Source organism: Aestuariibius violaceus, from assembly GCF_040779325.2.
GTDB lineage: Bacteria > Pseudomonadota > Alphaproteobacteria > Rhodobacterales > Rhodobacteraceae > Aestuariibius > Aestuariibius violaceus.
The window spans coordinates 1-113,125 of sequence record NZ_JBFONT020000006.1; the positions used below are offsets into that span (position 1 = coordinate 1).

Sequence of the window (113,125 nt, forward strand, 5' to 3'; positions counted from 1 at the left end):
CACATGCGTGCAGCGATGTCCTACGCGGCATCAAACAGACTGCGAAGAGAAGCGTGACCCGGATGAGCGACAACGATCCTAAGCAACAAGAAAAACGAGCTTGACCCAAATGCCCAATTAGAGAAGCAGACCTTGGAGCAGTCGCAGCGAACGGCGGGAAAGGTCCCGCACAACCGACATCAGCCCGAAACCCATGTACGCCCCGCCCCACCCACTGGACGCCCCCCGCCGCCGGGCCTATAAGCCCGCCCATGATGACCCGCACCATACGCATCGCCCGAATTACCCGCCCGGCGGCCTGACCCCGCCGGACCAATGGCGTTGAGCTCCTCGCGCCGCCGCAGCCCGTATTTCCATACCGATAGGACGCCCCGCGATGTGCGCCGATACCGTCACCACGCCCGACTACAAAGCCACGCTCAACCTGCCGCAGACCGACTTTCCCATGCGCGCCGGCCTGCCGAACCGCGAACCCGGCTGGCTCGCCCGGTGGGAGGAGCTGAGGATCTACGACCGCCTGCGCGAGAAGGAGGGCCGCGCGCCCTTCACGCTCCATGACGGCCCGCCCTACGCCAACGGCCACCTCCATATCGGCCACGCGCTGAACAAGATCCTCAAGGACATGGTCGTCCGCTCCCAGCAGATGATGGGCAAGGATGCCCGCTACATCCCCGGCTGGGATTGCCACGGCCTGCCCATCGAATGGAAGATCGAGGAGAAGTACCGCCAGAAGGGCCGCGACAAGGATGCCGTCCCGGTGGTCGAGTTCCGCCAGGAATGCCGCGACTTCGCGTCGGGATGGGTCGACATCCAGCGCGAGGAGTTCAAGCGCCTCGGCATCACCGGCAACTGGGACGAACCCTATCTCACGATGGATTTCCACGCCGAACGCGTGATCGCCGAGGAATTCCAGAAATTCCTGATGAACGGCACGCTCTACCAGGGCTCCAAACCCGTCATGTGGTCGCCGGTCGAGAAGACGGCGCTGGCCGAGGCCGAAGTCGAATACCACGACCATCAGAGCCACACGATCTGGGTCAAGTTCCGCGTCACCGGCATCGCGGGCAGCGACGCGCTCATCGCCCATCTGCGGCAGGAAAGCGGCGAGGACAATTTCGCTCCCCAGGCGCAGAAGCTGGGCGAGGAATTCGCCAACGCCGCTGTCGTCATCTGGACGACGACCCCCTGGACGATCCCGTCGAACCGGGCGGTCTGCTACGGGCCCAAGATCACCTACGGGCTCTACCAGGTCACCGACACGCCCGAGGAATGCTGGGCCAAGCCGGGCGACCGCTATCTGGTGGCCGACAGCCTCGCCGAACAGACCTTCACCCAGGCCCGCCTGACCATGGATCAGGTGACGCGCCTGCGCGACGTGCCGCCCGTGGTGCTCGACAGCCTGACGCTGGCCCACCCGTTCCGGGGCGGCAAGCAGACGAACGGCGAATGGGATTTCGACGTCCCCCTCCTGCCGGGCGATCACGTGACGGACGAGGCGGGCACGGGCTTTGTCCACACCGCCCCCAGCCATGGCGACGACGACTACCAGATCGGCCTGAAATACGGGCTTCCGATGACCTATAACGTGCTGGAAGACGGCTCCTTCCGCGAGGATCTGCCGATCTTCGGCGGCAAGCGCATCCTCAAGCCCAACGGCAAGGAAGGCGACGCCAACAAATCCGTCATCGACACGCTGGTGGCCGCCAGCGGCCTGCTCGCCCGCGGCCGGATGACCCACAGCTATCCGCACAGCTGGCGGTCCAAGGCGCCGCTGATCTACCGCAACACGCCGCAATGGTTCGCCGCCATCGACAAGCCGGTCGGCGACGGCCAGGACACCTACGGCACGACGATCCGCGAACGCGCGCTGACCTCCATCGACCAGCTCGTCACCTGGACGCCGCAAACGGGACGCAACCGCCTCTATTCGATGATCGAGGCGCGGCCCGACTGGGTCCTCTCGCGCCAGCGCGCCTGGGGCGTGCCGCTCACCTGTTTCGTGCGTAAGGGCGCCAAGCCCGACGACGAAGACTTCCTCCTCCGCGACCCGGCCGTCAACGCCCGCATCCTCGACGCGTTCGAGGCCGAAGGCGCCGATGCCTGGTATGCCGACGGCGCCAAGGAACGCTTCCTCGGCAACGACCACAACCCGGACGATTACGAGCAGGTCTTCGACATCCTCGACGTCTGGTTTGACAGCGGCTCCACCCACGCCTTCGTCCTGCGCGACCGCGCGGACGGGACAGAGGACGGCATCGCCGACGTGTATCTGGAAGGCACCGACCAGCACCGCGGATGGTTCCATTCCTCCATGCTGCAGGCCTGCGGCACCAAGGGCCGCGCCCCCTACCGCGCCGTCGTGACCCACGCCTTCACGCTGGACGAGAAGGGCATGAAGATGTCCAAATCGCTCGGCAACACGATCGTGCCAGAGGAAGTCGTCAAGCAATACGGCGCCGACATCCTGCGCCTCTGGGTGGCCCAGACCGACTATGTCCACGACCACCGCATCGGGCCCGAGATCCTGAAAGGGACGGCGGACAGCTACCGCCGCCTGCGCAACACGATGCGGTTCCTGCTGGGCTCCCTCCCGGCAGAGCGCGCGCGCGAAGGCGACGCGCCCGAGCTGCCGGAACTGGAACGCTGGGTCCTCCACCGCCTGACGGAAATCGACAGCGCGGTCCGCGACGGCTACGCCAGATACGACTTCCAGGGCGTCTTCCGCGCGGTCTTCGACTTCGCGACGATCGACCTCTCGGCCTTCTATTTCGACATCCGTAAAGACGCACTTTATTGCGATGGCGACACGCCGCGCCGCCAGGCCGCGCTCTGGGTGATGGAGCGTCTCTACGACCGCCTCACCACCTGGCTCGCCCCCATCCTCACCTTCACGATGGAGGAGGTCTGGCTCGAACGCCACAAGGCCCCCGACGCCTCGATCCACCTCGAAGACATCCCTCAGACGCCCGCCGATTGGCGCGATGAGGCGCTGGCCGCGAAGTGGTCGCAGATCCGCGCCGTCCGCCGCACCGTGACCGGCGCGCTCGAGGTCGCGCGCCAGGACAAGACCATCGGCTCCTCGCTCGAGGCCGCTCCGGTCGTGCACGTCACCGCCGATCAGGCCAAGGCGCTGGCCGAAATCCCGTTCGAGGATATCTGCATCACCAGCGCCATCTCGGTCACCAAAGACCCCAGCCCTGCCGAGGCCTTCCGCCTGCCCGAGGTCGACGGCGTCGGCGTGGTCTTCGAAAAGGCCGACGGCACGAAATGCCAACGCTGCTGGAAAATCCTCCCCGATGTCGGCGCCCACCGGCACGAGGGCGTCTGCGCCCGCTGCGATGACGCCCTCGGCTGACCTCACCCTCCGCGCGGCCCGGCCCAGCGACCTGGCCGCGCTCACCGATCTCTGCCTCCGCTCCAAGGCCCATTGGGGCTACGACGACGCGTTCATGACGGCCTGCCGCGACGAGCTGACCGTGACCGAGGCCGACCTCCCGGGCATCACGCTCCTCGAAAACGGTGCCAGCCCCATCGCCATGGTCCAGCTCACCCTCGACGGCGACACAGCAGACCTCGCCCGCCTCTACGTCGCCCCCGAGGCCATGGGCCAAGGCGCCGGCCGCCGCCTTCTCGATCACGCGATAACTCAAGCCCGCCGATCCGGCGCCCACACCCTCACCATCGAAGCCGACCCCAACGCAGCCCCCTTCTACGAACGCCTCGGCGCCCGCCAGACCGGAGAGGTCCCCTCCGGCTCCATCCCCGGCCGCAAACTGCCCCGTCTGGAGCTTCCGCTGACGCCATGACCCGCCGCGCCCTCCTCCCGCCCGCGATGAAAGACATGGCCCGCAATTGGCGCATGTCGCCCGGTCTCGTTTCAGGCGATCACGTCTTCCTCACCGGCTTCAACGGCTGCGCCGCCGACGGAACCGTCTCTCCCGATCCCGCAACCCAGATCGAAACCGCCTTCGCCTCCGTCGCAGAGGTCCTCGCCGAAGCCGGCCTGACCCTCCGCGACACGGTCGAGATGACCAGCTACCATGTCGGCCTTCAGGACCACCTTGCGCTCTTCCGCGAAATCCGCGCCCGCCACCTCGGCCCGCACGATCCCGCGCATCCCGACCCGGCCTGGACCGCGATCGAGGTCGCAGGCTTCGCGACCCCCGGCGTCATCGTCGAACTCAGGGTGATAGCGAGACTTGGAGATGAAGACCCTTAAAGGCAGACGATCTGCCACAATCGCCACTCGGTCCGGACTCAAGCCGAAGGCGCCGGGCCAGCGCCGGCCCGGCTTGCGTTTCACCGAACGGTCACGCCAACTCCGACGTCCGATGCGGATGAAGCCGATCTCTGGTCGCGCGTATCAAAGCTCTGCCACGTGGCAAACCGCTTCGATGTTATGCCCATCGGGATCCAGCACGTAGGCAGCGTAGTAATCCCGGTGATAGTGCGGCCGAAGCCCCGGCGGGCCGTTGTCCGTGCCGCCTGCGCGGATAGCGGCCGCATGAAAGGCATCCACGTCGGCCCTTGTCTCTGCTGTCAACGCAATGTGCATCAACCCATGAGTGGCCCGTTCTTCGGCCAGCCAGAACCACGGACGATCGTCCCCGTAACCGGTCACCTTCACTCCATTGGATAGGTCCCCGGGGACATCGAACAGGCGGCGAACACCCAACGGCGCAAACGCCCGATCATAGAAAGCGGTCGACCGAGCGAAATCAGCAACGCCGAAAGTGATGTGATCAATCATCTCGTAGCCTCTGTTCAAAAGAATGCGTCCTGGTATCTCTTAAACTACGCTCAGCGAAGAGGTTGGCCCCCAACTCCACCCGGCGCTACCGATTGACATGGCCGGGAGGGCGCCAATCTCTCCCCTATGACCGACGACGACATCGCCCACGCGATCCAGGCCCTCGCCGAGGCCCGCGGCCCGGGCAAGACCTTCTGCCCGTCCGAGGTCGCCCGGCGCCTCTCGGACGACTGGCGCCCCCTCATGGACGACATCCGCCGGATCGCCGCCGCGATGGACACCATCGAGGCCACCCAAGGCGGCATCCCTGTCGATCCGGGAGCGGCCCGGGGCCCGATCCGGCTCCGCGCGTTGCGGTAAGACCCCGGTCATCTGCAACACCCGGGGCCTATAAGCCGCCGCTTATCGGTGGACCTCACCGATCGGCGCCCGCTTATGGGTCGGCACAGTCCGAAATGGCGCAACGTCGCAAAATCAACGCCTTACCGTCCGGGGCCCAGCATTCCATGTCCGACAGAAAGCCGACCAAAAGCCGACGGAACGCCGACACGCCAAACGGCCTACCCGGCCCGCCGCAGGACCCCCTCCCGCCGGTCCAGCACCTGCTGCACCGCGCCCGCAGAGACCAGGTAAAGCGAGGCCAGAACCAGCAGCGATACCGCCAGGCCAGACACCTCGAACCCGTGCCACGCCGCCCACCCGGCCAGCGCCGTCCACAGCACCGCCACGGGCAGCGTCAGCCCTTTCCACCGCTTGGTCCGCACCGGGTGGACGAACTTCACCGGCAGGAACATCGCCACCGCCAGCACCGTCACCACGCCCAGGCAGACCCACCAGGGCGGCGCCACGGCAAACAGGACCAGCACCGCCATGTTCCAGCAGCCGGGAAAGCCGTGGAACGAATTGTCCCGTGTTTTCATGCGGGTATCGGCGAAATACAAAGCCGAGGCAAAGGTGATCAGGATAATCGCCAGCCACCCCGACCAGCCATCCATCAGCCCGCTGCCGTAAAGCGCATAGGCCGGGATGAAGACATAGGTCAGGTAATCGATGATCAGATCCAGCAGCACCCCGTCGAACCGCGCCGCTTTGTGCTTGACGTCGTAGCGGCGCGCCAGCGGCCCGTCGATCCCGTCGACAACAAAGGCCACGACCAGCCAGAGGAACATCTCGTCCCAGTGCCGCTCGACCGCCGCCAGCAGGGCCAGCATCGCGAAGACGGCCCCGCTCGCGGTCAGGAAATGCACCGCCAAGGCCTTGCGCCGCCCTGTCTTTTCCGGATCAAACATCCCCCGGTTATGGTCCCCGCCCGCCCCCAGATCAACCGGGCCCGTTGCGCGACAGATCTGCGCGGGTGCCTGCCATTAACCCCCCGCTTACCCCTGCCCCACTAAACCAGTTCATGCGCTTCGCGCTTTAACTCCCGCCGCCGCAAGCTATGCTTGTGCGAACCGAACGCGCCGCCAGACGATCCCGGCGTCGATCAGCAGTAGCGGAACGAGTTCTTTGCGCACAGCCATCCTGTGTCTCTTCGCCCTCTGCGTTGCGCCCGCAACGGCCGTTGCGCAGGAGGTCAGCATCCGGACCGGCGACGCGCCGGACGATCTTAAGAACTTGTTAAAGGCGAACTCGCTGCTCTTCGGGCTCGAGGATACCGATCAGCGCAACCCGCAGGATTATGTCGCCGCGGCCAATGCCGACTATGCCCGGATGGTCGAAACCCTTTATCAGGAAGGCTATTTCGGCGGCACCGTGAGGATCGAGATCGACGGGAGAGAGGCCGAAACGATCCCGCCGCTCCAACCGCCCGCCAGCATCCGCAGCGTCATCATCCGGGTCGATCCCGGCCCCCGGTTCACCTTCGGCCGCACCCGGATCGCCCCTCTCCCCCGTCGGACCGAGATCCCCGAGGCCTTCGCCACAGGCCTCCCCGCCGAAACCGATGCGATCCGCCAGTCCGTCCGCACCGGCATCACCGCCTGGCGCGAAGACGGTCATGCCAAGGCCGCCATCGCCGAAGAAAGCGTGATCGCCCGCCATGACCAAAGCCGCCTCGACGTCAATGTCCGGCTTGATCCCGGCCCGCGCCTCACCTTCGGCCGCCTGATCATCGAGGGGAACCAGAATGTCCGCACCGAACGCGTCCGCGCCATCGCCGGCCTGCCCGAAGGAGAGGTCTTTTCCCAGTCCGAACTCGACCGCGCCGAGGAACGCCTGCGCCGCACCGGCACCTTCTCCTCCGCCGCGCTGATCGAGGCAGACCAGATCGCCCCCGGCGGCAGCCTGCCGATCACCGCACAGATCGCCGAACGCCTGCCCCGCCGCTTCGGCTTCGGCGCGGAAGTCTCGTCCGATCAAGGGGTTAGCCTCAGCGCCTTCTGGCTGCACCGCAACCTTCTCGGCGGGGCCGAGCGGCTGCGGGTGGAGGGCGAGATCAGCGGCCTCGGCGGCACGACGGGCGGTCAGGACTACGTGCTGACGACCACCTTCAACCGCCCTGCGACCTTCTCGTCCGATACCGACCTCTACGCGCTGGCCTCGATCGAGGAACGGGACGAACCGGAATTCTTCTCCCGCCAGGTCCGCGGCGAGATCGGCCTGACCCGCTATGTCAACGACCGCGTGACGGTCTCGGCCGGCGTGGGCTTCCGCATCGGCGAGACCGAAGATGACCTGGGCGAACGCGACTACACCTACATCACCTTCCCGGTCTCCGGCGAATGGGACCGGCGCGACAACGTGCTGAACCCGACCGAAGGCTTCTATCTGGAGGCCGACGCGATCCCGTTCCTCGCCGTCAGCGACACCGATAGCGGCGGCCGCGTGGACCTCGACGCGCGCTACTACCTGCGCCCGCTGGCGACCGACCGCGTGGTGCTGGCCTTCCGCGGCCAGCTTGGGTCGCTCCTTGGCCCCCCGGCGGACGAGGCGCCCGCGGATTTCCTTTATTTCTCAGGCGGCGGCGGCACCGTGCGCGGTCAGGAGTTCCAGTCGCTCGGGGTCGAGGTCGATGGCGACACGACCGGCGGCCGCTCCTTCCTCGGCGCCTCGGCCGAGGCCCGCGTGGGCGTCACCGACCGGATCAGCGTCGTGGGCTTCTACGATTACGGCTTCATCGGCCCCGACAGCTTCTACAGCGACGAGGGCGACGACCACGCAGGCGCGGGCCTCGGCATCCGCTACGATACCGGCATCGGCCCGATCCGCCTCGATGTGGGCACGCCGGTCAGCGGCGGCGACGACGACGACAGCCCGTCGATCCAGGTCTATATCGGTATCGGACAGGCCTTCTGATGAAACGGCTCGCGCTCATAACCCTCCTCGCCTTGCCGCTCCCCGCCGCTGCGCAGGAGACGGCGCAGGAAGAGCGCGATGTCGGCCTGATCCAGGGCTTTATCGAGGAAAACCTCTCCGGCGTCAGCCGCACCGTCCGCATCGAAGGCTTCGACGGCGCGCTCAGCTCGCGCGCCACGATCGAGCGTCTGACGATCGCCGACGAGCAGGGCGTCTGGCTCCGGGCCGAGGACCTCGTGCTCGACTGGAACCGCTCCGCCCTCTTGCGCGGCCGGGTCGAGGTGAACGAGATGACCGCGGGCCTCATCGCTCTGCCCCGCACGCCCATTGCCGAGGCTACCGCGCCCTCACCCGAGGCCACGCCCTTCGCCTTGCCGGAATTGCCCGTCTCGATCCGCGTCGACGAGCTTCGCGCCGACCGCATCGAACTCGGCGCGCCGCTGGTGGGGCAGGAGCTGATCCTGTCCCTCACCGGCTCGGCCAGTCTCGCGGACGGCGACGGCCAAGCAAGCCTCCAAGCCGACCGTCTGGAAGGGCAGGAGGGCAGCTTCGCCCTGACCGGAAGCTATTCGAACGAAACGGATATCCTCGATCTCGACCTGACGTTTGCCGAGGCCGAGGATGGCATCGTCGCCACTAGGCTTGGCATCCCCGGCGCGCCCTCGCTGACGCTCGCCCTTCAGGGCACCGGCCCCCTCTCGGACTACACGGCCGACCTGCAGCTCGCAACGGGCGGGGTCGACCGGATCACGGGCGAGATCACGACGGCCACCGACGATGCAGGCCGCCGCTTCCGCCTGGACATCGACGGCGACATCGCTCCGCTCTTCGCCCCGGAATTCGAGGAGTTCTTCGGCCCGGATGTGTCCCTCGACGTGGCGGGTCGGCGGGCGGGCGACGGGTCGCTCAGTCTCGATACGCTCGACCTCTCGACCGACGCGCTGACGCTTTCAGGCTCCGCCGAGATCGACCCGGACCAGTGGCCCCGCCGCCTCGATTTGACGGGGGAGCTGCGCCATCCCGATGGTGGCCCCGTCACGATCCCCGCCTCGGGCGATCCGATAACCGTGGGCGACGGGCAGCTTTCCGTCCAGTTCGACGCCGCCGAAGACGACCGCTGGACCGCCGAGATCCAGCTGTCGCAGATCGAGCGCCCGGGCCTCGCCATCGACCGGCTACGCCTCGATGGCGGCGGCCTGATCCGCCGGGGCGAGCGCTTTACCGCTACCCTCGATTACGGCGCCGAAGGTTTGACGCTTGATGATGTCGGCGCCGCCGAGGCGCTTGGCTCTGCCATCACAGGCGGCCTGCGGCTCGCCGCGCCAGCGGGCGCGCCCATCGAGATCACCGAGTTCAGTCTCACTGGTGCAGGCCTCGCCCTCGGCACGACCGCGACGATCGATCGCGACGACGGTTTCCGGACGGCTTACGACCTCTCTGCGACTGTCGAGGATCTGGCCCGCTTCTCCACGCTGGCCGGGCGCGAGCTTTCGGGCGATATCACGCTGACCTCCCAAGGCACTGTCACCCCCCTCGACGGCAGCTTCGACCTCACGATCGACGGCGACACCGGCGATTTGGGCATCGGGATCGCCGAAGTGGACGGCCTGATCGATGGCGACGGCAGCCTTGCCCTCTCCGCCACCCGTGACACCGACGGCACCCGGATCGAAAACCTGCGGATCGAAACCGACGACGCGCTCATCACCGGCTCTGCCGATCTTTCGAGCGATGGCAGCGACGCCTCGGTCGAGGCCGCGATCCGCGACCTTTCGGCTGTCCGCGATGGGCTGTCCGGCCGTGCCGAGCTGCGCGGCGACCTCGCGCAGACCGCCGATGGCGGGCTGACCGTCGATATCGGCCTCACCGGCCCCGGCGGGCTCGATACGGTGATCGACGCGACCGTCGCGCCGCGCGAGCTGGCCCGCCGGATCAGCGGCACGGCCCGGATCTCGGCCGATGACCTTTCGCCATATGCTACGCTGGCGCCGAATGGACTCGGCGGCGCGGTGTCCGTGGAACTCGTGGGCGGCGTAACCCCGGAGACGCTGCTTTTCGATGGCCGCATCTCTGGCGTGACGAGCGATCTGCAAACCGGCCTCGCCGATCTCGACCGGCTGCTCGACGGCACCGGGCGCCTCGACATCGCGGCCCGCAGGGACAGGGACGGGATCACGCTTGACCGGCTGCGCGTCGCCTATCCGCTGCTCTCGGCCGATCTGACCGGTCAGGCGACGGAACCGGGGCCGATCGACGGCCCGCCCAGCCTCGACACGCTCGGCACGGTCTCGCTCGCCGGCTCGGTGAACGCCGAAGACCTGTCGGTCTTCAGCGACCTCGCCGGGCGCCCGCTCGACGGGAGCGTCTCGCTGACGCTCGACGCCAGCGCAGAGCCCGAAGACCTGTTCTTCGACATCGACGTGACCGGCACGACCGAGGATCTTGCCGCCGGGATCCCGCAGCTCGATCCCCTCATCGACGGACGCGGCATCATCACGGCGCGGGCCAGCCGCGATGCCGAGGCGCTGCGCATCGACGACCTGCGCCTGGACTTCGTGGGCATCGACCTGACCGCCTCGGGCTCCACCGCCGAGGGCGCGGGCCGCGGGCGCTTCGACCTGCGCGTCCCCGATCTGAGCCTGATCGACGCGGCGCTCAGCGGTGCGGCCTCGGTGACCGGCACCGCCGACCGGTCCGCCACGGGGGTCTGGTCCATCGATGCCGATGCGACCGGCCCCGGCGGCCTCGACGCGCTGATCGATGCCGAGGTCGGACCCCGGGAAGACGGCTTCCCGCTGCGCGCCGACGCCAATCTCCGGGCAAGCAACCTGTCTGCCTACAGGCAGATTGCCGGCCTCCCGCTCAGCGGTGCCGTCGAGGCGCAGACGACGGTCCGCGGCACGCTTGAAAACGGCACCTACGACATCACCGCCAATGCCACCACGCAATCTCTCGCGATCGGCCAGCAGGCCGTCGACACGCTCCTCGCCGGGTCCGGCCGCATTACCTTCCAAGGCGCCCGCCGGGCCGACGGCACGCTTGTCCTCGACCAGTTCGACGCCGTCTATCCGAACATCACCGTCGACGCCGACGGCTCTCTCGACGGCGGGACCAGCCGCGCCCGGTTCGACGCACGGCTTGCCGATATCGGGCTCTTCGTCCCCGAACTCAGCGGCCCGGCCACCGCCGATGGCACCGCCACCCTACGTCCAGGCGGCGAGATCGTGCTCGACGCGGCGCTGACCGGCCCGGCCGGCACCCGCGCCACCGTCGCCGGGACCATCCAGGGCAACAATCTGAACCTGCGCACCAGCGGCGCCGTGCCCCTTGGCCTGGCCAACCCGTTCGTCGAACCGCGCCAGCTTTCCGGCACCGCCCAGTTCGACCTCTCCGTCGCCGGGCCGCCCGCGCTCAGCTCCGTCAGCGGGCGGATCGCGACGAGTGGCGCGCGCGTTTCCCTCCCGACGCTGGGACGGGCCGCCGAGAACGTCGCGCTCACCGCCAACCTCGCGGGCGGCACCGCCACGCTTGAGACCACGGGCCGGGTCTCGACCGGCGGCACGATCGCCGCCTCCGGCACAATCGGCCTCGACGCGCCCTTCCCTGCGAACCTCACAGCCCGCCTCAATCAGGCGAGCCTCATCGACCCCCAGCTCTACGAAACCACCGTTGACGGTCAGGTCAGCATCCAGGGTCCGCTGGCAGGCGGGGCGGCGATCAGCGGCCAGATCGACCTCGGCACCAGCGAAATCCGCATCCCCTCCTCCTCGCTCGGCGGGCTCGGGACGCTGCCCGACATCGTCCACGTCAACCCGCCGCCCGCGGTGCAGGAAACCCGGCGCCGCGCCGGGCTGCTCCCGTCCCAGCAGGCGGAAACCGGCACCGGCACCACCCGCCCCTACCCGCTCGACATCCTCGTCCGCGCGCCCGCCCGGATCTTCGTCCGTGGCCGCGGCCTCGATGCGGAACTGGGCGGCCAGCTTCGGATCGGCGGCACCACGGCCGAGGTCATCCCCCAGGGCCGGTTCGAACTGATCCGCGGGCGCCTCGACATCCTCGGCCAGCGCTTCCAGCTTGACGAGGGGGCGATCACCTTGCTCGGTGATTTCGTCCCGAACATCCGCCTCGTCGCGGTCACCGAAACCGACACGACGACGATCAGCATCATCGTCGAAGGCTCCATCGACGATCCGGATATCCGCTTCACCTCCTCCCCCGAACTGCCCGAGGAAGAGGTGCTGGCCCAGCTCCTCTTCGGGCGCGACCTCGACAGCATCTCGCCGCTGCAGGCCGTGCAGCTGGCCTCCGCTGTGTCCACGCTGGCGGGCGGCGGCGGCGGCGGACTTGTGGGTGATCTGCGCGAACAGACGGGCCTCGCCGATCTCGACATCACGACCGGAGAGGATGGCAGCGCCGCCCTCCGCGCGGGCGCCTACCTTTCCGAAAACATCTATACCGACGTCACCGTGGGCTCGACCGGCGACGCGGAAATCTCGCTGAACCTCGACATCACGCGCTCGCTGACCGCGCGCGGCACGGTCGGCTCGGACGGGGAAACCGGGCTCGGGATCTTCTTCGAACGCGATTACTGAGCGGCGGTGAGCGCCGGCAGCCGCGTCATCGCCGCCGTCAGATCCGCCACGAAGGCCGCTTCCTCTGCCTGCCGCCTGTCCGCCGGAACGCGCAGGATGAAGGACGGGTGGACGGTGACAAAGACGGGATGCCCCGACAGCCCGGCCTCAATCCCACCCCGCCGCTTGAGGATCCCCGCGCCGTTCCCAGTCAGCGCGCGGAGCGCCGTCGCGCCCATCGCCAGGATCAGCTTCGGCCGGACCAGCGCAATCTCCTGCTCCAGCCACCAGCGGCACTGGTCGATCTCGCCGGTCGCGGGCGACTGGTGAATGCGACGTTTACCGCGGATCGTGAACTTGAAATGCTTGACCGCATTGGTGACGTAGCTCGCCTGCCGGTCGAGCCCCGCACGTCCGGCCAGCTGATCGAACAACTGCCCCGCAGGCCCGACGAAGGGCCGCCCGGCCAGATCCTCCCTATCCCCCGGCTGCTCGCCCACCACCATCAGATCCGCACCCGCCGGCCCCTCGCCGAACACCAGCTGCGTGGCGCAGCCATGCAGCGGGCACCGCGCGCACCCGTGCGCCTCGCGCTCCAGCGCCTCCAAAGATGTGGCGGGTTCCGTCACGGACACCTCCCTCACCCGGGCCGAGATCCTGTCGGCCCCGGCCGCCGGTAGCGTCGGCGCCGCCTCCTGCATCGCCCGGCTGCGCGCCTCAGCGTTGGCGATCAGTTGGGGAATAAGCTCCGCCTCCGGAAGGTTCCGCCAGTATTTCTTGGGCATTTCCGAGGTCATGGCCTTCACCTTCAGCCGCGCCGGGTTGAAGATGCTGGCGTAGTAGGTCCGCCACAGATCCTCGGTCGCATCGGCCAGGCGCGGCCTCTCAGGCGGTGTCGGGTCGAGCGTCACGGCGCCCTCCACATGGTGGATCGACATCTCTGGCGTGGCGATCACCCAATCCATATCGGCGAACCGGCGGGCGAAGAACCCGGCGATCGGCTCGCAGATATGGTGATCGGGCTCGAACCAGGCGACGAAGGATCGGCGCGCGCCCATCCCGTCGACCTCGCGGAACCGGACGAAGGCCTTCATCTTGTGCATATCCCGGCGGACGGCCTTGGCCAGCCGCTCCAGATGGGCGACCTCCGGGTCACCGCGATCGGCCATCAGGCGCGGCTCGGCCTGCAGCCGCAGCAGCAGCCGGTAAAGGCGCGAGAACCGGTCGCGGTCGGAATGCCAGATCACCGTTTCGGCAAGGCCGAGGAAAGACTTCGTTGCCCGCACCTTGTGCCGCGCCTCGGGCAGCGGGCCGGTCTCGGTCACGAACAGGCCGCCGCCCTCGCCTTCCAGAAACCAGTCGATCCGCTCGGGCCGCAGCCGCATGGCCGCCGCGTCCCGCGCTGAATCGCGCCAGCGGGCAAACGGCCCGATCCGCGGCAGGGCGACCTGCTGCATCAGATCAGCTGCAGCTGCTCGGGCGCCGGGGTGAACCGCGCCCGCAGATCGGCCGCCTCCAGCGCCGCACCGGGCGACCAGCCCGGCAACGTCACGAAACTGCGCGCCGTCTTCATGTTCGCACCGATCCGCACCAGATCCTCGTAGCGCAGCGTCTTGGTCCGCCGGGTCTTCAGCACGCGGCCCACGGTCCTGGTCCCGAAGCCCGGCACGCGCAGAAGGGCCTCGCGATCCGCCCGGTTGGGATCGACGGGGAACAGGTGCCGGTTGCGCAAGGCCCAGGCGAGCTTGGGGTCGACGGCCAAATCCAGCATCGCCCCGTTCGAGGCAACCTCGCCCGCATCGAACCCATAGAACCGGATCAACCAGTCCGCCTGGTAAAGCCGGTGTTCCCGCATCAATGGCGGGCGGGCCAGCGGCAGCGTGGCCGACGCATCGGGGATCGGCGAAAAGGCCGAGTAATAGACCCGCTTCAGCTTGTAGGCACTGTAAAGCCGCTCCGAATTCCGCAGCACATCCGCGTCCGAGGCATCATCCGCCCCCACGATCAGCTGCGTCGACTGCCCCGCCGGCGCGAACCGCCCCTTCCGGCGCCCGGTATGGCTGCGCTCGCCGAACTCCGCCGTCTTCAACCGCACATCGCCCATGGCGCGGCGGATCCGGTCGGGATCCTTCTCGGGCGCATAGGCCTTCACCCCGGCATCGGTCGGCAACTCGATATTGATCGACAGCCGGTCGGCATAAAGCCCCGCCTCCTCGATCAGTTCGGGCGCCGCGTCCGGGATCGTCTTGAGGTGGATATAGCCGCGGAAGTTGTGTTCGGTTCTGAGCGTGCGCGCCACGCGCACAAGCTGCTCCATCGTATAATCCGGCGACCGGATGATGCCCGAGGACAGGAACAGCCCTTCGATATAGTTCCGCCGGTAGAATTCGATGGTCAGGAAGACCACGTCCTCCGGCGTGAAGCGGGCGCGCTCGACATTGGAGGACACCCGGTTCACGCAATAGGCGCAGTCATAGACGCAGAAATTCGTGAGCAGGATCTTCAGAAGGCTGATGCAGCGCCCGTCCGGGGCGTAGGCGTGGCAGATGCCCGACCCCTCCGTCGACCCCAGCCCGTTGCCGCCCAGCGAAGTGCGTTTTGCCGTGCCAGATGACGCGCAGGAGGCATCATACTTTGCGGCATCCGCCAGAATGGCGAGCTTCTCCTGAAGTGTCTTTGCGGCCATATGTTCTTGTTATGTTCACAAAGATCGCAAAGCAAGCACCCCTTTTGCCGCACGCGCCCTTCACCGCAGGTGAGCCAGCCACCGCCGGGCCGCCCGCTCCGGCAACCTCGAGAAGACCGCGTCAGGCCACCGCTTCCAGGATCGCAACCTCCGTCTCGCCCGCGGGCTTCGGGGCACCCCAGAGATAGCCCTGCCCACGGTCGCATCCAAAGCCCGAGACGATCCGCGCCTGCTCCTCCGTCTCGATCCCCTCCACGACGATCTTCATGCCGAGCCCCGTGGCAATATCGACGATTGCGTCCAGCACGAACTGCGCCTCGCTCGATTGTTCGATTTCGGTGACGAAGGACCGGTCGATTTTCAGCTCGTCGGCCGAGATCCGGCGCAGATAAGCAAGGCTGGAATAGCCGGTCCCGAAATCATCAAGAGAGATCTTCACACCCAGCGCCGACAGGTCTGCCAGGATCGCCTGCACGCCTTCCCAATCGTCGAGCATCACGGTTTCTGTGATCTCCAGCGTGAGAAGGGAGGGGTTGAAGTCCAGATCGGCCAGCAGATCGGCGACCGCTGTCACGATGTCGCGGTTGCTGAAATGAAGCGCCGAAAGGTTCACGCTGATCGCATAATCCCGCCCCGTAACACGGTTCCAGCTGGCCACCTGCCGGACCGCATCACCCAGCACCAGAAGGTCGAGGTCGACGATCAGACGTGTCTCTTCGGCAAGCGGCAGAAAGTCGGCGGGAGAGATCACCCTTCCCTGATGGCGCCAGCGGATCAGCGCCTCGAAGCCGTAGACGTACCCGTCGGCAAGATCGACCTTGGGCTGGAAGGCGACGAAGAACTCGTCGTCCTCGATGGCGCGCGGAATGGAATCCAGCAATTCGCGCCGCCTTGCATGGCGCTGCTCCAGCTCCGGCGTGTACGTCACGAATTGCTCGTGCGACCGGTACTTCGCCTCGGACAAGGCAAGCTCGACGGCTCGGATCATGCCGTCAGTCGACAGATGCCCTTCAGCCCGCAGCGTGTCGCTGCCCGCCCGCCCGATCGCCGTCTTCACGAAGACCCGGTTCGTGCCGTCCCGGATCGACATCTCTTCGATGCTTGAACAGATCTGGCTGCCATCCTCCTGCGCGAAAAGCGGCAGGACCAGCGCGAATTCATCCGCGCCCAGATGGACAGCCTCGCCCCCGCTGCGACCGGCGAGCGCCCTCAGCCGCTCGGACAGGGCCCGGAGCACGGCATCGCCCGTCGCGTGGCCGTAGCGTTCGTTGATCTCACCGAAGCGACTGACATCGATGAGCAGCAGTTGGAAATCCTCGAACCGCGTGATCCGGTCACCAAGAAAATGGTGAAGCTGCGACCGGTTGGGCAGTCCCGTCAGCGGGTCGGTGCGCGACAGGTATTCGGCGTGCCGCTCGGCCTTTTCGCGCCCGATGCGGATGCCGACCTCCCGCCGCAAAACGAGGACGAGCGCCGAAAACGCCCCCAGCATCGCAAGGACCGCCGCGTAGATTGACGCCGTGAAGAAGGCGAGCGTGCGTTCCTGCTTCAAAAACGCCGCCTCACGCTCCTCGGCGAGGAGATGGAAGTACCGGATGATCGTGTATTTCGTCCGTTCGCGATGCCCGGAAAACGTCACTTCAAGCGTCACCGGGTCAGCGAAATCCGCTTCGATCGCAGCCTTTGCCGCCGCAATCGTCGCCGCGAGATTCTCTTCTGCGCGCCCGGAAGCCGCCACCGTCCCGCTGCTTTCAAAGACCTCGCTCAGCCGGTCGGCATAGCGTTCCAGATTGCGCAGGGCACCGGCGAAATCGGTGATCACATGTTTGGGGACCGCCCGCCCGTCCTCGGTCCAGGCAATCTCCTGCAAGCGATAGTGAAGACGGTCGATCAGCGTCAGCACGGCAATCCCCGTCCGCAACTCCGGCGCTTCGCTGTGATTGCCCTGTATGGCGAGCTTTTGACGCACAACATGAACTTCGTAGGCCGCAAAGGCAGCGAAAAGTGTCATGATCCCAAGGGCCACCATCGTGCCGCGGGTCGTTGCCAGCAGGCGTGACAGGCGCGCGATCACCGGCAGCCCCAAGCGGCTTGCGCCAGGCCAGAGGAGGGTCGAGCCGTGCAGGGCGGAGCATAGAACTGGGCAGCCATTGAAACGCCTTTGCTTCAAAAGAAACCGATGCCCCGATCCTTGCCGCATGAAGCTGAACAAAATGTGAACACTAGAAATTGAAATGAGTTTCGTTCAACTCAAAGACGACGACCGCCATCCGGATCGAAAAGGTGGCAAATCCCGGCAGGCACGCGAGCCGAGACGGTCTCGCCGATCTCGATCCTGTAATCCTTGTCCGCTTTTACCGAGATCAGCGCCCCGCCCACCCGCATCGTCACCATCGTCGCATCGCCCAGCAGCTCCAGCGAATAGACCGGCGCGGTGATCTCGCCCTCCTCGGCGATCGCCGCATCCTCCGCCCGGAACCCCAGAACGACCGGCCCGTCCGGCGCGCCGACCCCCGCGATCCGCATCCGCTTCGCCTCGAACACCCCGCCCGAGACAGTCCCTTCCACCAGGTTCATCGCCGGGCTGCCGATAAAGCCCGCGACAAAGGTGTTGGCCGGATTGTCGTAGATCTCGGTCGGCGTGCCGACCTGCTGCACGACGCCCTTCGACATCACGACGACCCGGTCGGCCAGCGTCATCGCCTCGATCTGGTCGTGGGTGACGTAGATCGTCGTCACCTTCAGCTCGTGGCTCAGGTTCTTGATCTGCGCCCGCGTCGACACGCGCAGCTTGGCATCGAGGTTCGACAGCGGCTCGTCCATCAGGAACACGTTCGGCTCCCGCACGATGGCCCGCGCCAGCGCGACCCGCTGCCGCTGCCCGCCCGACAGCTCCGACGGCTTGCGATGCAGGAACTCGTCCAGCTCCACCATTTCCGACGCCCGCCGCACCCGGGCGTCATGCTCGGCCTCGGGCACCTTCCGGACCTTCAGCGGAAAGCGGATATTGTCGTAGACATTCATGTTCGGGTAGAGCGCGTAGCTCTGGAACACCATCGCCACGTCCCGGTCCTTGGGATCCAGATCGTTGATCCGCCGCCCATCCACCAGGATGTCGCCGTCGGTCACATCCTCCAGACCCGCGATCATCCGCATCGTCGTGGTCTTGCCGCAACCCGAGGGCCCGAGCAGCACCAGGAACTCCCGGTCCGCGATGGTCAGGTCGAAATTGTCGACGCCGACAAAAGACCCCCAGCGCTTGGAGACGCTCTTCAACTGGATCTCGGCCAAGGCGACCTCCCCGCACGGGCAAATACCAGGCGAGCCTAAGCGCCGCCTCTCAAAAGACAAGACCTAAGCAGCTCTGGAACCAAGCCAATTCCTGTTGCAATCACAGCGACCTTGACGCAGCGTCTTCACATAACCGGACCGGCGGGCTGGCCCCGCACGTCGCAAGAACCAGATCGTCCGGAAACAGTGCCAGAACAGGGAAGGGTCCGCCCCATGACGATTTTCAGAACTTTGCTCGCCACATCCGCCCTTGCCGCCAGCGCCGGCGCCGTCTGGGCCGAAGGCCACGGCTGCGGCATCGAAAGCGGCCGGATCAACATCCTCGCCAACGACTTCCCAGCCCTGCGCGCCGTCGTCGACCGCGCCGAAACCTGTGCGACGGGCGGGGTCGAGTTCAGCTCGAACCTCACGACCGAACACAAGGATATCCAGGTCGCCGCCCTGTCCGCCAACCCGGCCGAATACACCGCCGCCATCGTCGCGAACGCCTCGATCCTGCCGCTGATGAACGAAGGGCTGATCCGCCCGCTCGACGATCTGGTGGCCGAACACGGGCAGAACCTCAGCCCGACCCAGCTCATCACCATCAACGGCCAGGTCATGGCCGTGGCCTTCATGGCCAATGCCCAGCACCTCTTTGTGCGCGAGGATATCCTGGCCGAAGCGGGCATCGAGATCCCGACCACCTACGAACAGGTGATCGAGGCGGCAGCGGCCATCGAAGAGGCCGGGATCATGGACGATCCCTTCGCCATGAACACCGCCGTCGGCTGGAACCTCGCCGAGGAATTCGTGAACATGTATCTGGGCCTTGGCGGCGAATTCTTCGAACCCGGCACCGCCAATGTGGCGATCAACAACGAAACGGGCATCCAGGCGCTCGAGATGCTGTCGCAGGTCAACGCCTATGCCGACCCCGACTTCCTGACCTTCGATTCCAACGCGACCGGCGCGCTCTGGGAATCGGGCGAACTGGCGCTTGCCGTCATGTGGGGCTCCCGCGGCTCGACCATCCTCGACGACGAAGGCTCGACCGAAGAGGTCACGTCGAACACCCGCCTCGTGGCCGCCCCCACCGTCGGCGGCGGCGACCGGCCCGCCTCCACCCTCTGGTGGGACGGCTTCACCATCTCGGCCAACATCTCCGACGAGGATGCCGAGGCGACGTTCATCGCGCTCGTCAACGGCATCGACCCCGCGCTGATGGAGGATCACAACGACAAGGCCGTCTGGCTGATCGAAGGCTACCAGCCCGGACCTGCGGCGGAAGGCGTGGCAACCACCGCGCAGATGGGTACCGCGCCCTATCCAATGCTGCCCTATATGGGCCTCCTCCACACCGCGCTCGGCAATGAACTGGCCGAATTCATGCAAGGCACCGAAAGCGCCGAACAGGCACTCGCAGATGTCGAGGCCGCCTATACGACGACCGCCCGCGAACAGGGCTACATCCAGTAAGCCACAAGGGCGGGGCTCCGGCCCCGCCCCTCCCCGGCGGAGCGGCCCATGCCCCACGGCACCTTCCTGCGCTTCATCTTCCCGTCGCTCGCCGCGATGATCCTCTTCATCGCGCTCCCCATCATCTCGATCGCGATCCAGTCGCTCTATGTCGAACACGAACAGGTGCTGATCGTCACCGAAAACTGCGGCCCCTTCGGCTGCACCCCCTCGACCACCATCGACCAGCAGGCGACGCAGGCCCTGCGCGACGCCGAACCGCTCGGCCGGTTCAACGGCCTTGGCACCTACACCAACCGCTCCCACCTGGCTTTCGCCGAGGTGTCGGCCGCCTGGGCCGCCTCCGACGGTATCGGGGATTTCCTCGGGCGCCTGATGAACCTGCCCTTCTACAAGGCGCTCGCCTTCACGCTGTCCTACACCGCCATCGTCACGCCGCTTGTCCTGATCCTCGGCCTGATGATCGCGCTCGCCGTCAATGCCCTGCCCAAGATGGTCAAGGGCCCGACGATCTTCTTCACGCTGCTGCCGATGATCGTCACGCCGCTGATCGCCTCGCTCATCCTCTTCTGGATGATCGACGCCCGCGGCATCATCGGCGCCTCGCTCCAGAACCTGACGGGTGACCCGAACCTCTCGCTCAAGGCGTCCCCCACGCTCACCTGGATCACCCTCTTCGTCTACGGCGTCTGGCACTCGGCCCCCTTCGCTTTCATCGTCTTCTATGCGGGCCTCCAAACCGTGTCCGAGGAAACGCTCGAGGCCGCCATGATCGACGGCGCCTCCCGCTGGCAGCGCGTCCGCCACGTGACGCTCCCGCACCTGATGCCGCTCGTCATCTTCATCACGCTGATCCAGCTGATGGACAATTTCCGCGTCTTCGAACCGATCGTCGGCTTCTCGGCCGAGGCAAACGCGACCTCGCTCTCCTGGATCATCTTCGACGATCTCAGGAACGAGGCCGGCGCGCTTTTCGGTTCCGCCGCAGCCACCTCGGTGCTCACGATCATCGGCGTCGCCATCCTGCTCACCCCCGTCGTGATCCGCACCTGGCGCGACTTCAACCGAAAGAGGGTGTGAGACGATGGCCGCCCGCGCGCAACAACGCTCCACCACGCTCGTCACCCTCTCGACGATCTTCATCATCGTCTGGCTGATCGTCGCGGCCTTCCCCTTCCTCTGGACGCTCTGGGGCAGCTTCAAGGTGCAGGGCGACTTCTTCTCCAAGGCCGACTGGACCAACGCGCTCTACGGCACCCGCACCCAGGCCGAAACCGGCAGCCCCTTCACCCTGCAAGCCTATGCCGGCGCCTGGGTGGAGGAAGAATTCTGGCGCGCCGCCCTCAACACGATGATCGTCGTCATCGCCGTCGTCATCATCTCGCTGACCTTCGGCACGCTGGGCGGCTACGCGCTCGCCCGCTCCGGCTACCGCTACGCCTTCTGGCTGCTGATGGCCGCGCTGATCTTCCGCGCCATGCCCCATATCACGCTGGTCTCTGGCTACCTGCTTCCCTTCTTCGAATGGGGCGTCTGGGGCAGCCTCTCGACGGCGATCATCGTCCTGGTGGCCATCAACCAGCCCTTCACGCTCTGGATGCTGCACTCGTTCTTCCTGAACATCCCCAAGGACCTCGACGAAAGCGCCATGGTCGACGGATGCACCCGCTTCCAGGCCTTCCGCCACGTGATCGTCCCCGTGATGTGGCCCGGCGTCATCACCACCGGCCTCTTCTCGTTCCTGCTCGCCTATAACGACTTCACCGTCACGGCCCTGCTGCTGAGCCAGCAGAACCACACGATGGTCCCCAAGATCGCGAGCTTCCTCGGCTCGGTCCAGGTCGAAGGCAACGTCATGTTCGCCGTCGCCTCCGTCGTCTCCGCCACCGCGCCGCTCTTCCTGCTGGTCATGTTCTTCCAACGCCAGATCGTCAGCGGCCTGACGGCAGGGGCTGTTAAGGGGTGAGCGGCGGTCCGGCGTAAGCCGGCAAAAGGTCCAGTGGACCTTTTGAGCCGCGAACGGGCGGAGCCCAAAGCCATCCCGGAAATCTCTCCAGTGGAGAGATTTCAGCGCCGAACGGGCGGAGCCCCGGCCAAGCGGCGGTCCGGCGTAAGCCGGCAAAAGGTCCACTGGACCTTTTGAGCCGCGAACGGGCAGAGCCCAAAGCCATCCCGAAAATCTCTCCAGTGGAGAGATTTCAGCGCCGAACGGGCGAAGTCCCAAAGTCAGACCGCCCCCTTCATCTGGCCAAAAATACTCAAATCCCCCCGTCCAGCCATCCACTCCGACCAACCGAACAATCACCAAAAAACCGCCGGGGACGGTGGGCGGGGCGATCCGCGCAGCGGGAGCGCCGTCCCCGCCCGTCCTATCACCCCCGCCAGGTCGCCCCCGCCGGATCATCCGTCCCCACCACGTGATAAAGCGCCGCCTCCCCGCTCATCGCGGGCACCGCCCCATGCCGCAACCCGCCGGGCACCGTCGCCGTATCCCCCGGCGCCAATGAAACCTCGCCGCCCTCCCAGAACAGCCGCCAATGCCCCGTCACCGGCATCAGAACCGACGCGCGGTCATGGGAATGCATCCCGTCCGACGCCGACGACCGCGTCACCAGATCCACCTCGAACCCCGGCTTGTCGCGGATGATCCCCCGCTCGCCGATCACCTTGACCGGCCGGTCTTTCGCCAAGGCCACCATGTCCAGATACCGCCGCACCCCGAAGCCCACGACCTCCATCGGCGCGGGCTCCGGATACCTGTCCAGCTCCGCCTCCGTCAGCACCGGCATCGGGCCGACGCCGTCGGGCAGGCTCTCGCCCTTCTTCGTGTCGTAAAGCCGCCCGTTTTCTCCCAGAACCAGCCCGTGCGCGCCCGCCTCCTCGATCACCTGCGGCGCCCAGATCACGCCGCCCCCGGCATCGTCGCCGCCGAGGATCGCCATGATCATCCCGTAATCCGTGCCCACATTCTCGAACCCGCGGAAGATGCCCGTCGGGATGTTGATGATGTCGCCCTTTTCCAGCACCACCTCGCCCGCATCGCCCCAGCGGCCCCAAAAGAACCGCCAGCGCCCGCTGAGGACGAAGAACACCTCCGCCGTCCGGTGCGAATGCAGCGAATTCCGGCAATGGGGCGGCTGCCCCGCCGCGCCGATATTGAACCCGTGCGGCTCGGCGATATGGACATGCTGATCGGGGCTTTCCGATACCCCGCCGCCGATGATGGTGAAGTTCTCCTTCCGGTCCGACCCCGGCGTATGGGCGTCGATGAACGCCGTCCGGCACGGCTTAAGATCCCCGTAGCGGACGATCCGCGCTTCCATCTCGGCTGGCGTCATGGCCCCCTCCCCTTGCTGTCGCGGCCACTCTCCCAGAAGCCCCAGCCCGCCGCAATCCGTGCACTCACGCACCAATCCGGTGCCGCCGTGCATCTTTGTTAAGCCCTCTCCGAACGCTATCTCCTGCCCTGAAAGGAGATCCCCATGACCAAGACAGCGCTTCCCGGCCTGCACCACGTGACAGCCATCTCCGGCCCGCCCCAGGCCAATGTCGATTTCTTCACCAAGGTCCTCGGCCAGAGGCTGGTGAAGAAGACCGTCAATTTCGACGATCCCGGCACCTACCACCTCTATTACGGCAACCACACCGCCGATCCCGGCACGATCCTGACCTTCTTCCCCTTCGTGGGCGCAGGCCCGGGCGCGCCCGGTGCCGGCATGGCCGAGGCCTATGCCTATGCCACCGGCGACTTCGACGACTGGACCCGCCAGGTCCGCGAGGCCGGCATCACCGTCGAGACCCCGCAGGAACGCTTCGGCGCCCGCGTCGCCACGCTGCGCGACCCCGACGGCGCAGCGGTCGAACTGGTCGAGGTCGCGGGCGCCGGTTCCCCCGCCGAAGGCGGCTTCCACTCCGTCACGCTCGCCGAAGCGGACCTCGAGCCCACCCAGCGCCTGATGACCGACATCCTCGGCTACGAAGAGGTCGGCCACGAGCAATCGGATGGCCGCGAACGCCTCCGCCTCCGCGCCCCAGGCGACGCCCGCGGCGCGGTGCTCGACCTCGTCCGCACCCAATCGCGCGGTCACTCGGGCGCGGGCACCATCCACCACGTCGCCTTCCGGGCCGAGGATGACGAGACCCAGCTCGCCTGGCGCGAAAAGCTCCTGAGCGAAGGCTACCAGGTCACGCCCGTCATCGACCGGCAGTACTTCAACGCGATCTACTTCCGCGAACCGGGCGGTGTGCTGTTCGAGATCGCGACCGACCCGCCGGGCTTCACCCGGGACGAGCCGCTCGAGCATCTGGGCGAGGCGCTGAAGCTGCCCGAGAAATACGAGGGCATGCGCGACCGCATCGAAGCGGCTCTGCCGCCGATCGCCGCCTGATGCAACGGCGCGGCACCAGCACGCGGCTGGGAGCGATCCTGCTCCATGGCCGCGGCAGCTCGGCGCGGGACATCCTCGGTCTCGCGTCGGCCCTCGGCCTCAGCGACATCGCCTATATCGCGCCCGAAGCGCCGGGGAACTCCTGGTGGCCCACCTCGTTTCTGGCGCCGCACGCCCAGATGGCCCCATGGCTCGACCGGGGCGTGGCGGCCATCGACCAGGCCGTCGCCACCCTAGAGGCCGACGGCTTTAGGAAAGACCGGATCGCAATTCTCGGCTTCAGCCAGGGCGCCTGCCTCGCCCTCGACTACGCCGCCCGCCGCCCCGGCCTGCATTCGGCCATCGGCCTCTCCGGCGGCCTCGTCGGCACCGGCGATGCGGACGGCACCCCCACCGAAGCCCTCTACGGCCACATCGACAAGCGCTTCGACTACGGCACCGACCTCACCGGTCTCGACGTCTTCATCGGCTGCCACGAACAGGATCCCCACATCCCGCTGGCCCGCGTCCACCGCAGTGCCGAGGTCCTCACCACCCTCGGCGCAAAGGTCCAGACCGACATCCTCCCCGGCCCCGGCCACGGCATCGTCCCGTCGGAAATCGACGCCGTGCAAAACCTCTGGATATCTGGGTAGGGAGGGGTTTCCCCGCGTTCGACATCCACCCATCGCAGGGTGGGCGATACGGTCCGCCATCCCGGCCCGAAACAATCCCCACCACTCCACCCATTGTCCAAACCGTTGCGCTGCACCGCAGCAGAACGCCGCATTACCCCTGCAAATCCGCCGCTCCCCCTCCGACGTTATGCCGACCATTTGCCGCCCGGATGCCGCAGGGCCGATTTGCCTTGGTTTTCCCGCATTAACTGGTGAGTCGCCGCCCCCTTCCCCGACGCACCGTATCGTCCGCCGTCCGCGCCTCTAACATCCGGTTAAGGTCCGTGGCGGCCCGGCCCGCCTGGAGGCGGTCGGGATCGGAGGCCGGTCCGTAGGAGCTTCGCGCCCGGTCAGCAGCGGCATCAGCCTTGACAGCCGATCGCAGGGTTTGTTCCGTAGCCGCCAGCGTTTGATATCGGTTCCGGCCAAGCCAAGGTCTGCGGACCAGCGATTTGGGGGATCGGAATGGGAAAGACACGCGCACTCCGCTTGTTCGGATACGCCGTCGCGATCGCGCTGACTGCGACCGGCTCCGCCTCTGCAGAGACCGAGCTCAAGTTGGCAATGAAAGCCCAGCCGCCAACGCTGGACCTTCATGTCACATCGACCAACACGGTTCGCAATGTCGCTGCCCACATCAACGAGGGCCTGTTTGCCTTCGACAGCACCTTCACGCCCCACCCCGTCCTCGCCGAAAGCGTGGACCGAAGCGCGGACGGCCTGACCTACACTTTCGCCATCCGACAAGGCGTTCCTTTCCACAACGGCGATGAACTGGCGGCGGAAGACGTCGTCGCCTCGCTTGACCGCTGGCTCAGGCGAAGCTCGTTCGGGCGGACGCTTGCGCCCTATGTGTCGGCGGTCGAAGCCACCGATCGCTCCACGGTCGAATTGCGGCTGAACGCCCCGGCGAACTTCGTCGTCACGGCGCTAAGTACTTGGCGAGCCGGGCCTTTCATCTACCCGGCAGAGGTGATCGAGGCAGCGGGCGATGACAGGATCACCGACTACATCGGAACGGGCCCCTACCGTTTCGTCGATTGGCGCGACGGTCAGGAAATCCGGCTGGAGCGGTTCGATGCCTACGCGCCGGTCGATGCACCTGCGGACGGCTATACCGGCCGGAGGGTGGCACTTGCCGACACCCTGCGCTTCGTCTTCGTACCGGAGCTGTCAGTGCGGCGGATCGGCGTGGAAACCGGCGACTTCGACGTGGCGCTCGACATCGATCCGGACAGCTACGATCGATACCAGACCAACCCGGACGTCGTATCGTCGCTCGGCGCGCCGCGCATGACCACGCTGATCCCGAACAAATCCGGTGGCCCGATGTCCGATCCCGGGCTGCGCCGGGCGGTTCAGGCGGCCATATGCGTCGAGGACGTGCTGCCCGTCTACGGTGGTGCCGCATTCTGGCGGGCGGATCCCAGCCTGACCTGGAAGGAAACCGCGTGGTGGAGCGATGCGGGATCCGATCTCTACAACCTGTGCGATCCGGATCTGGCGCGGACGCTTGCAGAAGCCGCGGGCTATGCCGGGGAGCCGATCCGCCTGGCCCTGTCGAGCGGGGACCAGTCGAAATACAACGTGGGTCTGGTGCTGGAGCAGCAGTTGGAACGCGCGGGTCTGGTCGTGGAACTGGAGGTGCGGGACGCCGCTGCGCATGAGGAAACGCTCGACACGAAATCCGCCTGGGATCTCATGATCAGCGAGCACACCTACCGCAGCCACCCCATTCTGCACTCCCATCTGCAGGCGACCTGGACAGGATGGTGGGAGAATGCCGACCGCGATGCGCTTGTGGCAGAACTCCTGACCGCACCGGAAGCCAAGGCAAAGTTGATCTGGGACCGCATACAACGCCTCTACTATGAGGACGCAGCCGTCATCAAAATCGGCGATTACTTCGAGCATCACATCGCCGGCGATTCCGTGACCGGCTACGCAAACATGCCAGAGCCATTCTTCTGGAACGTTGGTGTCGACCGCTAAAGCCGGATCGCTTCGGGGCCTGGGATGAGCGCCTTCCTGATCCGACGGCTGACGGGCGCTCTCCTGACGATGCTCATTGTCGTGACGATCGTCTTCTTCGTGACCAACGTGATCCCGGGATCGCCGGCAGCGGTCATACTTGGCGAAGACAGAACGGCCGAGCAGGTTGCGGAACTCAATCGCGAGCTGGGCTTGGACCGGTCCCTACCCGTCAGATACCTGACCTGGATCTCTGACCTGCTATCGGGGGATCTAGGGACTTCGTACTTCAATGGCAGCGATGTCAGAACGGTCATTCTGCAGAGGGTGGAGCCGACACTCATCCTGACCGCGACATCGGCGCTTCTGGCCATCGCTATCGGCATCCCTCTTGGCGTGATCGCCGCGCTCTATCGCGGAAGCGCGGTCGATTTCGCGGCCATGGTGGCGGCGCTTACCGCGGCAGCTCTCCCCAACTTCTGGCTCGGCCTGCTGCTTGTCCTTCTGCTCTCGCTTTATTGGGGCATCTTCCCTGCTGCCGGCTACGTCAGCCTGTTCGAAGATCCAGGCGACGCCTGGCGATACCTCGTTCTTCCCTCCATTACGCTGGGCGCCAGCCATGCCGGCGTCATCGCCCGCATCGCGCGCGCCAACCTGTTGGAGGAGATGGGGGCAGACTATCTTCGGACCGCCCGCGCGAAAGGCCTTCGCCAGCGGTCTGTCATTGTCGGTCACGCATTGCGCAATTCGCTCGTTCCGACGCTGGGGGTGGTTGGGGTCGCCGTCGCCCTGATGGTCGGCGGCTCGGTCGTCACGGAAACGGTCTTTGCCATTCCCGGGATCGGCCGCCTGCTGATCGAATCCGTCCTCGGTCGGGACTTCCCGATGATCCAGGGGACCGTCCTCGTGATCGCCGTGTTTGTCGCGCTCGTGAACCTGTTGGTCGACATTACCTACGCCCTGATCGACCCGCGGATCCGCCATGCGTAGCAGAACACGCGGGTCACGAAGTCTGCTCTGCTATATGCGTTCACCGGCAAACCTCATCTGCCTGTCCCTTGTCGGCCTGGTGGCGCTCGCCGCAATCCTCGCTCCCTTGATCACGCCGCATGATCCCGCCTTCATATCGGTGGCCGACCGGCTGCAGCCCCCAAGCCTGGACGGGGAATATCTGCTGGGATCCGACCATCTGGGGCGTGACGTCGCCTCTCGCCTGCTCTTCGGGGCGCGGGTGAGCATGGGCGTCGGAGCGGCGGTTGTGGCCCTATCCTGCAGCCTTGGTGTCATTCTTGGACTTCTCGGCGGATACCTTGGGCGGGCAGGCGATCTTCTGATGCGTATCGTCGACGGGATGCTGGCCTTTCCAGAGATTGTCCTTGCCCTCGCTCTAATCGCGGCCCTGGGATCGAGCCTCCTCAACGTCATCCTCGCCCTGACCTTCGTTTTCGTTCCTCGCGTCGCCCGGGTTGTCCATGCCAGTGTGCTCAGCCTGCGCAACAGGGAGTTCGTTCTGTCTGCCGAGGCGCTCGGATGCAGCCCGATCCGGGTGGTCATCTGGCATATCCTGCCGCAAGCGCTCGGGCTGGTGGCGGTGCAGGCCACGTTTATCTTCGCCCATGCCGTGATCTCCGAGGCGGGCTTGACCTTTCTTGGGGTCGGTCTGCCGCCCGGAGGCGCCAGCTGGGGGGCGATGCTGAGCGAGGGGCGCGCTCACCTGCTCGACGCGCCCTGGATCACGACACTCCCCGGCCTCGCCATCTTCAGCCTCGTCCTGAGCCTGAACATACTCGGAGACGGCCTGCGGGACATGCTCGACCCGCGCTTGGTCGTGTTGCCTCCAGGCCGCTACGGGCGCCGTCTTCGCGGCGGTCAGAATGGCGATGCCCGGGCCTCTAGCGCCTCCAGCCGTTAATCCCGGCATCCGTCCAATGCGGCCAGATTCCCTTATCTTGCGCGGTCGGTCGGTTGTTGGCACGTTTCATGGGGTACAAGACCATTCAGGACGCCTTCGAATGCAGCGCCGGCCGCATCACAACAAATCGTCAAGGCATTCGACGATCTCTCAGCGATCCCGGCAAACGGGGACGCGGGGCCGGAAGCGCTGAGCCATTTCCGCCTCACTCACGCCGAACGCCTGACCTTTGCGGCTGTCGATCGGTGGATCGCGCGGGAACACCGCTTCCAGTTTCGGCGTCTTGCCAGAGGATTGAGGAGGAACGGCCAGCGCCCAAGCCCTGCATTTCCCCTTTGTGCCGAGGACAAAGGCCTTTGGCGCAGGGTCTTTGACCACGATCCCCGCTTCATCACGGTATCCGACAAACTTGCCGCCAAGGATTGGGTCCGGCAGGCAGTGACCGATGTCGAGATCCCTCAAGTTCTCTGGCAGGGAACGGATCCCGGACAACTGCCGCAACCCCTTCTTGGCGACACCTGTGTCGTGAAAACAAACCACGGCTCGGGTGCCAACATCTTCGTCCGCGACGGTGTGCCTGGATATGCCGAGGTCGTGGAAAATGCGCGAAGCAACCTGGGAAAAGACCATGCCAGGCGCTACCACGAGTGGGGCTATTTCGGGATCCCGCGAAGGGTTTTCGTCGAAGAGATGATCGGCGGTGGCGCACCGTTGACCGACATGAAAATCCATACGGTCGGCCCAGATATCGTTTACTTGCTTTGCTTGAAGGATCGCTTTGGCAGCCCGCGCCGCTGCTATTGGGAACCGGACGGTGCGGGGGGCTTCCGCAGGTCTGAATTGAAGCCACGCGATGGCAGCCCGCGAGATATGGGGCCCTTGCCTGAAACCGCCCCGATGGCGCTCGACATTGCGCGGCGCCTTGGCGCGCATTTCGACTACATGCGGGTCGATCTTCTGACGGACGGGCGAAAGGTCTGGTTTGGCGAGCTGACCGTCTATCCGGGCGGTGGGATCTGGCCGGAGATTGGCCACCTGCCCGAGCATCATTTGAACGTTGGCTGGGATCTGCGAAAAAGCTGGTTCCTGTCGACCCCTCAGCAAGGTTGGCGGGGGATCTACGCAAGGTTTTTGCAACGCGCGCTGGATCGCCAGCACAGCGCTCAGCCAAAAGAGATGCAGGAGTGAGCCAACTCAAGCGATGAAACCTGAGAATAAGACCCGCTACATGATCCACGCAGCAAGGAACGAACCGGAACATCCATGAAACCCCTTCCTTACCGAATTCGCCGCGTCCGTCCATGGGCGTGCGCTGCGATCCATGCATGAACAAGATGTCCCAGACCTGACTATCAGGCCCCGCCGTGGCGATGTCGCGCGATTTGGCCGGACGGGCGCCACTCCTCTTCTTGAGCAGATGGACGACGATATTCCCCCAAACCAAATCAGCCACTTGAATTGGAGATTGTCTTGCGCCAGTCGAGCCTCACATGAGCTTTCCCGAGCCATCCACCTTTTTGCGGCAGTTATTCGATGAGGCCGTTGCCGTTGCCGATCCGATGCGCGTGGTTCCGGCCGCCCTTCCGCCGAAACCCGACGGCCGCATCGTTGTCGTCGGCGCGGGCAAGGCGTCAGCCCGCATGGCCGAAGCGGTGGAATCGGTCTGGGGGCCCTGCGAGGGTCTGGTCATCACCCGATATGGCTATCGGCGCCCGACCGCAGGGATCGAGATCATCGAGGCGGCGCATCCCGTCCCGGATCAGGCCGGCGCCGATGCAACGCAACGCATGCTGAAACTGCTTGGCAGCACGGGGGCAGGCGACCTCGTGCTGGCCCTGATCTCCGGCGGGGGATCGGCGCTTTTGACCGCGCCCGCCAGCGACATCACGCTGGATGAAAAACAAGCCGTGACCGAGGCGCTCCTCCGGTCCGGCGCACCGATCGATCGGATGAACATTGTGCGAAAGCACCTCAGCGAGGTGAAAGGCGGCCAGCTTTCGGCAGCGGCCTATCCGGCGACGGTTTTCAGCCTTCTGATCTCGGATGTGCCAGGGGATGACCCGGCTTCGATTGCATCCGGCCCGACGGTCGGCGAAACCTCGACATCGGCTGATGCCCGGCAGATCCTTGAGGAGTTCAAGATCGATATGCCCGATAGCGTGACAGAGCATCTCAGCCGCGAAACAGGCGTGATCTCTCCGGGCGCCCAAGAGTTGGAAAGCACGACGAACATCGTCGTTGCCGCCCCGTCTAAATCACTTGAGGCCGCCGCCAGGCTTGCGCGGGATCGGGGGGTCGCGGTCCGCATCCTGGGGGATGCGCTTGAAGGGGAAGCGCGGGAACTGGCGGCGACGCAGGTCGAAACCGCCCGAGGGATCCAGGCCGGAATGACTGTCGGAGAGGCGCCGGTTCTTCTGCTCTCTGGCGGGGAATGCACCGTCTCCGGCCGCGACCGCGGCATAGGCGGGCCGAACGCCGAATTCGCCCTGGCCGCCGCGATTGCTCTTGACGGGGCAGACGGCATCCATGCCATCGCCTGCGACACGGACGGGGTCGACGGCGCCGCCGAGGTGGCCGGCGCCTGTATCAGCCCGTCCACCCTCGCCAAGGCAAAGAAGCTTGGTGCCGATCCGGCCGAGGCGCTGAACACACATGACAGCCACACCTTCTTCGCCCGCCTCGGGGATCAGATCGTCACCGGCCCGACCCTAACCAACGTAAACGATTTCAGAGCGTTCCTGATCGAGCCGACAAGGAGGTAACCAATGCTCTTGCATTGCGTGTTTTTGCAGTTTGCCGACCGATATGCAGAAGCCGAACGCAAGGAAGTGCTGCGCGACCTCGGCACGCTGAAGGGGGAGGTCGATGGAATGCTTCAATACCACCATGGTCCGAACCTCGACTTCGAGAGCAAGACACCCGAGCACAAAGACGGTTTCGTCATCCTCTTCCGCGACCGAGAGGCTCATCTGGCATATGAACGCCACCCGAAACACGTCAGACTGAGCGCCCGTCTGGTCGAGATGTGTGTTGGCGGGGCCGACGGCATAGTGGTCTATGACATCGCCTGCGAAGGGGACACATCTTCCCAATCGACCTGAGAACAGGGGGCAGAATCGGTGCGTGAAAGGAAATGAAGGCCGCCGACGGATGTTTGGTGCGCGCACGAGCCCATCCCCGATCAACGGCTCTGCGAGGGCACAGGCACCTGTCAGAACACGGGACGGCGCCGCAGTATTGCCTGCGTCTCCGCTTCTTATTGGCCCGGAGGGGCAGCACGTCGCCGACTATCAACCAATCGCGGCGCGGCGTCATCTCTCGGGGCTGGGCGATACTGTGGGGAGCGACGCGCCACTCCCATCACCCCGCACGTCCTTCACGCGGACGTTGCGAGCTTCTGGCCTATGTAAATGACGGCCTGACGCAGCTCCTCTGTGGTCAGAGACTGGGCTCTAAGATGGTTCGGTCCTTCCTTGGGAACGGGCCTGTTCAGTTCAAGCTCTGCCACGATCTTCTTCAGCCGAGCGTTCTCTCACTTCATTCTTCCGCTCTGACAACCGCAAGCGTCCCATCCCACAATCGCCAAGTGTAGTACGTCGCGTCGCCAATCCCGACACGCCGATGCCACGTCAGTCCCTTCGGTCAGCTTCAACTCACTCTCACGCAGAAGCTTCGATACGTCTTCGTTTGAACGCCATTCGATCTCACCTTCTCACGGCCAGCCTCGCGACAGAGAGGAAAACGGACCAATTCGCCGCTCCCGACCCACATCGTCAGCCCGAAATTGACGCGTCAGGTTAGCCCGCATCAGGCAGCTCTTTTGAGAAAGCGGCTCGAGAACCCGGCGTGCTCAATGCTGATACTTGGAAGAGGGCCGACCGCTCCTCGCTGCCCCGCAGCGACAAGAGCCGTGAGGCCTGGTTAATGTCGCTCACCCGCTTGCTCACGGCCGTCTTGTCATTTTTGTTATGTTATAACATAACGTGATTCTCGTTGGGTGTTGTGAGGGACTGATGAGCAGGCGAGGAGATGAGATGCAGGCGCGAGTGCTTGGTGTCCTGCGGCATCATCTGGGACCCATGTCTGCGTATGACGTCCTTGACCGTCTTCGGGAGACCACTCCGAAACTTGCTCCGCCGACCATCTATCGGGCGCTCGCCGCGTTGACCGAGCGCGGTCGGGTCCACCGGTTGGAATCGCTGAACGCCTTCATCGCCTGCCGATGTGATCACCGCCATGACGCAGCCGTCCTCTCGATCTGTGATGGGTGTGGAGTGGTCCAGGAAAGCGTTGCGCCTGAACTTGTCGCTGACCTGTCCGCCATCACGGGCCAATCGGGCTTTGCCGTGAAGCGTCACGTGATCGAGGTTCACGGCACCTGCGCAGACTGCACGAGGCAAGCACAGGTATGAACAGGCATCGTTTGGGATTGCTTCTGCTCGGAGCCGGGCCGCGACTGGCTGGCGCGGCGCTGATCGTCGCCGCACTCTGGGCGGCGTTCTTTTGGGCCACCTCCTCTCCGGGGGGCCTATGACCTACGCCGTTGCCTTCAAGGACCTCACGCTTGGCTATGACCGGCATCCGGCGGTCCACCATCTTGAGACCCGCATCGATGAGGGAAGCCTGACGGCCATCGTCGGCCCGAATGGCGCGGGAAAATCGACGCTGCTTAAAGGGGTAACCGGCGCCCTTGCGCCATTGGAGGGGCGGGTTTCCTTCGGAACACTCGCGCGGGCGGACATCGCCTATCTGCCCCAGCAATCCGAGATCGATCGCACGTTCCCGCTCTCGGTGATGGATCTGGTGGCGATGGGGCTCTGGCGAAGAACCGGCGCCTTCGGACAGCTTCGGCGCAGCGACCGCAGGTCCGTTCGGGACGCCATCGCGGCGGTCGGCCTCGACGGGTTTGAAAACCGGCCCATCGGATCGCTCTCGGGCGGTCAGATGCAACGGACGCTCTTCGCTCGTCTCCTGCTGCAGGATGCCCGGCTGGTGCTGCTGGACGAGCCGTTCACTGCCGTGGACGCCCGGACCACGGCAGACCTCATTGGCGTGGTCCGCAACTGGCACGGCGAAGGGCGCACAATCCTGGCCGTCCTGCATGACGAAGATGTCGTCCGGTCGCATTTCCCGACCACGCTGATGCTGGCCCGTGAAATGGTGACGCACGGACCAACCGCGCAGGTCCTGACCGCCGAAAACCGGTTCCGCGCCCGGCAGATGTGCGAGGCCTGTGCGGGCCCGCCCCATATCTGCGGACGGAGTGCCGCATGATCTGGGACCTCGTCATCCAGCCCTTCGCCGATTTCGGCTTCATGCGGCGGGCCCTCCTCGGATGCGTCGCGATCTCGGTCGGCGCGACGCCGGTCGGCGTCTTTCTGATGCTGCGCCGGATGAGCCTGACCGGGGACGCGATGGCCCATGCGATCCTGCCGGGCGCCGCGGTCGGTTACCTGATCTCGGGCCTGTCGCTTGGCGCCATGACCATCGGAGGGCTGGTGGCCGGAATGGTCGTGGCCCTTCTTTCGGGGTTCGTGACCCGCATGACCAGCCTGCGGGAGGATGCGAGCCTTGCAGCCTTCTACCTGATCTCGCTGGCTTTGGGCGTTCTGATTGTATCGACACGCGGCAGCAATGTGGATCTGATGCACGTGCTGTTCGGCACCGTCCTGGCGCTTGATGATGCGGCGCTGATCCTGCTCTGCTCTATCGCCAGCCTGTCTGTCCTGACGCTCGCGCTGTTCTTTCGGCCGCTGGCTCTGGAATGCGCCGATCCGGGCTTTCTGCGCTCGGTCAGCCGGCTGAGTGCGGTGACGCATTTCACCTTCCTGACGCTCGTGGTGCTGAACCTCGTGGGCGGGTTCCATGCCCTCGGCACGCTTATGGCGGTCGGCATCATGATCCTGCCGGCGGCCGCCGCGCGGTTCTGGGCCGTCGGCATCGGCGGGTTGATCGCGACGGCCATCGCCGTTGCCATGTTCGCCAGCCTGACCGGGCTCCTGCTTTCCTACCATTACAGCCTGCCCTCCGGCCCGGCGATCATCCTGGTGGCGGGTATCGCCTACGGGCTGTCGCTGATCCTCGGACCGGTCGGCGGACTTGCGGCGCGGGCCTTCCCGCGCCGCCACTTCGAAGCCTGAAAGGACCTCTTGAATGCAAAGCCGCAGAACACTCCTCAAATCCGCGACAGCTCTTGTCGCAGCGCTGTCGCTGGCCGCACCCGCCATCGCCGAGACCAATGAACCGCTTGCCGTGGTCGCGACCTTCTCGATCCTTGGCGATATGGTCGAACGGATCGGCGGCGATCACGTTGCGGTCACGACGCTGGTGGGGCCGGACGGAGACGCGCATGTCTATCAGCCGACCCCGGCAGCCGCCCGGGCGGTGAGCGAGGCGGAGGTCCTCGTGGTGAACGGCCTGGATTTCGAAGGCTGGCTGGACCGCCTGATCGACGCCTCCGATTTCAATGGCGCGAGGGTGGTCGCGGCGGAGGCTGTCGAGCCGATCGCCTATGAGGACGACCATGAGGAGCACACCGAAGCGGAGAGCCATGATCACGATGACCACGATCATGAGGAAGCGGTGGAAGCTGCGACCCATGACCACGATGACCATCACGATCACCATGCCGAAGCGGGTCACGACCACCATCACCACGGGGCCTTCGACCCCCATGCCTGGCAGAGCCTCGAGAATGCGGTTGTCTATGTCGACACCATAACGGCAGCCCTCGCCCAGGCCGACCCGGACAATGCGGGTACCTTCTATCAGAATCGGGCCAGCTATGTGGCCGAGATCGAGGCACTCGATGCCGAGATCCGCGAGATTGTCGCGGATCTTCCGGCAAGCCGCCGGACCATCGTCACCTCCCATGACGCGTTCCAGTATTTCGGGCGCGACTACGGCCTGACCTTCCTCGCCCCGCAGGGTCTGAGCACGGACTCCGAGGCCTCCGCGCAGGAGGTCGCCCGGCTGATCGAAGAGATCCGGGAGCACAACATCTCCGCCGTTTTCGTGGAAAACATCGCTGACAGCCGTCTTCTGGAGCAGATCGCGGACGAGACCGGGGCCACGATCGGCGGCACGCTCTATCCCGGCGCCCTATCCGGTCCGGATGGCCCGGCGCCCACCTATCTCGACATGATGCGCCACAACCCGACAACGCTCGCCCAAGCGTTGGGGTCGTGAGATGAACGACGGACCCTATGACGTCGCGATCATTGGCGGCAGCTTCGCGGGGCTGACGGCGGCCTTGCAGCTTGGCCGCGCCAGCCGTCGGACGCTCGTGTTTGACGCAGGTGCGCCGCGAAATCGGTTCTCGCCAGCGGCGCATGGCGTCCCGGGATGGGATGGCACCCCGCCGGGCGAGATCCTTGGGCGCTTCCGCTCCGATCTTGCGGCTTATCCCAGCGTGCAGATCCAGGCAGACCGCGTGGTCCAGGTGGACGGCAGGCAGGACGCGTTCTCGGTCGAGACAGATGGCGGCGATCGGGTCTCTGCCCGCCGGATCGTGCTCGCGCACGGCGTTCGGGACATTCTGCCCGACATTCCAGGACTGGCCGAGAACTGGGGGCGCACGGTCCTGCACTGCCCCTATTGCCACGGTTACGAAGTGCGGGATCGCCCGCTGGCCGTGCTGGCAACCGGACCCATGGCGGCGCATCAGGCACAACTCCTGCGCGCCGACTGGAGTGAGGCCGTCACGCTTTTGACCGCTGGGATGGGCGGCTTCGATGCTGATGCTTTGACCAAGGTTGGGGTCAAGGTGGATCCGCGCAACGTCAAAGCCGTGAGATCTGATGCGACGGGCCTGGCGCTTACCTTGTCGGATGGCGCTCCGATGGCGGTCGCGGCTCTCTTCCTTGGCCCGACCGCGTCGATCGCGGAAACCCCGGCGGAGCATCTGGGCTGCGCCCTCGCCGATGGGCCGATGGGGCCTTACGTGCAGGTCGGCCCGATGGGTCAAACCTCGGTTCCGGGCGTCTTCGCCGCCGGAGATCTCGCACGGCCCGCCCCCAACGTGAACTTCGCGATCGCCGATGGAACCCAGGCCGGTATCGGGTGCCACGCATCGCTTGTCTTTCCCGATTTCGTCCAACCGCTCCAGCAAGAGGTTGCAGCATGACCGACCCACGCCTTCCCGTCACCGTCCTTTCCGGCTTCCTCGGGGCCGGCAAGACGACGCTCCTGAACCGTGTGCTCAATAACCGCGAGGGGCGGCGCGTCGCGGTGATCGTCAACGATATGTCCGAGGTGAACATCGACGCCGATCTCGTGCGCGCCGATACCGAGTTGAGCCGCACCGACGAGACCCTCGTCGAAATGTCGAACGGCTGCATCTGCTGCACCCTGCGCGACGACCTTCTGGCCGAGGTGCGCCGTCTGGCAGCAGAGGGCCGTTTCGACTACCTGCTGATCGAATCGACAGGCATTTCAGAGCCCCTGCCCGTCGCCGCGACCTTCGAATTCAGGGATGAAAACGGCGAGAGCCTGTCGGACGTCGCCCGGCTCGACACGATGGTCACGGTGGTCGACGCCGTGAACCTGATGCGGGACTATTCCAGCCACGATTTCCTCAGCGATCATGGCGAAACCCTGGGCGAGGACGATGAACGGACGCTCGTTCACCTGCTGACCGACCAGATCGAATTCGCCGACGTCGTCATCCTGAACAAGGTCGACGATGCCGGGCCCGACAAGGTCGACGCGGCCCGCAAGATCATCCGCAGCCTGAACGCCGATGCCGCGATCATCGAGACGAACCAGTCCAATGTCCCGGCGGACAAGATCCTCAGCACGGGCCTCTTCGATTTCGAGAAGGCGCATGAGCATCCGATGTGGGCCAAGGAGCTTTACGGTTTCGCCGACCACGTCCCCGAGACCGAGGAGTATGGCGTCACGAGCTATGTCTACCGGGCCAGGCGCCCCTTTGTCCCGGAAAAGATCATGGCGGTGCTGGATGGGGACATGCCGGGCGTGATCCGCGCCAAAGGGCATTTCTGGATCGCCACGCGCCCCGATTGGGTGGCCGAGTTTTCGCTGGCGGGCGCGTTGTCGTCCGTCAAGCCGCTGGGCACCTGGTGGGCTTCCGTCCCGAAAGACCGCTGGCCCGATCACGAAAGCGCCCGTGCCTATATGCGATCCAACTGGCAGGAACCATGGGGCGACCGACGGCAGGAGATCGTCTTTATCGGCGCGGGCATCGACTGGCCCGCTCTGAAAGCGCGCCTCGATGCGGCGCTCATGCCACAGGCTCTGGCCGCGGGGCCGGATACCTTGCCCGACTTGCCGGACCCCTTCCCTGCCTGGCGCCGCGCCGAGGCGGCCGAATGAGCCTGGCCGAGCAAAGCCGTCCAGAGGCCGCCATCGGCGTGACCGTGACCGACGCGCCCAAGGGCCTCTCCGCAATCTGCAATCCCGGCTGCGCCGCTGCGATCTGGCGGCGGCAGGCAATGCCGGGCTTCCAACGTTGGATCGACGCTCTGGACCCCGGGCAATTGCCGGACGGGCGTGTGATCCTGCAACCTGATGCCGTGCGCCAGACCGTCCTCCAGCTCTGCCAGCTATCCGGACTGCCGGATGCGCCGGAGCGGGACAGGCTGATCGCCGACATCGCTGCCCTGGCCGATATCTTCGCCGGGCTGATGGATGCCAGGTATCTGCAATTGCGGCTGACTGCCGTAGCGACGAATGCGTGCCGCAGGTTCCATGTCGATGCAGTCACGGCGCGGCTGGTCTGTACCTATCGCGGGACCGGAACGCAGTACGGGCCGTCGACGGACGGCGCCGATCCGCAGCAGGTCGCCACTGTTCCGACCGGCGCGCCGATCCTGCTGCGCGGCACGCTCTGGCCGGGCGAGCCACCGTCGGGGCTGTTGCACCGGTCGCCTCCGATCGAAGGCACGGGCGAGACCCGTCTCGTCCTGGTGCTTGATCCCGTCTTCGACCTCGACGAGGTCGATTGATGCCCGGCAATCGCGGCCAGACGAGCCTTAAGCTCAAACGCAGGGCCGAAGACCCCATGCGCGAATTCGACCGGCTGCCCGCCGAACTTCGGATCTGGCTCGCCTCGGCCATGCTGCCCTGGCGGCCTCGTTCCGTCCGCCGGACCTTCGATCGCGCGATGGCACGGGTGGGCAACACAGCAAACGCGCTCAAGGAACTGGATCGGATCGAAGAGCGTCTCGTCGCCAAGGATGCCGCGGCGATCTGGGGCCGGAACCACCCGCTTGCAACGTCGCGGATCCGGTCATGACGCGGATCCCCGTGACCATCCTCACCGGGTTTCTCGGCGCCGGGAAGACCACCCTCTTGAACAGGCTGATCGGCGAACCGGGTTTTGGCGACAGCGCCATCATCGTCAACGAATTCGGCGAAGTGGGCATCGACGGTGGCCTGATCGCGCCGGGCGATGAACGGGCCTTCGCCATGTCGACGGGCTGTCTTTGCTGCACCAGCGCCGGGGACGTGCGCCTGACGCTGTTGCACCTCCTTGAGCAGGCCGAGCTTGGCACCGGGCCCTCCTTCGACCGTGTGATCATCGAGACGACCGGGATCGCGGATCCGGCGCCGGTGCTTCAGACCTTCATGACGAACCGCTACATGCTCAGCAGATTCGTGCTGAACGGTGTGGTGACCCTTGTCGACGCAGTCAACGGACCGTACGCCATAGACCGGTTCGAAGAGGCGCGCCGCCAGATTGCGCTGGCTGATCTTCTGGTCGTCACCAAGAGCGACCTGGATGGCGGCGCCGACACGCAAAGCGATGCTCTCAGGCTGGAAACGATGTTGACCCTGCTAAACCCGAATGCCCGGATCCTCGATGCCGGTCAGGTCACGGCAGAGACGGCGTTTTCCCTAGCGGCGTTCGATCCGGCAGGCAAGCCGCCCGATGTACGCGCATGGCTTCGGTTCGATCACGCGGCCCATGACCATCATCACGATGTGAACCGCCATGGGGATACCGCGACGGCTTACTGTTTCTCGGCGACCGGGCCGGTCGATCCCAAGGGATTGGACGACGCGATCACAGAGCTCCAGACAACCTTCGGTCCGGACCTGTTGCGCATGAAGGGACTGGTCGAACTGGCCGGGTATCCGGGCGCGCCGCGTTCGGTCCATGTGGTCGGGCCTGTGACCAGCCCACCCCGGCTGCTGGATGGCTGGCCGGATGGCATCGGCGAGACCCGGCTCGTCCTGATTGTGGGCGGTCCCGCGCGGGAGACGGCGCCAGAGGTTCTGATGGCCGCACTTCCTCAGTTGCATGCCCTCAAGGCGACAACGGGTTCGCCCGAGGTGGCCGCTTGAAGCGGTGCGGTCCGATACGCCCCCTGCGCGCAGCCGCCCTTGCCGTGGCGGCGGTTCTCGCGGCCGGACCTGCCCTGTCTCATCCTCATGTCTTCGTGGATGGCGGCGTTGATTTCGTCTTCGGGAACGATCAGCAGATCGAAGCTCTGAAAGTCACGTGGCTCTATGACGAATTCGAGACGCTCTACACGCTCTCGGTCCTTGAGCTAAGCCTCAACGATGCGGGCGGTCTCGATGAAGCGGACCGGCTTGAGCTTGTCAGGCGGCTCAGCGACTGGCCAGACGATTTCGACGGCTCGGCCCATCTCTCCATCGAAGGCGAGCCGGTTCCGCTCGCATGGCCGGAAGGTCTCGATGCGCGAATGGTCGATGGCCGCCTTCTGATCACCTTCACGCGCCCCCTCGAAGAGCCTGTGAAGCTTGCGGGCCGCCCGGCAGAGGTCGCCTTCTACGAATCCACCTACTTTTTTGCCTTCTCCGTCACCAACCCGCCGCAGCTCATCGGCGCCGCAGACCCGTGCAGCGCAACCGTGATCCCAAACGATCCCAATGACCAACCCGAAGAGCTTCGCGCCACGCTCGCAGCTCTTGGTCGGGAGGAAACGCCCGGGATCGCAAACGTGGGCGCCCTCTTCGCAGACAGGATCATGGTCACATGCGCATCCTGATCGTTCTTCTGCTGATCGCCACGCTGCTTGGGACAATCCTCCTGAGCATCGATTTCTCGGGTGTGGCGCGATGGGCCGTCGAACAGCAACGCGCCTTCCAGAACGACATCGCCGGCGCTGTGAGAGATCTGCAAAGCGGTGCACCCGGCGCCATCGCGGCGCTTCTGGCAGCCGCGGCGGCCTACGGGTTCGTCCATGCCGTCGGCCCGGGGCACGGCAAATACCTCATCGGCGGTGTGGGCCTCGGCTCGTCGGTTTCGGCGGGGCGCCTTTCGGGGCTGGCCCTGGCATCCAGCCTCGCCCAGGCCGTCTGGGCCATCGTCCTCGTCTATGGCGGCTTCTTCCTCCTCGAAGTATCCGCCCGCCAGATGACCGTCCTGGCCGAGGAGTACCTGGCACCGGCCAGCTACATCGCCATCGCCTCGGTCGGCGTGGTGCTCGTATGGCGGGGCGCCCGGGCTCTTTCACGGCAGGTCGCCCCTCGACACCGCGTCGCCCATGCCCATGCCCACGCCCATGGCGACTGCAGCTGCCACTCACACGGACCCTCACCTGAGGAAGCCGCCAAGGTCTCATCCTGGCGCGACGCGATGGCACTGATCGTCAGTATCGCCATCCGCCCCTGCACCGGCGCCATCTTCCTTCTGGTCATCGCCTGGCAGATGGATATTCAGCTTGCCGGAGCGCTGGCGGTGATCACGATGGGCCTCGGCACTGCCGCTCTAACATCCCTCGTCGCTTTATCCAGCGTCGCCGCCCGCACAATGGCCTTCGCATCTGCCGACAGGATGGGCGCCATGGCGCTGGCGTTTCCGTCGATCCAGGTTCTGGTGGGGGTTCTCATTATCTGGACAAGTCTGATGCTCCTGGGCGTCTTGACTGGCTGATAGGGATCTCACGCAGCGACCCTGGTGAGGCTAAGGCAAAGCGAAGGTGTTCCTGGCCGACGGCCGCTCAATGGCACCAACAGACGAAAGACCGGCGATCTCGTTCCGTTGACGTTTCCGCACCACGGCTTGCGCAGTTGCGACCCATGTCTCCTTCGACAGGCTGCGGCGCGACAACAATTGCTGGGTCGGATCATCGCTCGTCGGACGCGAAGAACCTGCGTTTGCGGCGGGCCGCATGACAAGCCGAGGTCAAGAGCGCTTCTCGATGCCATCTATATACGCGCACATCATGTGCTGAAGCTGGTCCGCAAGGCGATGCGGCTCTGCGAATGTACCATCGTCTTCAATGAACCATCGGTGAACAGCCGCGTCAGCAACGTCAAAAAGCAGCTGGGCAGCAACACGGTTCTGACCGACATGGCGTTTCAGGGAACCGGCGATGCCTTCGATTGCTGCGTCACGCAGCTTGTCGACGCGTTCGCGGATATTCGGTGAGATCGGCACCTCGGATGACAGCACCCGATGGAGTTGAGGATCGTCTTTGTGGAGCGTGACGATGCCGTCCACGAGCACTCGCACGACATCGTCCGGCTTGGACGCTTGGGCAAAGGAAGAGGATGCGGCAGACATCAGTGCCTCACCCTTTGACAGGTGATCATCCGCAATCGCATCGACCAGCGCTTGCTTGTTCGGAAAGTATTCATAGAGCGACCCGATGGAGACGCCGGCGCGTTTCGCGACGATGTTTGTATTGAACCCATCCCAACCCTCCCTGGCGAGAATCTGAGCCGCAGCCTCCTGAATTGCTGCGACGGTCGCCTTTGAGCGGCCTTGTTTTGGTTTGCGGACAATGGCTTGGCGCCGACCTGCTGCGGTCATCTGATGATCTCCGAACCCGAGTAAAAAATCCGAGTAAATACTCAATATCATCAGTATCGAAACGAAGGAACGATATGATGAACACTTACGAAGGCTCCCTGTCATGGTCGCGGTACCGCGAGATTCTTGCCGATCGCTTCGATATTCATTTCGAACGCGAACCTGTTGAAACCTGGACGTCGATCCGCGGTCACGAGGTCCACATTGATGAGTGGCGGCCCGAAGGTCCCAAGAAAGGCACGCTGATCCTCGTCCATGGTGCGGGCGGAAATGGCCGTATCCTTGCCCCCTTTGCAGCCTTTGCCGCAGAACTGGGATGGCGTGTGCTTGCTCCCGACCTTCCAGGGTATGGTCTGACAAAACCAGCAAATGGCTTCCGCTGGGATTATGAAGAATGGCCTGCCATTGTCGCCGACCTGGCGGACGGATGCGCAGGCCCCGTCGTCCTGATGGGCCTCTCCTTGGGGGGAATGACGGCGGCATTCGCCGCAGAGGCGTCGCGCAACGTGTCAGGTGTGGTTGCCACGACGCTTCTCGATATGGGCAGACCCGGCATTTTCATTCGCGCCGCGCGTTGGCCCTGGCTGGGCCTGGCAACGCTGATCGGCTTTCGTTTGATGCCCAGGAGTGTCGACCGCTTGGCCATGCCCCTCTGGCTCATCGCGCCAATGCGCAAGATGACAGCCGATCCCGCATTACGCGGCTACTTCTCGACCGATCCATTGCTGGGACGACTTCGGGTGCCGTCGCGTTTTTTCCGTATGATACATGCCCGAAAGGCGACCAGTATCCGGCTGCGCTGTCCCTTGCTTCTCGTCCATCCCGGTGCCGACCTCTGGACCCCAACGGTGCTGAGCAAACCGGCCTACGATCGTGTCGAGGGTGACAAGCGGCTGCGCGAACTGCCAAACGGCTCGCATCTGCCGCTGGAGCAACCAGCGCTCCGGGAACTGCAAGAGGAAGTCAGCGCCTTTCTGGCTTCTGTACCCCCGGTCGTCGTCGACCTTCCGCCCAGCGATGCTGCAGCGGATAAGAGAAATCCATGCTAATCCGTTGTGCGGCAGCCATGTCACTCCATACCAAAAGCGGCCGTTTGGCTTGGAAACCCATAAGTCTACCTTTCCCGCCTTACCGACCTTGGCACCCAATGCGTCAACGGTTCGCTCTGGGCCAAGTGCTTGACGTCTGGGCCAATATCGCGCGACGCGGCGTGTCGGTCGGTCTCCAACAATCCGCGCCATCGAAGCAAAGGGCGCAACGTCCGGCAGGCGGGCCGCATCCCGGGATCAGGGGCGCACAAGCCCCTCCATATCGACCTCGACCTGCTCGGACAGGCTGCTCAGGCTGTCATGGAGCAGCTGCAGCGCGTAATGCGGGTTGTGGATATGGGCCGCGCTGTCCTTCTCGACGAACTGGTAATTGTAGGCCGCCTGCAGCAGCCGCGGCGTCCAGGTCTGATACCGGTTCGGGAACGCGGCCTCCCCGTCCGAGACGGCGCCATCCCCATCCGTGTCGATGAAGAAGTAGGGATAGGCATCCGCATAGATGATCGGCGTCCCGGCCACGTCGGCCGCATAAAGCCCGATCGCCTCGCCCAGCCGGTCATGCAGCGTCGCGATCGGATCGGCGATCCCCTCGGCCACATCGCCATCCCCGTCGAAATCCACCCGCGAGAACCGGATGTCGGTGAACTCGTCGACCCCCTGGTGGCAGGTGGAGCAATTGTCGATGCTCACCACCTCCAGCGAATGGGGCCGGTGGCAATCGACGCATTGCGCGAATTGCGGCACATGGGTGAAGGGGCCGTTATACGCCTGCCCCTCGTATTCGAACCCGCCCCGCACAGCCGATCCCATCAGGGTCGCCGCCGACGGCGCATAATGCACGTTGATGAACTGAAGATCGGCCGACACCGCATCCTCGTCCATCCCGTTGACCGCATTCGCCACGCTCACCGTCGACGCCCGCCCCTGGTGGCAGACCGCGCAAACGGCCGAGCTGCCGAAGGTGTCGATCATCGCCCCCGACTGGAACGGGACCGAGACCAGCGCCTCGGCCGCGTCGCTATGACAGGCCGAACATTCGACGACCTCCCCCAGCGCCACCGCATGATCGATCCGGCCCACGGGCGACATCGGCCCGCTCAGGTAATCGGTCACCCCCGTGGTCGAGTGGCAGACCGCGCAGGTCCCCGGGATCTCCCCGTCCTCGTCCCAATGGGTGAACGCCCCCGAACTGCCATCGGCATGCGGCGAGGCCAGCCAGGCTTCGGTGATTTCCTCGATCGTCGGCTCCTGCGCCGCCGCGGGAAGGCTCAGGATCAGCGCCAGAACCGTGGCAATACTCGAACCTGCTGCTGGGAAACGGCGCATGGCTGGGCTCACTTTCGCTTTTTCGGACTGCGACAAACCTGCCGCCATTCCCCCACCCGCTCTTTGACGAAAATCAATTCGCAGAACATCCCCGCCGCCTAGGCTGCCGCTGATCAACATGTGGCCATCCTCCAGCGCGCGGGTGAGCCAGACACTCGTAAGGATGCCGCTGGCGTGGCTGAGGCACGTTTCAGGATACGGAAAGGTCTGGCCATCGGCCGGTCCAAGCCGCCTGCCGACCCGTCCATCCGCGCCGCACTCCCCACCCGGATCGCCCTGATCGGCGCCGATTATCCCGGCCTGCGCCCCGCCTTCGAGGTCGCCGAGGGCGACACGGTCACCCGCGGCCAGGTTCTCTTCCGCGACCGCAAGCACCGCGAGGTCGCCGTCACCGCCCCCATGGCGGGCCGCGTCACGGGGCTCGATTACGGCCCCCGCCGCACCCTCGCGCTCCTGACCATCGAGCGCACCGCCGAGCCCTCCGAAACCGGGACCCCGAACATCACGACCACCCGCGAGACGCTTCTGGCCTCCGGCCTCTGGCCCGCCTTCCGCACCCGCCCCTACGGCTACATCCCCGGCCCCGACGACCACCCACAAGCGATCGTCGTCAACGCCGTCCGCACAAACCCCGCCGCGCCCGACCCGCGCCTGGTCATCGCCGATGCTCTGGACGCCTTCGCCGAAGGCCTCCGCCGCCTGACCGAGCTCACCGACGGCCCCGTCTTCCTGGCCCGCGAACCGGGCGCGCCGCTCACCGCCCCGATCGACGGCGTCCAAGACGCTACCTTCACCGGCACCTCCGCCGCCGGCCTCTCCGGCACCCAGATCAACCGCCTCCACCGCGCCGGGCCGGACCGGCAGGTCTGGAGCATCGGCTACCAGGACGTCACCGCGATCGGCCAGCTCTTCCAGACCGGCACCCCGCCCGGCGACCGCATCGTCGCCATCACCGGCCCCCTCGCCCGGGCGCCCGCCCTCATCCGAACCCGCCTTGGCGCCGATCTCCGCCAGCTCGCCGCAGGCCACATCACTCAAGGCACCCCCTGCCGCCTCCTCTCGGGCGATGCCACCTTCGGGGCCGAGGCCGCATTCCTCCGCCGCGCCGACGACCAGATCACCCTCGCCCCGCCTGCCCGACCCACCCGCGGCTGGCGCAGCGCGCTGACGCGCCACGCGGCGATCACCCCCACCGCCCGCCTCGACCGCGCCCTCGCGCTCGACATCCACGCGGTCCCCCTCATGCGCGCGCTCGCCATCGGCGACACCGAAACGGCCGAACGGCTCGGCTGCCTCGAACTCATCGAAGAGGACGTCGCGGCCCTAACCGCGCTCTGCACCAGCGGCGCCGACTATCCCCGCCTCCTGCGCGAGGTCCTCGACCAGCTCGCGGAAGAGGCCGCATGACCCCGCTTCGCCAGGGCGGCATCGCCGCAGTCACTTTCGCCCAAGGCCTCGCGCTCGTCCCACCGCTTGCGGTGGTTCTCGCTAACGAAGGCGCCCCGCAGATCGCGCTCCTCCTCACCGCCCTCATCGCGGCGCTTTTCTGGGAGGGGCTCTTCACCGTCCTCCGCAAGAAACCGGTCACAGCGAACGGCCTCACCACAGCCCTCATCGCCGCTATCCTCGTCCCCGCCGACCTCCCGCTCTGGCAACTCGCCGTCGCCCTCTCCCTCGGCGTGATCCTGGCCGAGCTTATCTTCGGCGGGCGCGGCTTCGGCTTCCTCAGCCCCGCGACAGTCTCGCTGGCGCTCCTCCTTTTCTCCTTTCCGCAGACCGTGCTGCGCCCGATCACCCCCGACCTGGCCCTCGCGACCCTCCCCGGAGCCCTCCTGCTCCTCGCCTTCGGCCTCCTCTCCTGGCGCGCCGCCGCCAGCTTCATCGCTGCGCTCTTCGCCTTCATCGCCCTCACCGGCGGCCCGCTCGACCCCGCCGCCACCCTCACGGCCATCTCATTCGCGCTGATCTTCCTGATCTGCGACCCCTTCGCCGCCGCGACCACCAATCCCGGCCGCTGGCTCTACGGCGCGCTCGCCGGCGGGCTGGCCCTCGTCTTCGCCGGCGGCACCATCCCGCCCATGGCGGCGCTCATCTCCGCCGCGCTCTTCGCCGGAATCGTTGCCCCGCTCATCGACCACCTCGTGGTCCTCGCAGACGCCGAACGACGGAGGCGCCGCCTTGGCTGACACCCCTGCCCCCCAACCCAACAAAGACGACCGCCTGCGCGTCTTCGCCGTCGCCATCACCGTGGCGCTGGTCTGTGCGATCGTCGTCTCCGTCAGCTCCGTCCTCCTGCGCCCCTATCAGGAGGCCCATCTCGAAGCCGAACGGCAGGCCCGCATGGACGCCATGCTCGACGCCCTGCCCGGCATGCGCGAGATCATGGAGGAAGCCGGCGTCGACAGCCTCTCCACCCGCATCGTCGACCTCGAAACCGGCATCTTCGACCCCGACATCGATCCGGCGAGCTTCGACCAGCAGACCGCAGGAAACGACCCGAACCGAAGCGTCCCCATCCCGCCCGAACAGGACGTGGCCGAGCTGCGCACCCGCGCCCGCCACGCCCCCGTCCACTTCCTCGACCGGGACGGGGAACTCCTGCTCGTCGTCCTCCCCGTCAGCGGCACCGGCTACCAGTCGACCATCCGCGCCATGCTGGCCCTCGAGGCCGACCTCAACACCATCGCCGCGCTGACGATCACCGATCAGGAGGAAACCCCCGGCCTCGGTGCTCGCATCGAGGATCCCGTCTGGCTCGCCCAATGGCCGGGCAAGGAAATCGCGGACGAGACGGGGCAGATCGAAATCTCGGTCGTCCGCGGCCAGGCCAGCGGCCCCCATCAGGTCGACGGCCTCACCGGCGCCACCCGCAGCTCCAACGGCGTGGGCAACATGCTGCGCTACTGGCTGGGCGATCACGGCTTCGGCCCCTTCCTCGACAGGCTGGCCGAGGAGGGTCTCTGACAATGGCATCGCTCCTGCGCCACGTGACCGGCCCGGTGATCGACAACAACCCGATCACGCTCCAGATCCTCGGCATCTGCTCCGCGCTCGCCGTCACCACGTCGCTCTCGACCGCGCTCACCATGTCGGCCGCGCTGACCGTCGTGCTCTGCCTCTCGTCGGGCATCATCAGCCTGATCCGGCACATGATCCCGAGTGTCATCCGGCTGATCATCCAGATCATCATCATCGCCTCGCTGGTGATCGTGATCGACCAGTTCCTGCGCGCCTTCGCGTTCCAGATCAGCCGCGAGCTGTCGATCTTCGTGGGCCTCATCGTCACCAACTGCCTCGTCCTCGGCCGGGCCGAGGCCTTTGCCATGTGGAACCCACCGCTGCCGTCCATCCTCGACGCGCTCGGCAACGGGCTCGGCTACAGCACGATCCTGATCCTCGTCGGCACCATCCGCGAACTGCTCGGCCAAGGCACCCTTTTGGGCTACACGATCCTCACGCCCGTCTCCGAAGGCGGCTGGTTCGAACCGCTCGGCCTGATGCAGCTCGCCCCCAGCGCGTTCTTCATCATCGGCTTCCTGATCTGGGCGATCCGCACCCGCTGGTCTACCCAGGTCGAACGCCCCGCCTTTACGCTGAAACCCCGGCGGGCCGCGCGATGACCGACCTGCTCCTCGCTTCCGTCTTCGAACAGAACCTCGCCCTGTCCTTCTTCCTGGGCATCTGTACGTTCCTCGCCGTCTCCCAGCGCTTCGAAACCGCCCTCGGCCTCGGCCTCGCGCTGATCGTCGTCCAGACCATCACCGTCCCGGTCAACAACCTGATCCTCAATGGCCTCCTCACCGAAGGCGCCTGGGCCTGGCTCGGCCTGCCCGAAATCGACCTGACCTTCCTCAGCCTCATCGCCTTCATCGGCGTCATCGCCGCGATGGTGCAGATCCTCGAGATGACGCTCGACCGCTTCGCCCCCGCGCTCTACCGCGCGCTCGGGATCTTCCTGCCGCTCATCACCGTGAACTGCGCCGTCCTCGGCGGCAGCCTCTTCATGGCGGAACGCCAGTACAGCTTCACCGAATCCGTTGTCTACGGCTTCGGCGGCGGCCTCGGCTGGGCGCTCGCCATCATCTGCTTCGCCGCCATCCGCGAGCGGCTGAAATACAGCGACATCCCAGACGGGCTCCAGGGCCTCGGCAGCGCCTTCCTCGTGACCGGGCTCATGTCGCTCGGCTTCGCAGGCTTCGCGGGGGCCACCCCATGACCGAGATCCTCTTTGGCAGCGCCGTCGTCGTGGCCCTTGTCCTGACCCTCAGCATCGTGGTCATGACCGCCCGCACCCTGCTGATGCCCGCCAAACCGGCCACTCTCACGGTCAACGGCGCCCACCGGATCGACACAACCACCGGCGAAAAGCTCCTCGCCGCCCTCAAGGATAACGGCGTCCTCATCCCCTCGGCCTGCGCGGGCGCGGGCACCTGCGGCCTCTGCCGGGTCCGGATCACCGACGGCGCGCCCCCGACCCTCCCCGTCGAGGCGGCCAAGTTCACGAAGGCCGAACTGCGCGACGGGCACCACCTCGCCTGCCAGGTCACCCTGCGCGACGATATGGGGGTGCAGGTCCCCGACGAACTCATCGGTGCCGAACCCTATGAGACCACCGTTATCTCCAACCGCGCCCTCACCCCGCTCGTCCGCGAGATCGTCCTGCAGGCGCCCGAAGGCCTCGACGCCGACGTCTTCGCCGGCGCCTTCATCGAGGTGACGGCGCCCCCTTACAGCCTCGCCTATGCCGATCTCGACGTGCCCGACGCCTATGCCGAGATCTGGCAGCCCCTCCGCAGCCTCCACGCCGCCGCGACCGAGGACACCACCCGCGCCTATTCCATCTCCAACCGCGCCGAGGATACGGCTGCCGGCCGCTTCGTCCTCGACATCCGCCTCGCCCTGCCGCCGCCCTCCAGCCCCGGCGTGCCCCCCGGGATCGTCTCCTCCTGGCTCTTCTCGCTCTCCCCCGGCGACACAGTGACGACCGCCGGCCCCTTCGGCAGCTTCCGCGCCCGGGATACGGACCGAGAGATGGTCTTCATCGGCGGCGGTGTCGGCATGGCGCCCCTGCGCGCCCTCATCCACGAACAGCTGGCCGACCCCACCTCGACCCGCAGAATGAGCCTCTGGTACGGCGCCCGCAGCGAAACCGAGCTCTTCTACGCCGAAGAAATGGACGCCCTCGCCGCAGACCACGACCGTTTCAGCTGGACGGTCGCCTTCTCCGACCCCAGCCCGTCCGACACCCGCACCGCCCCCACCGGCTTCATCCACACCATCGCGCTCGACACCTATCTGCGCGACCATCCCGCGCCCGAGGCCTGCGAATACTACCTCTGCGGCCCGCCGCTGATGATCCGCGCCGTCCTCGCCATGCTCGACGACCTCGGCGTTGACCGAGACAGCATCTTCCTCGACGATTTCGGAGTGTAGGCGATGATCCTCACCAGACGTCAAACCCTCCTCGGCGCCGCCGCCCTCGCCCTCACCGGCACGCAGGCGCAGGCGGCGCACACCCTCGCAGGCCACGCCTTCGGCAGCACCTGGCGCATCGTGACAGACCGGGACGATCCGGCCCTCCGGCAAACGATCGACCAGATCCTCACCGACATCGACCGCACCATGTCGCCCTACCGCGCGGCCTCAGACGTCACCCGCTTCAACACGACGCGGACGACCGGCTGGCAAACCGTCTCCGCCTCCACCGCCCATGTCACGCAAGAGGCGCTGCGCATCGCCGACCTAACGGGTGGCGCCTTCGACCCCACCGTCGGCCCCCTCGTCGGGCGCTACGGCTTCGGCCCGATCACCGGCGATCTCGGCTCCTACCAAGACCTTGCCGTCCAGGGCAGTCAGGTCCGAAAGGCGCAGCCCGGCCTGACGATCGACCTCTGCGGCATCGCCAAGGGCCACGCGCTCGACCGGATCGCCGCCGCACTCACCGCAAGCGGCCACATCGACGCCCTGATCGAGATCGGCGGAGAGGTCCGTGCCCTCGGCCACCACCCCGACGGCCGCCCCTGGCAGGTCGCCTTGCTCGACCCGCTGGCAGAGACCCCCACGGCCCGCCGGATCATCACCCCCGGCCCGCTGGCCCTCGCCACCTCCGGCCCCACCGAAAACGGCCTCGCGAACGGACGCGTCACCGCCAGCCACATCATCGACCCGTCCAAGGGCACGATGGCGCCGCCCCGGATCGCCTCCGTCTCTGTCCTCGCGCCCACAGGCACCCGGGCCGACGCCTTCGCCACTGCCCTCTGCGCCGCGGGGCCAGAGGCTGGCATCGCGCTCGCCAAAAACCTCGACCTCCCCGCCCTTTTCCTCCTCGCCGAGGGCCCTTACCCACGCGAGGTCATCACCGGCCCCTTCGCCGACCACATCACCGCCTGAGAGGCTCCATGGAAACCATCCTCTTCGCCCTCGCCATCATCCTCCTCGCCATCGCGGGGATGGCCATCGGCGTGATCGCCGGGCGTCCGCCGATCAAGGGCTCCTGCGGCGGGCTCGCCTGCGCCAAGGGGATCAGTTGCGGCGTCTGCAAGGCGCGTCGCGGCGCCTCACAGGATCCCTCCCCATGACCGACATCGCCCTCGTCGCCGACTACATGGTGACCGACATCGCCACCCTCTCCCCGGAGATGGAAATCAACCGCGCGATGAACGTCCTTCTCGACAACAACATCTCGGGCGCCCCGGTCGTCGATGAAACCGGCGCGCTGATCGGCGTCCTGTCCCAGAAGGATTGCCTCAAGGCCGCGATCGAGGCGAGCTATTACCGCGACTGGGGCGGCACCGTCGCCAAATACATGTCGACCGACGTCAAGACGCTGCCCGCCGGGATGGATATCCTCGCCGCCGCGACCGCATTTCTCGAAAGCCCCTACCGGCGCTTTCCCGTCCTCGAAAACGGCCGCCTTGCCGGTCAGATCAGCCGCGCTGACGCCCTGCGCGCGCTGCGCGACAACTGGCCCTGAGGGCGCTTGGCCGCCAAAAACAATCATGCCCGAAAGGGTGGATTGTACCCCTGCGTTGCTGGCAAATCCCCCACCGCGCGGTCCGTTACCACGCCGAAGTCCAACGCAATGTCCGACCAAAAGCCGACGCGATGCCGACAGGATGCCGACACGCCATTTCCCTTGTTTTGCAGCCGTTAACCCCTGATTCGCGGGGCTTCGTGAAAAATGCACCGATAAGCGGCGACGAATGCGTTGAGATTTGAGGCGTCTCCCGACGGAGACCGCCATCACCCACCGCCCATCGAACTCGGCGGTTGACGTTGGGTCCAATGCCCAGCAACTTCCATCCCAATGACGCGCAAGGCGGCGGATCAACCGCCCCGCACCTGGGAGGAGAACATGACCAAACTCAAGACGATAGCCGCTCTGACGGCGGCAACCATGCTTGCTGGACCGTTTGCCCATGCCGAAGGCCATCAGGTGGTGGACGAGATCCACTTCCTGATCCCTGGCGGCGCCGGCGGCGGCTGGGACGGTACCGCCCGCGGCACCGGCCAGGCCCTGACCGAAGCGGGCCTCGTCGGCAGCGCCACCTATGAAAACATGTCCGGCGGCGGCGGCGGCAAAGCCATCGCGCACCTGATCGAAACCGGCGATCCCGGTATGATGATGGTCAACTCGACCCCCATCGTTATCCGCTCACTTCAGGGCGTATTTCCCCAGAGTTTCCGGGACCTTACGCCGGTTGCAGGCACCATCGGCGACTACGCCACGCTGGTCGTGAATACGGATAGCGAGATCGGCAGCTTCCAGGATCTGGCCGACCGCTACGCGGCCGATACGGGCTCCGTCACCATCGGCGGCGGCTCCGTCCAGGGCGGCATGGACCACATCGTCGCCGCCCTCATCATGCAGAATGCCGGCGCCGACCCGACCGACATCCGCTACATCCCCTACGACACCGGCGGCCCCGCCATGGCGGGCCTCCTGTCGGGCGAAATCCAGGCCCTTTCCACCGGCCTCAGCGAAGCAATCGAGCTGGCCCGCCAAGGCGAGGTCCGCATCCTCTGCGTGACATCGACCGAGACGGTGCCCGCCGCCGAAGAGGTCCCCACCTGCGACGCCGCCGGCGCCCCCGGCACCGATTTCGTCAACTGGCGCGGCTTCTTCGCCGCCCCCGGTATCTCGGACGAACAGGTCACCGCCTACCAGGACGCGCTGGCCGCCATGTACGACACCGACGAATGGGAAGAGATCCGCGCCCGCAACGGCTGGGTCGAGATCTTCAACCCGGGCGACGAGTTCGTGACCTTCCTCGAAGCCCAGGAACAGCAGATCGGCGACCTGATGCGCCAGCTGGGTTTCCTTTAAGAATCAAGGGCGTCCGGCATCCGGGCGCCCCTCCTCGCGGGGACTTCCCATGCTGAGCAAAGACCGCATCGGCGGCATCCTGATCCTGGCCTTCTGCGCCTTCTACGCGTTCAAGATCGGCGACATTCGCCTGCTTCCTTTCCAGGAGGGTGACGCCTTCACGGCACGCACCATGCCCATGGCCCTGGCAATTCTGGGTACCGGAATGGCCGCGATCCTCGTGCTCCGCCCCGGCGGCGGTGAGCGCCCCGAGCTGCGCGGGCTCGACTGGGGCAGGGTCGCGTTCTTCCTGATCTGGATGTCGGCCTACGGCTTCACCGTCCGCCCGCTCGGCTTTCTGATCGCAACGACCTTCTTCCTCGCCGTCGGCTTCGCCGTGCTCGGCGAACGGCGTATCTGGATGCTCGCCGCGGTCTCCATACCACTGGTGGTGGCGTTCTGGGTGCTGATGACCCAAGGGCTCGACGTCTACATCGCCCCCCTGCCGGAGGGCTGGAATTGATCGAAGGCATTCTCATCGGGCTGTCGACGGCGCTGACGCTCCAGAACCTGCTTTTCGTCATGCTGGGCTGCCTGATGGGCACCTTCATCGGAATGTTGCCCGGGCTGGGTCCTATGTCCGCCATCGCCCTGATGATCCCCATCGCCGCCACGCTCGACCCGGCCGCAGGCATCATCCTGATGGCGGCCGTCTATTACGGCGCGATCTTCGGCGGCTCCACTTCCTCGATCCTCATCAACGCCCCCGGCGTCGCCTCGACGGTCGCCACATCCTTTGACGGCTACCCGATGGCGCGGAAGGGAATGGCCGGTAAGGCCTTGGCAATTGCAGCTTATTCCAGTTTTTCGGGCGGCGTGGTCGGCGCCCTTCTCCTGCTCGTCGCGGCCCCGTCGCTCGCCCGCGTGTCGCTCTCGTTCCACTCGACGGACTACTTCGCGCTGATGGTTCTGGGCCTCGTCGCGGTCGCCGCCTTCGCGGGTAAGGGCTCCATGGTCAAGGCGCTCCTGATGACGGTGGTCGGCCTGATGCTCTCGACCGTCGGCACCGACCAGACCCAAGGCGTGGCGCGTTTCACCCTCGGCATGATCGATCTCGTCGACGGCATCAGTTTCCTCCTGCTCGTCATGGCAACCTTCGCGCTGAGCGAGGCGCTCATGGCAATCCTCAAGCCGAAGGGAGACGCGGCCCGGCTGGAAGAAAAGGAAGCCTCTCAAAAGCTTGGCTCCATGAAGGTCTCGGGCGCCGAGGTGCGTGAGATGGCACCGGTCATCGGCCGTTCCTCGATCCTCGGTTTCCTCATCGGCGTCCTGCCCGGCGCAGGCGCCACGATCGCAAGCTTCCTCGCCTACGGCACCGAACAACGCCTCGCAGGCCCCAAAAAGGGCGCCGAGTTCGGCCAGGGCTCCGTCCGCGGCCTCTCCGCCCCCGAAACCGCGAACAACGCCGCCGCGACAGGCTCCTTCGTGCCCTTGCTGACCCTCGGCATCCCCGGCTCCGGCACCACCGCGATCATGCTCGGCGCGCTGATCGGCTACGGCATCCAGCCGGGCCCGCGGCTTTATATCGACCAGCCAGAGGTCTTCTGGTCGGTCATCGTCAGCATGTGGATCGGCAACGTGATACTTCTGATCCTGAACCTGCCGCTCATCCCCTACATCGCCCGCGTCTTGGCGATCCCCTCCCGGTTCCTGCTGCCGCTCATCCTGTTCTTCAGCCTGATCGGCGTCTATTTCGTCAGCTTCAACACCTTCGATATCCAGCTCATGGTGATCTTCGCGGCGATGGCGGTCGTCCTGCGCCTGCTCGACTTCCCCATGGCCCCGATGATCCTCGGCTTCATCCTCGGTGGCATGATGGAGGAAAACCTCCGCCGCGCGCTCCTCATCAACGACGGCTCCTGGTCCTTCCTGTGGGATCGTCCGCTGACCGTCACGATCCTGGCCATCGCTGCGCTCTGTCTCTTCCTGCCGCTCCTGACGGCGCAGATCCGGCGGATCAAGGACACGGCCTATGGCCGCACCGGCGGGTCGCCCGATTGACGGATACGACTAAGCCCCTGTCAGGCATCAAGGTTCTCGACCTGACCAATGTGCTGGCCGGGCCCTTCTGCTGCCACCAGCTGGCCCATCTGGGCGCCGATGTGATCAAGGTCGAGGCCCCGGGCCGCGGCGATCTCGCCCGGCAACTGGGCGCCGATCCTGCCCTCAACGAAGCCAATATGGGCGCCTCCTTCCTCGCTCAGAACGCGGGGAAACGGTCGGTCACCGTCAATCTGAAGCACGACGACGGCAAGGCGGTTTTGCTGAGGCTAGTGAAAGATGCCGACGTGCTGGTCGAAAACTTCCGCCCCGGCGTCATGGACCGCCTCAGCCTCGGCCCCAAGGTTTTGCGCGCCGAAAACCCGGCGCTGATCTACGCCGCCATCTCCGGCTTCGGCCAGGACGGCCCCTGGCGCGATCGCCCCGCCTACGACCAGATCGTGCAAGGCGTCGCGGGCGTGATGGCCCTGACCGGAACACCTGATGGAGAGCCGCTGCGCGTCGGCTATCCCGTTGCCGACACAATCGGCGGCCTGACCGCCGCCATGGCCATCACGGCAGCCTTGAACGCCAAGCCGCGCGGCTGCGTCATCGACGTCTCGATGATGGAGGCGGTGTTGGCGACGATGGGCTGGGCGGTTTCGAACTGGCTCGTCGCAGGCATCCGCCCGTCCCGCGTCGGCAACGAAAACATGACCTCGGCCCCCTCCGGCGCCTTCCGCGCCGCAGACGGTCCGCTCAACATCGCCGCCAACCGCGACAGCCAGTGGGAGGCGCTCGCCCGCCATCTGGGCCGCGCCGACCTGCTCGACCGCCCCGACTACGCCAGTCGCGAGATGCGCAAAAAGAACCGCCACGCCCTGCGTGCGGAACTTGAAACGGTGCTTCAGACCCGACCCGCCGCCGACTGGGCGCGGGAGCTCAACGCGATCGGCGTCCCCGCAGGCTCCGTCATGGACGTGCCGGAGGCCCTGGCCCATCCACAGATCGCCGACCGGGGCCTCGTCGCCCGCTTCGATGAAGTCCCAGGCGTCGACCGCCCGGTCCAGACGGTGCGCACCGCGGTGAAGATCGACGGCACCCCACCGACCGTTGCCGCGCCCCCCCCCGGCCTCGGGGCCGATACCGACGACATCTTAGCGGCCGCCGGATACGACAGCGCCCAAATCACCGCCCTGCGCGAAGGCGGCGCGATATGACGAACGACGTCTCTGACTGGTGGCGCACAGCGATCATCGACATGGAACCCGGCCGCATCGCGCTGCGCGGGCATGAGGTCCAGGACCTGATTGGCCAGGCGGGCTTCGCCGAGATGATCTGGCTGATGCTCCGCGGCGAGCGCCCCGATCCCCGCGCCGCGAAGCTGCTTGAGGCAACGCTGGTCGCTGCCGTCGATCACGGCCCCCAAGCGCCGTCCATCGCCACGGCCCGGATGGCCGTCACCTGCGGCCTTCCCCTCAACAACGCCATGGCGAGCGCGGTCAACATGCTGGGCGACGTCCATGGCGGCGCCGGAGAACAGGCCGTCGAACTATACGAACGGATCGACGCCGCAGGCGGCCCGGATGCCGTATCGGACGAGATCACCCGTTGGCGCACCGAACACGGGCGCTACATCCCCGGCTTCGGCCACCGCTTCCACCCGGTCGATCCGCGCGCCCCAGCGCTAATGTCATTGGTTGAAAGGGCCGAGCGCGACGGTATCGTCACCGGGCAATTCCGCCGCATCGCGCTGACAATCGAACGCCACTTGGCTGAAACTGCCTCGAAGCCAGTGCCGATGAACATCGACGGCGCGACGGCCGTGATCCACGCCGAACTCGGCTTCCCCGCCCCCCTTGCCCGCGGTCTATTCGTTCTATCCCGCTCCGTCGGCATTCTCGCCCACGCTTGGGAGCAGTCACAGCAAGGCGGCCGGAACAAGGGCCCAACACCGCCGCGCTATCGCTGGACCTATTACAGCGACGGCTGATGAATGTCGGTCTTATCGAGAGATGCCATAGGGACAGCTTCAACGGTCTTGCACGTGACCCTGTTAGCGAGTGCGAGACAGATCATTCACGATCAGGCTCAACTCGATAGAGGTGGTGGATGGCGGAGACGAAGGGATTCGAACCCTCGAGACGGTTTCCCGCCTACTCCCTTAGCAGGGGAGCGCCTTCGACCACTCGGCCACGTCTCCGCCGACGTTGTTAGACTGCCAGCCCCTTGGTGTAAAACGGTTTTTCCAGACGCTCGGAACGGCAACCGCAACAAGATCACTTTCCGCGGCACTCATTGATTTTACTGGATTTTCCGGTGCCCAGAGTCGACGACACGTGCAAAAGGCATGCAATTCGTTCACTCTCTGTTCTCAGCCTCCATCGCGTCGACATGCGCTCCCAAGAGTTCTGGAAGAGGAGGATCTCGCTGTCGTCACACATCCCGGACCGCTCTTGGTCGCCTTCGTCGCGCTTTGTGCACTCGCCCGACGCAACAACATCGACCACGTCCCCGTCCGGCATGCCAACACATTGCAGTTTCTGATCTTCAGACAAACGCGCTTGCGTCCAGGCCTCTTCAGTCCACCAATTCCCAAGGGGCAAGAGCGGCCATCATTTCTTCACGAGAGAAACCTAGTTCCATCATTTGAGTATAGGCGAAACTCTTCGCAAAGTCTTCGGAGCGCAGTTTCGGCGTATGAAATGGTTGAGGTTCCGAGGGGCTAGTACTCGCTTCCGCCACGACCTTCATTAAAGCACGGATAACTGCGTCGGAGGCCGCCTCATTCGTTTCTCCTCGGCGACGCGTCTCTAGATGTATGTGGCTATTCCGACCTATCAGTATCTGGTCAAAGATCGAACTGGCAAACGGCCGTGGCAGCGCGATCGATCCGCCTTGGGGTGTTGTTGAATAAAGGGGCCCCATATCTGGCACAGGCGGAGCAAACCTGGCTGTCTCGCTGAAGGCCTCGGCCATAGACAATGCAGAGGAAGTGTCGATGCCTTGAGCCGTCGAGAAAGGTAGAAAGTACTGGCGGATGAGGTTCGTTCGAGCAGCGTAATCTTCCAGCGCAGACAAATGTTGGCTCAAAGACGGATCGGCGCGCGTGTCCGACATCTCCTGAATGAACTGATCCTTCAGGCGCGGTAGCCATTCGGCAAGAGATAACGGAAGCTGCTCATGCAAAATGGCGCATTGCGCCAAGGGTGCATTCACCATTGGGCTGAGTGTCCCCCGCCGATCTTCCGGCATTAGTTTGCGCGCCAGAAGCATGCGGGCAAGTTCGATGAGTTCTGCGCCGCCAAGTTCAGGAAGGAGCACCTGGTCAGTCATCGGATCGGATAATCCTCAAAGCCAGGATACTCTGGAAAGGCGTTCGGTCCCCCAAGTACGATCGTCATGTGTGGCGGGCGTTCATTCAGACGGCCTGGGTGGATGAACTCCTGCACGATGTCCCCCCAGACCTGCCCGGGCGCGAGAGGCACGGTGCAGTCAGCCATGATCTGCACGAAGAAGTGCGGTTTATGCACGTAGAGCGGGTTGCTAATGAACACCGTATGAAAGATTGTGCGGGGCCCCCAAGGCCGGTTCGCAAAATGGTTTTTGGCGCCATAGAACGCCCGCACGGACAGGATCGTTGCACCAGCCGCAGGATCGGTAAAATGCCAGTACGGGATGTTGGGACACCGCGCTTCGCCGGTCGCAGTGTCGGTTGCGGCTTGGCTGTCAGCGCCCGTTGCCGGCGCAGGCGCTGCGTCGTCTTCACCGAGAATGAGATCCTCGACTTGGTTATAGGCATCGACCGCCCCTTGAGCCATTAGTTCACCGAGGTTTTCGTGTGCTGCACGAAACTCGGGGCTGACAGCATAGATGAGACCGTACGCAAGCGCAGCGCCACCGACATAAACGGCACCGGCCGGAATTGCAGGGGCCGCCATCAGATCACCTCTTGACCGTTCATGCGGCGCAGTCCCGTCAAGTAAGACTTCGCAACGACATCCACCCGTTTGGCCCAGGGAAGATGACGGTTCCGCACGACGGGTCCGGAGAGAATTGCTTCGGTTGCGTCACGATGCATCATAAGAAGAACAATCGTGAGTTTTTCATAGTCTTTCATTTTTGGTACATCATTTGGCTTATGATCTTCCATTTCTGACATGACTTGCTTTGAAATATGCGAAGCCCGTTCGCGCTCAAACTGATATCCCTTGGCGCTGCATCGTTCCATGACGCGCCCAACTAACCGCTCATGAAATCTTGTCTTGGCCCGAACCGTAAGAGCTTTGATGTCTGTTTCGGAGAGTATCGGGAGTTCACCGGTTGTGCTGAACACCTTAGGACTGGCAATCACTGCGTTGTCGCCTTTGCGCGCAATCAAGGTGAGCGGCTCCTGAGGCGCGTTCAAATAAAGACGCAGAAAAGGTGTTGGTGCCTCCAAATCGTGTAGATAGTCTTAGGCAATGGATGGGTTCCATAACCGCACGTATTTTCGCCGTCCGTCTGCATCTACCGGCCTTAGGAGACGGCGGAGATGGCGGCGCAGCTCTTCAGCGGCCAAACTACATCGGATAACGAGTGCCGGATTGCCGGGCCACAAATGGAGGGTGCCTAAGCTTGCATCGGCCCCGGGCACTTCTCGAAAGAGCTTCTGCGTCAATGGGTCGTCTGGAGATAACTGCACAAGGCAAGGCATGACATCAGCCAGCTCTTCTGCCTCTTCACCCTGCAATATCGTTCCACGAAAGCCACGCTCAGACTCGACCAGCGCAAGACTTTGTTCACCGCACCTGCATCAAACACGACATAAGTACTTTTCGGTCCGTCGAAGAGATGTGCCTTTAAAGCATCGTGGGTAGCTCCATCCTCCCACGTAGAAAGGTGCTCCAGCCAAATCGTGTTGACCGCTTCTTCAATCGATTGGTTCAAAACAAAACTTCCGGTAACGAGTCGACGTCTTAAATAAGTAGAAGATTTAACGCGGCAAGTGCCTGCAGGCCATTCCATGGTGCGACGCGCTCGAAGCAGTCTTTGCCCAATGGCATCGCCCGAAAGGACTACTAACCACAGATGGAGCGGACCTTCGTGAGGTGGCACAAAGGCCCGCGACCAAACACGAAATCACTTTGGAACCTTGAGTAGGGCGGTTACCACAAAGCGTCTATATGGCCGTCGATGAACAGTTGTCGACGGTACAAAAGCAGGCTTTACTGAGCCGCTGCAATCAGACAATGTCCCGGCGTGTTTTGCCGGAATGACAGCGCGGCGATCAGGGTGGTGAGATGAGGCCAATCTGCCATCTTCATATCGGCATGAACAAAGCGGGCAGTACCACGATACAAGCCGCCTTCCTCAACTACCTCGATCCAAATCTCGAATACCTGCGTCCCGAGAAGGACTCGGTCCTTCACTCAGTCCTCGACCGGACCTTCCAGCGCCCAAGGGACGTCAAGCGCTTCGGTGTCGACTCGTCCGAGTTGGCCGACGCTGACGCCACCTTCAATGAGATCATGGAGCGCTCGGACCGGGCCGCTTTCATCAGCTACGAGAACCTATCGATCTGGCCGGATGTCGATGCGATCGAGCGTATCCGTGTGCGTCTGCTGCGGCACTGCGAATCGGTCCACGTCCTCGCCTACATCCGCCCGCCCCACGCGTATATGCGCAGCCTTCTGCAGCAAAGTGTCAAGCTGGGCCCACCACCGCCGAAGTTGGCTGGTCTCTGGCCGGACTACCAGCGCCGCTTCGAACGCTGGGACCGGGTCTTCGGTCGCGACGTGGTAACACTGGTGCCTTTTCGGACGGACAGCCTTTCCGACGGTGACCTCCTGTCCGATGTTTGCCTGCGCATAGGGGCAGACCTGGACAGGCTCAGCCGCCGGGAGGTATCCAACCCCGCCGCCTCGCTCGAGGCATCGGCTGCCCTCGCTGTTTGGCAGGATGCACGGGCGGCGAAGCGCTGGGACGATACCGAACCGACCCCTCGCGAACTGAACCGCTTTGCAAGGGAGATCGCGGAGTTCGGACAAACGAGGCGCTGGGGTTTTGAAGACGCCGCAATCGAGCGTCTCTTTGAGGATCGAGCGCCTGATGTCCTGTGGATGGCAGAGCGGCTCCGATGCCCTGACTTCGCGAAGGAGACTGCACCAAGTGTCAGAATCGCGGGCCTCGAAGCCTTTCGAGACATCGGTCGCGGTCAGACCCAGGCACTCGCGGACTGGCTTCCGCGCCGCTTTCGCGACATCGACCTGGCGGGCGCGCGGGCGACGGAGGATATGATGCAGGCAGCTTTCCGGCATTATGTAAGCCGTACCCGTCCCGCGCCGCGTTGGAGGGATTATTTGCCGCTCAAACTCAAACGAAAGCTGGCGCCGCTGGTGCACCGCCTACGGTCCTGATGACGATGCGCCAGCTCCGATGAGCGGTAGCACTGAATATGAAGGCCACAGAGAGAGACCCCACGACGGTTACTTCCTGATACTGAAGGAAGATCGGGTTTAGGGTCACCGGAAGACCAACAAAAGCGGCGAACTGGTTGGGTCAGTCGCTCGGGAACCTCAGATCCGAGCTTCCCGGACACATCACGGCAAAGTCCGCATGGGCCTCACCGATCTCCAGCTGCGTCTGCTCCTTATCTTGCTGAGATCGTGTCGAATGCCTCTTCCAGCGCCTTGTCCATGCGGGCCAGGCTGACCTCCATGATGTCGAGCTCGGCATTCTGCAGCCGGATCTCGTTGACGAGCTCCTGGTTGGCGTCGAGCGCCTCCATGGTCAGCCGCAGCCGCTCCTGCTCGGCCTGGGTATTGACGAAGCTCTCGTTGGAGACGTCTTCGGTGAGGCCGGCCCGGACCCGGGTCAGCTCGTCCAGAAGCTGGGTCTGCTCGGCAATCCGCTCCCGCAGCTGGCCCGCCTGGATCTCCGTCTCGATGCGCTGGAGCTCGAAGATCTCCTTGCGGGCGTCGAGCTCCTTCTGCGCCAGGAGCAGCGCGTTGCGCGTGGCGTCGTTCTGCACGAGCGCCCGGTCGGCGATGGCCCGGGCGTAGAGCGCCTCTGCCTCCTGAAGCGACGACAGCGCCCGCTCGAGCTGCGGGATGGTGCTCTCGAAGTCTTCGGCCTCGGTCCTCGCGGACATGAGGTTTGTGACAAGTGGCAGAAGCGCCCCGGCTGCGGCACCTGCCAGGATCCCGAACGTGCCGAACCCGATCGCGAGATCCGGAAGCTGGATGGCAAATGCCGGCATAACATCGCCGGTCGCCGAGGCCTGCTGGGCCACCTGGGAGAGCTGGAGGGCGACGTTGCGCGAGTCGAAGCTCCGGAATCCGCGGCTCATGGTGGCGACTGCGCGTCCGGTCGCCACCGCCTGCCGCTCAGCGCGCGCCCCGGATCTCTGGAACCGCTCCAGCCGTGTCGCCGTCTGAACGACGCCCCGATCCGTGACCCGGACGCCGAGCTCCGCGATATCCATGCCGTTGGTTATCCTTACATGCGAATGGGCGGATCGCGGAACGGATCCCGCGCCGCGGAGAGTTCGCTCACATAGGCCTGCGAGAGCCGGCGCAGGATGGCGCCTTCTTCCTGGGCAGCGGCACCCGTCCAATTGACGGCATCCGACTGCAGGTCCAGACCTTCTACCCTGTCACAGGAGAGGCCTTCATCCTGCGCTCAAAGAACGGCGAGGGGCGGATGGTGCGCCTGCCCCGCCGGGCACTCGACCTGATGCTGCAGCGCCCCCTCCCGAAGCGCGGGCCGCTTCTGACCACGCCCAAGGGGAAAGGCTACGTGTCGCGCCAGAATGGCGGCGGTCAGTTCAAATCCGCCTTCGACTGAGCGCGACGTGCAGCCGATCTCGAGGACGACGTGACCCCCTACACGCTCCGCCACACCTGGGCGACCTGGTTCTATGCCCAGACCCGCGATTTCGGCGCGCTGATGGACCAGGGCGGCTGGAAGAAGGCCGACATGGCGAACCGCTACCGGAAGATCGCGCCCGAAGATCTGGCATCCAGGCTCCGGGCCCATGGCTGGGATTTCACGCGCGCCGACTTCGCCGCCGCGGCAACCGAAGGACAGGTTGTGCGGGCGCCGGAGACGCGCCGAAAATCCTCCTGAGAGGGCCGAATTCCACCAAAAAAGTTGGGCAATATGCGTGTGCTATCAGAAAACTTGATCTCGTAAGAGGCTGATTTTCAAGGAATAAACCGGAATGATCTCCAGCCCTTAGCAGGGGAGCGCCTTGAACCATTCGGCCACGTCTCTGTCGACGCTTTTGGGCTGCCAGCCTCCTGATGTAAAACGGCTTTCCAGCGCTTTGAAGCGCTACTGTCAGGGAAGGTATCCCAGCGCCTCAGTGAAGCGGTGCAGGACGGCTGGAGCATCGACGCGAGTCGCGACCTCGACCGGAGCGTGGGCGCAGGCGGGATCAGCGATCGTCCGACCGGCAGCTTCGCCTCGCTCGACAATTCGAACCCTTGTCCGGCGCCACTCAAACAGTGCAGGTTCGATGGCGGCGACAATCGCTGTGGGATCGTGAAGCGCGCATCCATCGAAGTTTCGCATCTCCTGATAGAACTCGACGTAGTGGCCGCTCATTTCCTGCAGCATACCACCGAGAACCGGCGATCTATGAGCGATCAGCGCGAAATCGCTGGGGGTGCAAATCACATGATTGGTCACATCAAGGCCGACCATGCGGATGGGGGCGCCGCTCGCAAAGACAATCTGGGCGGCGTCGGGGTCTTTATGGGTGTTGGCTTCCGCATGAGGGGTGGCATTGCCGCCAGCATCGAGAGACCCACCCATAATGACAAGTTCCTTCAACCGGCTAGCAAAACCCGGGTCGCGGTCAATCGCCTCGGCCACGTTCGTAAGCGGCGCTATCGCGCATAGCGTGACTTCGCCCGGACGCTCAGCAGTGACGCGGATCAGGAAATCTGCCGCGCCTTCGTCGGCGGCCTTACCCCTCGGCACATCTGCGGGCAACGTGCCAAAGCCCTCGCGACCATGGACTTTCCACGACGGTTCGACCGGTGGCCGGACACGGGGGCGCCACGCACCTTCAGCGACCGGAATGTCGAGATCTACTGCCTCGACCAACCGCAACGCGTTGCGCACGGCAATCCGGCCAGAAACATTTCCGAAAACGGTCGTCAGGCCAAGCAGCTCGATCTCTGGCGCAGCGGCAGCAAAGAAGATCGCCATGGCATCGTCGATGCCGGGATCGGTGTCGATGATGATCGGCGTCATATCGGCGGCACCCTAGCAGACAGGCGCGGTAACGGAAGGATCAGACGAATGGCAGATCTCCGCTCGACCCAATGACCTAACGCATCCATCACAGCTGAACATGACGCGGCCCGATCGTTAATCAGGTTTCGACGAAATCAAACAGCAGGCATTGATAGCGGGCCTCGATCTCTTCCGAGAGAACCTCACCGAAACGGCTGGCGTTCCGGTTGAGTTCGAACGACGCCGCAAGCGTGCTATCGCCACTTTCAAGCCGTTGGATCATACGGGTCTCGGCTCGTTCGGCGAACGCCTCAAGCTGCGCATCGGCAAAGGCATGTGCGGCCCGGGCGCGTCGCAGCGTCTCTTCTTCCGTCGCGCTGGGCGCACAGGCGTAGCGCAGGACATCCTCCTCCGACACGGTGGAGCGGAAGGCAAAGATCTCGCGGTCGGGATAGGCCGTCGCCATCAGGCTGTCGACCGAGCAGGCGGAAAGCACGGCGACGGTGCCGAGGACAAAGAGTTTGTTCATCGCAGATCCCTTCAGGTGTTGAACAGGAAGTGTAAGACGTCGCCGTCCTTCACGCGGTACCCCTTACCTTCGGCGCGCATTTTGCCCGCCTCCTTGGCCGCCTGTTCCCCACCAAGAGCGACGAAATCATCGTAGGCGATGGTTTCGGCCCGGATGAAGCCCTTTTCGAAATCACCGTGAATGACACCCGCCGCCTGTGGCGCAAGCGTCCCTTCCCGGATCGTCCAGGCCCGCGCCTCTTTGGGGCCAATAGTGAAATAAGTCTCGAGATTGAGAAGCGCATAGCCGGCCCGGATAAGGCGATCGAGGCCGGCTTCCTTGAGCCCCATTTCGTCCAGAAACATCGCCGCCTCTTCTGCATCGAGTTGGCTGATCTCCTCTTCGATGCGGGCAGAAATGACGACGTGGGCGTTGCCTTCGGCCGCAGCCATCTCGGCGACCTTTTGAGACAGAGCATTGCCGGTAGCAGCCTCTTCCTCGGCGACGTTGCAGACGTAAAGGACGGGTTTCGTGGTCAGAAGCTGCAGCGCCTTCCACGCCTTCGCATCCTCATCCGCGACCTCGACACGTCGCGCGGGCGTGCCGTTCTCCAGCATCTCCTGCGCGGCGGCAAGCAAACGGTCCTGCTGTTGTGCTTCCTTGTCGTTACCCTTGAGCTTTCGGACAAGGTTTGCGCGGCGCTTTTCCACGCTTTCAAGATCGGCAAGCATCAGCTCGGTTTCGATCGTAGCAGCATCCGCCACTGGGTCGACGCGGCCCTCGACATGGGTCACGTCGTCATCCTCGAAACACCGCAGGACGTGAGCAATCGCGTCAACCTCGCGGATATTGGCGAGGAACTGGTTGCCCAGCCCCTCCCCTTTTGAGGCACCTTTGACGAGGCCAGCGATGTCAACGAACGTCATCCTGGCGGGAACCTTCTCTTTCGACTTGGCAAGATCGGCGAGCCTGTCGAGACGGGCGTCAGGAACCGAGACCTCACCGACATTCGGCTCAATGGTGCAGAAAGGGAAATTTGCGGCCTGAGCGGCGGCGGTCCGCGTCAGCGCGTTGAAGAGCGTGGATTTCCCGACATTGGGAAGCCCAACAATACCCATCCTGAAACCCATGATCGTCTCCTGTCTCGATCCGGCCTGCCTCTTATGAAGATGGACCGTCCCCCGCAACCCGGTGATCCGTGAAGAGCTAAGCGTACCGGAAAGAAACAACCCGGTCCCGGTTAGAGTGTTCGTCGTGCGAGGTGTTTTTGAACCATTGACCTTAAGCCCCATGGGCGCCACACCGCGCCGGACGACAAGGGTGACAGCATGACACGGATCGCAGCGCGTTTTGAGGATCTGAAGGCGGAGGGAAAGAAGGCCTTCATCGCCTACATCATGGCGGGTGATCCGGACCTTGAGACATCGTTCGAGATCATGCGCGGCCTACCTGAGGCCGGCGTGGATATCATCGAGCTTGGCGTGCCGTTCACCGATCCTATGGCGGACGGGCCGACAATCCAGTTGGCCGGACAACGGGCGCTCGAGAGCGGCCAGACGCTGCAAAAGACGCTGCAGATGGTGCGCCGCTTTCGGGAGAGCGACACCAGCACTCCGGTCGTGCTAATGGGATACTACAATCCGATCTACAATCGCGGGGTCGACAGGTTTCTGGCGGACGCGCAGGAGGCAGGCGTGGATGGCTTGATCGTCGTCGATCTTCCTCCTGAGGAAGACATGGAGCTTTGCTTGCCTGCGCGGGCGGCGGGGCTGGACTTCATTCGCCTCGCAACCCCGACAACCGACGAAGCACGGCTTCCCGTCGTGGTCAGAAATACCTCCGGTTTTGTCTATTACGTTTCGATCACCGGCATCACCGGATCGGCAGAGGCCCAACCGCAGGTCGTTGCTCCAGATGTGGCGCGGATCAAGTCTGCCTCCGGGCTTCCCGTGATCGTAGGTTTCGGGATTAAGACGCCAGAGAGCGCCCAAGCAATCGCTAGGGTTGCAGACGGCGCAGTCGTCGGATCGGCGATCGTGCACGAGATCGCCCAAGGCAAACCAGCGGCCGACGTTCTGCGGTTTGTGAAAAACCTCGCCGACGGCGCGCACCTCGCCTAGTCAGCATCCCGGGCAGCGTCGAGGAACGCGCGCATTTCAGCCAGCTTGGGCACAATCTCTCCCACGGTGCGAGGATCGAATTTCTCGGCGAATGCGGCGAAGGCTGGCCCCGTCGCTTCAATCGTATTTTCGCGTAGTGTCCGGCCGGCCTCGGTGATCCAGACCTGCTTGCTGCGTCCGTCCTTGGGGTGAGGCTTGAGAGCAACCAGACCGTGCTTCTCCAGGATGCCAAGGCTATGGGTCATCGTTGTCTTTGGCACCTGAAACGCCTTGGCAAGGGTCAAGGGCGTTTGACCGTCACGGACCCGAATGAGATGGTTGAGGATCGCAAAATGCGGCGCGAGGAGGCCTTTGGGCAGCTGGGCTTCGAGCATAGCCCTGCTCAACTGCCCGATGATCCCGATCTCGTTGAAGAACTGGAAATACAAAGGGATTTCAGTGCGATCCATTTACCATCCGGTCACCATACGCGTCTCGATCGGCCAGCGCGGGGTGCGCGGCGTCTGTTCCCCATAACCCAGCAGACCCAGCATTTGAACTGTTCCGCCTTCGGGCGCATAAAGCGCGTGGATCGCCTCGTACTGGGGCGCCACTTCTGGGTATTCCTGCAGAGCCTGGCTGACGGGTCGCAAGGCAAGCCCTGCTCCGGCGGCAGCAAGGTTCAGGCGCAGCCATTGGTCTCCGGCGGCGAGTTGGTCGATACGCGTGTTGCCTTCAGTGACCTGCACGGCGAAGGCGGGGGCCTGAATGATGGCGCTTGCCGTGTCTTCGATGGCCCCCTGGGTGCCGGGATTCTCAAGGTCCGAGGCAGCCTCTCGTGTAAAGAGGCCGAGCAACGCAAGCGTCTCTATCATCGGGCCACCTGCATCGATCCCGTCGGGCATCGCATTGATCTCACGCTTACCGATCCTGAGGAGATCGACGCTTTCCTGCCAGGCGTCCTTGGTGGCGGCTTCGGTTCGCCAGGCGTGTTCTGCAATCTCAGCCGTTCTCGAAACCTCATCCACGTCGGTGATGATCTGGGCGTAGCCTCTCAGAATATCGACCTCGGACCCGACCGTGCGGTCGACGAAGGCTTCCTTGTGCGATCGACGTTCCATCACATACGCAAAGAGCGGATCAGCTTCAGCCGCATCAGAACGGAACCGGCACACCGCGACTGGGCCAGTTTCTCCCTCAGGAAAGAGGTCCTCTTCGACGGCAAACCCCTCCTCCGCCGCGGCCATCCTCATAAGCGAGAGGAAACACCCCATCCCGATCGTCAGCTGCCTTGCGTAAGGGTCGGTCACGGGCAAGTCGCGCGTCTCATCACGCCAGATCGTTAAGCCATCATCGCCGACGAGCTGCGCGAGCCAGGGTTGACGATTGTGTGGGTTCGGAGCGAGGAGAGCATAGGACAGCGCCCTCATCCGCGGATCGTCATAGCCGCCTGCGGCATCCCAGGGCGCAAGCGCTTTCTGAGGTGTCCGCGTCATCAGAAAACCGGCGGAGGCGGCGCCAGCTGCCAGCACAGTTCCACCGCCAATCAATGCAAGTGTCTTTCTTCGTGAGAGGGTCATCTCAGGCTCCTATATAATACGATATTGAACTAGTTAGTGCAATATCGTATCATAAGCAAGCTGCTAAGCTCCCTTCTTTCTTGATTTGGTTTTTCTTACGAGGAAGTCGGGCGGCAGTTACTGGTGGGACCATCCAGCCCTTCAAGGTCTATCGCTCGCGACGCCATGTAGTCTGGTTTTACGTCGCCCAACATGATGAGCCTTCACCACCCTTCGGTGACGAGGCCATCAAGCGCGCTTACGATCTTCCGCACTCGCGGTCTCGCTTTGTGCATCTTTCGCAAACGTTCCCAGGTCGAGCAGCGTCTCCGCGATTTCGCTTGCAGGCAGGGGCTTGCTGAAGAGGTAGCCCTGACCGTAGCTGCAGTCCAGGTCGCGCAGAAACGCCAGCTCCTCCGCGTGTTCGATCCCTTCCGCGGTGACACTCAGATCCAGAGAGCCTGCTAAGGCAAGGACCCCTCTCACAATCTTGGCGTTATCCGTGTGGTCCACGATGTCCGAGACAAAGCTGCGGTCAATCTTGAGCCGGTCAAACGGCAATTGCGCAAGCGTGGCAAGACTCGATGCGCCGGTTCCAAAGTCGTCCAGCGACAACCGAACACCCGTTTTGCGTAACGCATCAATCACTTCGCGTGCTCGATCCATGTCGACGACGATGGCCTGCTCGGTGATCTCGATCTCAAGACGGTGCGGCGGAAACCCGGTCTCGGCCAGGATTTCGGAGATCCTTGACGGAAGGCTCTCGTCATCGAATTGGCTGGGTGACAGATTGAAGGATAGGCTGATCGCGTTCGACCACCTTCTGGCAGCGTCGCAAGCCTTCTCCAACATCTGATCGCTGAACTTGTCGATCATGCCAATCTCTTCAGCCATCCGAACGAAGATCTCTGGAGAGATGAAGCCGCGCGTCGGGTGCTTCCAGCGTGCAAGTACCTCAAGACCGATGACACTTTCGCATTCGATATCGACGATCGGTTGAAAGTACGGCTCCAGCGCATTGTTCTGGATGGAGGCTCTCAAATCCGCCTCGAGTTCCGCCTTGTCGCGCAACTCTTCTCCCAACGCGTCGTCGTAGAAGCCATAAGTCGCCCGTCCCGCCGCCTTGGCTCGATACATCGCCTGGTCGGCCCGGCGCAGAAGATCAGAGGCATCGCCACCGATCTCTGCGGACGCGATCCCCACACTGCAGGTCACCACCGCAGACCAGTCCCCGAAGGAGTAGGGTTGTGACAGACGGTGCAGAAGATCCCGCGCCACCGTTTCGGTATCGCGATGGCTTTCAGCGGCGTCGTGTACGATCGCGAACTCGTCGCCTCCAAGACGCGCCGCAACCATCCCGTCATCGCACACGCCGCGAATGCGATTGGCAACCTCCCGCAGAATTGCATCGCCCGCCTCATGCCCACGCAAATCATTGATCGGCTTGAAGCGATCGAGGTCGATTAGCAGAACTGAAAGATCCTGCTTTCGTCGCCGGTCCCGAGGATCCCAACGCGCAATCAACTCGCTCAGGAAGCGCCTGTTTCTAAGGCCGGTAAGCACATCGTGAAGGGCGATATGGGTCGCTTCGGCCTCTGCGTTTCGTTTCTCGCAGAAGGCGCGCCTCAGCCGTCTGTTGCTGCGCCACATATGGATCGGCAAGAAAATCGCGGTGCAGACGAAGAAGGTGAAGACCTCGTCGAGATCATACTCCTCATGGTTGCGAGAATACTCATAGAACTCCTCAAAGGCTTCGAGTTCTGCCGAGACGACAAAGAGCACCAATGCCATTGCGATGAGCAGAATTGTTCCGACATGTCGACGCAAGAATGCCATGAGTTAAGAACTCCCCTTTGGGAAGAACCTGACACAGACCGATCCAAGCAAACATTAACGCAGCTCGCCGGAACCAAATGAAAAACAGAGCATTTCAGGCAATTTGATCCAATCAATAGCCAGCAGCAACTGACCGGTTGCGGGCAGGGCCTGTTGGCCGCAACATGGCATCGACATCAAAAAGAAGATCCCCATGCCAGTCATCACCACCATCGACGACTTCAAGCCGATCTATCGGCGTCGTGTCCCGAAGATGTTCTACGACTATGCGGAATCCGGCAGCTGGACCGAGCAGACGTTCCGCGAGAACACGTCGGATTTCGACAAGATCCGCCTGCGCCAGCGTGTGGCCGTCGATATGGAGGGCCGGACGACCGAAAGCACAATGATCGGAGAGCCGGTTGCGATGCCGGTTGCTCTGGCGCCGGTCGGGCTGACGGGGATGCAGCACGCGGATGGAGAAATCAAGGCGGCGCGCGCGGCAGAGAAGTTCGGCGTGCCCTTCACTCTTTCGACCATGTCGATCTGCTCGATCGAGGATGTTGCCACCCATACAAGCAAGCCGTTCTGGTTCCAGCTCTATGTGATGCGGGATGAAGAATACGTGGCCGCGCTGATCCAGAGAGCAAAGGATGCGGGTTGTTCAGCGATGGTGCTGACGCTTGATCTGCAGATCCTCGGGCAGCGGCACAAGGACCTTAAAAACGGGCTGACCGCCCCGCCGAAACTGACCCCCGCAACAATGCTTGATCTGGCCACCAAATGGCGCTGGGGGATGGAGATGCTGCAGACCAAGCGCCGCAAGTTTGGCAATATCGTAGGCCACGCGAAAGGGGTTACGGATGCCTCCTCCCTTTCGTCCTGGACCGCCGAGCAGTTCGACCCGCAGCTCGACTGGGCCAAGGTCGCCAAGCTGAAAGAGCAGTGGGGCGGCAAGCTGATCCTGAAAGGGATCCTCGATGCCGATGATGCCCGAAAGGCGGCTGAGATCGGAGCGGATGCCATCGTCGTCTCGAACCACGGCGGGCGACAGCTCGACGGGGCACTTTCGTCTATCCGAGTTCTGCCGTCGATCGTCGATGCGGTGGGAGACAAGGTGGAGATCCATCTCGACAGCGGGATCCGGTCGGGACAGGACGTACTCAAGGCCCTCGCCCTAGGGGCCAAGGGCACGTATATTGGCCGCGCCTTCACCTATGGTCTTGGCGCCATGGGTCAGAGAGGCGTGACAACCGCGCTGGAGATCATTCACCGAGAGCTCGACACCACTATGGCTCTGTGCGGCAGGAAGGACGTGAAGACGCTGGACCGCGATGTCCTGCTGGTACCGAAAGACTTCGAAGGCGACTGGGCCTGATCCCTCCCCTCAGGCAGGAACGACCCGGTCCTGCCGCGATAGAAGAGCGAGCGGTAGAAGCGCAAGCAACAACAGACCGGCTATCATCACGAACGCTATGCGGAGGCCGAAGAACTCCGCCGCGAGTCCCATCATCGCCGGTCCGATAAAGAAGGCCGAGAACCCGATTACCGCGACCCGGCTGATGACATAGGCGCGCGGTCCCGGCCCCACCCGCACACCGACCATGGCCAGCGTCGTCGGCGCGAGCACCGAAATGCCGAGCCCGACGATGCCGAAACCAACATAGGCAACCGTCTCGGTGGAGGCCAATCCAGCGATCACCGTCCCGGTGGATGAAACCAGCAGCGCCCCGGTCAGCAGAGCCCGATTGCCGATCCGCTCCCCCACCGCTTGGCCAGCAAAACGCCCCGCAGCCATCGTCAGGCCCAGCATTGTGGGCCCGAATGCCCCCTCAACCGCGCGTCCGCCAAGTGTGCGCTCAATGTGCAACGCCGACCATGCTTCGACCGATGCCTCCGACTGGAAGGCGATCAACAGGATCAATCCGCTGGGGATAACGACCAGCCACGGCAACGGAGCCCGATCGGCGCCCGCAATGCCAACCTCAGGCTCAAGGCGCATCGTCGTGGACAGGACCAGCACCAGGAATCCTAGAACGGCAAAGGTCGCAACCGGCGGCCACCCCACCTCACGGGCGAGCCCAGTCGAAAAGGCCCCCATTGCATAGGCCAGCGAAAACATCCCGTGATTTACGTTCATCAGAGAGCGGCGGTGTCGCCCCTCCAACTCGCTGACGCGCGCATTGATAAGAACATCCAAGAGGCCCGATGCCCCCGCGGCCAGGACGATCGCGACGGCAAAACCCACCGGCGATTGCGCCATGCCCAATGACAGGTAGACCACAGCCAGCATCACTGCCGATACCTGCATGGACCGCGCTCCGAGCCGCTTGTCGAACATCGGCGCGATGAGGATCGCAACCAAGAGGCCCGCTCCGGACATGGCAAGCAAGCCGCCAAACAGCGCGTCGCCCGCGCCGATCCGGTCCTTCAGCACCGGCACCTGCGCGGCGAACGATCCCCAGAGCATGCCCATCGACGCGAATGCCGCCGATGGTCGCCTGGAGATCACGAGGGGCGTCAACAAAGCCATACGTTCCGTCAATCACGGCCCGCGCGCCCCCGCAATCGCTCATTTTCACCTTTTCAAATGGGCCGATTCGCCGTAAGTGGCACGCTTCAACCGGGCCATACACCCTTGGAGGATGGCCCCACATTCAGGAGAAACACCATGGCTGGAGAGATCCCGGATCTCATCGCCGAGGAACGCGCGGGGACAGGCAAGGGGGCCGCCCGCCAAGCACGCCGCGATGGCAAGGTTCCCGGCATCGTTTATGGCGGCGGCACCGATCCGCTGCCCATCAACGTCCCCTTCAATGCGCTGCTCAAGCGCCTGAAAGACGGTCGCTTCCTGTCGACCCTCTTCAACCTGAAGGTCGACGGTCACGATGACGTCCGCGTCATCTGCCGCAACGTTCAGCGCGACGTGGTCAAGGACCTGCCGACCCACCTCGACCTGATGCGGCTGAAGCGCAACTCGCGCATCAACCTCTTCATTGCGGTCGAGTTCACAGGCGAAGAGAATTGCCCCGGTATCAAGCGCGGCGGCGTTCTGACCGTCGTCCGTCCGGAAGTCGAACTCGTTGTGACTGCAGGAGACATCCCGGAGAAGCTAATTGCCGATGTCAGCGGCCTGCAGATCGGCGATACGATCACGATCTCGTCGATCACTCTGCCGGAGGGCGCGCGCCCGACGATCGACCGCGACTTCGTGATCGCCAACATCCAGGCGCCGTCGGGCCTGGCCTCGCAAAGCGATGACGAGGAAGAAGAAGCGGAAGCTGATGAAGTGCCTGCCAGCGAACAGGGCGAAAACGAATAAAGCCATCTCGGGAGCGGGCTGTCTTTATCTCGCTCCCGATCCGCAGAACAGCTGGACCGCCTAGCGCGCTCTCACGACGACTTCGGTCTCGGCTATGAAGGTTTGCTCGAAGGGTTGGAACCCGTCGCCATGCGACATCGTATGAGCGAACACCGCCTTCACCCCCAGCGGACGCACAGCTCGGCGCTCTGGCGGCAAGGTCTTCCCGTGCAGGGTCTTCCCTTCCAGAAAAGCGGGGATAAAAATGGTCGCAAATCCATCCTCCCTGGGGCCGTCCCAAGTCTCCCCCGGACGCAAACGGACCGTACTCAAAGGATCATCTCCTGTGAACGGCTCGTCCCCCAGATCCATCACCTGATCTGGGTCCGACAGATCCCACAAGGCGACAACCGAAAGACCGCGCTCGGACGCGACAATCTCCAAAGGCTGATCACCGGTATTTGCCAGTCGGATGAACGCTAAGTGGTCGCTGATATCCGCACCTTCTTCCGTTGGCAGAAGGCAGACTTGAGGCGAAAGAAACAGCTCATACCGAAGACCCGGCACGTCCGCCGTTGCGACAGTTACAGGATCCGTCTTGCAGTCCTCATTTGACATTTGAGCCTCCGAAATTGGTGTGCAGGCCAGCAGGAAAAAAGGCACTGCGAAAGCTAGGGTACGTCTAGATGATTGTGACAACGGCAGGCGTCCCCTCTTCTTCCATCAGACGTTTGACCTCGATTGCGATCCAGAAATAGTGATGCAGCTCGAAGGTCGTGTTTCCACTGCGTCCCATGACCGACTCCACATCGAATATATACTTGCCGGGATGCCGGGTACTCGGCCGGCTCGCCGTCAGGGTTACGGTCGAGTTCGCTTGCGGCGGAGCCGCGACATACGTTGCGCTCGGCGTTGCCGATGGCGGGATTACGACTGGCGCACCCGGCGTCGGCGGCGGCGGTGTGATGGGAACACCTGTCAGCTGCGTGTATTCATCCGGCAGACCGAAGGTATGCCCCATCTCATGGATCATCGCCCAGGCACCTGACGTTCCGTGGACCATATAGCGCATCTGGGTCCCGCCAGTGACAACCGATGGACGATTTGCAGGGTTTGTTCCGTCGACTGAAACCGCCACATCAGCTCCCGAGGTCACGATCGTGCTTCGGAACTGTATTCGCAGCTCCTGGGCATCACATCCAGGTTGCTCAGTCTTTACCTTGTACGAACTCGCGCCCGACGTCCAAGCCGACATCGCCGAACTGATCGCCGATACCGCGCCGCTTCTGTCGGAAGAAGCGCGCGCGTCGTTCGTGTAGGTCAGGGAGAAGGTCTTGGTGACCGTCACCGTACCGCCGGTATTCGTCCTGGTCACAGCAATGGTGCATTTGTTTCGCCGCGTTGACGACCCGGTATAGCCGCTGGTCGTCGCATAGTTACCGGGGCCATTGGTATCGACTGTGCCGCTAAACGGGCACGCGCAACACAGTCCGGTTCCGTCCGACCGGCCACTTGGCGGGTCCCCGGGTGGCGTATCGGAGGGTCCGTCACAGGATTTAGGCATGGGTCAACACCCTCGAAAGCGCGTTGGTTCTTTGAAGACGCCGCAGCGCGTAACGGATTGTCTGGTCAAGATTTTCCGACATATCGGCCGTTACGAAAAGCTTCTCCCGAACCCAGGGAAAAAGCGGGTCTTCGTGAAACCGCACGCCGAGGGTCAGCCAGAGAAGATAGAACATCCCCCGATCCCGTCGTTCGGAAAGACTAACCCGGTCGCAAGCTTCCATCGCCTCTTGCCGGACAAGCTCAAGCCGTTCGCCGTCGAGATTCATCAAGGCCTCAAACCGCCGGGCGAGGTTTTTGGTATCCTCCACCGTCACCGACGCGAGATCGCCCCGCTGCGCAATGCCATCCATCACACCAGTCTCCAGTTCTTCCAGTGCGACCGGCGGTGGCGGCACCTTTGAGAAGAAGCTTTGGTAGATCACTGGAAACCTTTGCCTCATCCGGACGTAGCGACCTTCCGGCTTGGATTTGAGCGGATCAACGAAGACGGAATAGACGGGTGATCGATGAAACCATCCGCCAAGGAAAGTCATCATGTATAAGAAGTAGGCGTATTCCTCCTTGTAACGGAACTTGAACGTGCTCCCCTCCGCCAGGCCGTGCGAGACGAGCCGGTTTATCCGCGCCGCATCGAACGGTCGAAATCGAACGGGATCGGCCCGTTTGAGCCAAGCAGCAAGCTCGGCTTTCATCGCAGGCAGCCGCCCTTGCGCGAAGTGCATCCGGTCGCGCGCCGTCAGAGTGACATCCCGTCGATACGCAGGTCTGGACGGTTTCGGCCAGTCTCCGACCATGCTTGCTTTTCGAAGGCGCCCGGAAGAGGCGTCACAGATGATGATCTCAAGCTCCGCGTCGTCCGGCAGGAGGAAAAGGCTGAAGATCCGCTCCGGCCAATCGGCGATGCGCGCAAGATAGTCGCGAAGCACGCCAGGATCCCAGAAGCGGAAGTAGACTGGCTTCCCGCTGTCATCACTAGGTCTGACAAGACGCATCAAATGCCGCTGCAATACCTCCAAATCGGCAGAGGTCTGAATGAATATGCCGGGCTCTTTGGACCAGAAGGCATTGATGCTGCCGTCATCGGTCACGAGCGCGCGGGTCAGGCCCGCCTCCTTCGAGAGCTCCACCAGCCACGGCCCAACCACCTGCAGGCTCTCGTCCATATCAGCATAGAGGTTGCAATGCGGTAGGTCCTCAGCAGCCGCATATTCTGCGACACTTGGCATTCGCACTGCATCCAGAACCGCATACAACTTCGTCTCACCGAACAGGCAATCGACATGCCGCGCAGGAAGTTCAGATGACGTCTCTTGGAAGAGGTCGTGGATCGGTGCAGGCGCCTCAACATCGATGATATCCAAACGGATACTGCCGGGACTGTCTGGCCGCGCCAAAAGAACGGTGCACTCGTCAAACGAAGTCATGCCAACCCAAAACAAACAAAAAACAACATCAATAACTGCAAAATAGTCGCACAAATTACCTTATTTTTCAAGTTGCGATGTCTGCATGAGTGCCCAAGCGGCAACCGTTGGCGCCCTCTAGCAAGGCTGGACCGTGAGCTTGCCGACCCATAGAACTATCGGCGCTGAAGGATCGGAAACGTCATGAAACTCTTTGTCGGCCTTGGTAATCCGGGTGCCAGATATGCACATAACCGACACAACATCGGATTCATGGCGCTCGACAGGATCGCGGCCGATCATGATCTTGCGCCATGGCGGGGCAAGTTTCAGGGCAGCCTGTCGGAAGGCCGCCTGGGCAGTGAGAAAGTGACCCTCCTGAAGCCGGAAACCTATATGAACCGCTCCGGCCAGTCGGTGGGCGAGGCGATGCGATTTTTCAAGCTCACGCCGGATGACGTCACCGTCTTCCACGACGAACTGGATCTTGCGCCGGGACGACTGAAGCACAAGGTGGGCGGCGGCCATGCGGGTCACAATGGGCTGCGGTCGCTCCACGATCATATCGGACCGGACTACGCGCGCATCAGAATCGGCATCGGCCATCCGGGGCACAAAGATCTGGTCTCCGGCTACGTCCTGCGCGACTTCGCAAAGGCAGATGAGGATTGGCTCGACGATCTTCTGCGTGGGATTTCGGACGGCGCGCCACATCTGGCCGATGGCGATCCCGGCCGTTTCATGAACGCAGTGGCCCAACGAACTGCCCCACACCGATCGTCCAAACGGCCCGAACCGGCGAGAAAGCCCGAAAGGGCTGCCGAGCCCCCCCCTGAAGAGGACACCCGCTCATCCCTTCAAAAGCTGGTCGACCGGTTCAAATGACCCCGCGCGAGGCCTTTGCGGTTCAGGCCAAGAACTGCGCCGCACTCGGTTCGCCCTTCATGGGCCGCCTGATGCAGCTTTGCTCCGACCGGTTGGAGCGCGGCACTCCGGTCACCAACCGGGTGCTGAACTGGCCCGGCGATCCTAGGCCCAGTGCCGATAACGTTTCGCTCCGCCTCGCGGGGGCGCTGCACGCCCTCGTCTTGCGCGGTGACCCTCTCGCGACACTCTACCCGCCCAACGAGGTGGACGACGATCGGCTGTGGCGTGGCATCCTCAACGCGATCGAAACGCACGAGGCCGAGATCCTTGGTTTCCTCGACGACGCGCCGCAGACCAACGAGGTGCGCCGGTCCGCCGGCCTCCTCGCCGCCGTCGCCTGGCTGCGCCCACGGCACCCGCTGATCCTGTCCGAGGTCGGGGCGAGTGGCGGCCTGAACCTCAATTTCGATCGCTACGCGGTCGAAACGCCGGGCGGACCCCTCGGTGCAGCCGATCCCGTCCTCACGCTGCACCCGGATTGGACCGGCCCTACGCCCGCGAACCATCCCGTCAGCGTCTCTGACAGACGTGGCGCCGATCTGAGCCCCTTTCGCATGACGGACCCGGCCGAGGTCCTGCGCTTGCGCGCCTATCTCTGGCCCGACCAACCCGAACGCCACAAGCTGACCGAAGCCGCCATTGCCGCCGGCCCGCCGCCGGTCGACAAGGCAGATGCCGCCGACTGGCTGGAAAACCGCCTGGCACCCCGGCCCGGCCATCACCATGTCCTCTTCAATACCGTCGCCTGGCAGTACTTCCCGCCCGATGTGGACGCCCGCGCCCGCGCCCATGTTGAAGCCGCAGGTGCGCAGGCAACGGAAGATACACCGCTGTCTTGGATTGCAATCGAGACAGACGGGGGCCGCGGTGCGGGCATTGCCGTCCGTCACTGGCCCGGCAACCAGTCCTTTGCTCTCGGGCGCATGGACTTCCACGGCCGCTGGCTCTCTTGGGACCCGCCGTCAAATCACTTATATGAATAAGAGATCATGAAACGTTTTCTCAAATGGGCGGGTGTTGCCCTAATCGCCATCACCGTCCCGGCAGCCGCACTCGCCGTCTGGAACCGGGAAGAAATCGCACGCCTGCTCGCCGTCAACTCGCTCTTCGATGCGGACCGGATCGTAAGCAACTTCTCGGAAATGGAAGAGCTGTTTCTGACCCGTGACATGCCATTAGGCGAAGCACCCGTCCTGCCGCTTCTGGAAGGTCCACCGCTCACACCGCCTGACGGCTACGAGACATGGGTCCAAGACCGTGCGGTTACCTCGATCGTCGTCCTCGACCAGGGCCAGATCGTGTTGGAAGACTATCTTCTCGGCACCGAACCGACGGACCGCCGGATCTCCTGGTCTGTCGCAAAGAGCTATCTCTCGGTCCTCACCGGCATCCTGCTTGCCGAGGGGGCCATCGACAGTATCGACGATCCGGTGACCAACTACGTGCCTGAACTTGCCGGCACAGCCTATGATCAGGCCACCTTGCGCGATCTCCTCACGATGTCGTCCGGGGTTGTCTTTGACGAGGACTATCTTGACCCCAACTCCGATATAAACCGGATGGGCCGCGTCCTCGCCCTCGGCCAGTCGATGGACGGCTTTACAAGCGGACTGACCGAATCTGAACGTGCTCCGGGTATTCGCTGGAACTACGTCTCGATCGACACCCATGTGATCGGTATGGTGCTCCGCGGCGCGACGGGGCGCGAGATCCCAGATCTTCTTGCTGAAAAAGTCCTTGCGCCCATCGGGCTCGAAGAAACACCCGCCTACATCACCGACGGGCACGGCGTGGCCTTCGTGCTGGGTGGGCTCCTGATGACGACGCGGGACTATGCCCGCTTCGGCCGGATCATCGCTCAGGACGGCGCCGGGATCCTGCCCGCCGACTGGATCAAGGCATCGACGACCCCGCAGGCCAACACGATGCCCGGCGCGCGGCAATACGGCTATCAGTGGTGGGTCCCGGCCGACGCAAGGGAAGGGGAAGCCTTTGCTCACGGCATCTACGGGCAGTACATTTACATCGACCGGTCGCGCGATATCGTCATCGCGATGAGTGCCGCCGACCGTCAGTTTCGTTGGTCAAACGTGCAGCCCGGGAATATCGAGATGTTCCGCCGGATCTCGGACACCCTGATGGAGAGACGCTGATATGGAGAAAGATCCGTCGACCAACGTCCTCGGGGGAACGTTGCAGCCCTGCTCAACCGATCCGATGACCGGCTTCTTCCGCAATGGCGCCTGCGACACCTGCGCGGCCGACCAGGGCAGCCATACGGTCTGCGCCGAAATGACGGCAGAGTTCTTGGCCTTCTCGAAATACGTAGGCAATGACCTGTCCACGCCCCGGCCTGAGTTCAGTTTTCCCGGACTAAAGCCGGGCGATCACTGGTGCCTGTGCGCCGGGAGGTTTCTGCAAGCGGCGGAGGAGGGGTGCGCACCCAAGGTGCGCCTCGCTGCGACCCATCAACGCGCACTCGATATCGTGACGCTCGACGTCCTTCGCGCTCACGCATCCGATGCTGAGGTCTGATCAGCCGTCTTCGCCGTTAAGCCGTCGCCCATCAGATCATCGATGAAGAGGCTCAGAAGCTGGGGGCGTCCGCCCACCCCGGCCTTACGATAGATCGCATTGGTCTGTGCCTTGACCGTCCCTTCGGAGGTCTGGCGCATCCCTGCGATCTCAGCGGTCGAGAATCCCTTGATCGCAAACAGGGCGACATCCCGTTCCGCTGGCGTCAGCCCCCACTCACCGAACCGTTCTTCCATTAGCTCCATGAAGGCGCCCGATGCAGCGCGCAGCTGTCCTTCGACCCGCTGATAGCGCCTCTGGATGTTCCGCAAGACGACCGCGCCCATCACAGTACCAAGGACAAGCCCAAACGCGGCGCTGATTTCAATCGCCTCGTGGACTTGCCAGGAAATCGGCGCAGTTGTGATCCCGAGTATCGAAATCAGAATATCCGACACGAAGAAAACAGCGCAGGCAAACTGAATCAAAAGGACCACGCCAATGAGGATGGTGCGATTCACAACGATGTCCTGGCTCAGAGAGCAGGCAGTTTAATCGTCGTCGTCTTCTCCGCCGTCGTCATCATCATCCCCCCCATCATCGTCGTCGTCATCTTGTTCGTCATCGTTGTCGCCGCCACCGGAACCACCGCCTCCGCCAGAGCCGCCGCCGCCATCATCGTCGTTGTCGTCGTCCTCACGGCCGCCGGAGCCACCGCTTCCGCCGCCGCCGGATCCATTGTCATCATTTTCGCCTGATCTGCCACCCGATCCGCCGCGTTCGTCGTCACTTCGCAAAATGGGAACAGCTGGTCGACGGCCATTCGTCGTTCTTGTCACGTCTCTCAAAATGACGCCGGTACTCGGTTCATAGACAATCTCGCGCTGCTGGTTGCCACGTGTCGCCACAAATCTGATCCGCCCAAGCAACGTTCGGTTGGTGTCTACATCCGTGTAGCCCTGCGCTCGCAATTGCCGCGCAATGCTTTGCTCGGCGGTTTGCGCGACCGCCGGGCTCGGGGCGATGTGCCCGAGGATAAGGACCATACAAACGACTAAGGATCTAATCACGCTCTACTCTCCAGCAGCAGACCCCCGCCGGCACGCCGGCGAGGGTCGACTTCGTTCTTCTTAGTTCGAGACCAGTTGAGGATCAAACGACAGATCAGTCGTCCTCATCATCGTCGTCGTCGTCCGAATCGCCGTCATCATCGTCGTCGTCGTTGTTGTCATCGGATTCGTCTTCATCATCGTCGTCGTCGTCGTCGTCGGAATCATCGTCGTTATCATCTTCGTCGTCGTCATTATCATCCCGATCGTCATCGTCGTCGTCATCATCATCATCGTTGTCATCCGGAGCAGAAGTGCTGCCGTCATCGTCATCATCATCGTCACTCAACTCATCTGACGAAATCCGGCCGTCATCGTCGTCGAACTCTCGAAGAAGACGGCTGGCCGTGCGGGTTCCGAACCGGTCTTCCAGTTCGCGGAACGACAGCTCTCCATCCCCGTTAGTGTCGATTTCTTCGAAGGGGACGCTCTGCGACATCGCGGTGCTGCCAATCAGGATAAACGCGGTGGACAGGGCCGGGATAGCCAGGTTCTTGATGGTCATTGTCATTCCTTTCGGATCTTCTCGTCATTCAAGGTCGTAGTCCGGCCACGCCACTGCGTGCCGTCGAAAGCGAGAAGAGCGCCAATCGCGCCGCTGGCCCATTGCACTTGGGGTTATGTGGGGGAGGGTCTAACGCTCGGATGACGGCAATAAACCTTCCGCCTAGGGGCTCTAGGCAGAAAGTTTATAACGACAGGTCAAGAAACGTGCAGATCTGGTGCGTCGCAGCTTAACCCGACATGTTGACGCCCAGCGCCTTTGCCACAGTGAAGATGTCCTTATCCCCCCGGCCGCACATATTCATGCAGATGATGTGGTCCTTTGGCAGGTCCGGAGCAATCTTCATCACATGGGCCAAGGCATGAGACGGCTCCAAGGCAGGAATAATCCCCTCCATCTCGCAGCATAGCTGGAACGCCTCAAGCGCCTCTACATCGGTGATCGCAACATATTCCGCACGGCCGATATCATGCAGCCACGCATGTTCCGGTCCGATCCCGGGATAGTCGAGCCCGGCAGAGATCGAAAACCCCTCCAGGATCTGCCCATCATCGTCCTGCAGCAGATAGGTCCGGTTCCCGTGCAACACGCCGGGTCGTCCGCCGGTCAGCGAAGCGCAGTGTTCCATCTTCTCGTTCACACCCTTGCCCCCGGCTTCGACGCCGATGACTTGGACATCCTTGTCATCAAGAAACGGATAGAACAGCCCCATCGCATTCGATCCGCCCCCGATTGCCGCGATGATCGTGTCGGGCAGCCGCCCTTCAAGCTCCTGAAGCTGCGCCTTCGCCTCCTTGCCGATGATCGCCTGGAAGTCGCGCACCATTGCCGGATAGGGATGCGGGCCCGCAACCGTACCGATGCAATAGAACGTGTCACGCACGTTCGTGACCCAGTCCCTCAGCGCGTCGTTCATCGCGTCCTTCAGCGTGCCGCGTCCCGACGTCACCGGAACAACTTCGGCCCCGAGCAGCTTCATGCGGAAGACATTCGGGGCCTGCCGCTCGACATCATGCGCGCCCATATAGACGACGCATTTCAACCCGAACTTCGCGCAAACCGTCGCCGTCGCAACCCCGTGCTGCCCGGCCCCCGTCTCTGCAATGATCCGGGTCTTACCCATCCGACGCGCGAGAATAATCTGGCCCAGCACATTGTTGATCTTATGGGCACCCGTATGGTTCAGCTCGTCCCGCTTAAGATAGATCTTCGCGCCGCCCAGATGCTCCGTCAGGCGCTCGGCGAGATACATCGGCGAGGGTCGACCCACGTAGTGCTTCCAGAGATAATCCATCTCCGCCCAGAAGCTCTCATCGGTCTTGGCGTACTCGTATTGCCGCTCAAGCTCCAGGATCAGGGGCATCAGCGTCTCTGACACGAACCGCCCGCCGAACTTGCCGAACCGTCCGTTCTCATCCGGTCCGTTCATGAAAGAGTTGAACAGGTCTTCGGGCATGGCAGCGATATCCTGTGATCAGTAAGAAAGAGAGATCAGCTAAATCTGCCAATTCGCCTGTTGCGTCAATGGCGCGCGTCCGCTGGTCTGCGAAACTGACGCCGCTTTGCCCGTAGAAGAGCTCTAGCTCCGGCCCTTCTCTCTCTCCTCTTCGGGAAGAGCCTCCCACCACTTGGCGTAGGAGGAATTCCAGGGCGCTTTACGGCTCTCATCTGACGCACCATCGCTCCACCAGACAGGGCCACGCTCGCCCAACGCCCGTTTGGCATCCTCGACCCGCGCTCTCGCTGCTTTCAGATCGGCCTCGGTTTCCGCTGAACGGACGGCGCGACGGGCCTCCATCAATGCCTTCACGTGACCATCCCGCTCGCGCTCCGACATCGCCGGGTTGGTCTTGCGCCACAGGCGACCCTTCGCGACGAAATATCTTCCGTCGGGGGTTTCCGGAAACACCTTGATTGCCACATCTGGGAAATGCCAGACGACGCCTGAAGTTCCGGGGCTCTCGGTCTTGCTATCAAAGTCGCGACGGCATGCCGCGCTCTGTTGCCTAAGCAGCCCAATCCCACGGGCGGGTATAGTTCCCAAGGACGTGCCGCACCGCATCATCGTCGACATCGCCGTTGCGGGACAGTTTGGCGACAAGGCCGCGCTTCTTGTCCTCGACCACTTCGGCCACTTCGGCCTTCAGGTTGGCCTCAGCCAGCGCCTCGTCATAGATCCGCTTGATGGCCTTTTTGCGCAGGTCGGGCTTGAAGATCTTGCCGACGGCCGTCTTGGGCAGTTCGTCCAGGATCTCCACATGCTTGGGGATCGCGGCGCGTTCGTGGATATGCTCCTTGGCGAAATCGATCAGCTCCTCCGGGGTGATCTTCGCTCCGGCAACCAATTCGACGTAAGCGCAAGGCAACTCGCCCGCATGGGCATCGGGTTGGCCGATAGCGCCTGCAAAGGCAACGGCGTCGTGGCCGGCAAGCGCCTCTTCAATCTCGGCGGGATCGATATTGTGGCCACCGCGGATAATGAGGTCCTTCGCACGGCCCGTGATCCAGAGGTAGCCATCCTCATCGATCCGTCCGAGGTCCCCGGTGCGCAGGTAGCTGCGGTTACCCATCTCATCGTAGAGGCCGACATTCTTGTCCGGCTCCGTATAGGTCGCCCCGGGCGAAACGCCGGGGTTCGAGATACAGATCTCGCCAATCTGGCCAAGCGGCGTCTCCGCCGCGCCGTCCACGGTATGTTCCAAGATGCGGACATGGGTATAAGGGAACGGGATCCCGATGGAGCCGACCTTCTTCTCACCCGCCGGCGGGTTGATCGACACAAGGCAGGTGGCTTCAGTCAGACCGTAACCTTCGCAGATGGTGACACCCGCGGCTTTCTCGAACCGGTTGTAAAGCTCGATCGGCAAGGGCGAAGAGCCGCAGAACGCGGTCGTCATCTTCGAGATATCCGCGTCGACCGGACGCTGCATCAGCGCCGACATGGCCGTCGGCACGGTGATCATGAATGTGATCCCGTAGCGTTCGCAGAGCTTCCAGAAGTTATCGAAGACGCCCTCGCCCCGATAGCCCTGCGGGGTCGGAAAGACGACATGGGCGCCGGATTTGAGCGAGGCGCCCATTACGACGATCGCTGCGAAAACATGGAACATCGGCAGCGGGCACATCAGCGCATCCTTCTCGGTGAAGAGAAGGCGATGACCCAGCCAGCCGTTATAGACGATCCCGGAATAGCGGTGCTGGGCGACCTTGGGCATGCCCGTCGTGCCGCCGGTATGGAAATACGCCGCGATACGGTCCTCGGTTGCGTCGGCGAAATCCAGGCTCTTGTTCTGCTTGGCGCATTCCTCGGTAAAGCTCGCCAAGCGGGCGTTATGGGCAACCGGGTTCTTGGGGCGGATAAGGGGGACGATGAACTTCTTCAGCCCGGTGAGGTAGCGGTGCAGGTCGACCTCGATCACGTGCTTGACGTTGGGCGCCAGCCTGACCGCCTCAGCCGCCTTCTGGGCGACATCGGTCTTCGGGAAGGCCCTAAGCGTGACAAGAACCTTGGCACCGGTTTCCTTAAGGATCGCACCGATCTGTTCCGGCTCGAGTAGGGGATTGATCGGGTTCACGATCCCCGCGATCTGTCCCGCCACATAGGTGATGTTGGTCTCGTTGCAGTTCGGCAGGAGGTAAGCCACGACGTCCGTTTCACCGACCCCAAGAGAGCGGAACAGGTTCGCCGCCTGACAGACCTTGTCGTGATATTCTTTCCAGGTCAGCGTTTCCTTGGGATCGTTGGGACCCGAGAACAGCTGGTAGCTGACGGCAGGACGGTCGGGAAACTTTCCAGCGGTTTCAGCGAGCATCGCGTAGGTGGTCTTGGGGACGTCCCGCTCCTCCCACGGCATCTCGGCTTCAATGGCGTTGCGGTCCGCGACAGATGCGAAACTCATAGATATCCTCCCTGTAGCCAGTGATCCGGCTCGTTCTCCTCGGCGAAGAAAGTGGGGGGATTTGACGCAGGCCGCAAGACTTACGCAGCGAAATGAGCGATCTCCGATCCGTCACTCGGACGCCAGATCCGGCTCTGACAGCCCTTTCGCAGCCGCAGCGCGGCGCACGACATCGCCGATCTCGGCGAATTGCTCTGCCAGCGGGCTGGTTTTGCGCCAGATCATCCCGACGGCACGGACAGGCTGCGGATCAGTAAGACGCGTAACGCAAACGGACGGCCAGCGCGCCTCGACGTCGATCGCCATGTCCGGGATCAGCGTCACACCAAGGCCCGCGCCCACCATCTGCACCAGCGTCGAAAGCGAACTGCCTGCAAGACCCGACGACGTGTTTTGTGCCGCAGGCAGGCCGCAAAAGGCGAGGGCCTGATCGCGGAAGCAATGCCCTTCGTCCAGCAGCAGAACGCGACGGTGATGCAAATCATCCCTCTCAGGTGCCGGCAGATCCGCTTCCGCCGCTGGGCGGACAAGGACAAAGGGTTCCGAGAACAGTTCCACCTCGGTCAGCGTGGCCTCGCCCACCGGCAGTGCCACGATCGCCGCGTCCAGCCGCCCGTCAAGCAACTCCGCGATCAGGCGGGACGTAATCGTTTCGTGAATGTCGAGGTCGATTTCAGGATGACTGCGCCCAAGTTCAGCCACCAGCGCAGGCAGCAGATAAGGGGCGATGGTCGGTATGATTCCAAGGTGAAGCCGCCCCGCCAGACGGTCGCGGGAGGCGCGTGCAAACTCGCCCAGTTCATCCACCGCCAGAAGCACGTCGCGGACACGGGCCGCAAACGCCTCTCCAAACCGGGTGGGGCGGACATGCCGGGCGCTGCGCTCAAAAAGGACAGTGCCGAGGGATTGCTCAAGCTCCTTGATCCTCATTGAAAGCGCCGGTTGCGAGATCGCGCATGCCTCCGCCGCACGGCCGAAATGCCCGTTCTCCATCACCGCCTGAAAATAGCGGAGCTGCTTTAGCGAGACGTCTTTCATAACCAAAAGATATCGACCCGATCAGAAGATGCAAATTCACCTTATTGCTGAATACGCTAGAATTAGAATCGTTATAGACTTTGGCGGACGCTCACGCAGCGCCTTACCCAACAGCCAACAGGAGATTCGATATGGATGGAAACGACAGCGGCGCCATTACCGGTTGCCCGGTCATACACAACGCGTCATTCGGCAGCCGCGGCAACCGCGACTGGTGGCCCGAGCAGTTGAATCTCAGCATCCTGCACCAGAACCCACCCGCCGGAAATCCGATGGGAGAGACGTTCGACTATGCCGAGGCGTTCAAGAAGCTCGATCTTGACGCGGTCAAGGCCGACCTCCATGCGCTTATGACCGACAGCCAGGACTGGTGGCCCGCCGATTGGGGCCATTACGGACCGTTCTTCATCCGCATGGCCTGGCATGCCGCCGGTACCTACCGCATCGCCGACGGCCGCGGCGGCGCCTCCTCGGGATCCCAGCGCTTTGCGCCCCTGAACTCCTGGCCCGACAACGCCAACCTCGACAAGGCCCGGCGCCTCCTCTGGCCGATCAAGCAGAAATACGGATCCGCCCTTTCCTGGGCCGACCTTCTTGTGCTGACGGGCAACGTCGCCCTCGACTCAATGGGCTTCAAGACCTTCGGCTTTGGCGGCGGACGCGAAGACATCTGGGAACCCGAGCAGGACATCTACTGGGGCACCGAGGCCGAATGGCTCGTCACCTCCGACAACCCCGCCAGCCGCTATTCCGGCGCGCGTGATGTGAAAAGCCCCGATGCCGATGCAGGCAAGCTCGAAACCCCGCTCGCCGCGGTGATGATGGGCCTCATCTACGTCAATCCTCAGGGGCCCGACGCCGTCCCCGACCCGCAGGGCTCGGCCCACGATATCCGCGAGACCTTCGCCCGGATGGCCATGAACGACGAAGAGACGGTCGCGCTGACCGCGGGCGGCCATACCTTCGGAAAATGCCACGGCGCAGGCCTCGAAGACCATATCGGCGCCGAACCTGAAGGCGCCGACATCGTCGAACAAGGGCTTGGCTGGAAGTCGGCCCACGGCCTCGGCAATGGGGCTGACACAATCACCTCCGGCATCGAAGGCGCTTGGACCCCCACCCCCACCAAGTGGGACATGGGCTATTTCGACATGCTCTTCGGCTACGAATGGGAGCTTCACAAATCCCCCGCCGGCGCCTGGCAATGGCACCCGAAGGGCGGCGTGGCCGACGATCTGGTTCCCGACGCTCATATCGAGGGTAAGACAAATCCGCCAATGATGACGACCGCCGACATGGCGATGAAGGTCGACCCGGCCTATCGCAAGATCAGCGAGCATTATCACAAGAATCCCGATGCCTTCGCCGATGCCTTCGCCCGCGCCTGGTTCAAGCTGACCCACCGCGATATGGGCCCAAAGGTCCGCTATCTGGGGCCGGACGTGCCGGGCGAGGATTTGATCTGGCAGGACCCTGTCCCCCCGGTCGATCACCCGCTTGCCGATGACGCCGACATCGCCGCACTGAAGGGGGAGATACTCGACAGCGGCCTCTCCGTGCAGGATCTGGTCAAAACCGCCTGGGCCTCCGCCGCAACCTTCCGTGGCTCCGACAAGCGCGGCGGCGCCAACGGCGCGCGCATCCGCCTGGCTCCGCAGAAGAACTGGGAAGTCAACGAGCCCGAAACGCTGGCCAAGGTCCTCGAAGTCTACGAGGGCATCAAGGCGGGTTTCGACGGTAAGGGCGACAAGAAGATCTCCCTCGCCGACCTGATCGTCCTCGGCGGTTCCGCCGGGATCGAGAAGGCCGCGAAGGATGCGGGCCATGACGTAACCGTGCCCTTCACCCCCGGCCGGACCGACGCCACCGAAGAGCAGACCGATGCCGACAGCTTCGACGTGCTGGAGCCCGAGGCGGACGGCTTCCGCAATTACGTCCGCGCCAAATACACCGTCCCGACCGAGCGGCTGCTGGTCGACCGCGCGCAGTTGCTCACACTGACCGCGCCCGAAATGACGGTGCTGATCGGCGGGATGCGGGCGCTCGGCGCCAACGCCCACGATACGCAGCACGGTGTTTTCACCGACCGTCCCGGCCAGTTGACGAACGACTTCTTCGTCAACCTGCTGGACATGAACACGGCCTGGAAAGCGACGGAGGATGACGACAGCATCTTCGAAGGCCGCGACCGCGCCAGCGGAGAAGTCCGCTGGACCGGCACGCGCGTCGACCTGGTCTTCGGCTCAAACTCCCAGCTTCGCGCGCTGTCCGAGGTCTATGGCGCCAGCGACGCCGGCGAGATGTTCGTCAAAGACTTCATCGCCGCCTGGACGAAGGTCATGAACGCCGACCGGTTCGAGCTGACCTGAGACACCGATAAAGCGATCAAGCGCAGGCGGGCCACCTCGCCTGCGCTTTTCTATTCGGCGGCCATGCCTTCTGTGAATTGCAATCGGGCGAGCCGCGCATAAAGCCCGCCCTGTGCAACCAGGGCGTCATGGGTGCCTTCTGCAACGATGCGCCCCTGATCGAACACGACGATCCGATCGGCCTTTTTTACGGTGGCGAGCCGATGGGCGACGATGATGGTCGTCCGGTCCTGCGACAGCGCCTCGACCGCCTGCTGGACCGCCCGCTCGCTTTCCGCATCAAGTGCAGAGGTCGCCTCGTCCAGCAGTAGAACTGGCGCATCCCGCAGGATCGCCCGCGCAATTGCAATCCGCTGCTTCTGCCCGCCCGACAGCATCACGCCACGCTCACCGACATAGGTGTCGTAGCCATCAGGCAACGCAGTCAGGAAGTCGTGGGCCGCAGCGGCCCTGGCCGCCTCTTCGATCTCGGCATCCGTCGCGCCAGGACGACCGAAGCGGATGTTCTCGCGCGCGGTGGCCGCAAAAATCACCGGATCCTGCGGGACGAGCGCGATCAGACTGCGGAAATCGCCGCGGGTCAGATCGGTCAGGGCCGTGCCGCCAAGCGTGATGCGCCCGGATTGCGGATCGTAGAAGCGCAGAAGAAGCTGGATGATGGTTGTCTTCCCGGCACCCGACGGGCCGACAAGGGCCACGGTCTCTCCTGGGTTCACCGTCAGGTCCACCCCGTTGAGCGCCGCGATCTCGGGTCGGGCAGGATAGGCGAAGGTCACATCCTCGAAGCAAATCTCGCCCTTCTTCAGATCGGGAAGCGCCGCGCCCTGTGCCGGGTCAGCCACCGTGTCTTCGGCGTTCAAAAGCTCGACCAGACGCTCGGTTGCGCCAGCAGCGCGCTGAAGTTCCGACCAGATCTCCGACAGCGCCGCGACCGACCCGGCCACCATGATCGAATAGATGACGAACTGGACCAGTTCGCCGACACTCATGACCTCGGTCCGGACATCGCGCGCACCGACCCAAAGGATGCCGACGATCCCGGAGAAGACAAAGAAGATGACGATCGCCACCATCACGGACCGCACCGCGATGCGTTTGCGGGCGGCAACAAAGCTCTTCTCCGTCACATCCTCGAACTGCGCGCGGGACGGCGTCTCGTGGGTGAAGGCCTGCACGGTCTGCACCGCCAGCATCGCCTCGGACGCATTGGCAGACGATGCCGCGATCCAATCCTGGTTCTCCCGGCTCAACCGCCGCACCCGACGCCCCAACACCAGGATCGGCACCAGGATCAGCGGCACCAGCAGCAGCACCAGGCTCGACAATTTCGGCGACGTCAGCAGCATCAGAGCCAGCCCGCCGATCAGGATCAGCAGATTGCGCAGGGCGATCGACACGGACTGGCCGATCACTGTCAGAATCAACGTCGTATCCGTCGTGATGCGCGACAGAACCTCGCCCGTCATGATCCGCTCGAAGAATGCGGGCGACATTCCGATCATCCGATCGAAAACCGCCTTCCGAATGTCCGCCACCACCCGTTCACCAATACGAGTGACAAGGTAATAGCGCAGCGCCGTCCCCGCCGCGAGCAGCGCCGCAATCCCAAGTGCCGCCCCAAAGTACTGATCGAGAAGCGCCGCCTCGCCTCCCTCGAAATTATCAACCACGCGCCGAACGGCCAAGGGCAGGACAAGGGAAACGATCGCGGTCAGAACCAACGCAGCAGCAGCCGCGGCGATCATCGCCTTATAAGGCGCCATGAAGGGCACAAGACTGCGCAGCGCGCCGATCTCTTTCGACTTCGCGCGTTCTTCGGTGGCGTTGGGGACGTCTGCCATCTGGCTCCGGTCTAGCTGGATGTGCCGGTCAGGCGCGGCAGGACGAGCGTTGGAGCGGGTAGCGGGAATCGAACCCGCACCAAGAGCTTGGAAGGCTCGTGTGATACCATTTCACCATACCCGCCGCTCAATGGCGATATAGGCCGGAGGATGGGACAGGCGCAAGAGGTGGTCGACCGGGGCGTCCCTATGACGCCCCGGCCTCAAGTCTTACTGACCCGTGATGGTGATCCGGCCATCGGTGTACGGCGTGTAAGGGCCGTTCGCCGCCAGAAACTCCGCCGTCACATCGGCCAGATCGGGGCCGAAATCATAGGCATTGGCGGCATCCTCGAACATCGAATAACCGTCGCCGCCGTTACGGACGTAGTTGTTCGACACCATCAGATAGGTCGCCCCCGGATCAAGCGGCTCACCGGCAACCGTCACGTCCGAAACCCGGCTTCCGGCGGGCTGGGACAGATCGGCAGTGAAGGTCATACCAGCGACCTGCGGAAAACGGCCTGCCCCGTCTTCGACCTGACCCACACCGTTTTCTAGCGCGGCAAGGATGTCCTCCCCGGTCGCCTCAAAGGTCGACAGCGTGTTCTGGAACGGCAGCACCGTCAGCACTTCACCCATCGTGACCTCGCCAGCGTCGATCGACGCGCGCAGGCCGCCACCGTTCTGGATCGCGGCGACCACGCCCTGATCGGCCACCCGGTCGAGCATCGCGTCGGCCACGAGGTTGCCCATCGGGCATTCCATCGCGCGGCAGACCTCGCGCGAGCCTTCAATGGCCTCCGCCGTCTCGGCGACGACACGCGTCTTCATCTCCTCGATCGGATCGCCAAGCTCGGCGATCCGCGCAACGATCGCCTCATCTTCCTCGACCGACGCATCGAGCAGGATCGTGTCACCCGTCGCCTCGGTCACGTTGCCTTCATCGTCGAAGGTAACGGTCAGGTGGCCGACATACTTCGAATAGGCATAGGCCTGCACGACCGGCGTGTCGCCGACCATGGTCGGGTAGGCCATCGCCCCCTCTTCCGTGTTCGAGAACAGCGTGTGGGAATGGCCGCCCACGACCACGTCGATCCCCTCGACCGCCTCGGCGATCTCCATGTCCTTGTTCACGCCCACATGGGTCAGCGCGATGATCTTGGTCACGCCCTGCTCTTCCAGCGACTGAACGTCAGCGGCCAGCGCATCGATCTCGTCCTGAAAGATCACGTCGTCGCCGGGGGAAGACGTCTCGGTCGTGTCGACGGCCAAAGCCGAAACAATTCCGATCCGCTCACCGCCCACCTCGAGGATGATATGATCTTCCACTTCGTCTTGCAGATCCGCCGATCGGCTCAGGTCGAGGTTGCCGGATAGAACCGGGAACTCGACCCCCTCGGTCAGCTTCAGAAGCCCCTCGTTGCCATCGTCGAATTCGTGGTTGCCGACCGCCATCGCGTCAAAGCCGATCAGGCTCATCATCTCGATTGCCACGTCGCCCTTATAGGTCGTGTAGAACAGCGAGCCCTGATACTGGTCCCCCGCATCGAGAACGAGAAGGTTCTCACCGTCCAGTTCCGCGCGCAGGTTTTCGATCGCGGTCTCAACCCGGGCGATGCCACCGAAGCACTCGCCCGCCTCATTATCCTCGGCCGAGCAGGTGGAATCGAACCGGTTGATCGGCTCGATCCGGCTGTGCAGGTCGTTGATATGCACGATATGCAACGTGTATTCGGCCGATGCAGCCCCCGCGGTCAGCGCAAGAGCGGCGGTGGCTGTAAGGAATCGGGTCATCTTTTTATCTCCCTGTCAGAATCCCTTGTCGGGATAGGCCTTCACCATGACAGTTTTGTAAAAGTTTTGCGAAGGGGGTTTGATGTTGACCTTGGGTCGCAGCGACGGCAGGAGGCGGACATGCTGATCTACAAGGTGTTCCGGCCTGCGGAATGGGCAGAGCTTGTCTCGGATGGCGAAACCACGGGCGCGCCCGTCGACCTGGCCGACGGATTCATCCATTTCTCGACCGCCGACCAGGTGGCCGAAACGCTGGCCAAGCACTTCGCGGGCGAAAGCGGGCTGGTGATCTGCGCGTGCCACACGAACGACCTCGGCGCCGACCTGAAATGGGAGCCGTCGCGCGGCGGCGCGCTCTTCCCGCATCTCTACCGAAAGCTTCGACTGGACGAGGTGCGCTGGCACGAAACCCTCGTCATGGCCGGCGGGCACCATGTCCTGCCCGATCGCGTCGAATGAGCCTGATCGAACGGGCGGGCCTCGCCCTCCTCCACCGGATGGATCCGGAAAAGGCGCACGGTCTGGCCCTGCGCGCCTTGCGCAGCGGACTGGCGCCCTTGCCGGGTGTCGTGCGATCGGACCGGCTGAGGGTCCGGATCGGCACGCTCGACCTCCCGAACCCGATCGGCCTCGCCGCAGGCTTCGACAAGAACGCCGAAGCCGTCAGCGCCCTCGGCAACTCCGGCTTCGGTTTCATCGAGGTCGGCGCGGCCACTCCCCTGCCCCAGCCCGGCAATCCGCGCCCCCGGCTCTTCCGCCTGCCTCAGGATCGGGCTGTCATCAACCGCTTCGGCTTCAACAATGACGGGGCAGAGGCCATCGCCCGCCGCCTCGCCGCCCAGCCCTGCGACGTCCCGCTGGGGCTGAACCTCGGCGCGAACAAGGACAGCGCCGATCGGGCCGGAGACTACGTCAAGGTGCTCGAATGCTGTGGCGCGCTGGTCGATTTCGTGACGGTCAACGTCTCCTCCCCAAACACCGAAAAGCTTCGCGACCTCCAGGGGCCTGCCGCCCTGCGCGCCCTCCTCGCCCGCGTGGCCGAGGCGAATGCAGCTCTGGCGGAACCGGTCCCGGTCTTCCTCAAGATCGCCCCGGACCTCGACAATTCAGAACTCGACGAGATCGCAGCCGTCGCCGAAGAGGCCGCACTCGACGCCATCGTCGCCACCAACACGACCCTCACACGGGACGGCCTGACCTCTCCCCACGGGGACGAAAAAGGCGGCCTTTCCGGTGCGCCACTCTTCGACATCTCCACTAGGGTCCTGGCCAAGCTCGCCGCCCGCACAAAGCTTCCCCTGATCGGCGTGGGTGGCATCGGATCGGCCGAGGACGCGTATATCAAGATCAAGGCCGGCGCCTCCGCCGTGCAGCTCTACTCGGCGCTGGTCTATGAAGGGATCGGCCTCGCCGCCCGGATCGCGACCGGGCTCGACACGCTCCTCGAACAGGACGGCCACGCCTCCGTCGCCGACGCTGTCGGGCTCGAAACGGCCCGCTGGACCTAGCCCCGCGGGTAGCCCAACCCGCCCAAAGCCGCCGTCAACTCGTCCAGAATCGCAGGATCGTCGATCGTCGCCGGCATCTTGTAGGCCCGCCCATCGGCAATCGCCGCCATCGTCCCCCGCAGGATCTTGCCCGACCGCGTCTTCGGCAACCGGTCCACGACAAGCGCCAGCTTGAACGCCGCCACCGGCCCGATCTGGTCGCGCACCAGCAGCACGCAATCCGCGACGATCTCTTCCGCCGACCGCTCCGTCCCGGCATTCAGGCACAGAAACCCCATCGGCAACTGGCCCTTCAGCTCATCCGCCACGCCGATCACCGCGCATTCGGCGACATCCGGATGGGCCGCCAGCACCTCTTCCATCGCGCCGGTCGACAGGCGATGCCCGGCCACGTTGATGACGTCATCCGTGCGGGCCATGATCCAGAGATAGCCGTCCTCGTCCACGTACCCCGCATCCCCGGTCTCGTAGTAGCCGGGAAAGTGATCGAGATAGCTCTTCCGGAACCGCTCCTCCGCATGCCAAAGCGTCGGCAGCGTCCCCGGCGGCAACGGCAGCTTGATCGCGATCGCCCCCAAGTCCCCCGGCGGCAGGTCATGGCCATCGTCGCCCAGGATATGCACGTCGTATCCCGGCATCGGCACGGCAGGTGATCCGATCTTGACCGGCAAGAGGCCCAGCCCCAACGGATTGCCCGCGATGGTATATCCCGTCTCGGTCTGCCACCAATGGTCGATCACCGGCACGCCCAGCAGCCGCTCGGCCCACTCGATTGTATCCGGATCGGCCCGCTCTCCGGCCAGAAACAGCGCACGAAGGGTCGATAGATCGTAACCCTTGGCCATCTGGCCCTTCGGATCCTCCCGCTTGATCGCGCGAAAGGCCGTCGGAGCCGTGAACAGGACGGCCACGTCATGCTCTTCGATCACCCGCCAGAACGTCCCCGCATCGGGCGTCCCCACCGGCTTGCCCTCGAAGATCACCGTCGTGCAGCCATGGATCAGCGGCGCGTAGCAGATATAACTGTGCCCCACGACCCAGCCGACATCGGACGCCGCCCAGAACACCTCCCCCGGCTCGACGCCATAGATCGCGTCCATCGTCCAATCGAGCGCCACCAGATGCCCGCCGGTGGGTCGCACGACGCCCTTCGGCTGGCCCGTCGTGCCCGAGGTGTAGAGGATATAGGCCGGGTGATCCCCCGGCACCGGAACGCACGGCACCGGATCGGCCGTCCCAAGCTCTGCCCAATCGACATCTCGCCCCTCGACCAGCGGCGACGGCGATTGCTCGCGTTGAAAGATGACGCAGAACTCCGGCTGATGGGTCGATTGCGCCAATGCCCCGTTCAGCAGTCCCTCATAGTCGACAATCCGCCCCGGCTCGATCCCGCAGGACCCCGCGATGATCGCCTTGGGCGTCGCATCGTCGATCCGCACGGCCAGTTCGTGCGCCGCGAAGCCGCCAAAGACGACCGAATGGATCGCCCCAAGCCGCGCACAGGCGAGCATAGCGATGACCGCCTCGGGCACCATCGGCATGTAAATGATGACGCGATCGCCTTTTCCGACACCTCGCGCGGCAAGCCCGCCCGCCACCCGCGCGACCCGATCCTGCAGCTCGGCATAGGTGATCCGCGCCGTCGCGCCGGTGACGGGGCTGTCATAGAGGATGGCATCCCGCCCCCCATGACCCGCCTCCACATGGCGGTCGACGGCATTCCAGCAGGTATTGACCAGGCCATCCTTAAACCACTCGTAAAGCGGCGCGTTCTCGTCCCAGAGCGCCCTTGACGGAAACCGCTCCCAATCGATCCGCCTGGCCTCGTCCAGCCACCACCCCTCCGGATCGGCCTGCCAGGCCTTGTAGACCTCGTTGTAGCCCATGATCGTCCCTCCCTCTCTTCCGGCATTTCTAGGCGGGCGCCGCCGCAGCGCGCAAGCGCGTCGCTTTTCGACATCGATGTCGAAAACAGATGCGCCTGAGCGGCAGAGCCGCCCTATCGTGCCGCTTGGCCGCCGGAGAAAGCGGTCGCGACTGACGGAAGAAGGGCCGGGCACATGCCCAGACGGATCAAGGTGAAAGGCGCGCGAAGCGCGGCTTGGACGGATAGCGGAACACCGACGAAAGCGGCTGCACAAGGGGCGCGGCGGCCGCCGCGGCGCAGCGCGAAAGGCTGAGCCGCCGGGCGGGGCGGCGTTCCCTCAGCGCCGCTCCGTCACGGCAAGGCCGCCGGCCGCAACCATCAGCACCCCGCCCGCGCCCCGGTTCAACCAGCGGCGCCGGGCCACCGTCAGCGCGCGGGCGCCAAGCAGGGCGCCGCCGCCCGCCCAGATGATCGCCGCAAGGGCTTCGACAGCCAGGTAGATTGCCCCGAGGGAGAGGAGTTGTGGCGCGATCGCCTCTGTCCCTTGAGTGAATTGCGGCAGGAAAGCCGTGAAGAGGAGATAAGCCTTGGGATTGCCCATCGCCGTCAGAAACTCCCGCCGGGCCAGCGCCCGCGCCTCGGGGATCGCCTCCTCCGGATCGGCGCGCCACATCCTGACGCCGAGGTAGATCAGATAGGCCACGCCGATCCATTTCAGGATCTGGAAGGCCAGTTCGGACGTCCTCAGAAGCGCATCGAGGCCAAGCGCCACGAGTATGATCATGACCGCAAAGGCGGCCATACGACCCGTCAGCGCCTTCGCCGCGGGGACAAGGCCCGCCCGGCTGCCATTGGTGAAAGCCAGCAGGTTGTTGGCCCCCGGCGTCATCGCTACGAGGAAGGCAGCCGGTAGGAAAAGCGCCAGTTGCGTCAGGGTGATCATGATTGGGCTCCTGCTTCAGGACGGGAACGGTGGCGGCGCCCCGGGAGGCATATTGATCTGCGGCAGCTCCCGATTGGAAGGTCCGATTTGAGTATTTTTGGCCAGATGAAGATCAAACCCGATGCTTAGAGCTGGATATGGATATGATCGTCATGGCGAGCCGCATGGCAGCCCTGGAAGCGGATCTTGGAGCTGGTGAGGCCGAGGGAAGCTTTGAGGTGCGGCTCAAGCAGGATCCGACCCACCCGCGGGTCGGCTGAGAGGTGGGTCAGGGCCGCCCGCATCCGGTCGGCATCAAGCGGGCTGTCGCGCCACAGCGATTGAAGTAGATTGAGATCCCAGCGCAGATCGCCGGGGCGTTTCGGACAATCGGTCGGCCCATCCTCGAAGGCAAAATAGCCGATCAGAGAGGGGAGCGGACCGTCATAATAGAATGCAAAATCGAGCTTCTCCCCATCGTCGTGGCTGAGATGCGGCAGGAGCGGGAAGCCGTCGACAAACGGGAAGTTCCCGTCAAGCGCCCGCGTGCCCGGGACTTCGCGCGCCAGGTCATCAGCGACAGCGGCCATCTCGGGGCTGACATAATGCCGGTTCAGGACGCAGAAGAGCGGGGAGGCGACGGCGATCCGATCCTCCCGCGGGACGCATGGCAGAGGCTCCCTGCCAAATTGCGGGGCGGCGATGACGGCAATCCCGGACAGAAGCGCATAGGTCGTGGCAAAGGCGAGCCAGCGGCGGCGAAAGACAAGCGCGGCGAGCCAGGCAAGCCCACCGAGTTGAGTAAGCAGCGTGAGGAAGACGATCCACAGGACATGGAGGGTCAGACGGAGCATCGCAGCTCAGCTGAGGCGGATAGCCCGGGGCTCCGCCCGTTCGCGGCGCGATCGCTCCACCTGAGCGATCGCCGGACCCGAAGGTCCGGACCGCCGCTCACCCATAATGCGCCACCGGCGTTCCGGCGAGCGCCGCCATGTTGAGCAGACCCCGCGCTGTCACCGACGGCGTCACGATATGCGCCCGGTTGCCCATCCCCATCAGGATCGGCCCGACCTCCAGCCCGCCGCCCTTCATCTTCAGGATGTTGCGCACGCCCGAGGCCGCGTCGGTGTTGGCGAAGACGAGGACGTTAGCCACGCCCTGCATCCGGGAATGGGGGAAGATCCGCTCGCGCAGCTCCTCGTCGAGCGCGGCATCGGTGTGCATCTCGCCCTCATAGGCGAAATCGTGGCCGCCCCGGTCAAGCACCTCGAGCGCCGCCCGCATCCGGCGGCCCGTGTCGCAGTCGAGATTGCCGAACTGGGAATGCGAGCAAAGCGCGATGTTGGGTTCAAGCCCGAAACGGCGCACATGACGGGCGGCGCCGATCACCGTTTCGGCGATCTGCTCCGGGCTCGGCTCAGGATGAACATGGGTATCGGCAATGAAGAGCGGCCCTGATTCCAGCACCATCAGGCTCAGCGCCCCCACCGGATGCCGCCCGTCGAAGGCAAGCATCTGCTCGATATAGTTGAGGTGCCAGAGATACTGCCCGAACGTGCCGCAGATCAGCGCGTCCGCCTCCTCGCGCGCCACCATGACCGCGCCGATCACCGTCGAATTCGTGCGCATGATCGCACGCGCCAGATCAGGCGTCACGCCGCGCCGCGCCATCCGTTCGTGATAGAACTGCCAGTAATCCCGGTAGCGGTCGTCATGTTCGGGGTTCACCACCTCGTAATCGACATCCTTCAGGATCGTCAGCCCCGCCCGTTCGACCCGGGCCGCGATCACCTCGGGCCGGCCGATCAGGATCGGACGGTCGGTCATATCCTCCACGATCGCCTGTGAGGCGCGCAGCACCCGCTCGTCCTCGCCCTCGGCAAAAACGATCCGCCGCTGAGCGGTCCGAGCCGCCTCGAAGACCGGCCGCATGATGAGAGCCGACTTGAAGACCGACGCATCAAGCGAGGCCTTGTAGGCCGCGATATCCTCGATCGGCCGCGTGGCGACACCGGTTTCCATCGCGGCCTTGGCGACCGCAGTCGCAACGACCCCCATCAGGCGCGGGTCGAAAGGCTTCGGGATCAGGTAATCGCGCCCGAAGGTCAGCTGCTCCCCCTGATAAGCCGCTGCGGCCTCGGCGCTCGTCGTCGCGCGGGCCAGCGCCGCAATCCCCTCGATACAGGCGATCTGCATCTCGTCGTTGATCTCGGTCGCCCCCGCATCCAGCGCCCCGCGGAAGATGAACGGAAAACACAGAACGTTGTTGACCTGGTTCGGGAAATCCGACCGGCCGGTGGCCATGATCGCGTTCGGCGCCGCCTCCCGTGCAAGATCCGGCAGGATCTCGGGCTCGGGATTGGCCAGCGCGAAGATGATCGGGCTTTCCGCCATCTTTTCCACCATCTCGGGCGTCAAAACGCGTGGGCCGGACAGGCCCAGGAACAGGTCCGCCCCCGCGATCACGTCGCTCAGGCTTTTCGGTTCCGTCCCCTGGGCGAAGGCCGCCTTCTGCGGTGTCATATCCGCCTCACGCCCCTCATAGACCAGCCCCTGAAGATCGCACAGCCAGACATTCTCGCGCTTGACCCCCAGCTTCAGCAGCATGTTAAGGCACGCGATCCCCGCCGCGCCGCCGCCGGTCGACACGACCTTGATATCGTCAAACTCCTTGGCCGCGACCCGCAGCGCATTGGTCGCCGCGGCGCCCACGACAATCGCCGTGCCATGCTGATCGTCGTGGAAGACAGGGATATTCATCCGCTCCCGGCACAACTCTTCCACGATGAAGCAATCCGGCGCCTTGATGTCCTCCAGATTGATTGCGCCGAAGGTCGGCTCCAGCGCGCAGACGATATCGGCCAGCCGCTCCGGATCGCTCTCGTTCAGCTCAATATCGAAGCAATCGATATTGGCGAACTTCTTGAAAAGAACGGCCTTGCCCTCCATCACCGGCTTCGAGGCAAGCCCACCGATATTGCCAAGACCCAATACGGCGGAGCCGTTGGTGACGACGGCAACAAGGTTGCCGCGCGCCGTGTAGTCGCGGGCCGTATCCGGATCGTCCTTGATCTCAAGACACGCCTCGGCGACGCCGGGGGAATAGGCGCGCGCCAGATCGCGTCCGTTGGCAAGCGGCTTGGTCGCGCTGATTTCCAGCTTTCCGGGCTTCGGATAGCGATGATAGTCCAAAGCCGCCTGACGCAGCCCGTCGGATACGACGCGCGCCTCTTCCGGGCTTCGCTTGTCGTCCATCCTGATCCTCCCCGCGAAAATCGTTTAACGTTAAACGACTTTCCTGCGCCTGTTGGTCCAGCCGCCACTTCACCACGGAACGGGGCCGCTTGCAATTGCCGCGCGAGCGGACGAGGCTTTCCCCATGGAAGATGCCGCCCCCAAAACCACCGCCGCCACCCTGGCCGAGACTGTCCTGCCGACCACGGACCTGTCGGGAGATCTGGCCTTCTTCGGGCGCGAGCTGGGCTTCCGGCTCGAGACAATCATGCCCGCCGACGATCCCCGCACTGCCGTGATGACCGGCCAAGGCACCCGGATCCGCCTCGAGGTCTGCGACGACGCCCCCGCCACCCTGATCCTGCGCAGCGACACGCCCACGCCCGCCCGCACCAGCCCCGGCGGCACCCGCCTCAGGGTCGAACCGCTGACCCCCCAGCTGATCCAGCCCGAGACGGCCCATGCCTTCGCCGTCCGCCGCCTCGCCGACGAGGCGCCCTGGGTCATCGGCCGCGCGGGCATGCAGTACCGCGATCTGATCCCCGGCCGTCTCGGCGGGTCGATCATCGCCAGCCATATCCGCATCCCCGACGGAGGACCGGTGCCCGACATGGTGCACTACCACACGGTCGGCTTTCAGCTGATCTTCTGCTACCGCGGCTGGGTCGATCTGGTTTACGAGGATCAGGGCCCGCCCTTCCGGCTCGAAGCCGGAAACTGCGTGATCCAGCCGCCCGAGATCCGCCACCGCGTCCTCTACGCCTCCGACAATATCGAAGTGATCGAGATCGGCGTCCCATCCGAACACGTCACCACGATCGACCACGAGATGGAGCTGCCCAACGACACCGTGAACCCCGACCGCCTCTTCCAGGGCCAGCGCTTCGTTCACCATGAAGCGCGGAACGCCGAGTGGCGCCCCGCCCGTCAACCCGGCTTCATCGCCCGCGACACGACGATCGCCGCGAATACCGGCGACGTGGCAGGCGTCCAGGTCCTGCACCGGGGCGACGGCGATCCAACCTGGACCACCCACAACGCAGACATCCACTTCACCTTCGTGATGGAGGGCCGGATGACGCTGGAGGCAGAGGGCCACCCGACCCATCAGGTCGTCGCCGGAGATGCCTTCACCCTCCCGCCCGGCCTGGCGACCCGCTACGCGGCACCCTCAGCGGATATCGAACTTCTCGAAGTCACACTTCCAGGATCGCCACATATCGAACGCCCCTGATCCAAACGGTCCGGCGACACGACCAAAACCCAGGTCACACCTCAGCTATCGGCACGCTCACGCAGTTCGATGATCCGCTCGCGCGCTTGCGCCTCGGTCAGCGTCGCATCGAATGGTTCGTCCAACTGCTCGCACAGCTTACGCAGCTCCGCGGCCTGCTTCTCGGTCATTTCCGCATCCGGGCTTTCGGCGGCTTCGGCATCCGGGTCGTCGATAACGGATTTGGTCGGCGGGATCATGGGAACCTCCTCGTCGTTCACAGGCAAAACAAGTGGCGTCGTCAGCCGGTTCCGCGACCGGTCTTGTCCTGTAGCGCATCGATCCGCTCGCTCGCCTCGGCTTTCGTCAGATCGGGGTCAAACGTCTCCCCCGCTTCTTCGCACAAGGTCTTGAGGTAACTCGCCTGCGCGCCGGTCATCCGCTCGTCGCCAGTGACCCAGTCGTCAGGATCCTTGATCGCATTGCCGTGTGGATCGTCCTTGGGGTTCTGCATTTTCGTTCTCCTAATGTTCCGCATTCCCAATGCATATGAAAGACCGCGGGTTCCCTTGCATCCGGCCAGCGCAACCGACACTCTCCCCGGACAAGCGACGGAGGCCCCATGGAAAACGACACCGACGCGCTCATCGCCGCCGCCACGGCAGTGCGCAAGAAAGCCCACGCGCCTTACTCGAACTTCAAGGTCGGCGCCGCCCTCCGCTCCACGACCGGCACAATCCACACCGGCTGCAACGTCGAAAACGTCGCCTACCCCGAAGGCACCTGCGCCGAAGCGGGCGCCATCGCCGCCATGATCGCCGCAGGCGATACCGAAATCGCCGAGCTCGCCGTCATCGCCGCCGGGGCCGAACCGGTCACCCCTTGCGGCGGCTGCCGCCAGAAGATCAAGGAATTCGCGGGCCCCGACGTCGTCGTCACCATGGCCACGACCGAGGGCACGCAGTTTTCCATGACCGTGGCCGAGCTCCTGCCGGGCGCCTTCGGCAAGGGCCATATGGGCAGCTGAAGATGGACGCCCGCACCATCCTCGCCCGCCTGCGTGACGGCCAGCCGCTCTCCGGCGACGACCTGATCGGCTTCGCGAAGGGCCTCGCCGACGGCAGCGTCAGCGACGCGCAGGCCGGCGCCTTCGCCATGGCCGTCCGGCTCAATGGCCTGGGCGAGGCCGGCCGCGTCGCCCTCACCCGCGGCATGACCGAAAGCGGCGACGTCCTAAAATGGGATCTCCCCGGCCCCGCCCTCGACAAGCACTCGACCGGCGGGATCGGCGATTGCGTCTCGCTGATCCTCGCTCCGGCGCTCGCCGCCTGCGGGGCCTACGTCCCGATGATCTCCGGCCGTGGCCTCGGCCATACCGGCGGCACCCTCGACAAGCTTGAGGCGATCCCGGGCGTCGACACCAATGTCGGCGAAGCCGCCTTCCGCCAAATGACCAAAGACACCGGCTGCGCCATCGTCAGCGCGTCAGCCCGCATCGCCCCCGCCGACAAACGCCTCTACGCGATCCGCGACGTCACCGCCTCGGTCGAAAGCATCGACCTGATCACCGCCTCGATCCTGTCCAAGAAACTCGCGGCAGGCCTCGACGCGCTGGTCCTCGACGTCAAGGCGGGCTCCGGCGCCTTCATGACCGATCTCGATGACGCCAAGGCGCTGGCCCAGGCGCTCGTCACCACCGCCAACGGCGCGGGCCTGCCCACCACCGCGCTGGTGACGGACATGAACGCCCCCCTCGTCCCCTCCATGGGCAACGCCCTCGAGGTGGCCGAGGTGATGCAGATCCTCACTGGCACCGCCAAGGACACACGGATCGAAACCCTCACGGCAATTCTTTCCGGTCACCTCCTCGCCCAAGCCAAGCTGGCCAAAACCCCCGAAGACGGCGCTGAACGCATCCGCGACGCCATCGCCAGCGGCGCCGCCGCCGACCGCTTCGACCAGATGATCGCCGCCCTCGGCGGCCCGAAAGACTTCGCCAAGACCTGGCAGAACGTCCTCCCCGAAGCCCCCGTCATCCTCGAGGTGCCCGCCCCCGCCTCCGGCCACATCGCCGCCTTCGACGGCCGCGCCCTGGGTGAGGCGGTCGTTCATCTCGGTGGCGGCCGATTGGTGGAAAGCGACCGCGTCGACCCGGCCGTCGGCCTCACAGGCATCCTGCCCCTCGGCGCGCAGATCACCAAAGGCGACCCCCTCGCCCGCATCCACGCCGCCGATGAGGCGGCGGCCGAAGAGGCCGCCCGCACCGTCACCGCTGCCATCACGATCGGCGAGGCACCGCCCCAACCCGACCTTATCCTGGCCGAGATCGCCTGATGTCCCGCGTCTTCCTCATCGTGCTCGACAGCGCCGGGATCGGCGGCGCCCCCGATGCCGACCGTTTCTTCAACGCAGGCCACCCCGATACCGGCGCCAACACCCTTGGCCACATCGCCAAGGCCTGCGCGGCGGGCGCGGCGGAGGAGGGCCGCTCAGGCCCGATCGACGTCCCCTTCCTGGCGTCCCTCGGCCTCGGCCCCGCGATTCGCCTCGCCTCGGGTTTCGACGCGCCGGGGCTCGACGTCCAGCCAACCGGCGCCTGGGGCGCCGCCACCGAACTCTCCAACGGCAAGGACACGCCGTCGGGCCATTGGGAACTCGCCGGCGTCCCCGTCCCGTGGGACTGGCACTATTTCCCGACCACGATCCCCGCCTTCCCGGACAACGTCACCGCCGCCCTCTGCAAAGCCGCCGGCACCGACGGGATCCTCGGCAATTGCCACGCCTCGGGCACCCAGATCATCGCCGATCTCGGCGCCGAGCACCTGAAAAGCCTCTGGCCCATCTGCTACACCTCCGCCGACAGCGTCCTGCAGATCGCCGCGCATGAAGACGCGTTCGGCCTCGACCGCCTCCTCGACCTCTGCCAGGCCACAGCCCCCATGCTGCACGAAATGAAGGTCGGCCGCGTCATCGCCCGCCCCTTCATCGGCGACCCTAAGACCGGCTTCACCCGCACCGCGAACCGGCACGATTACGCGATCGCCCCGCCCGGCGACACGATCCTCGACCGCGCGCAACGGGCAGGCCGCGCCACCTACGCCATCGGCAAGATCGGCGATATCTTCTCAATGCGCGGCATCGGCGAGGTCCGCAAAGGCCCCGACGCCACGCTCATGGACCATCTCGGCGACCTCCTAACGGAAGCCGACGACACCTCCCTCACCTTCGCCAATTTCGTGGAGTTCGACAGCGTCTACGGCCACCGCCGCGACGTCTCGGGCTATGCCCGCCACCTCGAATGGTTCGACAAGGCCCTCCGTGGCCACCTCGACAAACTCCGCGATGGCGACCTGATGATCTTCACCGCCGATCACGGCAACGACCCGACCTGGACTGGCACCGATCACACCCGCGAAAGGGTCCCGGTCCTCGCCCACGGCCTCGGCCGCAAGGAACTCGGCCACATGGCTTTCACCGATGTCGCCGCAATGGTCGCCCGTCACCTGGACATCCCCGAATGATCCCCAAGGTCGAACTCCACCTGCACCTCGAAGGCGCCGCGCCCCCCGCCTTCATCCGCGACCTCGCGCGCGAGAAATCCATCGATATCTCCGGCATCTTCGACGACCAGGGCCACTACGCCTACCGCGACTTCGCCGAATTCCTGAAGGTCTACGAGGCCGCCTGCGAACCGCTCCAGACCCCCGAAGACTTCCGCCGCCTCACCCTCGCCGTCCTCGAACAAAGCGCCGAAGAAGGCGTCGTCTATACCGAGGCCTTCCTCAGCCCCGATTTCTGCGGCGGCGGCGACGTGGCCGCCTGGCGCGATTACCTCCCCGCGATCCGCGACGCCGCAGACCAGGCCGAGGCGACCCACGGCATCACGCTGCGCGGCATCGTCACCGCCATCCGCCATTTCGGCCCGGACCAGGCGCGGCAAACCGCCCTCTGCGCGGCTGAGACCGCCGACGACTGGCTCACCGGTTTCGGCCTTGCGGGCGCCGAGACGGTGGGCATGCCCGGCGATTTCGCCTGGTCCTTCGACTGCGCGAAAGAGGCGGGCCTCCGGCTCACCGCCCATGCCGGCGAATGGGGCGGGGCCCAGATGGTGCGCGCCACGCTCGACGCACTCCCGGTCGAGCGCATCGGCCACGGCGTCCAGGCCATCGATGACCCCGCGCTGGTCGACCGCCTCGCCGAGGATGGCATCACGCTCGAGGTCTGCCCCGGCTCCAACGTCGCCCTCGGCGTCGTCCCCAACTGGGCCGCCCACCCGATCGCAAAGCTCCGCAATAAGGGCGTCAAGGTCACCGTCTCCACCGACGACCCGCCCTTCTTCCACACCACCATGCGCCGCGAATACGACAGGCTCTCCGAAACCTTCGGCTGGACGGAAGACGACTTTTTCGCCCTCAACCACGTGGCACTCGCCGCCGCTTTCTGCGATGACGCCACCAGAAAGCGGATCGCCAAGAAGCTGGAGCGCCCATGACCGCAAACGTCACCATCGTCGACCACCCGCTTGTCCAGCACAAGCTGACGATCATGCGCGAGAAGGACACGCCCACCGCCGTCTTCCGCCAACTCCTGCGCGAGATCAGCCACCTTCTGGCCTACGAGGTCACCCGCGAACTGCCGATGACGACCAAGCCCATCGACACCCCGCTGACCGAGATGGACGCGCCGACACTGTCGGGCCGCAAGCTGGCGCTCGTCTCGATCCTGCGGGCGGGCAACGGTCTGCTCGACGGGATGCTCGACCTCATCCCATCCGCCCGCGTGGGCTTCGTCGGCCTCTACCGCGACGAAGAAACGCTCCAACCCGTCCAATACTACTTCAAGGTGCCCGACCGGCTCGACCAGCGGATGGTGATCGCCGTCGACCCGATGCTCGCCACCGGCAACTCGTCGGCCGCCGCCATCGACCTGTTGAAAGAGGCAGGCGCCACGAATATCCGCTTCCTCTGCCTGCTGGCCGCCCCCGAAGGCATCGCCCGCATGCAGGAGGCGCACCCTGACGTCCCCATCGTCACCGCCGCCGTCGACGAGAAGCTGAACGAAAAAGGCTACATCGTCCCCGGCCTCGGCGATGCGGGCGACCGCATGTACGGCACGAAATGAGGGCCCCGATGCGCATCCTTCTTCTGCCCCTCCTCCTCACCGCCTGCGCCACGACGGGCCAGCCCGGCGGAGGCACGTCCATCCGCGACATCCGCCCGCCCGCCGAACTCCCGCCCGAGGATTTCGCCGGCGCGCAATACGCAGACAGCCGCGGCTGCGTCTATATCCGGGCGGGCGCCGCCGGGAACGTCACCTGGGTGCCCCGCGTCGACCGCCGCCGCCAGCACCTCTGCAATGTCGAACCGACCTTCTCCTGAGATGACCCTGTCCCAAACCATATGCAGCAGCCTGACCTGCGCGTTGTTCCTGGCGCCGCCGCTTGCCGCCGCCGACAGCATCTCGCTCGAGGATGCGCAGACCTTCAGTAATGCCGCCACGCTCTGCGCCCAATCGGGCGATGCGCGCTGCGCCTTCGAAAACGCCAAGATGGCACTCGCCAGCGAGGCCTATCTCGAGGAACGCCGCAAGGAAGACGCCCTCGCCCACTTGCCCGAATGGGACCGGTTCGTGGCCTACGCCTTCGACGCCGCCAATGCTGCGGAGCCCCATGAGCGCCGCCGTATCGCGGAAACCGCGCTCGACCGGATCGCCCGCTTCGCAGACGTGCCGCCGCAAACGACCGGCCTGCATCTTCTGCGGGCCGAGGCCTGCCTGGCCCAGGCCGACACCTCCTGCCTTGCCGACAGTGTCGCCGAACTGCCCTACGAGGCTGGCTGGTACGTGCGCCATTCCGACGAAGCGCCCACGGCCGAAGAGATCTCCGACAGGCTCGCCACCCTCCGCAACGCGACGCCCTAACTCATCTATCGCGCAACACCGCTGCACCATTCCGCCCGGCGGCGACCCTGGGCAAGCTCAGCCGCTCACTCCCGGCAGATCTGCTGCAGGCTCACCCAGTCGCTGTCGCTCAGAACAGGTGGCGCCTCGCGCCCCCGGAACGGATCCCCTTCGATCAGCGGCAGCACCGTCTCTCCCGACACGTCGATGGCGAAGGCATAGGGCCGGCTCGGCACGCCCGCCCCGTCGAACCCCGCAAGCAGGATCCCATCTTCCACCGCCGGCTGCGCACCCGCCAAAAGCCGTTCGGAATGCCGACGGATCGCCGCCTCCGGCAAGCGCCCCGTCGTTAGCAGCCGAAAGGTCGTCCGCGTCCCCGCCGCATCGAGCAAGGCGCCCAGCGGGTCCGGCGCCCCCTGCCGCGCGGCAATCACGTATCCGGCGGCCACCGCCGGATCCTCGTGATCCTCGATCACCGACCGGTCCAGCACCACGACCCCGCCGGGCAGCGCGACGGCCGCCCTTGGCGAGGCGCTCATCACCCGGATCTCTTCCACCCCCATCCGCTCGCGAAAAACATCGAGCGCGGCCAACCCCAGCGGATCCTCGCACGGCCGCCCCGCCCCGCGCTCAATCTCCTCAGCCAGCGCCCGCCCGATCTCCACCCGCTTGACCTCGGGCACCACCGACAAAGTGTGCTCCCGCAACGCGCCGGGCAGCCACAGCACCATCAGCCCCGCGATGGCCAAAGCGATCCCGCCCGCACTCAACAGCCGCACCCGTCCCGGCCGCGGACGGCTTTTCGAGATCACGCCGCGCACCGTCTCGATCGCCTCGATCATGTCGGTGTCGGAGATCTCCAGCGTCTCGCCGCCATCCAAGCCGGGCGAATAGAGCGCCGGCACTTCGTCCGGATTCTCCCGCCGCAAAGCCGGCAGCGACCAATGGCTCAACGCCCGCCCCGCCTTGTCCGAGATCACCAGCGTCGCCTCGCCGAACGTCACGACCACATCGCGCCGCTGCGCGTCCGGATCGGGCCGCCACAACCCGCCGCTCTCAAGCCGCTGATACCGGTCGAGTGCCGTCGTCGCCAAAGGGACCGCTCTTTGTTCTGCCTCGCTCAGGACCGTCAGCCTAGCCGAGCCTTCAGGGCCCGTCCATCACCGCATCCACGTGACAGTCCTCACGCCCCCGCCGCGACCTTCCTCAGCTCGAATTTCTGGATCTTCCCGGTGGAGGTCTTGGGCAATTCCCCGAAGACGACCGCCTTCGGTGTCTTGAACCCTGCCAACCGCTCACGGGCGAAAGCGATCAGCTCCGCCTCGTCCGCCTCCGCCCCCGCCTTCAGTTCGACAAAGGCGCACGGCACCTCGCCCCACTTGTCGTCCGGCTTGGCCACGACAGCACAAAGCAGCACCGCCGGATGGTGCATTAGCACCCCCTCGACCTCGACAGACGAGACATTCTCCCCGCCCGAGATGATGATATCCTTCGCCCGATCCGCGATCTGCAGGTAGCCGTCCGGGTGATGCACCCCCAGATCGCCCGACAGGAAATATCCCGGCGCGAACGCCTCCGCCGTGGCTTTCGGGTTGCGGTAATATCCCTTCATCACCGCATTGCCGCGCAGCCCGATCTCGCCCTGCGTCTCCCCATCCCGCGGCACCGGCTTGCCGTCCCTGTCCAGCACCGCAGAGGGCTCCATCATCGGATAGGGCACCCCCTGCCGCGCCTTCTTCGCCGCCCGCGCGTCCCCTTGCAGATCCTTCCACTCCTCCTGCCACAGGCATTCGGTGACATGCCCATGGGTCTCGGTCAGCCCGTAGACATGGGTGACCTCAAACCCCAGCGCCTCGATCCGCGAAAGCGTCGCCGCAGGCGGCGGTGCCCCCGCCGTGTAGACCCGCACCAGATGATCGAACGCCCGCCGCTCGTCCTCCGGCGCGTTGATCAGCATGTTCAGAACGATCGGCGCGCCTCCGAAATGGGTCACCCCCTCATCGGCGATCGCGTCATAGACCGCCTTTGCCGTCACATTCCGGCAGCAGACCACCCGCCCCCCCAGCATCGGCGCCATCCAGACGTGATGCCAGCCGTTGCAATGAAAGAGCGGCGGGATCTGCAGGATCACCGGGAACAGCGTCATCCGCCAGCTCACGGGCGTCCCCATCGTCAGCAGATAGGCGCCGCGATGGCTGTAGACGACACCCTTCGGCTTGCCCGTCGTGCCGGACGTATAATTCAGCGACAGGCTCTCCCACTCGTCCTCCGGCAGGATCCAGTCGAAATCGGGATCCCCGGTCGCGAGGAAATCCTCGTAATCCACCTGCTCCCCCAGCCCCGGCACGCCCTCCTCGGGGTCCGGGACCTCGATGACCAGCGGCGCGTCCCCCTCCATCTCGGCGATCGCCTCCATGGCCAGCGGCAAGAACTGGCTGTCCGCGATCAGCACCTTCGCGCCGCCGTGGTCCAGGATGTAGGCCACCGTTGCCACATCCAGCCGGGTGTTGATCGTGTTCAGCACCGCCCCGCAGGCCGGCACCCCGAAATGCGCCTCCGCCTGGGCGGGGATATTCGGCATCAGCGTCGCCACCACCTCTCCGGGCGTCACCCCCGCCGTCACGAGGGCCGAGGCCAGCCGCGACACCCGCGCATGATACTCCCGGTAGCTTGTCCGCTGGGCGCCATAAACCAGCGCCTCCCGCTCCGGAAACACCTCCGCCGCCCGCACCAGGTGGCTCAGCGGCGTCAGCGGCACGTAGTTCGCCGCACACTTGCCCAGCCCCGTCTCATCCGCCATCCAACCCATCGGCCGCTCCTCCCAAAGCAGTGTTCGCCCATCCTGCCGCAAGCAGGCGCTGTCTTTCCAGTGGAAAGGCGCCGCTTGCCGCATCCTGCAGCGGCAAGGCAGGATGCGCCCATGATCCTCTCCCGCAAGCGGCGCTACATCTTCGTCCACATCCCCAAGACCGGCGGCACCTCCATGGCGCTCGCGCTTGAGGAGCGCGCCGCGGCCGACGATATCCTCGTGGGCGACACGCCCAAGGCCCGCCGCCGCAAGAAGCGCCTCAAGGGGGTCAAGACCCGCGGCCGCCTCTGGAAACACAGCACCCTCGCCGAGGCCGAGGGGCTCCTGACACCCGACGATCTCGACCGCTCCCTCATCTTCACGCTGGTGCGCAATCCCTGGGACCGGATGGTCAGCTATTACCACTGGCTCCGCGCCCAGGACTTCCCGCACCCCGCTGTCCCGCTTGCCAAAAGCACCGACTTCGCAGGCTTCGTCACAGCCCCCCAGACCCGCAACGCCCTCCGCATACCGGCCGCCCATTACATGCGCGACAGCACCGGGACCGACCGCGCCGATCTCTACATCCGCCTCGAAAACCTTGCCGAAGACATCCCCCCGCTCAACGCCCATCTGGGCTTTTCCCTCACCCTGCCGCGCTCCAACGCCTCCGACCGCCCGCGCGACTATCGCACAGCCTATACCGACCAGACTGCCGCCCTCATCGCCGACCTCTGCGCCGAAGATATCGCCCGCTTCGGCTACAGATTCGAGGACGGCCCCGCAGCTTCCTGATCCGGCTTCATCTGGCCAAAAATACTCATACCGATATCAGCCTCAAACACCCCACCCTGAGATATCGGACCTCCCTCGACCAAAGAGAAAGAGGCGCGGTCCGCAAGGACCGCGCCCCCTGGCGACAGGCGCAGGGCCCGTCAGGGCCCGAAGGCATGGCGCAAGCCCCATCGGGGCAAAGCTTTAGGCCGCCGCCTTCGCCTCCGCGCCGAACCGGCCGTAGAAGCTCTGACCCTTCTCGGCCATCTCGCGCAGCAGCGCCGGGCAGGCAAACCGCTCGCCATGGGACGCGGCAAGTTCATCGCACCGCTCCGCCGCATAGGGCGCCCCGATGATGTCGAGCCAAGAGAACGGCCCGCCCGACCACGGCGCGAAGCCCCAGCCGAGGATGGCACCGACATCGCCTTCGCGGATATCCTCCAGCACGCCTTCTTCCAGCGCGCGGACCGCCTCGAGCACCTGCGCGAACAGGAGCCGATGCTGCACCTCGACCAGCTCGGGCTGCATGTCCGCCACCGGGTACCGCGCAGACAACCCGTCCCACAGCCCCTGCCGCTTGCCGGTCTCGTCATAAGCGTAGAAGCCCGCCTGCGCCTTCCGGCCCAGGCGCCCCTCATCGGCCATCCAGAAGATCACGTCATCCGCCGCATCGTCATAGGCATCGCCCATCGCGGCCTTGGTTGCCTTGGCGATCTTGACGCCCAGATCGATCGACGTCTCGTCCGTCAGCTGCAGCGGTCCCAGCGGCATCCCCACCAGCTTGGCCGCGTTCTCGATGAGCGCGGGCTCCACGCCCTCCTTCACCATCCGCACGCCTTCGTTGATGTAGGGGATGATGCAGCGGTTGGCGTAGAAGAACCGCGCATCGTTCACCACGATCGGCGTCTTCCGGATCTGCCGCACGTAGTCCAGCGACTTGGCCACGGCCCGCGGTCCGGTCTCCTTGCCCTTGATGATCTCCACCAGCATCATCTTGTCGACGGGCGAGAAGAAGTGGATCCCGATGAACTGCTCCGGCCGCTTGCTGGCCTTGGCCAGCTCCGTGATCGGCAGGGTGGAGGTGTTGGTGGCAAAGATGCAGTCCTCGCCCACGACCTCTTCGACCTTCGCCGTCACCTCGGCCTTGATCCCCGGATCCTCGAACACGGCCTCGACGATCAGATCGCAGCCAGCCAGCGCTGCGTAATCCGTCGTGGCCGTGATCAGCCCCAGCACCTTTTCTTTCTTCTCCTCGGTCGCCTTCTTCCGCGCGATGCCCTTGTCCATGTAATCGGCGGTGTAGGACTTGCCCTTGTCGGCCGCCTCCTGCTTCTGGTCGAGCAGGACGACCTCGATCCCGGCGAGCGCCGAGACCAGGGCAATCCCCGCCCCCATCATGCCAGCCCCCAGCACACCGACCTTCTTCACCGTCTCATCGGCCACGTCCGGGCGGTTCGCGCCTTTCTCAAGCGCCTCCTTGTTGATGAACAGCGACCGGATCATCGCGGCCGAGGACGGGTTCAGCAGCACATTGGTGAACCACCGCGCCTCGATCTTCAGCGCCGTGTCGAAGGGCACCATCGCCCCTTCATAGACGGCGGACAAAAGCGCCTTGGCCGCCGGATAGACGCCCTGCGTCTTGCCGTTCACCATGGCCGAGGCGCCGACGAAGGTCATGAAGCCCGCCGGATGATAGGGCGCCCCGCCCGGCATCTTGTAGCCCTTCTCGTCCCACGGCTTAACGATCTTCGGTTCCGACAGAACCCATTCCTTCGCCGCCGCGACCGGATCGTCCACGACCTCGTCGATGACACCCGCCGCCTTCGCCTTCTTCGGATCGTTCAGCTTGCCTTCCAGCAGCAGAGGCGATGCCGCCATCGCCCCCATCTTGCGCACCAGCCGGGTCGTGCCGCCCGCACCGGGGAAGATGCCGACCATGATCTCGGGCAGGCCGATCTTGGCCTTCGGGTTGTCCGCGCAAAAGATCCGGTGACAGGCCAGCGGGATCTCCAGCGCGATCCCCAAGGCC

106 protein-coding genes, 2 tRNA genes and 2 pseudogenes (1 of these 110 cut by a window edge) are annotated in these 113,125 nt (G+C 64.5%); 65 read left to right on the forward strand and 45 right to left on the reverse strand.

Translation table 11 applies throughout. From position 1 onward, the window contains the following. Positions 1 to 376 precede the first annotated feature (376 nt). From ileS to AADZ90_RS16775, 3 genes are read left to right on the forward strand one after another with little or no spacing between them, the layout of a single operon-like run. Positions 377 to 3,355, forward strand: a complete 2,979-nt coding sequence (gene ileS / locus AADZ90_RS16765) for an isoleucine--tRNA ligase (RefSeq protein ID WP_367311257.1) — start codon at positions 377 to 379, stop codon at positions 3,353 to 3,355. Further along, positions 3,339 to 3,806 carry a GNAT family N-acetyltransferase gene (locus tag AADZ90_RS16770; protein WP_367311256.1) on the forward strand — a complete coding sequence of 156 codons (468 nt, stop codon included), beginning with the start codon at positions 3,339 to 3,341 and terminating at the stop codon, positions 3,804 to 3,806. The genes ileS and AADZ90_RS16770 overlap by 17 nt, the downstream gene beginning before the upstream one ends. After that, entirely contained in the window at positions 3,803 to 4,219 is a 417-nt protein-coding gene (locus AADZ90_RS16775) for a Rid family hydrolase (protein WP_367311255.1), read from the forward strand. The genes AADZ90_RS16770 and AADZ90_RS16775 overlap by 4 nt, the downstream gene beginning before the upstream one ends. 144 nt (positions 4,220 to 4,363) lie before the next feature. Here AADZ90_RS16775 and AADZ90_RS16780 read toward each other — a convergent pair whose 3' ends face one another. Continuing rightward, positions 4,364 to 4,750, reverse strand: coding sequence for a VOC family protein (locus tag AADZ90_RS16780; RefSeq protein WP_367311254.1), 387 nt, complete (start codon positions 4,748 to 4,750; stop codon positions 4,364 to 4,366). Between the two features lie 126 nt (positions 4,751 to 4,876). Between AADZ90_RS16780 and AADZ90_RS16785 the strand changes: the two genes are divergently transcribed. Next, on the forward strand, positions 4,877 to 5,110 hold the full coding sequence (locus AADZ90_RS16785; protein ID WP_367311253.1) for a DUF3253 domain-containing protein: 234 nt from the start codon (positions 4,877 to 4,879) through the stop codon (positions 5,108 to 5,110). A 200-nt stretch (positions 5,111 to 5,310) separates the two neighbouring features. Here AADZ90_RS16785 and AADZ90_RS16790 read toward each other — a convergent pair whose 3' ends face one another. Further along, entirely contained in the window at positions 5,311 to 6,039 is a 729-nt protein-coding gene (locus tag AADZ90_RS16790) for a CDP-alcohol phosphatidyltransferase family protein (RefSeq protein ID WP_367311252.1), read from the reverse strand. A 217-nt stretch (positions 6,040 to 6,256) separates the two neighbouring features. On the opposite strand from AADZ90_RS16790, the gene AADZ90_RS16795 reads away from it, so the two are divergent. Both AADZ90_RS16795 and AADZ90_RS16800 read left to right on the forward strand, forming a co-directional pair. Next, on the forward strand, positions 6,257 to 8,044 hold the full coding sequence (locus tag AADZ90_RS16795; protein ID WP_367311251.1) for an autotransporter assembly complex protein TamA: 1,788 nt from the start codon (positions 6,257 to 6,259) through the stop codon (positions 8,042 to 8,044). After that, on the forward strand, positions 8,044 to 12,636 hold the full coding sequence (locus tag AADZ90_RS16800; RefSeq protein ID WP_367311250.1) for a translocation/assembly module TamB domain-containing protein: 4,593 nt from the start codon (positions 8,044 to 8,046) through the stop codon (positions 12,634 to 12,636). The genes AADZ90_RS16795 and AADZ90_RS16800 overlap by 1 nt, the downstream gene beginning before the upstream one ends. Here AADZ90_RS16800 and AADZ90_RS16805 read toward each other — a convergent pair. From AADZ90_RS16805 to AADZ90_RS16820, 4 genes are all read right to left on the reverse strand, one after another. Continuing rightward, entirely contained in the window at positions 12,630 to 14,072 is a 1,443-nt protein-coding gene (locus AADZ90_RS16805) for a UdgX family uracil-DNA binding protein (protein WP_367311249.1), read from the reverse strand. The two genes, AADZ90_RS16800 and AADZ90_RS16805, sit on opposite strands and share 7 nt — an antisense overlap. Beyond that, the gene (locus tag AADZ90_RS16810; RefSeq protein WP_367311248.1) at positions 14,072 to 15,301 is read right to left on the reverse strand and encodes a putative DNA modification/repair radical SAM protein; all 1,230 of its coding nucleotides are present in this window, start codon (positions 15,299 to 15,301) and stop codon (positions 14,072 to 14,074) included. The genes AADZ90_RS16805 and AADZ90_RS16810 overlap by 1 nt, the downstream gene beginning before the upstream one ends. Positions 15,302 to 15,422: 121 nt before the next feature. Continuing rightward, a complete protein-coding gene (locus AADZ90_RS16815) occupies positions 15,423 to 17,375 on the reverse strand; it encodes a putative bifunctional diguanylate cyclase/phosphodiesterase (RefSeq protein WP_367311247.1) in 1,953 nt (650 codons plus the stop codon). A gap of 176 nt (positions 17,376 to 17,551) precedes the next feature. After that, positions 17,552 to 18,592 carry an ABC transporter ATP-binding protein gene (locus tag AADZ90_RS16820; protein WP_367311246.1) on the reverse strand — a complete coding sequence of 347 codons (1,041 nt, stop codon included), beginning with the start codon at positions 18,590 to 18,592 and terminating at the stop codon, positions 17,552 to 17,554. Positions 18,593 to 18,805: 213 nt separating this feature from the next. On the opposite strand from AADZ90_RS16820, the gene AADZ90_RS16825 reads away from it, so the two are divergent. From AADZ90_RS16825 to AADZ90_RS16835, 3 genes are read left to right on the forward strand one after another with little or no spacing between them, the layout of a single operon-like run. Beyond that, positions 18,806 to 20,050 carry an ABC transporter substrate-binding protein gene (locus AADZ90_RS16825; protein WP_367311245.1) on the forward strand — a complete coding sequence of 415 codons (1,245 nt, stop codon included), beginning with the start codon at positions 18,806 to 18,808 and terminating at the stop codon, positions 20,048 to 20,050. A 48-nt stretch (positions 20,051 to 20,098) separates the two neighbouring features. Then, a complete protein-coding gene (locus tag AADZ90_RS16830) occupies positions 20,099 to 21,130 on the forward strand; it encodes a carbohydrate ABC transporter permease (protein WP_367311244.1) in 1,032 nt (343 codons plus the stop codon). A gap of 4 nt (positions 21,131 to 21,134) precedes the next feature. Further along, positions 21,135 to 22,016: a carbohydrate ABC transporter permease gene (locus AADZ90_RS16835; protein WP_367311243.1), complete on the forward strand. Its 882-nt coding sequence runs from the start codon at positions 21,135 to 21,137 to the stop codon at positions 22,014 to 22,016. Positions 22,017 to 22,422: 406 nt separating this feature from the next. Here AADZ90_RS16835 and AADZ90_RS16840 read toward each other — a convergent pair whose 3' ends face one another. Next, positions 22,423 to 23,388 carry a cupin domain-containing protein gene (locus AADZ90_RS16840; RefSeq protein WP_367311242.1) on the reverse strand — a complete coding sequence of 322 codons (966 nt, stop codon included), beginning with the start codon at positions 23,386 to 23,388 and terminating at the stop codon, positions 22,423 to 22,425. 144 nt (positions 23,389 to 23,532) lie between these two features. On the opposite strand from AADZ90_RS16840, the gene AADZ90_RS16845 reads away from it, so the two are divergent. The 19 genes from AADZ90_RS16845 (at position 23,533) to AADZ90_RS16935 (ending at position 41,839) form a co-directional block, all read left to right on the forward strand. Beyond that, positions 23,533 to 24,438, forward strand: a complete 906-nt coding sequence (locus AADZ90_RS16845; protein WP_367311241.1) for a ring-cleaving dioxygenase — start codon at positions 23,533 to 23,535, stop codon at positions 24,436 to 24,438. Beyond that, complete coding sequence (locus AADZ90_RS16850; RefSeq protein ID WP_367311240.1) at positions 24,438 to 25,073, forward strand: alpha/beta hydrolase; 636 nt, start codon at positions 24,438 to 24,440, stop codon at positions 25,071 to 25,073. Before AADZ90_RS16845 ends, AADZ90_RS16850 begins: the two co-directional genes overlap by 1 nt. 486 nt (positions 25,074 to 25,559) lie before the next feature. Continuing rightward, a complete protein-coding gene (locus AADZ90_RS16855) occupies positions 25,560 to 27,086 on the forward strand; it encodes an ABC transporter substrate-binding protein (protein ID WP_367311239.1) in 1,527 nt (508 codons plus the stop codon). Positions 27,087 to 27,110: 24 nt separating this feature from the next. Beyond that, on the forward strand, positions 27,111 to 28,055 hold the full coding sequence (locus AADZ90_RS16860; RefSeq protein ID WP_367311238.1) for an ABC transporter permease: 945 nt from the start codon (positions 27,111 to 27,113) through the stop codon (positions 28,053 to 28,055). Between the two features lie 34 nt (positions 28,056 to 28,089). Further along, positions 28,090 to 28,977 (forward strand): ABC transporter permease, encoded by an 888-nt coding sequence (locus AADZ90_RS16865; RefSeq protein WP_367311237.1) that lies wholly within the window; start codon positions 28,090 to 28,092, stop codon positions 28,975 to 28,977. Between the two features lie 294 nt (positions 28,978 to 29,271). Beyond that, positions 29,272 to 30,165 carry an ATP-grasp fold amidoligase family protein gene (locus tag AADZ90_RS16870; protein WP_367311236.1) on the forward strand — a complete coding sequence of 298 codons (894 nt, stop codon included), beginning with the start codon at positions 29,272 to 29,274 and terminating at the stop codon, positions 30,163 to 30,165. Between the two features lie 302 nt (positions 30,166 to 30,467). After that, a complete protein-coding gene (locus AADZ90_RS16875; RefSeq protein WP_367311235.1) occupies positions 30,468 to 31,739 on the forward strand; it encodes a glycerate kinase type-2 family protein in 1,272 nt (423 codons plus the stop codon). Between the two features lie 3 nt (positions 31,740 to 31,742). Beyond that, the gene (locus tag AADZ90_RS16880; protein ID WP_367311234.1) at positions 31,743 to 32,078 is read left to right on the forward strand and encodes a Dabb family protein; all 336 of its coding nucleotides are present in this window, start codon (positions 31,743 to 31,745) and stop codon (positions 32,076 to 32,078) included. A 912-nt stretch (positions 32,079 to 32,990) separates the two neighbouring features. Further along, positions 32,991 to 33,389: a transcriptional repressor gene (locus AADZ90_RS16885; protein WP_411997071.1), complete on the forward strand. Its 399-nt coding sequence runs from the start codon at positions 32,991 to 32,993 to the stop codon at positions 33,387 to 33,389. A 118-nt stretch (positions 33,390 to 33,507) separates the two neighbouring features. Next, entirely contained in the window at positions 33,508 to 34,251 is a 744-nt protein-coding gene (gene aztA, locus AADZ90_RS16890; protein WP_367311232.1) for a zinc ABC transporter ATP-binding protein AztA, read from the forward strand. Further along, on the forward strand, positions 34,248 to 35,117 hold the full coding sequence (locus tag AADZ90_RS16895) for a metal ABC transporter permease (RefSeq protein ID WP_367311231.1): 870 nt from the start codon (positions 34,248 to 34,250) through the stop codon (positions 35,115 to 35,117). Before aztA ends, AADZ90_RS16895 begins: the two co-directional genes overlap by 4 nt. Before the next feature lie 13 nt (positions 35,118 to 35,130). Continuing rightward, positions 35,131 to 36,165: a metal ABC transporter substrate-binding protein gene (locus tag AADZ90_RS16900; protein WP_367311230.1), complete on the forward strand. Its 1,035-nt coding sequence runs from the start codon at positions 35,131 to 35,133 to the stop codon at positions 36,163 to 36,165. Between the two features lies 1 nt (position 36,166). Continuing rightward, positions 36,167 to 37,102 (forward strand): NAD(P)/FAD-dependent oxidoreductase, encoded by a 936-nt coding sequence (locus AADZ90_RS16905; protein ID WP_367311229.1) that lies wholly within the window; start codon positions 36,167 to 36,169, stop codon positions 37,100 to 37,102. Beyond that, entirely contained in the window at positions 37,099 to 38,310 is a 1,212-nt protein-coding gene (locus tag AADZ90_RS16910) for a GTP-binding protein (protein WP_367311228.1), read from the forward strand. Before AADZ90_RS16905 ends, AADZ90_RS16910 begins: the two co-directional genes overlap by 4 nt. After that, entirely contained in the window at positions 38,307 to 38,942 is a 636-nt protein-coding gene (locus AADZ90_RS16915; RefSeq protein WP_367311227.1) for a DUF1826 domain-containing protein, read from the forward strand. Before AADZ90_RS16910 ends, AADZ90_RS16915 begins: the two co-directional genes overlap by 4 nt. Further along, positions 38,942 to 39,232, forward strand: coding sequence for a DUF6525 family protein (locus tag AADZ90_RS16920; RefSeq protein WP_367311226.1), 291 nt, complete (start codon positions 38,942 to 38,944; stop codon positions 39,230 to 39,232). The genes AADZ90_RS16915 and AADZ90_RS16920 overlap by 1 nt, the downstream gene beginning before the upstream one ends. Then, a complete protein-coding gene (locus AADZ90_RS16925; protein ID WP_367311225.1) occupies positions 39,229 to 40,284 on the forward strand; it encodes a CobW family GTP-binding protein in 1,056 nt (351 codons plus the stop codon). The genes AADZ90_RS16920 and AADZ90_RS16925 overlap by 4 nt, the downstream gene beginning before the upstream one ends. A 44-nt stretch (positions 40,285 to 40,328) precedes the next feature. Then, positions 40,329 to 40,952: a DUF1007 family protein gene (locus tag AADZ90_RS16930; RefSeq protein WP_367311224.1), complete on the forward strand. Its 624-nt coding sequence runs from the start codon at positions 40,329 to 40,331 to the stop codon at positions 40,950 to 40,952. Further along, positions 40,940 to 41,839, forward strand: a complete 900-nt coding sequence (locus AADZ90_RS16935; protein ID WP_367311223.1) for a nickel/cobalt transporter — start codon at positions 40,940 to 40,942, stop codon at positions 41,837 to 41,839. The genes AADZ90_RS16930 and AADZ90_RS16935 overlap by 13 nt, the downstream gene beginning before the upstream one ends. 252 nt (positions 41,840 to 42,091) lie before the next feature. Here AADZ90_RS16935 and AADZ90_RS16940 read toward each other — a convergent pair whose 3' ends face one another. Further along, on the reverse strand, positions 42,092 to 42,721 hold the full coding sequence (locus AADZ90_RS16940; protein ID WP_367311222.1) for a TetR/AcrR family transcriptional regulator: 630 nt from the start codon (positions 42,719 to 42,721) through the stop codon (positions 42,092 to 42,094). 77 nt (positions 42,722 to 42,798) lie between these two features. On the opposite strand from AADZ90_RS16940, the gene AADZ90_RS16945 reads away from it, so the two are divergent. Beyond that, complete coding sequence (locus tag AADZ90_RS16945; RefSeq protein ID WP_367311221.1) at positions 42,799 to 43,770, forward strand: alpha/beta hydrolase; 972 nt, start codon at positions 42,799 to 42,801, stop codon at positions 43,768 to 43,770. A 237-nt stretch (positions 43,771 to 44,007) separates the two neighbouring features. Here AADZ90_RS16945 and AADZ90_RS16950 read toward each other — a convergent pair whose 3' ends face one another. Next, positions 44,008 to 45,093, reverse strand: coding sequence for a polyheme membrane-associated cytochrome C (locus tag AADZ90_RS16950; RefSeq protein ID WP_367311220.1), 1,086 nt, complete (start codon positions 45,091 to 45,093; stop codon positions 44,008 to 44,010). A 174-nt stretch (positions 45,094 to 45,267) separates the two neighbouring features. On the opposite strand from AADZ90_RS16950, the gene AADZ90_RS16955 reads away from it, so the two are divergent. The 14 genes from AADZ90_RS16955 (at position 45,268) to AADZ90_RS17020 (ending at position 57,431) form a co-directional block, all read left to right on the forward strand. Then, positions 45,268 to 46,500: a hypothetical protein gene (locus AADZ90_RS16955; RefSeq protein WP_367311219.1), complete on the forward strand. Its 1,233-nt coding sequence runs from the start codon at positions 45,268 to 45,270 to the stop codon at positions 46,498 to 46,500. Next, positions 46,497 to 47,279 carry an RnfABCDGE type electron transport complex subunit D gene (locus AADZ90_RS16960; protein WP_367311218.1) on the forward strand — a complete coding sequence of 261 codons (783 nt, stop codon included), beginning with the start codon at positions 46,497 to 46,499 and terminating at the stop codon, positions 47,277 to 47,279. Before AADZ90_RS16955 ends, AADZ90_RS16960 begins: the two co-directional genes overlap by 4 nt. Further along, a complete protein-coding gene (gene nqrC, locus AADZ90_RS16965; protein ID WP_367311217.1) occupies positions 47,272 to 48,057 on the forward strand; it encodes an NADH:ubiquinone reductase (Na(+)-transporting) subunit C in 786 nt (261 codons plus the stop codon). The genes AADZ90_RS16960 and nqrC overlap by 8 nt, the downstream gene beginning before the upstream one ends. 2 nt (positions 48,058 to 48,059) lie before the next feature. Then, entirely contained in the window at positions 48,060 to 48,713 is a 654-nt protein-coding gene (locus AADZ90_RS16970; protein WP_367311216.1) for an NADH:ubiquinone reductase (Na(+)-transporting) subunit D, read from the forward strand. Then, positions 48,710 to 49,309 (forward strand): NADH:ubiquinone reductase (Na(+)-transporting) subunit E, encoded by a 600-nt coding sequence (gene nqrE / locus AADZ90_RS16975; RefSeq protein ID WP_367311215.1) that lies wholly within the window; start codon positions 48,710 to 48,712, stop codon positions 49,307 to 49,309. The genes AADZ90_RS16970 and nqrE overlap by 4 nt, the downstream gene beginning before the upstream one ends. After that, a complete protein-coding gene (gene nqrF / locus AADZ90_RS16980) occupies positions 49,306 to 50,526 on the forward strand; it encodes an NADH:ubiquinone reductase (Na(+)-transporting) subunit F (protein WP_367311214.1) in 1,221 nt (406 codons plus the stop codon). The genes nqrE and nqrF overlap by 4 nt, the downstream gene beginning before the upstream one ends. A gap of 3 nt (positions 50,527 to 50,529) precedes the next feature. After that, positions 50,530 to 51,483 (forward strand): FAD:protein FMN transferase, encoded by a 954-nt coding sequence (locus AADZ90_RS16985; RefSeq protein WP_367311213.1) that lies wholly within the window; start codon positions 50,530 to 50,532, stop codon positions 51,481 to 51,483. A gap of 8 nt (positions 51,484 to 51,491) precedes the next feature. Then, entirely contained in the window at positions 51,492 to 51,671 is a 180-nt protein-coding gene (locus AADZ90_RS16990) for a hypothetical protein (protein ID WP_367311212.1), read from the forward strand. Further along, positions 51,668 to 52,066 (forward strand): CBS domain-containing protein, encoded by a 399-nt coding sequence (locus tag AADZ90_RS16995; RefSeq protein ID WP_367311211.1) that lies wholly within the window; start codon positions 51,668 to 51,670, stop codon positions 52,064 to 52,066. The genes AADZ90_RS16990 and AADZ90_RS16995 overlap by 4 nt, the downstream gene beginning before the upstream one ends. Positions 52,067 to 52,447: 381 nt before the next feature. Then, entirely contained in the window at positions 52,448 to 53,419 is a 972-nt protein-coding gene (locus tag AADZ90_RS17000; protein WP_411997072.1) for a tripartite tricarboxylate transporter substrate binding protein, read from the forward strand. A 49-nt stretch (positions 53,420 to 53,468) separates the two neighbouring features. After that, complete coding sequence (locus AADZ90_RS17005; protein ID WP_367311210.1) at positions 53,469 to 53,921, forward strand: tripartite tricarboxylate transporter TctB family protein; 453 nt, start codon at positions 53,469 to 53,471, stop codon at positions 53,919 to 53,921. Further along, on the forward strand, positions 53,918 to 55,459 hold the full coding sequence (locus tag AADZ90_RS17010; protein ID WP_367311209.1) for a tripartite tricarboxylate transporter permease: 1,542 nt from the start codon (positions 53,918 to 53,920) through the stop codon (positions 55,457 to 55,459). Before AADZ90_RS17005 ends, AADZ90_RS17010 begins: the two co-directional genes overlap by 4 nt. After that, the gene (locus AADZ90_RS17015) at positions 55,456 to 56,658 is read left to right on the forward strand and encodes a CaiB/BaiF CoA transferase family protein (RefSeq protein WP_367311208.1); all 1,203 of its coding nucleotides are present in this window, start codon (positions 55,456 to 55,458) and stop codon (positions 56,656 to 56,658) included. The genes AADZ90_RS17010 and AADZ90_RS17015 overlap by 4 nt, the downstream gene beginning before the upstream one ends. Further along, on the forward strand, positions 56,655 to 57,431 hold the full coding sequence (locus AADZ90_RS17020) for a citryl-CoA lyase (protein ID WP_367311207.1): 777 nt from the start codon (positions 56,655 to 56,657) through the stop codon (positions 57,429 to 57,431). The genes AADZ90_RS17015 and AADZ90_RS17020 overlap by 4 nt, the downstream gene beginning before the upstream one ends. A gap of 120 nt (positions 57,432 to 57,551) precedes the next feature. Here the strand turns inward: AADZ90_RS17020 and AADZ90_RS17025 are convergent. From AADZ90_RS17025 to AADZ90_RS17045, 5 genes are all read right to left on the reverse strand, one after another. After that, a tRNA-Ser gene (locus tag AADZ90_RS17025) sits at positions 57,552 to 57,641 on the reverse strand. 377 nt (positions 57,642 to 58,018) lie between these two features. Beyond that, the gene (locus AADZ90_RS17030; protein ID WP_367311206.1) at positions 58,019 to 58,774 is read right to left on the reverse strand and encodes a hypothetical protein; all 756 of its coding nucleotides are present in this window, start codon (positions 58,772 to 58,774) and stop codon (positions 58,019 to 58,021) included. Continuing rightward, positions 58,771 to 59,379, reverse strand: a complete 609-nt coding sequence (locus AADZ90_RS17035; protein ID WP_367311205.1) for a hypothetical protein — start codon at positions 59,377 to 59,379, stop codon at positions 58,771 to 58,773. The genes AADZ90_RS17030 and AADZ90_RS17035 overlap by 4 nt, the downstream gene beginning before the upstream one ends. Continuing rightward, a complete protein-coding gene (locus AADZ90_RS17040) occupies positions 59,379 to 59,819 on the reverse strand; it encodes a hypothetical protein (protein ID WP_411997073.1) in 441 nt (146 codons plus the stop codon). Before AADZ90_RS17040 ends, AADZ90_RS17035 begins: the two co-directional genes overlap by 1 nt. Before the next feature lie 75 nt (positions 59,820 to 59,894). After that, positions 59,895 to 60,206: a DUF4123 domain-containing protein gene (locus tag AADZ90_RS17045; RefSeq protein ID WP_367311266.1), complete on the reverse strand. Its 312-nt coding sequence runs from the start codon at positions 60,204 to 60,206 to the stop codon at positions 59,895 to 59,897. A 514-nt stretch (positions 60,207 to 60,720) separates the two neighbouring features. Here AADZ90_RS17045 and AADZ90_RS17050 point away from each other — a divergent pair. After that, positions 60,721 to 61,836 (forward strand): hypothetical protein, encoded by a 1,116-nt coding sequence (locus tag AADZ90_RS17050; RefSeq protein WP_367311203.1) that lies wholly within the window; start codon positions 60,721 to 60,723, stop codon positions 61,834 to 61,836. Positions 61,837 to 62,069: 233 nt separating this feature from the next. On the opposite strand, the gene AADZ90_RS17055 is transcribed toward AADZ90_RS17050, so the two are convergent. Beyond that, positions 62,070 to 62,903 carry a hypothetical protein gene (locus AADZ90_RS17055; protein ID WP_367311202.1) on the reverse strand — a complete coding sequence of 278 codons (834 nt, stop codon included), beginning with the start codon at positions 62,901 to 62,903 and terminating at the stop codon, positions 62,070 to 62,072. 218 nt (positions 62,904 to 63,121) lie between these two features. On the opposite strand from AADZ90_RS17055, the gene AADZ90_RS17060 reads away from it, so the two are divergent. Both AADZ90_RS17060 and AADZ90_RS17065 read left to right on the forward strand, forming a co-directional pair. Then, the gene (locus AADZ90_RS17060; protein WP_411997074.1) at positions 63,122 to 63,265 is read left to right on the forward strand and encodes a hypothetical protein; all 144 of its coding nucleotides are present in this window, start codon (positions 63,122 to 63,124) and stop codon (positions 63,263 to 63,265) included. 15 nt (positions 63,266 to 63,280) lie between these two features. Next, positions 63,281 to 63,547, forward strand: a pseudogene (locus AADZ90_RS17065) (tyrosine-type recombinase/integrase); the annotation flags it as partial. A 213-nt stretch (positions 63,548 to 63,760) separates the two neighbouring features. Here the strand turns inward: AADZ90_RS17065 and AADZ90_RS17070 are convergent. From AADZ90_RS17070 to ychF, 3 genes are all read right to left on the reverse strand, one after another. Next, positions 63,761 to 64,681, reverse strand: a complete 921-nt coding sequence (locus tag AADZ90_RS17070) for a nucleoside hydrolase (RefSeq protein ID WP_367311200.1) — start codon at positions 64,679 to 64,681, stop codon at positions 63,761 to 63,763. 121 nt (positions 64,682 to 64,802) lie between these two features. Continuing rightward, positions 64,803 to 65,192: a hypothetical protein gene (locus AADZ90_RS17075; RefSeq protein WP_367311199.1), complete on the reverse strand. Its 390-nt coding sequence runs from the start codon at positions 65,190 to 65,192 to the stop codon at positions 64,803 to 64,805. Between the two features lie 11 nt (positions 65,193 to 65,203). Then, positions 65,204 to 66,301, reverse strand: coding sequence for a redox-regulated ATPase YchF (ychF, locus tag AADZ90_RS17080; protein ID WP_367311198.1), 1,098 nt, complete (start codon positions 66,299 to 66,301; stop codon positions 65,204 to 65,206). A gap of 198 nt (positions 66,302 to 66,499) precedes the next feature. Between ychF and trpA the strand changes: the two genes are divergently transcribed. Then, a complete protein-coding gene (trpA, locus tag AADZ90_RS17085; RefSeq protein ID WP_367311197.1) occupies positions 66,500 to 67,291 on the forward strand; it encodes a tryptophan synthase subunit alpha in 792 nt (263 codons plus the stop codon). On the opposite strand, the gene AADZ90_RS17090 is transcribed toward trpA, so the two are convergent. The 4 genes from AADZ90_RS17090 to AADZ90_RS17105 form a co-directional block, all read right to left on the reverse strand. Beyond that, positions 67,288 to 67,740: a MarR family winged helix-turn-helix transcriptional regulator gene (locus AADZ90_RS17090; protein ID WP_367311196.1), complete on the reverse strand. Its 453-nt coding sequence runs from the start codon at positions 67,738 to 67,740 to the stop codon at positions 67,288 to 67,290. The genes trpA and AADZ90_RS17090 overlap by 4 nt on opposite strands. Beyond that, positions 67,741 to 68,850, reverse strand: coding sequence for an Acg family FMN-binding oxidoreductase (locus AADZ90_RS17095; protein WP_367311195.1), 1,110 nt, complete (start codon positions 68,848 to 68,850; stop codon positions 67,741 to 67,743). Positions 68,851 to 69,078: 228 nt separating this feature from the next. Then, the gene (locus AADZ90_RS17100) at positions 69,079 to 70,665 is read right to left on the reverse strand and encodes a putative bifunctional diguanylate cyclase/phosphodiesterase (RefSeq protein WP_367311194.1); all 1,587 of its coding nucleotides are present in this window, start codon (positions 70,663 to 70,665) and stop codon (positions 69,079 to 69,081) included. Between the two features lie 54 nt (positions 70,666 to 70,719). Continuing rightward, entirely contained in the window at positions 70,720 to 70,878 is a 159-nt protein-coding gene (locus tag AADZ90_RS17105) for a hypothetical protein (RefSeq protein WP_367311193.1), read from the reverse strand. On the opposite strand from AADZ90_RS17105, the gene AADZ90_RS17110 reads away from it, so the two are divergent. Beyond that, a complete protein-coding gene (locus AADZ90_RS17110; RefSeq protein ID WP_367311192.1) occupies positions 70,859 to 72,022 on the forward strand; it encodes an alpha-hydroxy acid oxidase in 1,164 nt (387 codons plus the stop codon). The two genes, AADZ90_RS17105 and AADZ90_RS17110, sit on opposite strands and share 20 nt — an antisense overlap. A gap of 9 nt (positions 72,023 to 72,031) precedes the next feature. Here AADZ90_RS17110 and AADZ90_RS17115 read toward each other — a convergent pair whose 3' ends face one another. After that, positions 72,032 to 73,177, reverse strand: a complete 1,146-nt coding sequence (locus AADZ90_RS17115; protein WP_367311191.1) for an MFS transporter — start codon at positions 73,175 to 73,177, stop codon at positions 72,032 to 72,034. 138 nt (positions 73,178 to 73,315) lie between these two features. Between AADZ90_RS17115 and AADZ90_RS17120 the strand changes: the two genes are divergently transcribed. Next, positions 73,316 to 73,966, forward strand: a complete 651-nt coding sequence (locus AADZ90_RS17120; protein ID WP_367311190.1) for a 50S ribosomal protein L25/general stress protein Ctc — start codon at positions 73,316 to 73,318, stop codon at positions 73,964 to 73,966. Positions 73,967 to 74,026: 60 nt separating this feature from the next. Here AADZ90_RS17120 and AADZ90_RS17125 read toward each other — a convergent pair whose 3' ends face one another. From AADZ90_RS17125 to AADZ90_RS17135, 3 genes are all read right to left on the reverse strand, one after another. Continuing rightward, positions 74,027 to 74,608, reverse strand: a complete 582-nt coding sequence (locus AADZ90_RS17125) for a hypothetical protein (protein WP_367311189.1) — start codon at positions 74,606 to 74,608, stop codon at positions 74,027 to 74,029. 19 nt (positions 74,609 to 74,627) lie between these two features. Then, the gene (locus AADZ90_RS17130; RefSeq protein WP_411997075.1) at positions 74,628 to 75,293 is read right to left on the reverse strand and encodes a zinc metalloprotease; all 666 of its coding nucleotides are present in this window, start codon (positions 75,291 to 75,293) and stop codon (positions 74,628 to 74,630) included. A 208-nt stretch (positions 75,294 to 75,501) separates the two neighbouring features. Continuing rightward, positions 75,502 to 76,872: a DUF4123 domain-containing protein gene (locus AADZ90_RS17135; protein WP_367311187.1), complete on the reverse strand. Its 1,371-nt coding sequence runs from the start codon at positions 76,870 to 76,872 to the stop codon at positions 75,502 to 75,504. 246 nt (positions 76,873 to 77,118) lie between these two features. Between AADZ90_RS17135 and pth the strand changes: the two genes are divergently transcribed. Genes pth through AADZ90_RS17155 form a run of 4 tightly spaced genes read left to right on the forward strand, consistent with a single transcriptional unit; the run spans position 77,119 to position 80,376 of the window. Beyond that, the gene (gene pth / locus AADZ90_RS17140; protein WP_367311186.1) at positions 77,119 to 77,799 is read left to right on the forward strand and encodes an aminoacyl-tRNA hydrolase; all 681 of its coding nucleotides are present in this window, start codon (positions 77,119 to 77,121) and stop codon (positions 77,797 to 77,799) included. Beyond that, positions 77,796 to 78,824, forward strand: coding sequence for a DUF2332 domain-containing protein (locus tag AADZ90_RS17145; RefSeq protein ID WP_367311185.1), 1,029 nt, complete (start codon positions 77,796 to 77,798; stop codon positions 78,822 to 78,824). The genes pth and AADZ90_RS17145 overlap by 4 nt, the downstream gene beginning before the upstream one ends. A gap of 6 nt (positions 78,825 to 78,830) precedes the next feature. Next, positions 78,831 to 79,994 carry a serine hydrolase domain-containing protein gene (locus tag AADZ90_RS17150; RefSeq protein WP_367311184.1) on the forward strand — a complete coding sequence of 388 codons (1,164 nt, stop codon included), beginning with the start codon at positions 78,831 to 78,833 and terminating at the stop codon, positions 79,992 to 79,994. A gap of 1 nt (position 79,995) precedes the next feature. Further along, entirely contained in the window at positions 79,996 to 80,376 is a 381-nt protein-coding gene (locus AADZ90_RS17155; protein ID WP_367311183.1) for a DUF2237 family protein, read from the forward strand. Here AADZ90_RS17155 and AADZ90_RS17160 read toward each other — a convergent pair. The 7 genes from AADZ90_RS17160 to AADZ90_RS17190 form a co-directional block, all read right to left on the reverse strand. Continuing rightward, positions 80,352 to 80,876 carry a helix-turn-helix transcriptional regulator gene (locus tag AADZ90_RS17160; RefSeq protein WP_367311182.1) on the reverse strand — a complete coding sequence of 175 codons (525 nt, stop codon included), beginning with the start codon at positions 80,874 to 80,876 and terminating at the stop codon, positions 80,352 to 80,354. The genes AADZ90_RS17155 and AADZ90_RS17160 overlap by 25 nt on opposite strands. Before the next feature lie 14 nt (positions 80,877 to 80,890). Beyond that, positions 80,891 to 81,178 carry a hypothetical protein gene (locus AADZ90_RS17165; RefSeq protein WP_411997076.1) on the reverse strand — a complete coding sequence of 96 codons (288 nt, stop codon included), beginning with the start codon at positions 81,176 to 81,178 and terminating at the stop codon, positions 80,891 to 80,893. A 341-nt stretch (positions 81,179 to 81,519) separates the two neighbouring features. Next, positions 81,520 to 81,969: a hypothetical protein gene (locus AADZ90_RS17170; protein WP_367311180.1), complete on the reverse strand. Its 450-nt coding sequence runs from the start codon at positions 81,967 to 81,969 to the stop codon at positions 81,520 to 81,522. Positions 81,970 to 82,198: 229 nt separating this feature from the next. After that, positions 82,199 to 83,425 carry a tryptophan synthase subunit beta gene (gene trpB, locus AADZ90_RS17175; RefSeq protein ID WP_367311179.1) on the reverse strand — a complete coding sequence of 409 codons (1,227 nt, stop codon included), beginning with the start codon at positions 83,423 to 83,425 and terminating at the stop codon, positions 82,199 to 82,201. Between the two features lie 123 nt (positions 83,426 to 83,548). After that, positions 83,549 to 83,890, reverse strand: coding sequence for a hypothetical protein (locus AADZ90_RS17180; RefSeq protein ID WP_367311178.1), 342 nt, complete (start codon positions 83,888 to 83,890; stop codon positions 83,549 to 83,551). 85 nt (positions 83,891 to 83,975) lie between these two features. After that, entirely contained in the window at positions 83,976 to 85,868 is a 1,893-nt protein-coding gene (locus AADZ90_RS17185; protein ID WP_367311177.1) for an acyl-CoA synthetase, read from the reverse strand. A 111-nt stretch (positions 85,869 to 85,979) separates the two neighbouring features. Further along, positions 85,980 to 86,906: a LysR substrate-binding domain-containing protein gene (locus AADZ90_RS17190; RefSeq protein WP_367311176.1), complete on the reverse strand. Its 927-nt coding sequence runs from the start codon at positions 86,904 to 86,906 to the stop codon at positions 85,980 to 85,982. 131 nt (positions 86,907 to 87,037) lie between these two features. Between AADZ90_RS17190 and katG the strand changes: the two genes are divergently transcribed. Further along, positions 87,038 to 89,275, forward strand: a complete 2,238-nt coding sequence (katG, locus tag AADZ90_RS17195) for a catalase/peroxidase HPI (RefSeq protein ID WP_367311175.1) — start codon at positions 87,038 to 87,040, stop codon at positions 89,273 to 89,275. A 50-nt stretch (positions 89,276 to 89,325) separates the two neighbouring features. On the opposite strand, the gene AADZ90_RS17200 is transcribed toward katG, so the two are convergent. The 3 genes from AADZ90_RS17200 to AADZ90_RS17210 form a co-directional block, all read right to left on the reverse strand. Next, positions 89,326 to 91,116, reverse strand: coding sequence for an ABC transporter transmembrane domain-containing protein (locus AADZ90_RS17200; protein WP_367311174.1), 1,791 nt, complete (start codon positions 91,114 to 91,116; stop codon positions 89,326 to 89,328). A gap of 50 nt (positions 91,117 to 91,166) precedes the next feature. Beyond that, positions 91,167 to 91,240, reverse strand: a tRNA-Gly gene (locus AADZ90_RS17205). Between the two features lie 86 nt (positions 91,241 to 91,326). After that, entirely contained in the window at positions 91,327 to 92,892 is a 1,566-nt protein-coding gene (locus tag AADZ90_RS17210; RefSeq protein WP_367311173.1) for a bifunctional metallophosphatase/5'-nucleotidase, read from the reverse strand. Positions 92,893 to 93,012: 120 nt separating this feature from the next. On the opposite strand from AADZ90_RS17210, the gene AADZ90_RS17215 reads away from it, so the two are divergent. Continuing rightward, positions 93,013 to 93,351 (forward strand): DUF952 domain-containing protein, encoded by a 339-nt coding sequence (locus AADZ90_RS17215; RefSeq protein ID WP_367311172.1) that lies wholly within the window; start codon positions 93,013 to 93,015, stop codon positions 93,349 to 93,351. Further along, positions 93,348 to 94,400 carry a quinone-dependent dihydroorotate dehydrogenase gene (locus tag AADZ90_RS17220; protein WP_367311171.1) on the forward strand — a complete coding sequence of 351 codons (1,053 nt, stop codon included), beginning with the start codon at positions 93,348 to 93,350 and terminating at the stop codon, positions 94,398 to 94,400. Before AADZ90_RS17215 ends, AADZ90_RS17220 begins: the two co-directional genes overlap by 4 nt. Here AADZ90_RS17220 and AADZ90_RS17225 read toward each other — a convergent pair. The 4 genes from AADZ90_RS17225 to AADZ90_RS17240 all read right to left on the reverse strand — a co-directional run bounded on the left by AADZ90_RS17225 (position 94,397) and on the right by AADZ90_RS17240 (position 100,444). Continuing rightward, the gene (locus tag AADZ90_RS17225; RefSeq protein ID WP_367311170.1) at positions 94,397 to 96,286 is read right to left on the reverse strand and encodes a propionyl-CoA synthetase; all 1,890 of its coding nucleotides are present in this window, start codon (positions 96,284 to 96,286) and stop codon (positions 94,397 to 94,399) included. The two genes, AADZ90_RS17220 and AADZ90_RS17225, sit on opposite strands and share 4 nt — an antisense overlap. Positions 96,287 to 96,604: 318 nt before the next feature. Continuing rightward, on the reverse strand, positions 96,605 to 97,210 hold the full coding sequence (locus AADZ90_RS17230) for a LysE family translocator (protein WP_367311169.1): 606 nt from the start codon (positions 97,208 to 97,210) through the stop codon (positions 96,605 to 96,607). Positions 97,211 to 97,335: 125 nt separating this feature from the next. Beyond that, the gene (locus AADZ90_RS17235) at positions 97,336 to 98,043 is read right to left on the reverse strand and encodes a hypothetical protein (RefSeq protein WP_367311168.1); all 708 of its coding nucleotides are present in this window, start codon (positions 98,041 to 98,043) and stop codon (positions 97,336 to 97,338) included. 97 nt (positions 98,044 to 98,140) lie between these two features. Then, complete coding sequence (locus AADZ90_RS17240; protein ID WP_367311167.1) at positions 98,141 to 100,444, reverse strand: NADP-dependent malic enzyme; 2,304 nt, start codon at positions 100,442 to 100,444, stop codon at positions 98,141 to 98,143. Between the two features lie 124 nt (positions 100,445 to 100,568). Here AADZ90_RS17240 and AADZ90_RS17245 point away from each other — a divergent pair, with 124 nt between their 5' ends. Further along, a complete protein-coding gene (locus AADZ90_RS17245; protein WP_367311166.1) occupies positions 100,569 to 101,657 on the forward strand; it encodes a cupin domain-containing protein in 1,089 nt (362 codons plus the stop codon). A gap of 41 nt (positions 101,658 to 101,698) precedes the next feature. On the opposite strand, the gene AADZ90_RS17250 is transcribed toward AADZ90_RS17245, so the two are convergent. Together AADZ90_RS17250 and AADZ90_RS17255 are read right to left on the reverse strand one after the other, a co-directional pair. After that, positions 101,699 to 101,896 carry a DUF3072 domain-containing protein gene (locus AADZ90_RS17250; protein WP_367311165.1) on the reverse strand — a complete coding sequence of 66 codons (198 nt, stop codon included), beginning with the start codon at positions 101,894 to 101,896 and terminating at the stop codon, positions 101,699 to 101,701. A gap of 41 nt (positions 101,897 to 101,937) precedes the next feature. Next, positions 101,938 to 102,150, reverse strand: a complete 213-nt coding sequence (locus AADZ90_RS17255) for a DUF3072 domain-containing protein (protein WP_367311164.1) — start codon at positions 102,148 to 102,150, stop codon at positions 101,938 to 101,940. 51 nt (positions 102,151 to 102,201) lie between these two features. Between AADZ90_RS17255 and AADZ90_RS17260 the strand changes: the two are divergent. The 7 genes and pseudogenes from AADZ90_RS17260 to AADZ90_RS17290 all read left to right on the forward strand — a co-directional run. Beyond that, positions 102,202 to 102,663, forward strand: a pseudogene (locus AADZ90_RS17260) (cytidine deaminase); the annotation flags it as partial. A gap of 2 nt (positions 102,664 to 102,665) precedes the next feature. Next, positions 102,666 to 103,970 carry a thymidine phosphorylase gene (locus AADZ90_RS17265; RefSeq protein ID WP_367311162.1) on the forward strand — a complete coding sequence of 435 codons (1,305 nt, stop codon included), beginning with the start codon at positions 102,666 to 102,668 and terminating at the stop codon, positions 103,968 to 103,970. Then, complete coding sequence (locus tag AADZ90_RS17270; protein ID WP_367311161.1) at positions 103,970 to 105,157, forward strand: phosphopentomutase; 1,188 nt, start codon at positions 103,970 to 103,972, stop codon at positions 105,155 to 105,157. The genes AADZ90_RS17265 and AADZ90_RS17270 overlap by 1 nt, the downstream gene beginning before the upstream one ends. Then, positions 105,154 to 106,128, forward strand: coding sequence for an adenosine deaminase (locus tag AADZ90_RS17275; protein WP_367311160.1), 975 nt, complete (start codon positions 105,154 to 105,156; stop codon positions 106,126 to 106,128). The genes AADZ90_RS17270 and AADZ90_RS17275 overlap by 4 nt, the downstream gene beginning before the upstream one ends. Then, positions 106,125 to 106,757, forward strand: coding sequence for a uracil phosphoribosyltransferase (upp, locus tag AADZ90_RS17280; RefSeq protein WP_367311159.1), 633 nt, complete (start codon positions 106,125 to 106,127; stop codon positions 106,755 to 106,757). Before AADZ90_RS17275 ends, upp begins: the two co-directional genes overlap by 4 nt. Before the next feature lie 8 nt (positions 106,758 to 106,765). Continuing rightward, positions 106,766 to 107,014 (forward strand): hypothetical protein, encoded by a 249-nt coding sequence (locus AADZ90_RS17285; protein ID WP_367311158.1) that lies wholly within the window; start codon positions 106,766 to 106,768, stop codon positions 107,012 to 107,014. 1 nt (position 107,015) lies between these two features. Next, positions 107,016 to 107,555, forward strand: coding sequence for a hypothetical protein (locus tag AADZ90_RS17290; protein ID WP_411997077.1), 540 nt, complete (start codon positions 107,016 to 107,018; stop codon positions 107,553 to 107,555). A gap of 65 nt (positions 107,556 to 107,620) precedes the next feature. Here AADZ90_RS17290 and AADZ90_RS17295 read toward each other — a convergent pair whose 3' ends face one another. Further along, on the reverse strand, positions 107,621 to 108,628 hold the full coding sequence (locus AADZ90_RS17295; RefSeq protein ID WP_367311156.1) for a hypothetical protein: 1,008 nt from the start codon (positions 108,626 to 108,628) through the stop codon (positions 107,621 to 107,623). An 89-nt stretch (positions 108,629 to 108,717) separates the two neighbouring features. Then, positions 108,718 to 110,343 carry an AMP-binding protein gene (locus tag AADZ90_RS17300; protein WP_367311155.1) on the reverse strand — a complete coding sequence of 542 codons (1,626 nt, stop codon included), beginning with the start codon at positions 110,341 to 110,343 and terminating at the stop codon, positions 108,718 to 108,720. A gap of 111 nt (positions 110,344 to 110,454) precedes the next feature. Between AADZ90_RS17300 and AADZ90_RS17305 the strand changes: the two genes are divergently transcribed. Next, positions 110,455 to 111,117: a sulfotransferase family 2 domain-containing protein gene (locus tag AADZ90_RS17305; protein ID WP_367311154.1), complete on the forward strand. Its 663-nt coding sequence runs from the start codon at positions 110,455 to 110,457 to the stop codon at positions 111,115 to 111,117. 183 nt (positions 111,118 to 111,300) lie between these two features. Here the strand turns inward: AADZ90_RS17305 and AADZ90_RS17310 are convergent, their stop codons facing one another. Beyond that, on the reverse strand, positions 111,301 to 113,125 hold the 3' portion of the coding sequence (locus AADZ90_RS17310) for a 3-hydroxyacyl-CoA dehydrogenase NAD-binding domain-containing protein (protein ID WP_367311153.1). It continues 368 nt past the right edge of the window; 1,825 of the gene's 2,193 nt are visible here — the last part of the coding sequence; its start codon lies beyond the right edge, outside the window; the stop codon is at positions 111,301 to 111,303.

Bases quoted from the DNA above. Each gene is read 5' to 3' on its own strand.
- AADZ90_RS17235 (WP_367311168.1), bottom strand. From the start codon at position 98,043: ATGCTCCGTCTGACCCTCCATGTCCTGTGGATCGTCTTCCTCACGCTG.
- AADZ90_RS16990 (WP_367311212.1), top strand. From the start codon at position 51,492: ATGGAAACCATCCTCTTCGCCCTCGCCATCATCCTCCTCGCCATCGCG.
- AADZ90_RS17270 (WP_367311161.1), top strand. From the start codon at position 103,970: ATGTCCCGCGTCTTCCTCATCGTGCTCGACAGCGCCGGGATCGGCGGC.
- aztA (WP_367311232.1), top strand. From the start codon at position 33,508: ATGACCTACGCCGTTGCCTTCAAGGACCTCACGCTTGGCTATGACCGG.
- AADZ90_RS16835 (WP_367311243.1), top strand. From the start codon at position 21,135: ATGGCCGCCCGCGCGCAACAACGCTCCACCACGCTCGTCACCCTCTCG.
- AADZ90_RS17190 (WP_367311176.1), bottom strand. From the start codon at position 86,906: ATGAAAGACGTCTCGCTAAAGCAGCTCCGCTATTTTCAGGCGGTGATG.
- AADZ90_RS16995 (WP_367311211.1), top strand. From the start codon at position 51,668: ATGACCGACATCGCCCTCGTCGCCGACTACATGGTGACCGACATCGCC.
- AADZ90_RS16780 (WP_367311254.1), bottom strand. From the start codon at position 4,750: ATGATTGATCACATCACTTTCGGCGTTGCTGATTTCGCTCGGTCGACC.
- AADZ90_RS16790 (WP_367311252.1), bottom strand. From the start codon at position 6,039: ATGTTTGATCCGGAAAAGACAGGGCGGCGCAAGGCCTTGGCGGTGCAT.
- pth (WP_367311186.1), top strand. From the start codon at position 77,119: ATGAAACTCTTTGTCGGCCTTGGTAATCCGGGTGCCAGATATGCACAT.
- AADZ90_RS16845 (WP_367311241.1), top strand. From the start codon at position 23,533: ATGACCAAGACAGCGCTTCCCGGCCTGCACCACGTGACAGCCATCTCC.
- AADZ90_RS16770 (WP_367311256.1), top strand. From the start codon at position 3,339: ATGACGCCCTCGGCTGACCTCACCCTCCGCGCGGCCCGGCCCAGCGAC.
- AADZ90_RS16925 (WP_367311225.1), top strand. From the start codon at position 39,229: ATGACGCGGATCCCCGTGACCATCCTCACCGGGTTTCTCGGCGCCGGG.
- AADZ90_RS16875 (WP_367311235.1), top strand. From the start codon at position 30,468: ATGAGCTTTCCCGAGCCATCCACCTTTTTGCGGCAGTTATTCGATGAG.
- AADZ90_RS16935 (WP_367311223.1), top strand. From the start codon at position 40,940: ATGCGCATCCTGATCGTTCTTCTGCTGATCGCCACGCTGCTTGGGACA.
- AADZ90_RS16885 (WP_411997071.1), top strand. From the start codon at position 32,991: ATGAGCAGGCGAGGAGATGAGATGCAGGCGCGAGTGCTTGGTGTCCTG.
- AADZ90_RS16945 (WP_367311221.1), top strand. From the start codon at position 42,799: ATGAACACTTACGAAGGCTCCCTGTCATGGTCGCGGTACCGCGAGATT.
- AADZ90_RS17070 (WP_367311200.1), bottom strand. From the start codon at position 64,681: ATGACGCCGATCATCATCGACACCGATCCCGGCATCGACGATGCCATG.
- AADZ90_RS17020 (WP_367311207.1), top strand. From the start codon at position 56,655: ATGACGAACGACGTCTCTGACTGGTGGCGCACAGCGATCATCGACATG.
- AADZ90_RS17050 (WP_367311203.1), top strand. From the start codon at position 60,721: ATGAGGCCAATCTGCCATCTTCATATCGGCATGAACAAAGCGGGCAGT.
- AADZ90_RS17245 (WP_367311166.1), top strand. From the start codon at position 100,569: ATGGAAGATGCCGCCCCCAAAACCACCGCCGCCACCCTGGCCGAGACT.
- AADZ90_RS17200 (WP_367311174.1), bottom strand. From the start codon at position 91,116: ATGGCAGACGTCCCCAACGCCACCGAAGAACGCGCGAAGTCGAAAGAG.
- AADZ90_RS16860 (WP_367311238.1), top strand. From the start codon at position 27,111: ATGAGCGCCTTCCTGATCCGACGGCTGACGGGCGCTCTCCTGACGATG.
- AADZ90_RS17120 (WP_367311190.1), top strand. From the start codon at position 73,316: ATGGCTGGAGAGATCCCGGATCTCATCGCCGAGGAACGCGCGGGGACA.
- AADZ90_RS16855 (WP_367311239.1), top strand. From the start codon at position 25,560: ATGGGAAAGACACGCGCACTCCGCTTGTTCGGATACGCCGTCGCGATC.
- AADZ90_RS16865 (WP_367311237.1), top strand. From the start codon at position 28,090: ATGCGTTCACCGGCAAACCTCATCTGCCTGTCCCTTGTCGGCCTGGTG.
- upp (WP_367311159.1), top strand. From the start codon at position 106,125: ATGACCGCAAACGTCACCATCGTCGACCACCCGCTTGTCCAGCACAAG.
- AADZ90_RS17210 (WP_367311173.1), bottom strand. From the start codon at position 92,892: ATGACCCGATTCCTTACAGCCACCGCCGCTCTTGCGCTGACCGCGGGG.
- AADZ90_RS16970 (WP_367311216.1), top strand. From the start codon at position 48,060: ATGGCATCGCTCCTGCGCCACGTGACCGGCCCGGTGATCGACAACAAC.
- AADZ90_RS16850 (WP_367311240.1), top strand. From the start codon at position 24,438: ATGCAACGGCGCGGCACCAGCACGCGGCTGGGAGCGATCCTGCTCCAT.
- AADZ90_RS17155 (WP_367311183.1), top strand. From the start codon at position 79,996: ATGGAGAAAGATCCGTCGACCAACGTCCTCGGGGGAACGTTGCAGCCC.
- AADZ90_RS17165 (WP_411997076.1), bottom strand. From the start codon at position 81,178: ATGGCCGTCGACCAGCTGTTCCCATTTTGCGAAGTGACGACGAACGCG.
- AADZ90_RS16985 (WP_367311213.1), top strand. From the start codon at position 50,530: ATGATCCTCACCAGACGTCAAACCCTCCTCGGCGCCGCCGCCCTCGCC.
- AADZ90_RS17305 (WP_367311154.1), top strand. From the start codon at position 110,455: ATGATCCTCTCCCGCAAGCGGCGCTACATCTTCGTCCACATCCCCAAG.
- AADZ90_RS17185 (WP_367311177.1), bottom strand. From the start codon at position 85,868: ATGAGTTTCGCATCTGTCGCGGACCGCAACGCCATTGAAGCCGAGATG.
- AADZ90_RS16825 (WP_367311245.1), top strand. From the start codon at position 18,806: ATGACGATTTTCAGAACTTTGCTCGCCACATCCGCCCTTGCCGCCAGC.
- AADZ90_RS16900 (WP_367311230.1), top strand. From the start codon at position 35,131: ATGCAAAGCCGCAGAACACTCCTCAAATCCGCGACAGCTCTTGTCGCA.
- AADZ90_RS16805 (WP_367311249.1), bottom strand. From the start codon at position 14,072: ATGCAGCAGGTCGCCCTGCCGCGGATCGGGCCGTTTGCCCGCTGGCGC.
- AADZ90_RS17285 (WP_367311158.1), top strand. From the start codon at position 106,766: ATGCGCATCCTTCTTCTGCCCCTCCTCCTCACCGCCTGCGCCACGACG.
- ileS (WP_367311257.1), top strand. From the start codon at position 377: ATGTGCGCCGATACCGTCACCACGCCCGACTACAAAGCCACGCTCAAC.
- AADZ90_RS17100 (WP_367311194.1), bottom strand. From the start codon at position 70,665: ATGGCATTCTTGCGTCGACATGTCGGAACAATTCTGCTCATCGCAATG.
- AADZ90_RS17145 (WP_367311185.1), top strand. From the start codon at position 77,796: ATGACCCCGCGCGAGGCCTTTGCGGTTCAGGCCAAGAACTGCGCCGCA.
- AADZ90_RS17250 (WP_367311165.1), bottom strand. From the start codon at position 101,896: ATGATCCCGCCGACCAAATCCGTTATCGACGACCCGGATGCCGAAGCC.
- AADZ90_RS17060 (WP_411997074.1), top strand. From the start codon at position 63,122: ATGGTGCGCCTGCCCCGCCGGGCACTCGACCTGATGCTGCAGCGCCCC.
- AADZ90_RS16810 (WP_367311248.1), bottom strand. From the start codon at position 15,301: ATGGCCGCAAAGACACTTCAGGAGAAGCTCGCCATTCTGGCGGATGCC.
- AADZ90_RS17255 (WP_367311164.1), bottom strand. From the start codon at position 102,150: ATGCAGAACCCCAAGGACGATCCACACGGCAATGCGATCAAGGATCCT.
- AADZ90_RS17055 (WP_367311202.1), bottom strand. From the start codon at position 62,903: ATGGATATCGCGGAGCTCGGCGTCCGGGTCACGGATCGGGGCGTCGTT.
- AADZ90_RS17230 (WP_367311169.1), bottom strand. From the start codon at position 97,210: ATGATCACCCTGACGCAACTGGCGCTTTTCCTACCGGCTGCCTTCCTC.
- AADZ90_RS17000 (WP_411997072.1), top strand. From the start codon at position 52,448: ATGACCAAACTCAAGACGATAGCCGCTCTGACGGCGGCAACCATGCTT.
- AADZ90_RS17005 (WP_367311210.1), top strand. From the start codon at position 53,469: ATGCTGAGCAAAGACCGCATCGGCGGCATCCTGATCCTGGCCTTCTGC.
- AADZ90_RS17115 (WP_367311191.1), bottom strand. From the start codon at position 73,177: ATGGCTTTGTTGACGCCCCTCGTGATCTCCAGGCGACCATCGGCGGCA.
- AADZ90_RS17215 (WP_367311172.1), top strand. From the start codon at position 93,013: ATGCTGATCTACAAGGTGTTCCGGCCTGCGGAATGGGCAGAGCTTGTC.
- trpB (WP_367311179.1), bottom strand. From the start codon at position 83,425: ATGCCCGAAGACCTGTTCAACTCTTTCATGAACGGACCGGATGAGAAC.
- AADZ90_RS17290 (WP_411997077.1), top strand. From the start codon at position 107,016: ATGACCCTGTCCCAAACCATATGCAGCAGCCTGACCTGCGCGTTGTTC.
- AADZ90_RS17030 (WP_367311206.1), bottom strand. From the start codon at position 58,774: ATGACTGACCAGGTGCTCCTTCCTGAACTTGGCGGCGCAGAACTCATC.
- AADZ90_RS17300 (WP_367311155.1), bottom strand. From the start codon at position 110,343: ATGGGTTGGATGGCGGATGAGACGGGGCTGGGCAAGTGTGCGGCGAAC.
- nqrF (WP_367311214.1), top strand. From the start codon at position 49,306: ATGACCGAGATCCTCTTTGGCAGCGCCGTCGTCGTGGCCCTTGTCCTG.
- AADZ90_RS17240 (WP_367311167.1), bottom strand. From the start codon at position 100,444: ATGGACGACAAGCGAAGCCCGGAAGAGGCGCGCGTCGTATCCGACGGG.
- AADZ90_RS17220 (WP_367311171.1), top strand. From the start codon at position 93,348: ATGAGCCTGATCGAACGGGCGGGCCTCGCCCTCCTCCACCGGATGGAT.
- ychF (WP_367311198.1), bottom strand. From the start codon at position 66,301: ATGGGTTTCAGGATGGGTATTGTTGGGCTTCCCAATGTCGGGAAATCC.
- AADZ90_RS16910 (WP_367311228.1), top strand. From the start codon at position 37,099: ATGACCGACCCACGCCTTCCCGTCACCGTCCTTTCCGGCTTCCTCGGG.
- AADZ90_RS17110 (WP_367311192.1), top strand. From the start codon at position 70,859: ATGCCAGTCATCACCACCATCGACGACTTCAAGCCGATCTATCGGCGT.
- AADZ90_RS16775 (WP_367311255.1), top strand. From the start codon at position 3,803: ATGACCCGCCGCGCCCTCCTCCCGCCCGCGATGAAAGACATGGCCCGC.
- AADZ90_RS17105 (WP_367311193.1), bottom strand. From the start codon at position 70,878: ATGGTGGTGATGACTGGCATGGGGATCTTCTTTTTGATGTCGATGCCA.
- AADZ90_RS17150 (WP_367311184.1), top strand. From the start codon at position 78,831: ATGAAACGTTTTCTCAAATGGGCGGGTGTTGCCCTAATCGCCATCACC.
- AADZ90_RS17035 (WP_367311205.1), bottom strand. From the start codon at position 59,379: ATGGCGGCCCCTGCAATTCCGGCCGGTGCCGTTTATGTCGGTGGCGCT.
- AADZ90_RS17265 (WP_367311162.1), top strand. From the start codon at position 102,666: ATGGACGCCCGCACCATCCTCGCCCGCCTGCGTGACGGCCAGCCGCTC.
- nqrE (WP_367311215.1), top strand. From the start codon at position 48,710: ATGACCGACCTGCTCCTCGCTTCCGTCTTCGAACAGAACCTCGCCCTG.
- AADZ90_RS17170 (WP_367311180.1), bottom strand. From the start codon at position 81,969: ATGACCATCAAGAACCTGGCTATCCCGGCCCTGTCCACCGCGTTTATC.
- AADZ90_RS16895 (WP_367311231.1), top strand. From the start codon at position 34,248: ATGATCTGGGACCTCGTCATCCAGCCCTTCGCCGATTTCGGCTTCATG.
- AADZ90_RS16950 (WP_367311220.1), bottom strand. From the start codon at position 45,093: ATGCGCCGTTTCCCAGCAGCAGGTTCGAGTATTGCCACGGTTCTGGCG.
- katG (WP_367311175.1), top strand. From the start codon at position 87,038: ATGGATGGAAACGACAGCGGCGCCATTACCGGTTGCCCGGTCATACAC.
- AADZ90_RS16920 (WP_367311226.1), top strand. From the start codon at position 38,942: ATGCCCGGCAATCGCGGCCAGACGAGCCTTAAGCTCAAACGCAGGGCC.
- AADZ90_RS16960 (WP_367311218.1), top strand. From the start codon at position 46,497: ATGACCCCGCTTCGCCAGGGCGGCATCGCCGCAGTCACTTTCGCCCAA.
- AADZ90_RS16800 (WP_367311250.1), top strand. From the start codon at position 8,044: ATGAAACGGCTCGCGCTCATAACCCTCCTCGCCTTGCCGCTCCCCGCC.
- AADZ90_RS16880 (WP_367311234.1), top strand. From the start codon at position 31,743: ATGCTCTTGCATTGCGTGTTTTTGCAGTTTGCCGACCGATATGCAGAA.
- trpA (WP_367311197.1), top strand. From the start codon at position 66,500: ATGACACGGATCGCAGCGCGTTTTGAGGATCTGAAGGCGGAGGGAAAG.
- AADZ90_RS16830 (WP_367311244.1), top strand. From the start codon at position 20,099: ATGCCCCACGGCACCTTCCTGCGCTTCATCTTCCCGTCGCTCGCCGCG.
- AADZ90_RS17090 (WP_367311196.1), bottom strand. From the start codon at position 67,740: ATGGATCGCACTGAAATCCCTTTGTATTTCCAGTTCTTCAACGAGATC.
- AADZ90_RS16915 (WP_367311227.1), top strand. From the start codon at position 38,307: ATGAGCCTGGCCGAGCAAAGCCGTCCAGAGGCCGCCATCGGCGTGACC.
- AADZ90_RS16840 (WP_367311242.1), bottom strand. From the start codon at position 23,388: ATGACGCCAGCCGAGATGGAAGCGCGGATCGTCCGCTACGGGGATCTT.
- AADZ90_RS17075 (WP_367311199.1), bottom strand. From the start codon at position 65,192: ATGAACAAACTCTTTGTCCTCGGCACCGTCGCCGTGCTTTCCGCCTGC.
- AADZ90_RS17275 (WP_367311160.1), top strand. From the start codon at position 105,154: ATGATCCCCAAGGTCGAACTCCACCTGCACCTCGAAGGCGCCGCGCCC.
- AADZ90_RS16940 (WP_367311222.1), bottom strand. From the start codon at position 42,721: ATGACCGCAGCAGGTCGGCGCCAAGCCATTGTCCGCAAACCAAAACAA.
- AADZ90_RS16905 (WP_367311229.1), top strand. From the start codon at position 36,167: ATGAACGACGGACCCTATGACGTCGCGATCATTGGCGGCAGCTTCGCG.
- AADZ90_RS16785 (WP_367311253.1), top strand. From the start codon at position 4,877: ATGACCGACGACGACATCGCCCACGCGATCCAGGCCCTCGCCGAGGCC.
- AADZ90_RS17225 (WP_367311170.1), bottom strand. From the start codon at position 96,286: ATGGGCTACAACGAGGTCTACAAGGCCTGGCAGGCCGATCCGGAGGGG.
- AADZ90_RS17095 (WP_367311195.1), bottom strand. From the start codon at position 68,850: ATGACCCTCTCACGAAGAAAGACACTTGCATTGATTGGCGGTGGAACT.